Origin of the sequence: Paraburkholderia sp. Ac-20340 (assembly GCF_017104965.1) — a bacterium.
GTDB lineage: Bacteria > Pseudomonadota > Gammaproteobacteria > Burkholderiales > Burkholderiaceae > Paraburkholderia.
On the sequence record NZ_JAAGPR010000014.1, the window covers coordinates 57,672 to 169,812 of the forward strand.

Sequence of the window (112,141 nt, forward strand, 5' to 3'; positions counted from 1 at the left end):
GGTTGTCCGGGCCAGGCGCGAAGGTGATGGCAAGCGACGTCGCCAGAAAGAGCGCGAAGTTGGGCATGGCCTCAAGGCCTCCGTGGAATCAATGTCCGCTGAACGAGGTGATGGTGAAGAGCGGCAGGCCGGCTTCGGTGAGCAGCTTCGAGCCGCCCAGTTCCGGCAGGTCGATGATCGCCGCGCCTTCCACCACGCTTGCGCCCAGACGCTCCAGCAGGCGCTTGCCCGCGAGCATGGTGCCGCCCGTGGCGATCAGATCGTCGACGATCACCACGCGGTCGCCCTGGCCCACCGCATCCTCGTGAATCTCGACCGTCGATTCGCCGTATTCGAGCTTGTAGGTCTCCGACACCGTCTTGTACGGCAGCTTGCCGATCTTGCGGATCGGCACGAAGCCCACGTTCAGTTCGTACGCCACGATCGGCCCGATGATAAAGCCGCGCGCGTCCAGACCCGCGATGCAGTCGAGCTTCATGTCCACGTAACGCTCGACGAACAGGTCGATCAGCACGCGCAGGCCCTTCGGGTCGCCGATCAGCGGCGTGATATCGCGGAACTGCACTCCCGGCTGAGGCCAGTCGGGCACCGTGCGGATCAGGCTGTTTACGAACTGCGCAGAATCGGCGCTCGCGTTCGCAGGTGCGTTGGACATGATTTCTCCGGGTAGTAGCAAGAGTTGAAGCAGGAATAAAGAGAGGAGCCGATAAACGGGGCTGGACCCCGTTCGCGCCTTACACCGCCGCTGCGCCCGTGCCCGACTTGCGGTGCCGGGAAAGGCGCTCCTCGGCCAGCGCGAGCTGTTCGGGCAGGCCGCGCAGCACGACGATGTCGGCTTCGCGCAGCTTCGTCGACGGGTCCGGCTCCACGCCGCGAATGCCGTGGCGGCGGATCGCCGTCACTTCCACGCCGAGATCGACGAGGCCCAGATCGGCCAGCGTTCGGCCCACGGCGTCGGCGCGCGGATCGACCGGTACGGATTGTAGCCGCACCTGCTCGTGACCGTCCTCGCCGGCATCGTCGGTGCCGTGGAAATAGCCGCGCAGCAGGCTGTAGCGCTCGTCGCGCAGTTCTTCCACGCGCCGCACCACGCGGCGCATCGGCACGCCCATCAGCACCAGCATGTGCGAGGCCAGCATCAGACTGCCTTCGACGATTTCCGGGATCACCTCGGTTGCGCCGGCCGCCAGCAGGCGTTCGAGATCGGCATCGTCGACGGTACGCACGATCACCGGCAGCGTCGGCTCCAGTTCGTGGACGTGGTGCAGCACGCGAAACGCCGACTGCGTATTCGCATAGGTGATCGCCACGGCCGCCGCACGGTGGATGCCCGCCGCGACCAGCGACTCGCGCCGCGCCGCGTCGCCGAACACCACCGATTCGCCCGCCGCCGCCGCTGCCGCCACGCGATCCGGGTCGAGGTCGAGCGCCACATACGAGAGCCCTTCGTATTCGAGCATGCGCGCCAGGTTCTGCCCCGCGCGGCCATAACCGCAGACGATCACGTGACCGCTCTGCTTGAGGCTTTGCGTGGCGATGCGCGTCATCATCAGCGACTGCTGCATCCATTCGGTCGAGGACAGGCGCAGCACGATGCGATCGGCGTTCTGGATCAGGAACGGCGCGGCCAGCATCGACAGCAGCATCGCCGCGAGAATCGCCTGCAGCAGCGTGGGATCGACGAGGTGCTTGTCCAGAATGAGGTTCAACAGCACGAAGCCGAATTCGCCGGCCTGGGCGAGACCGAGGCCCGTGCGCATGGCTACGCCTGGCGAGGCGCCAAAGAGACGCGTGAGCGCCGTAATAAGCACGGCCTTGAGCACGATCGGCGCGACCAGAAACGCCGCCACCATGAACGGGTGCTGCCAGATCACATGCGGATTGAGCAGCATGCCCGTGGTCACGAAGAACAGACCGAGCAGCACGTCGCGAAACGGCTTGATGTCCTCTTCCACCTGATGCTTGTAGGGCGTCTCGGCGATCAACATGCCTGCGATGAACGCGCCCAGCGCCAGCGACAGGCCGAATTTATCGGTGATGAACGCCGCGCCCAGCGTGACCAGCAGCACGTTCAGGACGAACAGCTCCTGCGAGCGGCGGCGCGCGACCACGTTGAACCAGCGCGTCATGAACTTCTGGCCGACGAACAGCAGAATCCCCAGCGCGAGCACGATCTTGATCGCCGCCATGCCGAGCGATTCGATCAGCGACTTCGACGATCCGCCGAACGCCGCAATCACGATCAGCAGCGGCACCACCGCCAGATCCTGGAACAGCAGCACGCCCAGAATATTGCGCCCATGCTCCGATTCGATCTCCAGCCGCTCCGCCAGCATCTTGCTGACGATGGCCGTCGACGACATCGCCAGCGCGCCGCCCAGCGCCACGCACGCCTGCCAGGTGATATGCACCCACGGCGAGAGCGCGAGGCCCACCAGCAGCGCCACCGCGATCGTCCCCACGACCTGCGAGAGCCCGAGCCCGAACACGGCGCGCCGCATCGCGCGCAGCTTGGTGAGCGAAAACTCCAGCCCGATCGAGAACATCAGAAACACCACGCCGAACTCGGCCAGATTCTGCGCGCCGTGCGTGTCCGGCACGATGCCGAGCGAGCGCGGCCCGACCAGAATGCCGACCGTGAGATAGCCCAGCATCGGCGGCAGGTTCAGGTAACGGAACAGCACGACGCCGACCACCGAAGCGAGCAGCAGGAACAACGTCATTTCCAGCGGGGAGATCATCGTGTGAAGCGTCCTCGTTCTCTTAGGCGTTGCCGAAACTGCTTGTCAGAAAGCGTGTAGCCGGCGGTAATAAAATTTGCCCGCGCCGGTCGGGTCCATGATCGGCGCAAACGATGCGAATTGGGAAGTGCTGCGAGGGACTGCCGAAGAAAGCCAGGCGGGCGACAAGCGCCAGTGGACGGGCCACGGAGCGCCAGACACGGTGCGCCGCACGCGCATCGATCGCTGTCCGGACACGGGCCGCGCGCGCGGGGTGCGCAGGCGCGGCGCGCAGACGCCTTTGCTATACTCCCCGGATGATAGCGAAAATCAATGGCGACCGGGCGCTGAAGCTCGCTCGCGACGTGCTCGACATCGAAGCTGACGCCGTGCGCGGGCTTCGCGACCGGCTCGACGACAACTTCGTCAGCGCGGTCGACCTCATCCTCAGTTGCCGCGGACGCGTCGTCGTTTCCGGCATCGGCAAATCGGGCCACATTGCCCGCAAGCTCGCGGCCACCCTGGCTTCCACGGGCACGCCGGCCTTCTTCGTGCATCCCGCCGAAGCCAGCCACGGCGACCTGGGCATGGTGACCGCCGAAGACGTCTTTATCGGCCTGTCCAACTCCGGCGAATCCGAAGAACTCGTGGCGATCCTGCCGCTCGTCAAGCGCATCGGCGCGAAGATGATCGGCATGACGGGCAACCGTCCGCAATCGACGCTCGGCAAGCTGTGCGACGTCCACCTGGACGCCGGCGTCGAAAAAGAAGCCTGTCCGCTGAATCTCGCGCCGACCGCCAGCACCACGGCGGCGCTCGCGCTGTCGGACGCGCTCGCGGTTGCGGTGCTCGACGCACGCGGCTTCGGCGCCGACGATTTCGCGCGCTCGCATCCGGGCGGCGCGCTCGGCCGCCGTCTGCTCACCTATGTGCGCGACGTGATGCGCACCGGCGACGCCGTGCCGCAGGTCAGCGACACCGCCAGCGTGCGCGACGCCCTCTTCCAGCTCACCGCCAAGCGCATGGGCATGACGGCGATCGTCAACGCCGCGGGCCACGTGGCCGGCATCTTCACCGACGGCGACCTGCGCCGCGTGCTCGAACGCACGGGCGATTTCCGCGATCTGCCGATCGCCGACGTCATGACGAAGGGTCCGCGCACCATCGGCCCGGACCAGCTTGCTGTCGAAGCCGTGGAACTGATGGAGCGCCATCGCATCAATCAGATGCTGGTGGTGGACGCCGAGGGCGCACTCATCGGCGCACTCAACATGCACGACCTGTTCTCCAAGAAGGTGATCTGATGGCGGCTTCCGGCCTTGATGCGAATGCGCGCGCCGCGCGCGTTCGACTGATGATTTTCGACGTCGATGGCGTGCTCACCGACGGCGGCCTGCTGTTCACCGGCGCAGGCGACACCATGAAGGACTTCAACTCGCTCGACGGCCACGGCGCGAAGCTGCTGCGCGAAGCGGGCATCGACACGGCCATCATCACCGGGCGCAAGTCCGAGATCGTCGCCGTGCGCGCGAAGGAACTGCGCATCACGCATCTGTATCAGGGCGTGGAAGACAAGCGCGTTGCGTTCAAACAGTTGCTCGCCGAAACCGGCGTGACGCCCGAACAATGCGGCTACATGGGCGACGACTGGCCCGATCTGGCCGTGATGCTCCAGTGCGGCTTCGGCGCCGCGCCGGCCAACGCGCACACCGAAGTGCTGGCGCGCGCCCATTGGGTCACCGACCGCACCGGCGGCCACGGCGCCGTGCGCGAAGTCGCCGACCTGATCCTGCGCGCCCAGGGCCACTACGACGCGATGCTCGCGCAGGCCTGCGCACCCGAGAGCCCGGATACCGGGCACGCCGGGGCGCCCCGATGAACCAGAAGTTCCGCCTCACCTCGCTGATTCCGATCGTCTGCGTGGCATTTCTCGCTGGCTTTACCTGGTGGCTGTTTCAGGCCGTCAAGCCGCACGAGAACGAGGCTGCGCCGCGTCCGCTCACGCATTCGCCGGACTATTTCGCCGATAACTTCTCGGTTTCGGAGCTCGACCAGTCGGGCGCCACGCAGTACCGCCTGACCGCCACCCATATGGTGCATTACGAGGACGACGAAGACAGCGACCTCACGATGCCCGCGGTGCGCGCGTTCCAGCCCGGCAAGCCGACCGTCACGGCCACCGGCAAGCGCGGCACGGTGAATTCGGACGCCTCGATCGTCAATCTGTACGACGATGCACGGATCTTGCGCGCGGCCGGTTACGGCGACCCCGAAATGCAGGCTGATTCCGAGCATTTCCGCGTGCTGGTGAACGACGATGTGATCCTGACCGAAAAGCCGGTTAAACTTCGTCGCGGCCTGTCGGTCATGACGGCCACCAACGGCATGAACTACAACAACGTCACCCGGGTCATCCAGCTCTACGGCAACGTCCGTGGCGCGATCGCCCCGGCTGATTCCGGCGGCTCGTCCTGATCCCCCGGGCCGTCCACGCAAGGCATGATTGCATGAACGAATCGCTTTCCCGTCCCTTGTCCGGTCTGTCGAGCGCCGGGCGCTGGCGCCGCGCCGCGTTTGCGACGCTGGGCGCGCTCGTCCTCGCGCTGCCGCTCGCGGGCTTCGCGCCCGCGGCGCACGCCGAACGCGCCGACAAGGACAAACCGCTCAATATCGAAGCGGACAACATGACCTATGACGACCTCAAGCAGCAGACCATCTTCACCGGTCACGTGGTCGCCACCAAGGGCACGATCCTGATCAAGGCCGACAAGCTCGTCGTCACCCAGGACCCGCAGGGTTACCAGTACGCCACCGGTACGGTCGCGCCGGGCACGCCCGACGCCAACCTCGCCTACTTCCGCCAGAAGCGCGAAGGCATCGACGAATACGTCGACGGCACGGCAGAGCGTATCGACTACGACGGCAAGCAGGACCTCACCACGCTGACGACACGCGCAACGGTACGCCGCCTGCAAGGTTTGTCGACGGTGATGGACCAGGTCCACGGCAGCGTCGTCACCTATGATGGCCAGAACGACTTCTACACTGCGAAGTCGGGTTCGGACGTCGCGGGCCCGGGCAATCCGAAGGGCCGTGTGCGCGCCATGCTGTCGCCGCGTAACGGCGGCGCGCAGCCGCTCACGAGCGCTTCGGCCACGCTCGCGCCCTCCACGAAGCTTCAGGAAGCGCCGCAACAGTGAACATCGCCACCGCCTCCCCCATCCATCAGCGCCCGTCCGCGGGCAAGACGAGTTCGCTCGTCGTGCGCAACCTCAAGAAGCGTTACGGCTCGCGCACCGTGGTCAAGGACGTTTCGCTCGACGTGAAAAGCGGCGAAGTGGTCGGGCTGCTCGGGCCCAACGGCGCGGGCAAGACCACCTCGTTCTACATGATCGTGGGGCTCGTGCCGCTCGACGCGGGCGAAATCGATCTCGACGGCCAGTCCATCAGCCTGCTGCCGATTCACAAGCGCGCGGCGCTGGGCCTGTCGTATCTGCCGCAGGAAGCATCGGTGTTCCGCAAGCTGACCGTGGAAGAGAACATCCGCGCGGTGCTCGAACTGCAAAAGGACGAACACGGCAAGCGCCTGGCGAAGGACGTCATCACGGCACGCGCCGAAGCGCTGCTCGACGAACTGCAGATCGCGCATCTGCGCGAGAATCCGGCGCTGTCGCTGTCGGGCGGCGAGCGCCGTCGCGTGGAAATCGCCCGCGCACTGGCCACCGACCCGAGCTTCATCCTGCTGGACGAACCGTTCGCCGGCGTGGACCCGATCGCCGTGCTGGAAATCCAGAAGATCGTCAAGTTCCTGAAGCAGCGCAACATCGGCGTGCTGATTACGGACCACAACGTCCGTGAAACGCTCGGCATCTGCGATCACGCCTACATCATCAGCGACGGCACCGTGCTCGCGGCCGGCGCGCCTGGCGAGATCATCGAAAACGAAAGCGTGCGCCGCGTGTATCTCGGCGAACACTTCCGCATGTAATACGGCCATCCGGGCGCCGCACGCGCCCGGACTCGGCCTTGCCGTCCCCGGGGCACCCTCGCGCCCCACGCTTCCCCTGAGTTTTCCGTTGTATTTGCCCGCCGCCGCGTTCACTCGCTGCGGGCGAGCGATGCGCTATCGTGTGTGCGCGCCATGTGGCTGCGCGCCGCTGTTGCATCGCATCGAACCCGCATCCGGCATCACTGTTTGCGCACCAGATTCGCCCCTGCAGCCGTAACGGCACCATGGCGGGGCACGCGCGTTTTCGCGAATGTCGCGTGGTATCGCGAGCGTGGCAAACTCTTTACAATGAATCGCACATTGCCATGAAAGCCAGCCTCCAACTCCGCCTCTCGCAGCATCTTGCGCTCACGCCACAACTGCAACAGTCGATCCGGCTGCTGCAGCTGTCGACGCTTGAACTGCAGCAGGAGGTCGCCACGGCGATCTCGCAAAATCCGCTGCTCGAGAACGACGACTGGATCGCGAGCCCCTTGCGCGTCGCCGCCGACGGCTCGCTCATCGCGCAGCCGCCGCAGTCCTCCGGCGCGGAATCGATGCAGGGAGCGAGCAACGGCTCGAGCTCGTCGGGCAGCGATAGCGACAACAGCGACGGCGAACCGCGCGGCGTAGACGACTACAACGGTCTCGGCGGCGACTCGAACGGCGACTCCAGCCAATGGAACCTCGACGACTACGGCCGCTCCGGCAGCGCTTCGGACGACGACGACCTGCCGCCGCTGCAGATCCACGAATCCACCACCACGCTGCGCGATCACCTGATGGCGCAGCTGCGTGAAACGAATGCGAGCCTGCGCGATCGGGCGCTTATTACGTTCCTGATCGAATCGCTCGACGAAGACGGCTATCTCTCGTCGACCTTCGACGAAATTCTTGCCGATATCCCGGAAGAACTCGAAGTCGACGCCGACGAACTGAACGCCGCGCTCGCCCTGCTGCACAGTTTCGACCCGGCAGGCGTGGGCGCGCGCTCGGCCTCCGAATGCCTGAAGCTGCAACTGCTGCGCGTCAATTCGTCGCCTACGCGCACGCTGGCGCTCGAAATCGTGTCGAACCATCTGGAACTGCTCGCGGCGCGCGATTTCACGCGCTTGCGCAAGCAACTGAAGACCGGCGACGACGAACTGCGCGACGCGCACACCTTGATCCGTTCGCTCGAACCGTTCCCGGGCGCGTCGTACGGCAAGGCCGAAGCCGACTACGTGGTGCCGGACATCATCGTCAAGAAGACGGGACAGAACTGGTTCGCAGAACTGAATCCGGAAGTGGTGCCGAAGCTGCGCATCAACCATCTGTACGCGAATATCCTGCGCAACAACCGTGGCGATCCGGGCAGCGGCTCGCTGCGTCAGCAACTGCAGGAAGCGCGCTGGCTCATCAAAAATATCCAGCAGCGCTTCGAAACCATCCTGCGCGTGGCGCAGGCTATCGTCGAGCGTCAGAAGAACTTCTTCGTGCACGGCGAGATCGCCATGCGCCCCTTGGTTTTGCGGGAAATTGCTGATACGCTGGGCCTACACGAATCAACTGTCTCGCGTGTGACAACCGGTAAATACATGCTGACTCCGTTCGGGACACTTGAATTTAAGTACTTCTTCGGATCGCATGTATCGACGGACACGGGAGGCGCAGCATCGTCTACCGCGATCCGCGCGCTCATCAAGCAACTCATAGGAGCCGAGAACACCAAATCCCCTCTTTCGGACAGCCGCATCGCCGAACTGCTGGCTGAACAGGGTTTCGTGGTGGCGCGACGCACCGTCGCAAAGTATCGCGAAGCACTGAAGATTCCAGCGGTCAATTTGCGCAAGTCTCTTTGAGCCTGTTCCGGCCTTTACGGAGCAGGCGTTTTCCGGCCGCAACGCCAGTTGGCGGAAATGGCCGGCCGCGCTAGTCGTTCGTAGCAGGCCTTTCGGGGAGCCGCACGCATCGGCAAGTCAGTCGACCGGCACAGCCGCGCTTCACGCGTCACGCGGCCATCAGCCTGGAGAAGCACTATGAATCTGAAGATCAGTGGACACCATCTCGAAGTAACGCCAGCGTTGCGCGAATACGTGATCACCAAACTGGACAGGGTGCTAAGGCATTTCGATCAGGTCATCGATGGCAATGTGGTCCTCTCGGTCGACAACCACAAGGAAAAGGACAAGAGACAGAAGGTTGAAGTGAACCTTCATCTGAAAGGCAAGGACATCTTCGTTGAGAGCTGCAATGGCGACATGTATGCCGCCATCGATCTCGTGGTCGATAAACTCGATCGCCAGGTCGTGCGTCACAAGGACCGCGTGCAGGGACATCAGCACGAAGCGCTCAAGCATCAGCCGCAGGTACAGATCGAACTACCGCCGCAATGATGCGATGAAGATGTAGGTGCAGTGGCGTTCGCGGGGCAAGCCGGTTGAGTTCCGATGCAGCCCCGTTAAAAACTGGTTCGAGCGCCCATTCAATGCGCCCGCGCAGCCGCCCCACCGGGCGGCTTTTTTAATGGAAGCATGCAGGAAAGCAACGGCAGGCACGCGGCGCGCGTTCGGCATCGAACGGTGTTGCCGGGTGCAACCGTGCAACAATGGTTGCGCCGATGCACGGTGCATCGCACCATCGGCCAGTACGCTTGATCTATAATGGACTGGTCGTTTTTCGGGGTATCACGTCCCCACGGTCCCGGCTCCGCGCAGGTAGTGCCATCGAGGCGCCGGCCGCGCACGCATTGCCCGGTGCGCAAAGGCATGATTGCCTCGCGTATCCGTCGTGTCGTTTGCCGGGGTGAGGAGCATTTCAGGCCACGTTTTCGCCTGCCAACATGAATCGTTTAGCCAAAATACTTCCCATCGAGAACGTCGTCGTCGGCCTGTCCGTTACCAGCAAAAAGCGCGTATTCGAACAAGCTGGCCTGATCTTCGAAAACCAGAACGGCATTGCCCGCAGCACGGTCACCGACAATCTGTTCGCGCGCGAGCGCCTCGGCTCCACCGGTCTCGGTGAAGGCGTGGCGATCCCGCACGGCCGCATCAAGGGCCTGAAGCAGCCGCTCGCCGCCTTCGTGCGACTCGCCGAACCGATCGCTTTCGAAGCGCCGGACGGCCAGCCCGTCTCGCTCCTCATCTTCCTGCTCGTGCCCGAACAGGCGACGCAGCAGCATCTTGAAATTCTGTCCGAGATCGCCCAATTGCTGTCGGATCGCGAAACGCGCGAGCGCCTGCACACGGAAGAAGATCGCGAGACATTGCATCGCCTGCTCACCCAGTGGCAACCTTGATGTAGTGCGCGTTCGCGCGGGCGCAGCGCTTGCCGGCCACGGGCCTCGCAGGCGCCGCTGCGCGCATGCATTGCAGCGGTGCGCCGCCCATCCGTGAAAACACGGGACAACCGGGCAAGGCAAGTATCCGTTAAAACGGTGGAAGTACTGAAGAAGTAGTCAAGCGAGTCACTGCGGAGTCACCGACTCATGGACACGTCCAGCATCAACGCCCAAAGCATCTTCGACGACAACGCCACCACGCTGAAGCTCAGCTGGTTGACGGGGCACGAAGGCTGGGAACGCGGCTTTTCGGCCGAAACCGTTGCCACGGCCACGGCCAGCGCCGACCTCGTCGGCCACCTGAATCTGATTCACCCGAACCGTATCCAGGTGCTCGGCGACGCCGAAGTGCATTACTACCAGCGTCAGACCGACGAAGACCGCTCGCGCCACATGGCCGAGCTGATCGCGCTGGAACCGCCCTTCCTCGTGGTCGCCGACGGCATGACCGCGCCGCCCGAACTGGTCCTGCGCTGCACGCGCTCGTCCACGCCGCTGTTCACCACGCCGATGTCGGCGGCTACCGTCATCGACAGTCTGCGTCTGTACATGTCGCGCATTCTCGCGCCGCGCGCGACGCTGCATGGCGTGTTTCTCGACATCCTCGGCATGGGCGTGCTGCTCACGGGCGATTCGGGTCTGGGCAAGAGCGAGCTCGGTCTCGAACTCATCAGCCGCGGCCACGGTCTGGTCGCCGACGATGCGGTGGATTTCGTGCGCCTCGGCCCCGATTTCGTCGAAGGCCGCTGCCCGCCGCTGTTGCAGAATCTGCTCGAAGTGCGCGGTCTGGGCCTGCTCGACATCAAGACGATCTTCGGTGAAACGGCCGTGCGCCGGAAGATGAAGCTCAAGCTGATCGTGCAACTGGTGCGCCGCCCCGACGGCGAATTCCAGCGCCTACCGCTGGAAAGCCAGACCGTGGACGTGCTCGGGCTGCCCATCAGCAAGGTCACGATTCAGGTGGCGGCGGGTCGAAACCTCGCCGTGCTGGTCGAAGCGGCCGTGCGCAACACGATCCTGCAACTGCGCGGCATCGACACATTGCGCGACTTCATGGACCGCCAGCGTCTGGCGATGCAGGACCCGGACAGCCAGTTTCCGGGCAAGCTGATCTAAAACCGCACAGCAAATACCCAGCGCGCATCGCGCTGCGGCCAGCCCGGCTGCGCCCTCCTGTCATCGCGAGGGCGCGGATCGGATGCTATGATGACCCAATCGGGTTCATCGACTTTCCCATGCGTATCATCCTGATCACCGGCATTTCGGGCTCCGGCAAGTCAGTGGCGCTCAACGCGCTCGAAGACGTCGGCTATTTCTGCGTCGACAATCTCCCCCCGCGTTTTCTGCCGCAACTCGCGCAATATCTCTCCGAAGATCGCTACGAGCGGCTTGCGGTGGCGATCGACGCGCGCTCGAGTTCGTCGTTCGAAGACATGCCGGAGATGATCCGCGACCTCGCACGCGAGCACGATGTACGGGTGCTGTTCCTCAACGCGAGCACGCAGTCGCTGATCCAGCGCTTCTCGGAAACGCGCCGCCGCCATCCGCTTTCGGGTTCGGCCGCGCACGACGCCAACGTGGGCATGCTCAAGTCGCTGGAAGAAGCGATCGAGCACGAGCGCGAACTGGTCGCCAATCTCGCCGAATTCGGCCATCAGGTCGATACCAGCAATCTCAGCTCGAACTCGCTGCGCCAGTGGGTCAAGGTGTTCGTCGAAGGCGAGCGCGGCTCGCTGATGCTCACCTTTGAATCGTTCGGCTTCAAGCGTGGTGTGCCGCTCGACGCGGATCTTGTGTTCGACGTGCGCACGCTGCCCAATCCGCATTACGACGCCCGCCTGCGGCCGCTCACCGGGCTCGACCAGCCCGTGATCGACTTCCTCAAGGCGCAGCCGGCCGTGCATGAAATGATCGACGATGTCTATGCGTTCGTGGCCAAGTGGCTGCCGCATTTTCGCGCCGACAACCGTAGCTATCTGACTGTCGCGATCGGCTGCACCGGCGGCCAGCATCGTTCGGTCTTTATCGCCCAGACGCTCGCCGCGCGCTTTGCGGGCGAGTCGAACGTGATCGTGCGTCATCGCGATGCACCTCTCGACGTCGGAGAATCGTCCCGGCTGATCGCCTAACCGGTCGCGCGTGCGCGGCCTTTTATGAAGCGTTGCGCCATGTCCTCCTCTCCTGCCGTGCTCGCCGATTTGCCGCTGTTTCCGCTGCATACGGTGCTCTTTCCCGGCGGCCTGTTGCCGCTGAAGATCTTCGAAGCGCGTTATCTGGACATGGCGCGCGAATGTCTGCGCGAGAAAACGCCGTTCGGCGTGTGTCTGCTCAAGAGCGGCGGCGAAGTCGCGCTGCCCGACGAGAAGTCCGTGCCCGAAAACATCGGCTGTCTCGCGCAAATCGAGCAATGCGATGTGGAGGCGTTCGGCATGCTGCTGATCCGCGCGCAGGGCACGCGGCGCTTCCGCTTGCTCTCGCATCGCACGCAACCCGACGGCCTGCTGGTCGGCATGGCCGAGCCGCTACCCGACGATATCCCGCTGGAAGGCGCCGATCATCTGGCGCGTTTCGGCGCCTGCGCGGAAGTGCTGGAGCGCATCATCGCGACCATCAGCGAGCGCGACGCGGCCAGCGTGCCTTTTGCGGAGCCGTTCCGCTTCGACGATCCCTCGTGGGTCTCCAACCGTCTCGCCGAAGTGTTGCCGATTGCACTGCGGGCGCGCCAAAAGCTCATGGAACTGAACGACGCCAGCGAGCGCATCGACGTCGTTCATCACTACATGCAGCAGCATCAGTTGCTCTGACACCGCGGCCCTGAACCCCATCGCTCAGATCAGCGAACCGCGCAGACCGTCGAGCACTTTGCGCACCGGCGCGGGCACGCCGTAGGCGTCGATGTCGGGCAGCGATACCCAGACCGTCTCGGCCTCCTGCGCGACCAGCTTGCCGCCCTTGCGGCCCAGCTCCGCCACACGCGGCTCGATATCGAGCTTGAAGTGCGTGAACGTATGCGTGAGCGGCGCGAGCGGCGAAACCGTTGCGACATCGGCGCCAAAACCTTCGGCGCGCGCAGCCAGCGCGGCTTCATCGGCCGCTTCGGGCAGGCTCCACAAACCGCCCCAGATACCCGAAGGCGGGCGCTTTTCCAGCATCACCGAATCGCCGTCCATCAACACGAGCATCCACGTCTGGCGCAGCGGCACGGCCTTCTTCGGGCGCGACGCAGGCAACTGACGCTGACGGTTGGTCGTCTTCGCGACGCAATCGTCAGCGAACGGGCAGCGCTCGCAATCGGGCTTGCCGCGCGTGCACAGCGTTGCGCCCAGATCCATCAGGCCTTGCGTGTACGAACTCACATCGGCGTCGGTGGCGGCGGCGTCCGGCACGAGCGACTCGGCCAGCGTCCACATGCCGTTTTCCACGCGCTTTTCGCCCGGAAACCCTTCCACGCCGAACACGCGCGCCAGCACGCGCTTCACGTTGCCGTCGAGAATCGTCTCGCGCGCGCCGAACGCGAACGAGGCAATCGCCGCGGCAGTCGAGCGCCCGATGCCCGGGAGTTCCGCGAGTCCTTCGACGGTGCGCGGGAACTGGCCGCCGTGCTGCTCCGCCACCACCTGCGCGCAGCGATACAGATTGCGCGCACGCGTGTAGTAGCCGAGCCCGGCCCACAAGGCCATCACATCGTCGACGGGCGCATTGGCGAGCGCTTCGACGGTCGGAAAACGATCGAGAAAACGGGCGTAATACGGAATCACCGTGGAAACCTGCGTCTGCTGCAGCATGATTTCCGATAACCAGATGCGATACGCGTCGCGCGTGTTCTGCCACGGCAGGTCGTGACGGCCGTGCTCGCGCTGCCAGGCGATCAGGCGCGGCGCGAAGCTGGCCAGCAGCGCGACGGGGTAGGTGGACTTCAGCGCGGCCTGGCGCGCGGCGCTCGTGAGCGTGTCGGTGGATGCGGTCGAGAGATACATGTTGATGCGTGCCCGTCAGCGCTGGCAGCGCGGACAGAAATAAGTGGAGCGCTGGCCCTGCACGATCTGCTTGATCGGCGTGCCGCAAACGCGGCAAGGCTGGCCCGCGCGGTCATAAACGAAATATTCGAGCTGGAAATAGCCGCTCTCGCCGTTGCTGCCGACGAAGTCGCGCAGCGTGCTGCCGCCCTTCTCGATCGCCGATGCGAGCACGGCGCGCACGGCGTCCGCGAGCAGTTCATAGCGCGCGAGCGAGACGCGGCCCGCCGGCGTGGTCGGGCGAATGCCGGCGCGAAACAGACTCTCCGACGCGTAGATATTGCCCACGCCCACCACGATATCGCCCGCAAGCAGCGCCTGCTTGACGGCAACCTTGCGCCCGCGCGTCTCGCGAAACAGCAGCGCGCCGTCGAAAGCGGGCGTGAACGGCTCGATGCCCAGACCCGCGAGTAGCGGATGACCGAGCACGTCGCCCGCTTCGCGCGGATGCCAGAGCACGGCGCCGAAGCGGCGCGGGTCGCGGTAGCGCAGCGTGAAATCGTCGAATAGCCAGTCGACGTGATCGTGCTTTTCGGCCGCCGGCGGCTTTGGAAGATTACGTAACACCCGCAGCGTGCCAGTCATGCCAAGATGGACGATGAACCAGCCTTCGTCGACTTCGAACAGCAGATATTTGCCGCGCCGCCCCACGGAACGAATCGTGCGGCCGCGTAGCGTGCGGGCGAGCGTGGCGGGCACGGGCCAGCGTAGCGACGCGTTGCGCACGTCCACGCGCTCGACGCGGCGACCCGCGACCCACGGCTCGATGCCCCTGCGGGTGACTTCGACTTCTGGCAGTTCTGGCATGTCTGGCTGCTGGAGAAAGGCTGGTGAGATTGAGCTGGCACTAAAGCTTCAATAATGCGCGGATGGCGCCGGGCTGGTCTGCAACTTGCGTCATCGTCGTGCGCGTATTGTAGCCAGCGCGTTACAATCGACCGAAACATTCGACGGAATTCCATGGAACTGTCTTTCGTAAAGCTGTTTGCGAAGCGCCTGCCTGGAGCAGCGCCGCGCCCGCGCAACACCTCGGCGCTACGTGCGTTCGGACCCCGTCGCCTGATCGGCGCAGCCGTGCTCGCAGCGTGGGCGTTGACCACTTCGAGCGCCTACGCGCAAGATCCGTCCCCCGACGCGGACGACACCTCCGTCACGATGCCGGATGCCTTCGGCCCCGCCACGGCGGACGAGCAGAAGGATCTGCCGGGCGTCCCGCTCTCCAGCCAGATCGTCTTCCAGGTGCTCGCCGCCGAAGTCGCGTTGCAACGCGATCAACCGGCGCCGGCCTTCCAGACCTATCTGGCGCTCGCGCGCGACACGCATGATCCGCGCATGGCGCAGCGTGCGACGGAAATTGCGCTCGCCGCGCAAAGCCCGACCGACGCGCTCACCGCCGTGCAGCTCTGGCAACAGTACGCGCCCGATTCGGAGCGCGCGGCCCAGCTCGACGCCTCGCTGCTCGTACTCGGCGGCAAGCCCGCCGACGCGCAGCCGCTGCTCGCGCGCGAACTGGCCCGCGTGCCGGCCGACAGCCGCGGCCCGGCCATCCTTTCGCTGCAACTGCTGCTGTCGCGCGGCCCGAACCGCTCGGGTGGCCTGGACGTGCTCAAGTCGCTGCTCGCGAACGACATGAACCGCCCGGAAGCGCAGCTCGCGATCGGCCGTCAGCAACTGCTCGCCGACGATGTGCCCGGCGCGCGCAAGTCGTTCGAACAGGCGCTCACGATCAAGCCCGACTATCTGCCGGCCGCGCTGATGCTCGCGCAGATGGGCCCGGAAGAGCGCAAGGAAGGCATCGCGTCGATCGAAAAATACGTGCAGGCCAATCCGAAGTCGCGTGACGGGCGCCTTGCGCTCGCGCAGACCTATCTGGCCTCGGATCGCCTCGACGACGCGCAGAAGCAGTTCGAGATTCTGCACAAGAACGACGCGAAGGATCTGATGCCGCTGATGGCGCTTTCGCTCATCAGCGTGCAGCAAAAGAAGTTCGACGACGCGAAGAAGTATCTGGTTCAGTACGCGCAGCAGGCGGAAAAGACGCCGGGCGCCGATCCTGGCCAGGCTTACATCTATCTGGCGCAGCTTTCCGTCGAGCAGAAGGACGACGCGGGCGCGCAGGCGTGGCTCAACAAGATCGGCCCGAGCAGCCAGCAGTACGTGCCCGCGCAAATCACGCGCGCACAGATGCTCGACCGTCAGGGCAAGATCGACGATGCACGCCGTCAACTGGCCAGCATCCAGAGCGACGATCCGCGCGACCAGGCGCTGATCGCCCGCACGGACGCCGCCATCCTGTTCGACGCGAAGCGCTACCCGGAAGCCGAAGCCCGTCTGGCCAAGGCCACCGCCGATTTCCCGGATGATCCCGACCTGACCTACGACTACGCGATGTCCGCCGAAAAGAACGGCCATTACGAAGTCATGGAAGCGCAGTTGCGCAAGCTGATCAAGACGCAGCCGGATAACCCGCAGGCGTACAACGCGCTCGGTTATTCGCTGGCCGACCGCAACCAGCGCCTGCCGGAAGCGGACAAACTGGTCACGAAGGCTTCGGCGCTTGCCCCGGACGACGCGTTCATCATGGACAGCGTGGGCTGGGTCAAGTACCGCATGGGCGATACCGCAGACGCCATCAAGGTGCTGCGCAAGGCTTACAGCCTGCAGCCGAACGCGGAAATCGGCGCGCATCTGGGCGAAGTGCTCTGGAAGAACGGCGACCAGGACGCCGCGCGTCAGGCATGGCGCGAAGCGCACAAGCTCGAGCCCGACAACGACACGCTCCTGAAGACGCTCAAGCGCTTCCAGGTCAACGATCTTTGATCGATATCCGATGGCTGAACTTCAACTGCATCAAGGCTCGCACTCTGGTCTGTCCGGGCGCCTGATCCGGCGCCCGGCGCTGGCGCGGGGTGTTGCCGCCGCCGCCGCGCTGCTCGCCCTCGCGGGCTGCGCGACGCAAACGCCGCACCAGCCGTCCACCGCGCGCGCGACCACCTCGCTCACGACGCAGACGTCGCGCGCCTGGCACGGCCGCTTCGCGATCCAGTACAACGATCAGAACGGCCAGCAACGTAACGCCTACGGCAATTTCGACTGGCGCGAAACCGACTCGACCGTCACGCTGCAACTGCTCAATCCGCTTGGGCAAACGCTGGCGATCGTGACGTCGGCGCCGGGCCAGGCCACGCTGGAACTGCCGAACAAGCAGCCGCTGACCGCCGATAACACCAGCACGCTGATGCAGCAGGCGCTGGGCTTCGCGCTGCCGGTGGAAGGATTGCGCTACTGGCTGCAGCCGTCGGCGGCACCGGATTCGCGCGCTCATACGACGCCCGATCCGCAGAATCCGCAGCGCCTCTCGAAGATCGAGCAGGATGGCTGGACCATCGACTATCTCGCTTACGCGGACGCGCCGGCCACCGGCGTCAAACGCGTGAACCTCACGCGCGAAGATCCGCCGCTGCAGATCAAGCTCGTGATCGATCAGTAACGCACACGCACACCCAGGCGTAATCCAGATAACCCAGGTAAATCCAGGAATGCGCCCGGCACGCGCCGCACGCCTCTCTCGCCGGCCCGGCGCAGGCGTCGAAGCGCGCGAAGCCGGGCACCAGGCATCATGACCGAAACTCAAGACTCGCTGCGCGGCTGCCTCGCGCCCGCGAAACTCAATCTCTTCCTGCACATCACGGGCCGCCGCCCGGATGGCTATCACAATCTCCAGACCGTATTCCAGTTGCTCGACTGGGGCGATACGCTGCATTTCACGCGTCGTCAGGACGGCCGCATCACGCGCACGACGGAAGTCGACGGCGTGCCCGCCGAAACCGATCTCACGGTGCGCGCCGCGACCTTACTCAAGCAGCACACGGGCACCCAGGAAGGCGTCGAAATCGACATCGAGAAACGCCTGCCGATGGGCGCGGGTCTCGGTGGCGGCAGCTCGGACGCGGCGACCACGCTGCTCGCGCTCAACCGTCTGTGGAAACTGAATCTGCCGCGCGAAACCCTGCAGGCGCTCGCCCTGAAGCTGGGTGCGGATGTGCCCTTTTTCGTGTTCGGCAAGAACGCGTTCGCCGAAGGCGTGGGCGAAGCGCTACAGGCGGTAGAATTGCCGGCACGCCACTTTCTGGTGGTTACGCCGCAGGCGCATGTCCCCACCGCCGAAATTTTCTCGGAAAAGCAGTTGACAAGGGACACACAGCACTGCACAATAGCATTCTTTCTTGCACAGCAAGCAACGCAGCAGGGATGGCCAGATAGTTTCGGTCATAACGATATGCAAGCGGTTGTCGCAGGAAAATACGCGGAAGTAGCGCAAGTGCTGCGATGGTTTGATGATGTATCAAACAGTGTCGCGCCAGCGCGGATGACCGGATCGGGTGCAAGCGTCTTCGCAGCATTCGCCAGTCGGAACGAAGCAGAATCGGCTCAGGCCAGACTGCTTGCGGAACAGCCGAACTGGAGAAGCGCAGTCACCTCGAGTCTGGACAAGCATCCACTCTTCACTTTCGCGTCATAGTTTTGCGTGACTGATCGTCCTACCGGTCAGTCAGGCTCGAAGTTGAGTGTAGGGGAGTCGCCAAGTTGGTTAAGGCACCGGATTTTGATTCCGGCATGCGAGGGTTCGAGTCCTTCCTCCCCTGCCAAAAATTCTAAAGTAGTTCGCCCAAGTAGTTCCTCTCGCCCCCCCAAGTCCGCAGCAGGTGCATGATGAGCAGCCATGACGGCCTGATGGTTTTTACTGGCAACGCAAATCCCGCGCTTGCACAGGAAGTCGTCAAGACCCTCGGTATTCCCCTCGGTAAGGCTATGGTTAGCCGCTTCTCCGACGGTGAAATCCAGGTCGAAATCCAGGAAAACGTGCGCGGTAAGGACGTCTTCGTCCTTCAGTCGACCTGCGCACCGACCAACGATAACCTGATGGAACTGATGATCATGGTCGATGCGCTCAAGCGCGCATCTGCTGGCCGGATCACCGCAGCCATCCCCTACTTCGGCTATGCCCGTCAAGACCGCCGCCCCCGTTCGGCGCGCGTCGCCATCTCGGCGAAGGTCGTGGCGAACATGCTGGAAATCGCGGGCGTCGAGCGGATCATCACGATGGATCTGCACGCTGACCAGATCCAGGGCTTCTTCGATATTCCCGTCGACAACATCTACGCTACGCCCGTGCTGCTCGGCGATCTGCGCAAGCAGAACTACGAGAACCTGCTGGTCGTTTCGCCGGACGTCGGCGGCGTGGTGCGCGCCCGTGCGCTCGCCAAGCAGCTGGGTTGCGATCTCGCGATCATCGACAAGCGTCGTCCGAAGGCGAACGTCGCCGAAGTGATGAACATCATCGGTGAAGTCGAAGGCCGCACCTGCGTGATCATGGACGACATGGTCGACACCGCCGGCACGCTCTGCAAGGCAGCGCAAGTGCTGAAGGAACGCGGCGCCAAGCAGGTATTTGCTTACGCTACGCACCCGGTTCTCTCGGGTGGTGCAGGCGAGCGTATCGCTGCTTCGGCTCTGGACGAACTGGTCGTGACCGACACGATTCCGCTGGGCGCAGAAGCCCGTGCGTGCCCGAAGATCCGCGCGCTCACGAGCGCCGGTCTGCTGGCAGAAACGTTCTCGCGTATCCGTCGCGGCGACTCGGTGATGTCGCTGTTTGCGGAAAGCTAAAAAGATTGGCGCGAAGGCGCGGCATTCGCAAGGATGCCGCGCCTTCGTGTAATCAGCGCAAGCGGACGAAGGTTTGCGCTGCATCGTCGGGGGCCTTCTGGCAAATCGCCGAAAGGACCCCGTTTTATTTACTGCCTGGTCGCGGGCAGTGCATTGAAAAGAGAACACCATGAAAGTCATCGCTTTCGAGCGTAACCTGCAAGGTACGGGTGCGAGCCGCCGCCTGCGCATCGCTGGCAAGACCCCTGGCATCGTTTACGGTGTCGGCGCTGAGCCGGAACTGATCGAAGTCGATCACAACGCGCTGTGGCACGCCCTGAAGAAAGAAGCTTTCCACTCGTCGATCCTCGAGCTCGAAGTGGCAGGCAAGTCGCAACAAGTTCTGCTGCGCGACGTGCAATACCACCCGTTCCGTCAGCTCGTGCTGCACGTGGACTTCCAGCGCGTTGACCCGAGCAAGAAGATCCACACGAAGGTGCCGCTGCACTTCCTGAACCAGGAAACCAACCCGGCTGTGAAGACGGGTGGCGCGATCATCTCGCACGTTCTGGCTGAAATCGAAGTTCAGTGCCTCCCGGCCCAACTGCCGGAGTTCCTCGAAGTCGACCTGGCCAAGATTGAAGCCGGCCAGTCGCTGCACGCCAAGGACATCACCCTGCCCGCAGGCGTGACGCTGGTTCAGCACGTTGAAGTCGAAAACCCGGTCGTCGCTTCGGCACCGGTTCCGGCTGGCGCGCAAGCTGCTGCTGAAGGCGAAGCTGCTGCTGAGTAATCAGCCGGCAACAGCCGATCCTCTCGATCCGTTTGCATAAAACGGTCGAAGTGACCCGCCGCGGTTCGCCCCGGCGGGTTTTTTTTCGCACTCTTTTCGACTCTTCCGTACACTTGCGAATCCATTAAGCGATTTACGCAGGCGGAACACCCAACATGATCAGGTTGATCGTCGGGCTCGGCAATCCGGGCGCCGAATACACGGCGACGCGCCACAACGCGGGCTTCTGGCTCGTGGACCAGCTCGCGCGCGAAGCCGGCACGACGCTGCGCGACGAGCGCCGCTTCCACGGCCATTACGCAAAAGCGCGCCTCTACGGCGAGGAAGTGCATCTGCTCGAGCCGCAGACCTATATGAACCGCTCGGGCCAGTCGGTCGTCGCGGTGGCGAACTTCTTCAAGATCCTGCCCGATGAAATCCTCGTCGCGCATGACGAACTCGATCTGTCGCCCGGCACCGTCAAGCTCAAGCTCGGCGGCGGCAGCGGCGGCCACAACGGCCTGAAGGACATTTCCGCGCATCTGTCGACGCAGAATTACTGGCGTCTGCGCATCGGCATCGGCCATCCGCGCGACCTGATTCCCGAAGGCGCACGCGCCGGCGCGAAGCCCGATGTGGCGAATTTCGTGCTGAAGCCGCCGCGCCGCGAGGAGCAGGACGTGATCGATGCGTCGATCGAGCGCTCGCTCGCCATCATGCCCACCTTCGTCAAGGGCGAAACCGAACGCGCTGTGATGCTGCTGCATCGCAACGGCTGATTTTCGCGCGCGGCACAGCCGACCAGGCGGCCGCGCGCCGCTGGTCAATTCGAAGCAAGGAGAGCGTCTTGAGTCGTTTCTGGAGTGACATCGTCCACCGTCTCGTGCCTTACGTGCCCGGCGAACAGCCGGCGCTCGCGCATCCGGTGAAGCTGAACACCAACGAGAACCCGTACCCGCCCTCGCCGCGCGTGCCCGAAGCGATTCGCGCCGAACTGGGCGAGCATGGCGAATCGCTGCGCCGCTATTCCGATCCGGTCGCGAAGCGCCTGCGCGCCGCCGTGGCCGCGCATCACGGCCTGCGCGCCGATCAGGTGTTCGTGGGCAACGGCTCCGACGAAGTGCTCGCCCACGCCTTCCAGGCGCTGCTCAAGCACGACAAGCCGATCCTCTTCCCGGACATCAGCTACAGTTTCTATCCGACCTACGCGCGCCTGTACGAAGTCGAGTTCGAAACCGTGCCGCTCGACGACAAATTCGAGATTCGCGTGGACGATTACCTCAAGCCGAACGGCGGGGTGATTTTCCCGAATCCGAATGCGCCGACGGGCCACGCGCTGTCGCTCGCCGAAGTCGAGCGTCTGGTCGCGGGCAACCCGGACGTGCCCGTGATCGTCGATGAAGCCTATGTGGATTTCGGCGCGGAATCGGCGATTGCGCTGATCGATCGCTATCCGAATCTGCTGGTCGTGCACACGACCTCGAAGTCGCGCTCGCTCGCGGGCATGCGCGTGGGCTTCGCGTTCGGCCACGCCGATCTGATCGACGCGCTCAACCGCGTGAAGGACAGCTTCAATTCGTATCCGCTCGATCGCCTCGCGCAGGCGGCGGCGACGGCCGCGTACGAAGACGATGCGTACTTCAAGTCGACCTGCGAACGCGTGATCGCGAGCCGTAAGCGTTTGACGGCTGCGCTCGAAACGCTGGGCTTCGAGATCGTGCCTTCGGCGGCGAACTTCGTGTTCGCGAAGCATCCGAAGCACGACGCCGCGGCCATTTCGGCGAAGCTGCGCGAGCAGGAGATCTTCGTGCGCCACTTCAACGCGCCGCGTATCAACCAGCATCTGCGCATCACGGTCGGCACCGATGCCGAATGCGACACGCTGGTCGAAGCGCTCAAGGCCATCCTCGTGTAAAAACCGAGGCGCTTTCCCGCGTCCAGCCATAAAAAAACGCGCCCTTGGGCGCGTTTTCTCTTTGCAGCAGCAGTTCGTGCAGCTTCAGGCGTTTTTCGTCGCCGTCAGCGTCTCGTACTTCTGCATCAACTGCTCCTGCGATTCGATGTGCTCGGGATTCTTCGGGATGCACTCAACCGGACACACCTGGATGCATTGCGGCTCGTCGAAATGGCCGACGCACTCCGTGCATTTGTTCGGGTCGATCACGTAGATTTCCGGGCCCATCGAAATCGCGTCGTTCGGGCACTCGGGCTCGCAGACGTCGCAATTGATGCACTCGTCGGTAATCATCAGGGCCATACTTCTCTCGCGTTTCCCTTAAAAAACAACAGATTATAACGCTGCGGCCCTGCGCTTGCCGGCCTCGCGAAATGCCTGCGAGGTCAGACTTTAGGCGCTGCGCCGAGCGCCGCGACCTTGTCCTGCAGACGCTTTTCCACCGACGGAAACACGAACTTGCTGACATCGCCGCCCAACTGGGCGATTTCGCGCACGATCGTGCCCGAAATGAACTGATATTGATCCGACGGCGTCATGAACATGGTCTCGACGTCCGGCAGCAGATAGCGGTTCATGCCCGCCATCTGAAATTCGTACTCGAAATCCGACACCGCACGCAGGCCGCGCACGATCACGCGCGCGTTGTTGCTGCGCACAAAATCCTTCAGCAGCCCCTTGAAACTCATCACCTGCACATTCGGATAATGACCGAGCACCTCGTGGGCAATTTCGAGCCTTTCATCGAGCGAGAAGAACGGCTTCTTGTTGCGGCTGTCGGCCACGCCGACCACCAGCGTGTCGAAAATGCTCGATGCGCGCCGCACGAGATCTTCGTGACCGCGCGTGAGCGGATCGAACGTACCGGGGTACACGGCGACTACCATGAGGCTTCTCCTCTCAACAGAAATGGGGCGCATTGCAACGCCGCTGACGGTTTGCACGGCATGCGCGAGTGCTTGCGTGACGCCCCTGGGCGCCCGCCCGCTTCGTTATCGAACGCGCATTATTCCTCATTTTCGCGCTGCAGCAAATGATAGCGAACCGCACCGGCCTTGCCCTCGCGCACCACGCTCCAACCCGCCAGCGCGGGCTGCGTGGCGGGATCGAGCGCGTCGCCGCACTCGACGTAGAGCCAGCCGTCGGACGCCACGAGCGGCGCGGCCAGTTCGAGCGCGCGCTGGAACAGCGCGGTGTCGCCGAACGGCGGGTCGAGAAACACCACGTCGAACGAGCCCGGCGCGAGGTTGGCGGCGAGCCGCAGCGCGTCGGCTTCGGCGATCTCGATCATGCGTGCGCCCAGGCGCGCCTGGTTCGCGCGCAGCTGTGCCGCCGCGCGGGCGCTGCGCTCGACCATCACGACGCGCGCGGCACCGCGCGACGCCGCCTCGAAGCCGAGCGCGCCGCTGCCCGCGAACAGATCGAGGCAGCGCTGGCCGTCCAGATTCTGGCCGAGCCAGTTGAACAGCGTTTCGCGCACACGGTCGGGCGTGGGGCGCAGGCCGTCGAGATTGAGCACCGGCAGCGGCGTGCGTTTCCACTCGCCGCCGATAATGCGGATCGCGTGCGGAGCGTTGACTGGCGCCTTTGAGGCGGGTTTGGCGGCAGGCTTCGCGGCCTGCTTTTCAGCGGCTTTGAAGTCTTCCGGACGTGACAATGTTGAACGGCCCATACGTGTTGAAGTCAATCTGTTAGAGCGGAGGGATCGGTGCGGCTTGTGCCTGGGCGTGCAAAGCGCATGTCGCCCGCGCCGCACCGGCCATTGCGCGAACGTTACCACAGGGCCGCCTGCTAACCGCAACCCGATCCGCAACCCCGAGGCCTGATCGCCAGCATACGGCGCCCGCAACGGTCGCATGCGCGCCAGGCGCGCCGCGGCGACGCGCGCGGGGACGCCTGATAAAATGCTGTGTTTTCCACGCGTTGCCCGTATTTTCGACGTCGATGACCGTCCCTCGGTCAGACCCGCAACGCGACCCCACCACACCAGATCATGTTCAGTTTCTTCAAACGACTCCGGGGCTCGAAGGGCGCCGAAAACGAGGCAGCCGAGTCCGCCGCGAGCGAAGCCGAAGCCGCACACGACGAAGCGCCTGCAGCCGCCGAAACGGCCCCTGAAGCGCCCGCGCCCATCACGAGCGCGGCGGCGCCTGCGCCGCAAGCCGCCAGCGTCAACGTAAGCGATGCCAACGAAAGCGATGTCGACGAATTCGAAACCGTCGAAATCGTGCCGCCGCCCGTGCAGGACGCGAGCGCCAAGAAATCCTGGCTCACGCGTCTGAAGTCGGGGCTGTCGAAGACCGGCTCGAATATCCAGAGCATCTTCGTCAACGCGAAGATCGACGACGATCTCTACGAAGAGCTCGAAACCGCGCTGCTGATGTCCGACGCGGGCGTGGACGCCACCGAATATCTGCTCGACACGCTGCGCCAGAAAGTGCGCGCCGATCGCCTGACCGAAGCGCAACAGGTGAAAACCGCGCTGCGCCAGTTGCTGATCGATCTGCTCAAGCCGCTCGAGCGCTCGCTGATGCTCGGCCGCGCGCAGCCGCTCGTGATGATGATCGCGGGCGTGAACGGTGCGGGCAAGACCACCAGCATTGGCAAGCTCGCCAAGCATCTGCAGAGCTTCGACCAGAGCGTGCTGCTGGCCGCCGGCGACACGTTCCGCGCCGCCGCGCGCGAGCAGTTGACGATCTGGGGCGAGCGCAACAACGTGACCGTCGTGCAGCAGGAAAGCGGCGACCCGGCCGCGGTGATTTTCGACGCCGTGAACGCGGCGCGCGCGCGCGGCATCAACGTCGTGATGGCCGATACGGCCGGCCGTCTGCCGACCCAGTTGCACCTGATGGACGAGTTGAAGAAGGTCAAGCGCGTGATCGGCAAGGCTTTCGATGGCGCGCCGCACGAAGTCCTGCTGGTGATCGACGCCAACACGGGCCAGAACGCGCTGACCCAGGTGAAGGCTTTCGACGATGCGCTCGGCCTCACCGGCCTGATCGTCACCAAGCTCGACGGCACGGCCAAGGGCGGCATTCTGGCGGCGATTGCGCGCCAGCGTCCGGTGCCGGTGTATTTCATCGGCGTGGGCGAGAAGGTCGAAGATCTGCAACCGTTCGTCGCCGAAGAATTCGCGGACGCGCTGCTCGGCAACTGATCAGCGCCAACGCTGTCGCCGTCCCGCTCAAAACAAAGGGCGCCGCTCTCACGAACGGCGCCCTTTTTCCATCCAACTCACGCGAACGCGAGCTTATTCCGCGTCAGGCTGCGCGCCTGGCGCCGCGCGCGCGAAGACATCGAGTTGCGACGCGTGATCGCAGATGCGCTGGATCGTCGGGTAACGCGTGGTGTCGATCTTGAAGCGATTTGCGTTGAACACCTGCGGCACGAGGCACAGATCGGCGAGCGTCGGCGTATCGCCGAAGCAGAACTTGCCCGTGCGCGTGTCGCTGGCCAGCCGCGCTTCCAGCGTTTCGAAGCCGCTTTCGATCCAGTGGCGATACCACGCGTCTTTGGCCGCATCGTCGACGCCCAGCGTGTGCTTGAGGTACTTCAGCACGCGCAGGTTGTTGACCGGGTGGATCTCGCAGGCAATCTGCAGCGCCAGCGAGCGCACGTGCGCGCGGTCGGCGGGCGACTTCGGCAGCAGCGCCGGCTCGGGATGCGTCTCTTCGAGATATTCGATGATCGCGAGCGACTGCTGGATCGCGTGATTATCGTCGTCGACGAAGGTGGGCACGATCCCATCGGGATTGAGCGTGCGGTACTCGGGCTTTAGCTGCTCGCCGCCGTCGCGCAGCAGATGCACGGGCACGGTCTCGTAGGGCAGATTCTTCAGGTTCAGCGCAATTCGCACGCGATACGACGCAGAACTGCGGAAATAGCTGTAAAGCTTCATGCTCTCCTCTCACGCTCTCTGGCTGAGTGTTGTCAGGCGCGCGTTTTCAGACCACACGCACGGCAAATTCGCCGATGCCGTCCACGCCGCCCGTCATGACGTCGCCGGGCTTCACGGCGCCCACGCCTTCAGGCGTGCCCGTGTAAATCAGGTCGCCGGCCTTCAGCTCGAACAGCGTGGAAAGGAACGCGATCGTGTCGGCAACCGGCCAGATCAGCTGCGAAATGTCCGAGCGCTGCTTTTCTTCGCCGTTCACTTTCAACCAGATCGCGCCCGCGCCAATCTGGCCGACCTGCGCAACCGGATGAATCGGGCCGATGGGCGCCGAATGGTCGAAACCTTTCGCGGTATCCCACGGACGACCGAGCTTTTTCGCTTCCGCCTGCAGATCGCGGCGCGTCATGTCGAGGCCGAGTGCGTAACCAAACACGTGATCGAGTGCGCTTTCGACGGGAATGTTTTTCCCGCCCTTGCCGATCGCAGCGACCAGTTCCATTTCGAAGTGCACGTTCTGCGACTGGTCCGGGTACGGAAAGTCGGCGGTCGTGCCGGGCGCGACGTAGAGCACGGCGTCGGCGGGCTTGGCGAAGAAGAACGGCGGTTCGCGGTTCGGATCGTGGCCCATCTCGCGCGCATGCGCCTCGTAATTGCGGCCAACACAGTAGATGCGGCGCACCGGAAAGCGCGCGTCGCTGCCAGCGACCGGCACGGCGGCGAGCGGCGCCGGATCGAATACGTAAGTCATCGAAATCTCCGTCTTCTTAATGATGCCGGGTCGGCGCCGAGGGATTCGCGCGCGGCCTGGCGCAACGCACGAGTGTAACGCGCGCTGAACAAGAGGCGTCAGCACGCCGCGGCAATCCTGGCCGCGCGACGCTCGCTGCTGCGGTCATTGCGGCCCTCACTGCGTCGGGCTGGGCCGCGCGGGTCGTGCGATACTTCCTGCATCCCCGACATCTCCAACTTGAACCGGAGCAGCGCGCGCCGCCGGCTCCGCCCCACGCTGCCATGAACGCCCCCGAATCCGCCGATACCAACGCCCCCTTCTCCTGCGCCCGCTTCATCAAGGAGATCGGCCGCGGGCCGCACGGTGCGCGCTCCTTGTCGCCCGACGACACGCACGCGCTCTACGCGGCGATGCTCGACGGCCGTGTGTCCGATCTCGAACTGGGCGCGGTCCTGCTCGCCTATCGCCTGAAGGGCGAAACCGCCGAGGAACTGGCCGCGATGCTGGCCGCCGCGCACGCCTCGTTCGCGCCGCTCGTGGTGGCCGATGGTGACTATCGCGCGGTGTCGATTCCGAGCTACAACGGCGCGCGCAAGCAGCCCAATCTCGTGCCGCTGCTCGCGCTGCTGCTCGCCCGCGATGGCGTGCCGACGCTCGTGCATGGCGTGGTCACCGATCCGGGCCGCGTCACCAGCGCCGAGATTTTCGCGGCGCTGAACCAGCCCGCCGCCCGCGATCATGCGCAGATCGAAGCGCAACTGGCCGCGCAAAAAGTCGCGTTCGCGCCGATCGAAACGCTCGCGCCGCAACTCGCGCGGCTGCTTTCGCTGCGTCGGCGCATGGGTGTGCGCAACTCCACACACACGCTGGTGAAACTGCTGCAGCCGTTCGCGCTGCCGGGTCTGCGCCTCGTCAACTACACGCACCCGCCGTATCGCGAAAGCCTGAGCGCCCTGTTCTCGGCGCACCCGGATGCCGCCGTGGGCGGCGCACTGCTCGCGCGCGGCACCGAAGGCGAAGCCGTCGCCGATACGCGTCGCCAGGTGCAGGTGGACTGGCTGCACGACGGCATCTGCGAAACGCTGATCGAGCCGGAGCGTTCGTCGCCGGACGCGCCCGAAGTCGATCTGCCCGAAGCCCGCGACGCCGCCACGACCGCCGCGTGGATCGCCGAGGTGTTGCGCGGCGATGCGCCGGTGCCCGACGCCATCGTCCGTCAGATCGAGACGATCAAGCGCATCGCCCGGCGCTAAAGCCCGCGCCTCATCGAATCGCCGAAAGCCGCGCGGGGCGGGCGTCCCGTGCGATTGCGAAAGCTACATCGGCGCGCTTCGTCGGCCAACTTCCGGCATCTTCCCGCCGCCGATCTGTCAATTCCCTGTTGACACGCGCATCCGCCCTGATTTACATTGGACGAATGCGTTCCTTCCCGAACACCCTCCGCATTGCCCACGGCCTACTATCGGCCCTATCGCTACGCCTAGCCTAAAGCTGGTGTAGCGCCGCAACGACCACCTCTCCGGTCACCGCGGTCCTCCCAAAGCAGTTCTCGCAGTACCCCAAATCCGCTGTATCTCTACAACCTGTCGTCTGCATTCGTCCGCTTACCGTTCGGACGAGTCGCGAGGTCAAAATGCACGTTGCATGGGCATCGTTCACGTCCGCTTTCGCCGCGCCGGCTACCGCCGTCACCGTGGCCGTCTTCTTCGCGTTCGAGGTTGCCGCCCGAACGCGTGAAGTTTCGCGCATCGTGCTCCGTCGCCAGCCCGCCAGCCGCCCGCTGCCGACCGCCATCGCAAACGACACCATGAAGAACGAGGCTCGTCATGTTGCGTAATCCCGCCGAGAAATACCGCCCTTTCCCCGCCATCCGCCTGAACGGCCGCAAATGGCCGACGCGCACAGTCGAACGCGCGCCGATCTGGATGAGCACCGATCTGCGCGACGGCAACCAGTCGCTGATCGAACCGATGAGCATCGAGCAGAAGACCGAATTCTTCGACATGCTCGTCGCGATCGGCTTCAAGGAAATCGAAGTCGGCTTTCCGTCCGCTTCGCAAACCGACTTCGATTTCGTGCGCAAGCTGATCGACGAAAAGCGCATTCCCGACGACGTCACCATCGAAGTGCTCGTGCAGTCGCGTGAAGACCTGATCGCACGCACCTTCGAAGCGCTCCAGGGCGTGCCGCGCGCCATCGTTCACCTCTACAACGCGATCTGCCCGTCGTTCCGCAAGATCGTGTTCGGCCAGTCGCAGGATCAGGTGAAGGCGCTCGCCGTCGAAGGTACGCGCATCATCCGCGAATTCGCCGATAAAAACCCGCAAACGCACTGGATTTACCAGTATTCGCCCGAAACGTTCAGCATGACCGAGCTGACTTTCGCCCGCGAAGTCTGCGATGCGGTCGCGCAGCAGTGGCGCCCGACGCGCGATCACAAGATGATCGTCAATCTCCCGGCGACCGTCGAAGCGGCCATGCCCAACGTCTACGCCGACCAGATCGAATGGATGGACCGCAATCTTGCTTATCGCGACAGCATCGTGCTCTCCGTGCATCCGCATAACGATCGCGGCACCGCCGTGGCCGCAGCCGAAATGGCCTTGCTCGCGGGCGCGGATCGCATCGAAGGCTGCCTGTTCGGCAACGGCGAGCGCACCGGCAATGTCGACATCGTCACGCTCGCGATGAATCTCTACACGCAGGGCATCGACCCGGGCCTCGATTTTTCGGATATCGATTCGGTGCGCCGCATGGTCGAGCGCTGCAATCAGCTTCCCGTGCATCCGCGTCATCCGTATGCGGGCGACCTCGTGTTCACGGCGTTTTCGGGCTCGCATCAGGACGCGATCCGCAAGGGTTTTGCCGTGCAGCAGCCGGATGCCGTGTGGGAAGTGCCCTATCTGCCGATCGATCCGGCCGATCTCGGCCGCAGCTACGATGCGGTGATTCGCGTGAACAGCCAGTCGGGCAAGGGCGGCGCGACGTATCTGCTCGAACGCGGCATGGGCTTCACGCCGCCGCGCCGCGTGCAGATCGAGTTCAGCCACGCCGTGCAGAAGGTCACCGATACCTCCGGCGAAGAAATCACCGGCGAGGCGATCTGCGCACTGTTCGCGAACGAGTACTTCGAAACCGAAGGCCCGGCGGTTCATGCGGGTGCGGGACGTGTGCGCTTCGAAGGTCGCGATGTGGCGACGCCCACCGCCGCGCAGATCGACGAAACGCACGCACAGGCCGTGGCGACCGCGATTGCCGCAGCGGCCGGCGAAAGCATCGAGATCACGTCGTATGAAACCGCGCGCACGGCGCAAGGCGGCACCGCGGTGTTCGTGGGCGCCCGTGTGGGCGGCCAGGCGCTGCGTCACGGCGTAGGCGTCGCGGACGATGCGGCGCATGCCGTCGCCGCCGCCATCGTCAGCGCGGTCAATCGCGCGGCGTGGCAGGACATCGACCGACGCGTCGCGGCCTGAGCCTGATCCTGATAAACGGATTTAGCCAGTTTTAGAAGCAGTAACAGCAGTCAGGAAGGCGGCGCCGTTGAGCGCCAGCGGCATAACGGGCCGCTGGCGTGCGCCCGATCCGCTTAACGTGCGGAATCGGCGAGTGGACTTACCGGTCATCACTCGAGAGCACAACGCGTCGCCTGCCACGCGAGCAGACGCCAGTGGCCATCCTCCTGGGTCTGGATCGCGGTATAGGCAATCGGATAAAGCAGCGCGCCATTGTTGGCTTCCATCTCGATGAGCGCGCGGCCCGAGATCAGACAGGTCTCGGTGCCCACCGGCAGCACGTCCTGCGACTGGATCTCGATCTGTCGATAGCGGCGACGCCCCGCCGTAATCGCGTCGATAAACTGCTGCTTGGTTTCGCGCTTGCCGTTCGTGTGCACGAAGGTCGCGCTATCGGAAAGAAGCTGGTCCAGCGACGAGCCGTCGCCATCCACCATCGCGCGGAACCGCTCGCGCTCCAGTCCGCGAATCGCATCGATTACTTTCGCCGCCATTGCTCGAGCCCCTTGCGTGCGAGCCAGCCTGACTCCGCCTACTCACACCTAAGATTTACCCCACGCGCCTGGCTGAAATTTATACCAGGATTTCGCACATGGATACTTGCGATCAAAGGCTGCGCCCTTATATAAGTGGGCAAGCGCACACGCGCTACGTGAATGCGCGATCCAATGCCGCAGCCGAGCACTTTCAGATAATTCCGATGTCTATTGATCGTGCTCAGGAATCACAATGCCTGCCCTTCTTCTGACCCGCTTAAACGCCGTTTAAGACCAGATTAAGAACTGCTCGCTACGATAAGAATCGTGGCAAACATTATTCCGAAGCAGCGCTATTCCAGCCCTTTTTCTCCTCCGTTTCCGGTGTGGAAGCGGTCCAGTTCTAGAGTCTTTCTTCGGCCCGCCGATGTGCGCGGACCCGTCCGGGCCGCAGGCCCCGTGCAGCTTGCCTGCCAGCGTTTCGCTGAAATCTATTGATACAAGTTTTCGATAGCATCAGTGGAACCATGAAGCCCCTACAGACTCCAAGTAATTAGCACTCACTGATTCAGAGTGCTAACATCCACCGTGGAGTCGCTGTCTGACTTTTGCAAGATTCCTGAGGAGTTCGCTACGTGAGCAACGCAATGACCATGACCCTTCCGAATATGCTTAGCCCGTCGTCGGCCAAGGCCGGGGGTTCGGGTGTACTGGCGCTCGCGAACGCTTCCATGCTGCCCGGCCAGCTGGGCAACATCGACGCCTACATTCAGGCCGTGAACCGGATCCCGATGTTGACGCCGCAAGAGGAGCGCCAGTTCGCGACCGAGTTCCGCGAGCAAAACAATCTTGACGGCGCGCGCCGCCTGGTGCTTTCGCACCTGCGTCTCGTCGTCTCGATTGCGCGCAATTATCTCGGCTACGGCCTGCCGCACGCCGACCTGATCCAGGAAGGCAACATCGGCCTGATGAAGGCCGTGAAGCGCTTCGACCCGGAGCAGAACGTTCGACTGGTGTCGTACGCCATGCACTGGATCAAGGCCGAAATCCATGAATACATCCTGCGCAACTGGCGCATGGTGAAGGTCGCCACGACCAAGGCGCAGCGCAAGCTGTTCTTCAACCTGCGTAGCCACAAGCAGGGCCTGCAGTCGTTCACGCCGGAAGAGATCGAAGGCCTCGCGCAGGAACTGAACGTCAAGCGCGAAGAAGTCGTCGAGATGGAAACGCGTCTGTCGGGTGCCGACATCGCGCTGGAAGGCCAGAACGACGACGGCGAAGAATCCTTCGCACCGATCGCCTGGCTGGCCGATTCGCACAACGAGCCGAGCGCCGTGCTCGCCGCCCGTTCGCGCGACCGTCTGCAATCGGACGGCATCGCCAGCGCACTGGAAGCGCTCGATGCGCGCAGCCGCCGCATTATCGAAGCGCGCTGGCTGAACGTCGAAGACGACGGTTCGGGCGGCTCGACGCTGCACGAACTGGCCGACGAATTCGGCGTGTCGGCCGAGCGTATCCGCCAGATCGAGGCAAGCGCGATGAAGAAGATGCGCACGGCACTGGCCGAATATGCCTGATCGACAACGGCGCGGGTCTTAAGACTCACCTCCCGCGCCAGGCTCCGCCACATAAAAGCCCCGCTCACTGCGAGTGGGGCTTTTTCTTTTTGCGCGCACGGACAACGCGCCGTACAACTTCGCGCCGTCGTTTTGCGTTCCCTCATAAGATATTTTCGAGATGATGCCGCCCTATCCAGCAAGGGAGCGGCAGAGACTCGGTAAAGGTGTCGCGCAGTTTTGCATTCGACCCTGTCAATCTGACCTATAACATCTGCATGCAATGCCTTAGCAGTCCGTAGTAGTTAGCAAACGAATCATCGATAAAAAAGGGAGAAGCGAGCGTTCGCGACGCTGACGACCAGCGCCGGCGCTCCGGAAACAGGACACAGGAAGGAGCCATCCGTCGCCATGCTTTCCACTTCCGGCCAGTCCCGCCGTATGCCCACGGAGTTGGGCGCGCGCGTGCTTCGTTGGGCGCGCGGTCCGACCTTCGCGCGCGACATCGTGCTCGTCCTGATCTTCAAGCTCGCGCTGCTGATGGCGCTGAAGTACGCATTCTTCAATCATCCGCAAGCCGAAAACATGTCGATGCGGCCCGCGGAAGTCGCACAGGCGATTCTTTCCGTGCCCGTGCCGCCCGAGTCGACTCCGCCGCAAGCGCACCAGGGGGACCACCATGCCCATTAGCGAAACTGTAGATCTCTCGCGCCTGCAGTTCGGCGTCACGGCGCTCTATCACTTCCTGTTCGTGCCGCTCACACTGGGTCTTTCGTGGCTGCTCGTGATCATGGAATCGGTCTACGTGATGACCGGCAAGCAGATCTACAAGGACATGACGCAGTTCTGGGGCAAGCTCTTCGCGATCAACTTCGTGATGGGCGTCACCACCGGCCTGACGATGGAGTTCCAGTTCGGCACCAACTGGTCGTACTACTCGCATTACGTCGGCGATATTTTCGGCGTGCCGCTCGCAGTGGAAGGTCTGGCCGCGTTCTTTCTCGAATCGACGTTCGTCGGCCTGTTCTTCTTTGGCTGGAACCGCATGACGAAGGGCGGCCATCTGATCACCACGTTCTTTGTCGCGCTGGGCTCGAATCTTTCCGCGCTGTGGATTCTGATCGCCAACGGCTGGATGCAGAACCCGGTGGGCGCTTCGTTCAACTACGAAACCATGCGCATGGAACTCACCAGTCTGTTCCAGGTGATCTTCAATCCGGTCGCGCAGGTGAAGTTCGTGCATACGGTGTCGGCCGGTTATGTGACGGCGTCGATGTTCGTGCTCGGCATTTCCTCGTGGTATCTGCTGCGCCGCCGCGATACCGAATTCGCGTTGCGCTCGTTTGCCATCGCCGCGGGTTTCGGACTGGCATCGACGCTCTGCGTGATCGTGCTCGGCGACGAATCCGGCTACCGCACCGGCGAAGTGCAGCAGATCAAGCTCGCCGCGATCGAGGCCGAATGGGACACCGCTCCTGCGCCCGCGCCCTTCACGCTGTTCGGCATCCCTAACCAGAAGGAACAGCGCACCGACTACGCGATCCGCATTCCGTATCTCATGGGCATCATTGCGACGCGCTCGATCGACGAACCGGTGATCGGTTTGCGCGATCTGATGGGCCGCGCCGAAGTGCGTATCCAGAACGGCATGCTTGCCTACGCCGCGCTGCAAAAGATGAAAGACGGCAGCGCCGATAACGACACCCGCGCCGTGTTCGAAGCGCACAAGGCCGACCTCGGCTACGGCCTGCTCGTGAAGCAGTTCGCGCCGAATGTCGTCGATGCCACGCCCGAGCAGATCAAGACGGCCGCGAATCACTCGATTCCGCCGGTCGCGCCGGTGTTCTGGTCGTTCCGCGTGATGGTCGGTCTGGGCATGCTGCTCCTGCTGACCTTCGTGCTGGCGTTCTGGTTCTGCGCGCAGCGCTCGCTGCTGCAGGACAACCGGCGCTGGTTCCTGCGCTGGGTCGTCTGGGCAATTCCGCTGCCGTGGCTCGCCGCCGAATTCGGCTGGGTGGTCGCGGAAATGGGCCGCCAGCCGTGGACCATCGCCGAGGTGCTGCCGACGCATCTTTCCGCCTCGAGCCTCGCGCCCGGCGATGTGTGGCTGAGCCTCGCGGGCTTCGTGGTGTTCTACACGGCGCTCTTCATCATCGAGATCACGCTGATGTTCAAGTACGCGCGCCTCGGGCCGTCCGCGCTGCATACGGGCCGTTATTTCCACGAGCGCACCGCCACGGTGACGAGCGACAACCGCGTCGCCTGACCCACGCCATCGCCCTTTAAGGAACCACACCATGGACTACGCAACGCTCAAAGTAATCTGGTGGGTGCTGATCGGCGTGCTGTTGATCGGCTTCTCGCTCACCGACGGCTTCGACATGGGCGCGGCCGTGCTGCTGCCCTTCATCGGCAAAACGGATTCGGAGCGACGCATCGTCATCAACACGGTGGGCGCGACCTGGGAAGGCAATCAGGTCTGGCTGATCACCGCGGGCGGCGCGATGTTCGCGGCCTGGCCGCTCGTGTATGCGGCGTCGTTTTCGGGCTTTTACTTCGCGATGCTGCTCGTGTTGTTCGCGCTGTTTTTCCGGCCTGTGGGCTTCGACTATCGCGGCAAGCGCGACAACCCGAAGTGGCGCGGCGCGTGGGACTGGGCGCTGTTTATCGGCGGCTTCGTGCCGGCGCTGGTGTTTGGCGTGGCGTTCGGCAACCTGCTGCAAGGCGTGCCGTTCCAGTACGACAGCGACCTGCGCGTGACCTACTACGGCAGCTTCTGGGCGCTGCTCAATCCGTTCGCGCTGATCTGCGGGCTCGTGAGTCTCACCATGCTCACCGCACACGGCGCGGCGTTCGTGAAGATGAAAAGCGACGGCATCGTGGCCGTGCGCGCGTCGAAGGCGCTGCGCATCACGGCGGGCATCGCGGTGCTGCTGTTTATTGTGGCGGGCGCGCTGGTGGCGACGCTGATCGGCGGCTTCGTGATCACCAATCCTGCGCCCTACGATTCGGTCGCCAATCCGCTGTTGAAGAGCGTGGAGCCCGGCACGGGATTGTGGATCAGCAACTATGTGCAGTATCCGTGGATGGCCATCGCGCCGATCCTCGGCATTCTGGGCGGCGTGATCGCCTTCGCGGTGGCCGGTTCGCGGCTGGAGAAAACCGCGTTCATGGGCACTTCGCTGCTGATCATCGGCGTGATTTTGACGGCGGGATTCTCGATGTTTCCATTCATCATGCCGTCGTCGCTCGATCCGCGTTCGAGCCTGACGGTGTGGGATGCCACGTCGAGCAAGACGACGCTGGAAATCATGCTGGTCGCCGTGATCATCTTCCTGCCAATCGTGCTCGCTTATACGACCTGGGCGTATCGCATCATGCGCGGCAAGGTGACGGTGGAGGCGATCGAGGACAAACGCAATTCGCTGTACTGATTTCCGAATCCATCGCGGAGACAAAAAAACCGGCGCCAGGCGCCGGTTTTTTCATGAGCTTGCAGAACGTCAAGCCGATCTTTACGCCGATTGCAGCGAGAGCGCCTGAGCGTAGCGCGACGCCGCGCTGCCCACGACGATGTGCAGCGTATCCGCCGACACCCACACCACATCCAGCGCATCGAGCCGCGCACGGTCGACCGCGGAAGGATCGCGCACGATCACGCGCAGACGCGTCGACGCCACGGCATCGAGCGACACGATGTTCGCCGCGCCGCCCAGCACCGCGAGCCAGCGCGAGGGATCGGGATCGAGCGGACCGGCATCGGCCGCAGCATCGGCCGCCGCAGCAACCGGTGCTGTCTTCACGGCGCTGGCCACAGGCGCGGCCGACGCAGCGACCGCAGCCGCAGGACGCCCACTCGCAATCTCACGACGAATCTCATCGGCGATGATGTCCGCTTCCGGCCCGATGATGACCTGCACGCTTTCGCCGCCGCGCTTGAGCACGCCACGTGCGCCAATCGCCTTGAGCGCCGGTTCGGAAACATGCGCCGGGTCCACCACGTTCAGACGCAGACGCGTCGTGCACGCATCGACCACCTTGAGGTTGGCCGCGCCGCCGAGCGCATCGATATAACGCGCCGCCCGCGAAGCCGATGCGGCACCGCCCGCCGTCACGCCCGACATCGACGCCGCGATTTCCGTGTCGCCCGCCGATGCTTCACGGCCCGGCGTCGGCAGATTGAACCGGCGGATGAAGAAGCGGAACAGCCCGTAATACACGACCGCGTAGACGAGGCCGAGCGGAATCGCTTCCCAGCCATGCGTCGACAGACCGTAGTTCAGGAAGTAGTCGATCGCGCCCGCCGAGAACGTGAAACCGAGCTTGATGTTCAGCAGCGAGCAGATCGCCAGCGACAGCCCCGTGAGCACCGCGTGGATGCCGTACAGCACCGGCGCGAGGAACATGAAGGTGAACTCGATCGGCTCGGTCACGCCCGTGAGGAACGACGTGAGCGCCATCGACAGCAGCAGGCCGCCGACCATCGCGCGCTTGTCCTTCGGCGCTTCGTGCAGCATCGCCAGACATGCGGCCGGCAGGCCGAACATCATCACCGGAAAGAAGCCGGCCATGAAGCCGCCCGCGCTGGGGTCGCCTGCGAAGAAGCGATGCAGGTCGCCCGTGACCGGTGCGCCGCCCGCCGGCGTGAAGGTGCCGAACACGAACCACACGAGCGAATTGAGAATGTGATGCAGGCCCGTCACCAGCAGCAGACGGTTCAGCAGACCATAGACAAAGGTGCCGATCGCGCCCGCCGTGGTGAGCCAGTGGCCGGCCGTATCGATCACGGCCTGCACCGGTCCCCACGCATAGCCGAATATCACGCCGAGCAACAGACACACGAGCCCGGTGATGATCGGCACGAAGCGCTTGCCGCCGAAGAACGCCAGGAACTCGGGCAGCTTGATGTCCTTGAAGCGGTTGTACAACATGCCCGCGACGACACCGGCCACAACGCCCGACAGCACGCCCATGTTCAGCTTGTCGTTGATGTCCTTCATCACGGCGGTTTCGACCAGATAGCCGAGCGCGCCCGCGAGCGCCGCCACGCCGTTGTTATCCTTCGCGAAACCCACGGCAATGCCGATCGCGAACAGCAGCGGAAGATTGTCGAAGATCGCGCCACCGGCATCGGCGATGATCTTGATATTGAGCATGTCGCTCTGGCCGAAGCGCAGCAGAATGCCCGCAACGGGCAGCACTGCGATCGGCAGCATCAGCGCGCGGCCGAGGCTTTGTATCTTGAGAAACGGATTGCCATCCATCGAACTGCCTCCAGTCCCTGTCTCTTGCGTGACGTATTGAGGTGAGAGAAACCGGCGCGCGATCGCTGCGCGCGCCGGTGTGATTTACGACGCTTAATGCAATGACTTAGTGCGATGACTTCGTGCACTTAATCAGGATACTTAACGATTGAATCTGCCGACCGCGTGAATCGCGGTCGAGCGGATCAGTCGAGCGGCCAGTGCGCGCGGCTTGCAGCGCGCACTGCTTGCGCCGATTCGAGCGCAAGGATGTCGAACACGCGTTCGCGACATTGATTGAAGTCGAGATTGCGCACGCGCGCCTTGATCGTCGGCACGGAAACCGGATCGACCGACAACTCCGTGATGCCAAGGCCAACGAGCAGCGGCACCGCCAGCGGATCGCCCGCCAGCGCGCCGCACACGCCCACCCATTTGCCGTGCTTGCGCGCGCCCTCCACCGCTACGGCAATCAGGCGCAGCACGGCCGGATGCAGCCCGTCGGCCTGCGCCGCGAGATCGGGCTGGCAACGGTCCATCGCCAGCGTGTACTGCGTCAGATCGTTGGTACCGATCGAGAGGAAATCGGCATGGCGCGCCAGTTGATCGGCCAGCAGCGCGGCGGACGGCACTTCGATCATCACGCCCACTTCGATGCGGCCGGTGCGGCCCGCTTCCTTCGCGAAAGTATCGATACGTTCGCGCAGGCGGATCAGTTCGCCCACATCGGTGACCATCGGCAGCAGGATGCGCACCGCGCCGAGCGGCTCGACCGCGAGCAGGCCGCGCAACTGATCGTCGAGCAGATCGGGGCGCACCTGGGCGAGGCGTATACCGCGCAGGCCCAGCGCCGGGTTCGGCTCGGGCGGCAGCGTGAGGTAATCGACCTCCTTATCTGCGCCCACGTCGAGCGTGCGGATGATGGCCGTGCGACCGTTCAGCGCCTGCGCGATGGCCTGATAACTTTCGCGATGCTCGTCGACGCTCGGCGCGGCCTGGCGATGGATGAACATCAGCTCCGTGCGCAGCAGGCCCACGGCGTCCGCGCCGTTTTCCACGGCGGTGCGTGCGTCGTCGAGCGTGGCGATGTTCGCCGCGACTTCGACGGCATGGCCGTCACGCGTGGCAGCGGCCTGCTGCGAGGTCAGACGGTTCGCTTCGCGCACGCCGGCGAGGCGTTGCTTCTCCGCGCGCGCACGTTCGATGTCCTGCGCGCTGGGTGCGTACAGCAGACGGCCCGCGCCCGCATCCACCACCACTTCCGTGCCTTCGGCGATCCGGTTCAGCGCATCGCCAAGCGCGACGATGGCCGGAATGCCCGCCTGACGCGCGATGATCGCCGCGTGCGAGGTCGCACCGCCGCGCGCCATCACGAGCGCGGTCACCCGCTTGCGATCGAGCGTGGCGAGATCCGAAGGCGTGAATTCATCGGCGGCCAGCACGGCTTCGTCGGGCAACTCGCGCGCGACGTTTGCATTCGCTGTGCCGTTGGTGAGCGCGAGCGCGCGCAGCACGCGCTTTTCCAGATCGCGCAGATCGGCGGCACGCTCCGCGAGCAGCGGATCGTCCACCTTGCCGAGCACGGCGATCTGCGCGCGGATCGACTCGCGCCACGCAAAGCCCGCACTCTTGCCGAGGCTGATGAGATCGCGCGCCGCGTCGATCAAAGTGGGGTCTTCCAGCAACACGCGATGCATCTGGAAAATGCCCGCTTCGCCGATCGCCCCGCGCTGCGACGCCGCGCGCACGGAGGTGTCGAGTTCCGCGTCCACGGCGGCAACGGCTTTGTCGAGCAGACGGCTTTCTGCCGCTGACGGCCCGCTCGCGAGTTCCACCGGCGCGATATCGGCATCGTCCCAGCGCACCAGCTTGCCGACCGCCACGCCCGGCGCCGCGCACACGCCCGAGAGCGTGCCCGGCGCGGCGCTGGTTGCCGTAGGCGCAGTCGCAACGACCGCAGCCGGCGCCGGCGACAACGCACGCGCTGGCGCTTCACCGCCCTCGCCCGGCGCTGCGCGCAGCAATTCGTTGGCGACCGCATCGACGGCCTTCTGCGCCTCGCGGCCCATGCCGACGAGTTCGATCGTCGCGCCTTCGCCCGCGCCCAGACCCAGCAGGCCCACCACGCTTTCGATCGCCGCCTTGCGCTCGCCGAAGCGCACTTCCACGCGCGCCTCGATGCCGCGCACCGCTTCGCGCGCCCGCGCCGCCGGACGCGCATGCAGACCGCCCGCATGCGTGAGCGTGACGTTGCGGCGCACTTCGTCCATCACCAGATTCGCGCTGCCCGCCGCGCCCACCGTGTGCGCCGCGCCGTCACGCGCGCGCAGCACCAGCAGCGGCGTCTTGCCCGCTTCCACATGGCCCGCGCCCGCGCGCTGGATCACTTCGAACGCATCGGAGTTCGCCACGGCGATCACCGAAACGAGGCTCGGCGCCTCGCACGCCACGACATCGAGATCGAATTCGATCAACAGGTCGCCGCGACGCACCTGTGCGCCCTGCTCGACCTTGGGCGCAAAACCCTTGCCGCCCAGCTCGACCGTATCGATGCCGATATGCACGAGCACCTGCGCGCCTTCGGCGGTCTCCAGCGTGACCGCATGGCCGGTGCGCGCGAGATGCATGACGGTGCCGTCGCACGGCGACAGCAGCTTGCCCGCGAGCGGATCGATGCCGATACCGTCGCCGAACAGGCCTTCCGAGAACACCGGATCGGGCACCGCTGCGAGCGGCACGACCGGGCCGGTGAGCGGCGCGACCAGCGCGATGCTGCCCTCGCGCTGGCTCTGATCGGCGGAATTTTCCGGGTTCATCAGGCGAGACTCCTGGATGCGTTCCATCAGCTTTCCAATCTAGTGGGTTTCGGTGACTTTGTTCAGGTAACGCGGCTCGTCCGGGTTGCGGCCGCGCGCGGCGGCGAGGCCCGCCGCCATCACGTAGAACGAAAGAATCGCGGCGATCGGATCGAGTGCCGCATCGGCGCTTTGCGCGAGCGGCAGCGTGGCGCCTTCGACGCCCTCGGGCGCAGCCAGCAGCACGCGCGCGCCGCGCTTTTGCATGTCGTGCGCGAGATCGACGAGACCCGCCTGCTCCGGCCCGCGCGGCGCGAACACCAGCAGCGGATAGTCGCGGCCGATCAGTTCCATCGGGCCGTGACGCACTTCGGCGCTGGAGAACGCTTCGGCCTGGATGCCTGAGGTTTCCTTGAGCTTGAGCGCCGCTTCCTGGGCGATGGCCAGACCCGCGCCACGGCCGATCACGATCATTTGTTTGACGTCGCGCAGTTCGTCGACGGCCTTCGACCAGTCGAGCGAGCCCGCGCGGTGAAGTGCATCGGGCAGTGCGCGCACGGCGTCGAGGAACGCCGCGTCGCGCTGCCAGAAGGCCACGAGTTGCGCGGACATCGCGAGCATCGCGATATAGCTCTTGGTGGCGGCCACGCTCAGTTCCGGCCCCGCCAGCAGCGGCAGTTCGGTGCCCGCGGCTTCGGCCAGCGGCGAATCGGCCACATTGACCATCGCCGCTGTCAGCGCGCCTGCGTCACGCAGCGCCTTGATGGTCGCGACGAGATCAGGACTCCTGCCTGATTGGGAGAAAGCAAGGGCAAACTGGCCGCTTACACGTAAGGGCGCCTGTTGCAGCGTGGCGATCGACATCGGCAGCGAAGCCACCGGCACGCCGAGGCGGCTCATGGTCAGCGCGGCGAAATAGCTCGCCGCGTGGTCGGAGCTGCCGCGCGCGACGGTGAGTGCGACGTGGCGCGGCGCAGCGTCGAGCGCAGCCGCGAGCGCCTCGACGCGCGAGGTGTCCGCGAGCTGCGCGGCGACGACGCTGGCCGAGGCCAGCGCTTCTTTAAGCATATTCGACAATCGATTCTCCTTCGACATAGGTCGCGGTGAGCGCGAGGTCGCGATCGAACACGTTGACATCGGCCCAGGCGCCGCGCTTGAGGCGGCCCCGATCTTCGATGCCGAGGTAGTCGGCCGCGTAGCGCGACAGGCGTGCGGATACGTCCGCGATCGGCAAGCCGAGCGAGACGAGATTGCGCAACGCCTGGTCCATGGTGAGCGTGCTGCCGGCCAGCGTGCCGTCCGCAAGACGCACGCCGCCGAGGCATTTGGTGACGTGCTGGCTGCCGAGGCGGTATTCGCCGTCGGGCATGCCGGTCGCCGAGGTGCTGTCCGTCACCACGTAGAGGCGCGGAATCGCGCGCAGCGCGGCGCGGATCGCGCCCGGATGCACGTGCAGCAAGTCGGGAATGATTTCGGCGTATTCGGCATGCGCGAGCGCCGCGCCGACCACGCCGGGATTGCGGTGATGCAGCGGCGACATCGCGTTGAACAGGTGCGTGAAACCGCAGGCGCCGTGCTTGAGCGCGTTCACGGCGTCGTCGTAGGTCGCCAGCGTATGGCCGATCTGCACGCGCACGCCGCGCGCCGCCATCTCGCCGATGATCTCGATATGACCGGCGATTTCCGGCGCCACCGTGACCACGCGGATCGGCGCGATCGACAGGTACTTGAGCACTTCGTCGAGCACGGCGGAGACCGCCGCGTCGGGCTGCGCGCCCAGCTTGCCCGGGTTGATGTACGGCCCTTCCAGATGCACGCCCAGCACGCGCGCACCGCCCGCCGTGCGCGTGCGGGCGACATCGCCCAGACCCGCGACCACGTTCATCAGCTCCGCGCGCGGCGCGGTCATGGTGGTGGCGAGCAGGCTCGTGGTGCCGAAGCGCGCATGCGTGCGCGCGATGGTTTCGATGGCGTTGCCGGCTTCCATCACGTCGGCGCCACCGCCGCCATGCACGTGCAGGTCGATGAAGCCCGGCAGGATGTAGGGCGCGTCGTTCTTCGCCGGATCGGCGGCCTCGCCCTCGATCGACGTGATGCGTCCGTTCTCGAACGTCAGCGTGCCGTTGATCCAGCCATCAGGGGTGAGAATGTTTCCGCTCAGCATGAGATTTTTCCGATATTGCACGCGGCGACGGCCTGCGCGCGGTCAGTCTTGACGGTGACGTGCATGAGAGAGTCATGGCGCGCGCAGGTGTTCCCGCGCGCCGTATTTTTTGCGAGATTCGGTACGGTCATTGGCGCAGCTCCGCCACGAAGTCGTAGTAGCCGTCGCGGCAGTAGGTGTCGGTCAGCTCGATGGCGTGCTGGTCGCGCGAGAAACCCACGCGCGTAATCACGAGCAGCGCCGCGCGCGGTTCCACGCCCATCAGTTCGGCGATCTCGCCGGTCGCGTTGACGGCGCGAAAGTGCTGCAGCGCGCGCACCACCGGCATCTCGCGCGCCTCCAGATACGCATAGAGCGAACCGTCGAAGCCCTGCGGGTCCGGCACGATCGACACCGGCAGCGCCGAGTGCTCCACCGCCATCACGATGCCGTCCGCGCGGCGCAGCCGCCGCAGACTCGACACCGACGCGCCCGGCGACAAGCCAAGCTGCACGATTTCCTCGCGATGCGCGGGCCGCACGCCGCGTTCGAGCCACACCGAATCCGCCGTGAAACCGCGCTGCTCCATCTTTTTCGTGAAGCCGGTCAGGCGCGAAAGCGGATCTTCCACGCGCGGCGTGATGAAGCTGCCCGCGCCGCGCGCGCGCCGGATCAGGCCCTGTTCGACCAGCAACTCGATCGCCTTGCGCGCAGTGATGCGCGATACGCCGATGGCGTCCGACAGCGTGCGCTCCGAAGGCAGCGCCTCCCCGGCCGACCAGACACCGCAATGAATGGCCGTGGCAAGGTTGCGCGCCAGCTGCAGATAGAGCGGCGTGACATTGCGCGCATCGGGCATCAGGGCAGACCAACGGGTTTCCATGGAACTCCGGCCAGCGGTTTGACGAATATCGTGGGGGTAAGGCTTCGATCAGATGCAACCTGCTTCAAAAGCGAGCCCATTATATAACCACAATAATACCAGTCAACCTGCGCGACACTTATCGCCAACCAGAGATAAACTTATTTAAAATCAATAATTTGCACGAAACCATAAGGCGCCGGGAGGTGCCGCTTGAACATTGGGATTTTCCCTGGATTGGAGTCCAGTGGGCTCTTTTGTGGTGACCATAAAAGGGCCATTTGGGCTCTTTCAATCGCCCGACGGAATTCAGCGTTGGATCCAATATGTAGGTTCAGACAAAGAACGATATCGCGCGCCTCTGACATCCCATATAGTGATAGCTGACCTACATCAACGAACTGACCACGGGGCCCCAGTTTGTCGAATGATTCCGACACGAGACGGCGTGCAGAAGCCGTCCTGCAGTTCAACCGCTTTTACCGCACATTTTTAGGTGCGCAGCAGGATGACCAGCCTGCCTCGCCGTTTTCGCTGACCGAAATTCGCGTGCTACGCGAGCTCTACAGCGGCGGCACGCAGACCTCCGCCACGCTGGCGCGTATGCTCTCGCTCGATTCCGGCTATCTGAGCCGTATCCTCGCGAGCTTCGCGCGACGCCATCTGATCGCGCGCGCCGCCTCGCAGGCCGATGCGCGCCGCAGCTTCATCTATCTGACCGAAACGGGCCGGGAAACCTATGCGTCGCTCAAGAACGCAGCCATCGGCGGTCTGGCGGAACGGCTCGGCAAACTCTCGGCGGCCGAACAGGAAGAATTGATTGGCGCGATGCAGGTCGTGCAACGACTGCTCGGCTGAAAAAACAAAAAAGCCGCGCCATCGAAATGGCAGCGGCTTCTTCGCTTGCGGTACTGACTGTGCGCGGCACGCGGGCCGCGCACAGTCATACGCTTAGAACGACGGGACCATCGAGCCCTTGAATTCGTTCTTGATGAACTGGCGCACGTCTTCCGACTGGTACGCAGCAACCAGCTTCTTCACCCACGGCTTGTCCTTGTCCTGCGCGCGCACGGCGATCAGGTTGGCGTACGGGCTGTGGATGTCTTCGATCGCGATCGCATCCTTGGTCGGCTGCAGGCCGGCTGCCAGCGCGTAGTTCGTGTTGATCACGGCGGCGTCCACGTCGCCCAGCGCGCGCGGCAGTTGCGCGGCGTCGAGTTCGACCAGCTTCACCTTCTTCGGATTCGACGCGACATCCAGCGGCGTAGCGTTGTTGCCGTTCACGCCCGCGCCAGCACGCAGCTTGATCAGACCCTTGCTTTGCAGCAGCAGCAGCGCGCGGTTTTCGTTCGACGGATCGTTCGGCACGGCGACCTTCGCGCCTTGCGCCAGGTCGTTGAGCGACTTCAGCTTCTTCGAGTACACGCCGATCGGCGAGATGTACGTGAGGCCGGCGTTGACGATCTTGTAGCCGCGCTGCTTGATCTGGCTGTCGAGGTACGGGCCGGTCTGGAAGCTGTTCGCGTCGAGGTCGCCCGAATCGAGCGCCGCGTTCGGCTGCACGTAATCGTTGAACTCGATGACCTTGACGTTCAGGCCTTCGCGCTTCGCGACCTTCTGGACGACGGCCCACACCTGGGCGTCCGGGCCCGACACCGTGCCGACCTTGATGACCTGGTCGTCTGCGCGTGCGCCGAAGCTGGCTGCGAGCGTGGTGGCGGCGACGCCGGCGAGGAGTACTTTGATCAGATTTCTGCGCTGCATGGAGATGGTAGTTCCGCTTGTTGCTTGTTTATTACGTTATCGAGCCGCTGGGCCGCATTGTGTGCCGCCCGCGGCAGACATAAATGCTCTCATATGGCACCGGCCCCGCGAAATATAGAAATCGCATACTGGTATGCCCGCGGGCTGGGCCGGCGCGCGCCAGTGTGGCGCATCGGGCTTTCAGGGAGCCTGCGAGCCCCTGAAATACCCGCTTGAAATCAGTTGCCGTCGTTCGAGCCGAGCAGGATCTTGAGATCGTGCACCCAGGGCGTCACGCCCTGACCGTCGCGCGCGAACAGACGCAGCTTGCCGGTGGTGTCGAACACATAGCTCGCGGCGGTGTGATCCATCGTGTAACCGTCCGCGGTCTGGCCCGGCACCTTCGCGTAGTAGACGCGGAAATCCTTGGTCACCTGCTTGAGCTGCGCGTCGTCGGCCGGGCGCAGGGCGATGAAGGTGGGATTGAAGGCGCTCACGTACTGGCCGAGGATCTGCGGCGTATCGCGCTGCGGATCGACGCTCACGAAAATCACCTGCACGCGCTTTTCGGCATCGGGCCCCAGTTGCTGAAGCGCTTGCGACAGCTCGGCCATGGTGGTCGGGCAGACGTCCGGGCAATGCGTGTAGCCGAAGAACAGCACGACCACCTTGCCCTTGAAATCCGCCATCGTGCGGGTTTTGCCGTTCGAATCCGGCAGCGAGAAGTTGTTGCCGAACTGCGTGTTGCCGGTGATGTCGAGATTCGAGAACGACGGCGGTTGCTGGCCGCAGCCTTCGAGGCCGAGCGTCGCGCCCAGCGCGCCCGCTGCGGCAAGCGCAACCACCGTGGCGCGCGCGAGGCGCGCAAGTGTGCGTCGGGTCATCGTCTTATGCCCCGATCAGTGCGTGCACGTAATGATCGACGAGCAGCGCGACGAACAGCAGCGAGAGATAGATGATCGAGTAACGGAACATCGCACGCGCGAGGGCATCCGAATACTCGAGGTAGATCTTCCACGCGTACGCCAGGAAGACCGCGCCGAGCAGCACGCTCGACACCAGATACACCAGACCGCTCAAGCCCGAAATGTAGGGCATCAACGCGACCGCGAAGAGAATCAGCGAATACAGCAGCATGTGCAGACGCGTGTACTTTTCGCCGTGCGTGTTGGGCAGCATCGGCAGGCCAGCTGCTTCGTAGTCCTTGCGGCGGTACAGCGCGAGCGCCCAGAAGTGCGGCGGCGTCCACACGAAGATGATCAGCACGAGAATCCAGGCGTCGCCGGGCACGTGGCCGGTGACGGCAGCCCAGCCGAGCGCAGGCGGCATCGCGCCCGACGCACCGCCGATCACGATGTTCTGCGGCGTGGCCGGCTTGAGCAGCAGCGTGTAGATGATCGCGTAACCGATGAAGGTCGCCACGGTCAGCCACATGGTCAGCGGGTTGCAGAACGTGTACAGCACCCACATGCCGATGCCGCCGATCACCATCGAAAACAGCAGGATCTGCCGGCTCGTGATCTCACCGCGCGCGGAGGGACGCCACGAAGTGCGGCGCATACGCGCATCGACTTTTTGTTCGACCAGACAGTTGATCGCGAAGGCCGCGCCGGCCGTCAGCCAGATGCCGACGGTGCCGCCGATCAGTTGCTGCCAGGGCACCATGCCCGGCACTGCGAGGAACATGCCGATGACCGCGCAGAACACGGCCAGCTGAGTCACGCGAGGCTTGGTGAGGGCCAGATACTGCGAAATCCGGCTGCCGGGCGACTGGGGGAGGGTTGTACTTTCCATAGGGCGGGATCACACCGCAGCGGTGTCGCGCGCAGGGAGAACGGCGCGGCCGGGGCGGCTACAAGCAATTCGAAAGTTTAGCACGACGAGCAAAAGCAGCAGGATCGCCGCGCCACCGTTATGGGCCACCGCGATGGGCAGCGGCCATTGCAGGACGATGTTAGAAAGTCCTGTCAGAAACTGGATTGCGATCACGATCAGAACCCAGTTCGCGGGGCGGCGCAACGAGGCATAGCGCCGCATTTTGAGGGCGAACCATACCAGATATGCGATGACCGCGAAGGCAAACGTGCGGTGCGTCCAGTGAATCGCGACGAGCGCGTTCTGGGTGATCACATCGCCGTTTCCATCCATGCCGAGCGCGCGCCAGAGATGAAAACCGTGATGGAAATCCATCGGCGGAATCCAGGCGCCGTTGCAGGTGGGGAAGTCGGTGCAGGCGAGCACGGCGTAGTTCGTGCTGACCCAGCCGCCCAACGCGATCTGCACGATCAGCAGCACGAGCGCTGCGAGCGCGGCCACGCGCCAGCGTGCGGCGTCGGGTTCGAACGCCGGCAGCGGCGTCATGCGCGCACCCAGCCAGGCGAGCGTGCCGAGCAGCGTGAGGCCCAGCAACAGATGCGTCGTGACGATCACCGGTTGCAGCTTCATCGTCACGGTCCACGCGCCGAAGATGCCCTGCACGAGAATCAGGCCGAGCAGCGCGGTGGGCCACCACGGCGACACATGCAGCGGCAGACGCTTGATGCGCGCGCGCCAGGCGATCGCCATCTGCGCAATGATCAGGACACCGATGGCCATCGCGAAGTAGCGGTGAATCATCTCGATCCACGCCTTCGACATACTCACGGGGCCGCTCGGCATGGCCAGATGCGCGGCGGCGATCTGCACATGCGCGATGAACGGCGAGGACGTGCCGTAACAACCCGGCCAGTCCGGGCAGCCGAGACCCGAATCGGTCAGGCGCGTGAAGCCGCCGAACATCACGAGGTCCAGCGTCATGAACGTCGTGAGCCACACGAGTTTGCGGAATTTGTTGTCGTCGGCTTTGACCCACACCCACGAAAGCGGCAGCAACGCGATGCACAGGCCGATCAGGCCCAGCTCCAGGATAAACATCTCTCTTACTCTTCTCTGTCAGAACTCGCGCTGCGCACCTTAACCGATGCGGGACCACTTGAGGAGCTTAGTCACGTCTTGTTTGATCTTTGACGGATCGGCATGCGCGGGGAAACGCTCCATCAGGTTGCCGTTGGGATCGACCAGGTAGATGTGATCGGTGTCTTTGGTGCTGTCGGTGGCGGGCAGCCACGCGGCCAGAGCGGCGGAATCCGCGCGCAGCACGCGCGTGTCCGGGTAGGCGCTGCGCAGCACGGCGGGCACGCTGGCGTCGTCGGTGCGCAGCCAGACCATGAGCACGCGCTCGCGTTCGGCGCCTTGCGTCGCGCGCACCTGGCGCATGAAGTAGAGCTTCTGCACGCAGGCTTCGTTGCAGGCGCTGCCATCGACGGAAATCATCAGCCAGCGGCCGCGCAACGAATCGAGCGGCACTTCATGGCCGTCGTCGCCGGTCACTTTCAGCGCGGACGGAATCGGGCGCTGCGGCTCGATCAGCGTGCCGTAGCTCGTGCTGCCGCCCTTCGGCTTGATCACGTAATACGTGAAGTACGAAATGACGATGGGCGCGCCGCAGATCAGCGCGATCAGCAGCAGCATCCAGCGGCCGCGCCGCCAGGAACCTTGTTGCGGCGCGCCGTTCGAGCCGGCCGCGTTGCGGGAAACCTGCGTGGTATCGGGAGAATGCGTCGACACTGCATGAACCTCGTTTCTGTCGCTTCCTGTTGACCGTGCGCTGCCGGATTGCAGCGCCGGATTGCCAGCGATGCCTGACGATTGCGTTACGACGAAATCGTCAGGCGTCCTTCGCGCCGTGTACCGGCCCTTGTGAACCTGGCGTGCTTTGCGCGGCTTGCGTGCGCTCTTTTGTCGCAGCCCGGCGGGCCGCGTAAAGACCGAATCCGAGCGCCGCGACCGCCATGCCCCACCACTGGAACATGTAGCCGTAATTACGCTCGACGTCCGTGGCCGGTGCGGGCCAGTCGCGCACGAGACCGTCCTTGAGGGCCGTCGCCGTGGACGATACGAAGCCCGTCTGCTGGATCACGAACGGCTGCAACGGCAGCCCGGCTTCCGTCGCGAAGGAAGCGACGGCCAGATTCTGCCGGATCTTCTGATGCGCTGCAGAGCCGCCGGCACCCAGCTCGAACGCGCGCGTGGCATCCGCGCGCGCGATGCCCTCCACTTCCACCGGCCCTGTCGGCGTCAGATAGGGCGCGATCCGCGTGCGATCGTCGATGCTGCGCGGCAGCCAGCCCCGGTTGACCAGCACGTAGCCGCCGTCGTCCAGTTTAAGCGGCATCACCACGTAAAAGCCTGGCTGGTCGTTATAGGGACGATTGTCGAGATACACCACCTGCGCGGGCAGGAACGTGCCCTTCGCACGCACGCGATGAAACTCGATGTCCTTGAGCGCGAGCGGCACGGCGCTCACCGTCTGCGCGCTGGCGTTTTCATACTGCGTGATCTGCGCCTGCAAGGCTTCCTTCTGATGCGCGCGATCGCGCTGCCAGAAACCGAGCCGGATCGTCACGGCCATCACGATCAGGATCAGCAAGGCGGGGACGAGCCGGATCTTCATCGGGCACGACCGATGCGGCACATACGGCTGATCGAACCCCGCGCGCCCAGGCGCGGTGCGATAATAAGACAGGCGTTTTCAGACATACGAGACTCCGCAAACTTCGCCGCACATCCCGCCGTGAACTTCATGCACATACTCGTCCCCATTGCCTTCGCGCTGATCATCGCGAGCATGATCTCCGCGCTCTATTTCATGATGCACGACCGGGGCCGCACCAAGCGGATGGTCTGGTCCCTCGCCACGCGCGTGGGCTTTTCCATCTCGCTGTTCCTGTTCATTCTGTTCGCGCACTGGATGGGCTGGATTCAGCCGACCGGCATTCCGCTCGGGCGCTAGGCGCTCGACTTCTTCAGCACTGCCGCGCATTCTGCGCGACTGCAAAAACCAAAGCGCCGCGCCGACCATGTCGGAGCGGCGCCTTCGTGTTTTCAGGCGCGCCGCGTGAGCCGCCGCGCGCGCCATCGGCATCAGAGCCAGTAGACCACCACGTAGAGGCCGAGCCACACCACGTCCACGAAGTGCCAGTACCAGGCCGCGCCTTCGAACGCGAAGTGATGTTCGGGCGTGAAGTGTCCGCGAATCATGCGGAACATCACCACCGCGAGCATCGTGCCGCCGAGGAACACGTGGAAACCGTGGAAGCCCGTCAGCAGGAAGAAGGTCGAACCGTAGATGCCCGAAGCGAGCGTCAGATTCAGTTCGTTGTACGCGTGAATGTATTCGAAGGCCTGCAGGCAGAGAAAGCAGAAGCCCAGCACCAGCGTGCCCGCGAGCCACGCGATGGCCTTCCTGCGATGGTTGTCGCGCAGCGCGTGGTGCGAGACCGTCAGCGTCGCGCCCGACGAAAGCAGCAGCGCGGTGTTGATGGTCGGCACCGGCCACGGCGTCATCGAGCGGAAGTGCGAGACCAGCGCCGCCGGGCCGTTGTTGGGCCACACCGCCGCGAAATCCGGCCAGATCAGCTTGAAATCGAGGCTGCCGAGCTGATGCAGCGCGATCTGGCGGGCGTAGAACAGCGCACCGAAGAACGCGCCGAAGAACATCACTTCGGAGAAGATGAACCAGCTCATGCTCCAGCGATACGACACGTCGACGCGTTTGCCGTACATGCCGCCCTCGGATTCGGCGATCGCGTCGCCGAACCAGTGCCAGAGCGTGAAGAGCAACCACAGGAGGCCGATCACCACGCCGATCGGCGCCCACGAGTCGCCGTTGATCCACGACGCGAGCGACGACAGCATGACCAGCAGGCCAATGGCCGCGCTGATCGGATGCCGCGACGGGTGCGGTACGAAGTAGTACGGGCTATCGTTTTGACCGCTCATGCCTGTTTCTCCAGTTTCCAGTTGCTCCCGGACGCTGCCGGTGTCTCTGCGTTATTCATTGTTCGTCGCGCTTGGCGCACGGCGATTGCGTTGCGACCGTTCTACTTACCGACGACTGCATGCACGATCAGCAGCAGCACGACGATGAACAGGATCGCGCCGAGAATGCCCGCGCCGATCAGCGCCGCCGGATGCAGTTGCGCGGCGTCGGATTCCAGATCGGCACGCTTGCGCACGCCGAGAAACGACCACGCCACCGCCTTCACCAGTTGCAGCACGCTGCCCTTCTTCGCTTTTGCCGCGCCTGCGCCGCTGTCGTCGTTCATCGCCGCCTCATCCTGACTCACGCTCCGGCCGCCTGCTTCGGCGCCTGCGGCACCGCCGGCTTGTTCAGCTCGAAGAAGGTGTACGACAGCGTGATCGTCTTCACGTCTTTCGGCAGTTTCGGATCGATCACGAACACCACCGGCATGCGCTTCGTTTCGTTCGCCTTCAAGGTCTGCTGCGTGAAGCAGAAGCACTCGATCTTGCGGAAGTATTCGGTTGCCTGTTTCGGCGCGTAGCTCGGAATCGCCTGCGCGTCGATCGTGCGTCCTTCGTTGTTCGAAATGTCGTACATCACCGTCATCACTTCGCCGGGATGCACGTCGATGCTGTTCTGTTCCGGCTTGAAACCGAGCAGCCCGCGCGCATTGGCGTCGAGTTCCACCGACACCGTGCGCGTCATATCGACCTGCGTGTTGCGCGCCTCGCGTGCGCTTACATCGCGCTGCACCAGATTGTTGACGCCCGTGACCTCGCAGATCGCGCGATACATCGGCACCAGCGCCCAGCCAAAGCCGAACATCAGCAACGCCACCACCACGAGCTTGATCAGCATCGAGCGGTTGAATGCGCGGTCGCTACCTGCGTGCTGCGTGGACATCGGACTTCCTCGAACAGTGTGCGGGCACGACGCCAGCGCGTCAGTGTCCGGCGAAATACACCTGCTTCACGACGCCGCCCAGAAAGAACGCGGCGGCGACCAGCAGCAGAATCAGGCCGAGCCGGCGGTTGCCCGCGCGAATCTGCTCGGGCGTGCGTCGTGTCTGAGAATTACGCGTCATGCTTGCAGTGCGGTTGGCCGCGGCGTGTTCATCCAGCGCGACTGGCGTGATTCCCTGCATCGTGAATCGCTCCCTGCGTGAATCGTGCGGCTGCGTTGCTGTTTCGATGTGTCCGGCTCAGGCGATACATGAAGCCGGACACCGTATGTCGAGCGGGTTTTATTCGACCGTCGGCGGATTCTCGAAGGTGTGGAACGGCGCCGGGCTCGGCACGGTCCATTCGAGGCCGGTTGCGCCATCCCAGGGCTTGTCGCCGGCCTTTTCCAGTTCGCCGCCGCCGCGATACGCGGGCAGCGCGACGAAGAACAGGAAGTACACCTGCGACAGACCGAAACCGAATGCGCCGATCGTGATGACCTGGTTCCAGTCGGTGAACTGGGCCGGATAGTCGGCGTAGCGACGCGGCATCCCGGCGAGGCCGACGAAGTGCATCGGCAGGAACGCGACGTTGAAGAACACCAGCGAGCACCAGAAGTGGATCTTGCCGCGCATCTCGTTGTACATCCAGCCGGTCCATTTCGGCGACCAGTAGTACCACCCCGAGAACAGCGCGAATAAGGACCCCGCCACCAGCACGTAGTGGAAGTGCGCCACCACGAAGTAAGTCCCGTGATACTGGATGTCGAGCGGCGCCATCGCCAGCATCAGACCCGACAGCCCGCCGAACGTGAACACGATCAGGAAGCCCACGGCCCACAGCATCGGCGTTTCGAACGAGAGCGAACCGCGCCACATCGTCGCGACCCAGTTGAACACCTTCACGCCCGTGGGCACGGCGATCAGCATGGTGGCGTACATGAAGAACAGCTGGCCCGTCACCGGCATGCCCGTGGCGAACATGTGGTGCGCCCAGACCATGAACGAGAGAATCGCGATCGACGCCGTGGCGTACACCATCGAGCTATAGCCGAACAGCGGCTTGCGCGAGAACGCCGGAATCACCTGCGAGACGATCCCGAACGCCGGCAAGATCATGATGTAGACCTCGGGGTGACCGAAGAACCAGAAGATGTGCTGGTACATGACCGGGTCGCCGCCGCCTGCCGCATTGAAGAAGCTCGTGCCGAAGTGGCGGTCGAACAGCAGCATGGTGATCGCGCCTGCCAGAACCGGCATCACGGCGATCAGCAGATAAGCGGTGATGAGCCACGTCCACGCGAACATCGGCATCTTCATGAGCGTCATGCCCGGCGCGCGCATGTTCAGGATCGTGACGACGATGTTGATGCCGCCCATGATCGACGAGGCGCCCATGATGTGGACCGCGAAGATCGCGAAGTCCATGCCGGGGCCCATCTGCGTGGAAAGCGGCGCGTAGAGCGTCCAGCCCGCGGCGGTCGCGCCGCCCGGCACGAAGAACGAACCGACCAGCAGACACGCTGCGGCGGGCAGCAGCCAGAAGCTGAAGTTGTTCATGCGCGCGAAGGCCATGTCCGATGCGCCGATCTGCAGCGGCACCATCCAGTTCGCGAAGCCCACGAAGGCCGGCATGATCGCGCCGAACACCATGATCAGGCCATGCATCGTGGTGAGCTGGTTGAAGAACTCGGGGCGCATGATCTGCAGGCCCGGTTCGAACAGCTCGGCGCGGATGCCTAGCGCCATCACGCCGCCCGACAGGAACATCACGAACGAGAACAGCAGGTACAGCGTCCCGATGTCCTTGTGGTTGGTGGCCATCAGCCAGCGGCGCCAGCCGTGTGGCGTCGCGTGGGCGTGGTCGCCATGCACGTGACCGTGCCCCCCAGCTACATCGTGTCCGATGCTAGACATGACTTATCTCCTGAAGCGAATTGCTTTGCGTCTCTTACTGCAGTGTTGGCCAGTGCGGTAGGTCCGCGACTCGTGCCCGCTTTTTTACAGCGTACTGAGTGTTTCTTGTTATCGAATTCGTTATGGACTGCTTGTGGACCCGCCAGGCTGCGTTTTATGCAGCCGGGCCGATTTCCACGCGGCGCGCTTCTTTCGCGTCCGCACCGCCGGTGACGGTTTCCGGCTTCTTCAGAATGATGTGATCTTCGGCGATGCCGGCGGCCTTCAGCGCGTCGCGCACGGCTTGTGCGCGGTGCTTGGCCAGTTCCGCGTTGGCGTCGGCCTTGCCGCTTGCATCGGTATAGCCCGAAAGCGTGAACTTCGCGTCCGGATGCGCCTTCGCGTAGTCGGCGGCGGCCTGGATCGCGTCCTTCGCGTCGGCGGGCAGCGTGCTCTTGCCCACTTCGAAGTAGACGCTCGCCGGCAGCGCAGCCGTGCTTTGCGCCGCGCCCGAAGCCTGATCGGCGCCGCTTGCCGCTGCTGCCGGTGCGCTGGCTTCAGCCGCACCGCTGGCACCACTGGCACCCGCTGCCGCCTGATCCGCACCTGCCGCAGCCGTCGTGCCGCCGCCTTCCGGCATCTTGCCGTTGCGCGCATCGGCCACCTGACGCGGTTGCAGGATGTCGCCCGTGTGGTTGCCCCACGCGTTGCGCTCGTAGGTGATGACCGAAGCGATCTCGACGTCGTTGAGCGTGGGCGCCCACGACGGCATCGCCGCCTTGCCCTTGAGCACGATGCTCACGTGTTCCGCGATCGGACCGTTGGCGACCTTGCTGCCGTCCAGCGCCGGGAACGCGCCTGCGCCCTTGCCGGTGGGCTGGTGGCACACCGCGCAGTTCGAGGCGTAGACCTTCTCGCCGCGCTCCTTGAGTTCGGCCATCGTGTAGGTCTTGTTCGGGTCGTCGTTGGCCGCGGCCATCTTCGCCTTCTGCGTCTGCACCCACTTCGCGTAATCGTCGTCGGACAGCACTTCGACCACGACCGGCATGTAAGCGTGTTCCTTGCCGCAGAGTTCGGTACAGAAGCCGCGATACGTACCCACCTTCTCGGCCTTGAACCAGGTGTCGCGCACGAAGCCCGGAATCGCATCCTGCTTCACGCCGAACGCGGGCACGTACCACGAGTGCACCACGTCGTTGGCCGTCGTGATCACGCGGATCTTCTTGTTGACCGGCACGACCAGCGGGTTGTCGACTTCCTGGAGATAGGTATCGGTGATCGGCGCGAGGCCGTTCACTTCGCTACGCGGCGTGGTGAGCGTGGAGAGGAAGCTGATGCCCTCGCCCGGCCCCTTCACGTAGTCGTAGCCCCACTTCCACTGATAGCCGGTCACCTTCACGGTGATGTCGGCGTTGGACGTGTCCTTCATGGCGACAACGGCCTTGGTGGCCGGCAGCGCCATCAGCACGACGATGATGAACGGCACGATCGTCCAGATGATTTCGACGGTCGTACTTTCGTGGAAATGCGAAGCCTGGTGACCCTTCGACTTGCGATGCGCAAAGATCGAATAGAACATGACGCCGAATACGCCGATGAAAATCACCGTGCATAGAATCAGCATCATCGTATGGAGGCTGTAGAGCTCTTCTGCGATGCGCGTGACGGGCGGCTGGATATTGATCTCGTTGACCGCTGGGCCGCCCGGACTGTCTCCGACTGCGAGTGCCGCGCCGGCGAATACGAGTCCGCTGCACGCCAGCACGCCCTGTAGGGCTCGCTTGATTGTTTTCATAGCTTCCTTACCCATAATTTCCATTCAAACCCTCGACCCCGCAGGAAGGTTTTGCAACCAGGTCACGCCCTGGGGGCGCACACGCCGCGTCGCGATTCACTCACAACGCGCATGAATTCAAAGTGCGCGCACGAGCCACATGCGCAGTTCCCGCACGAACTGCGCACGCCGATATTGCGGCAGATGCAAGCCGACAGCGACCGCCTGGCCGCGGGACACGAGACGCACCGGGTCGCGTGGGGTAGCGCCCGGCTCGACCCGGACCCAGCGGGGATTGAATTCGAACTGCGTGAGCGCGTCAGCGCTCATCTGCTCGATCACCAGCCGGTTCGGATAAAGCCTGATTCGTTCGTAATCGACAGCATGGCGCGCATAGATGGCGAAGGCGCCCCCAACGACCAACAGATCGATGCCAGTGAACGGCAAAACCAGCCAGGCGCCGTGGATCAACAGCAGAACGGCGATCGCGATGGAGACCAGCGCCAGCGAGACATAGAACAACACGAATTGCCTGGGCGAAACCGAACAGTTGCGCTTCATCGTCCAGTCCTTGAGGACCGGCTCCGGACTCGCCAGCAGATCAGATGTCTGCATCGCTCGTTTCCCCCACTGCAACATCCTCAGACTATCGCCGCTTTGCGCCTTGCACAACTGCGGGAGAATCTGGAGGCGCCGCGGTGTTGCACGGTTCCCGATACGGCTAACCGGCCGCCCCGCCACCTGCAGACGGACGCATTATAGGCGCGATCCCCAGCCCTAACAAGCAAGCCACAATCCGCCGCAAACCCAATACCAACGGGCATTCCAGCGATTTTTCGACAAATTTCCGGGGGCTTTTCAGGCGCTAATTTCAGGCATAACGAAAGCCCCCTTATTACCTTACCGATTACCTCAACGATTCCTCGACGGACCGCGCCCGATATCTTCGATCCGCACGATGCCGTGGCCTTCCGCCGTCATGCGCGGCACGGCTTTCCACGCGTGACCGTAGATGATCTCGAAGGTCAGCGGGATCGTGCCGGCGTTCGGGCCGTCCTTCAGGCGGCGCGCTTCGAGCGCGGCCAGCAGCGCACGATAGAGGCGCTTCGACGGGCCGCCCGCAGGCTGCGTGTGCTCGCCTTCGGCTGCGTCAAATGCGCGCGCGAACGGATACGCGCCCCAGCGGCGCACATCGGCGAGCAGCTTTTCCGGCGTCTTGTAGGTCACGGTGAGGGTTTCCTGATCCATCACCGGAATCTCGAAACCGTTCTCGACCAGCATGTCGCCCAGATCGTGCATATCGACGAAATCGATCACATGCGGCTGCGTGGGCACGCCATGCGCCGCCTCGACTTCCGCGTAGGCACCGCGCAATTCCTTGAGCGTGTCGGGCCCGAGCGTGCTGAACATCAGCAGGCCGTTGACCTTGAGCACGCGCTGCCATTCGCCGAACACGAGGTCCGGGCGCGGATGCCAGTGCAGCGCGAGGTTCGACCACAGCAGTTCGAAGGCTTCGTGCGCGAACGGCAGCGCCGCGAAATCGGCCTGCGCGAAACGCGGCCCGCGCGAGCCGAGCGCGCGGCCGATCGAGGCCGGCAGGAAACGCCGCCAGCTGGTGTCGTTGGCGTCGTGCGCGCGGGCGCGTTCGAGCATGGCGAGGGAGAGATCAGCGCCGAACACGGGCGCTTCGGGGAAGCGCTCGCGCAGTTTCGGCAGATCGTCACCGGGTCCGCAGCCCAGGTCGAGCACGCTCGACGGGCTCACCTTGATGTATTCGAGGCGCTCGCGCATCCGCTCGGCGATTTCTCGCGGGAGAAACGCAACCTCGTCGAAAGCCGCGGCGCGACGGTCGAAAGTCCGCTGCAGATAGCGCGGATCATAGGCCGGACGGCCGGGTCTGGGGTGAGACGGGGACATGTCGGTCGTATTGGCGAAGTCTGCGAAGTATACTCGCTCACTCCCATCCTTTCAGTTCACTCGCCCTGTCCGGGCTGTCCACGATGCCGCCGCCGCCCGATTCGACGTCCGATTCGCCTCCAACCGTGACGTCCAACCTGTCGCCTGCCCCGCGCCGCGCGTGCCGGAATCTGGCGTTGCGCGCGTTTCGGAGCGGGCGGGCGCGATGGCCGCGGCTCGTCCAGTTCGTGCTGACGGATCTGCTGCCGAATTCGCTACCGCATTGGTTACCCAGTGCCTGCGCATTATGCGGCAATTTGCCGCGACGCTCGCCCGGTGTGCGCAGTGCGGGCGCAAGGCCACGGGGCGCACGCCCGGTCCTGTGCGCAGCCTGCGATGGCGCGTACTGGAACGAGGCGCGGCTGCGCTGCACGGTCTGCGCGTTGCCGCTGTCGAGCCGGCGCGGCGGGCACGGCGGGCATGCGCGTTACCGATGTGACGCTTGCGTGAAAACGCCGCCCGCCTTCGACGCGACCATTGCGCTGGCCGACTATCGCGCGCCGCTCGATGCGCTCGCGCGGGGCCTGAAGTTTCGCGCGCGGCTGGGATTGGGAGAAGAATTCGCGCGACGTCTCGCGCGCGCAGCCGAAGACGCCCTCGATCCCGCCGATCCGCCCGCGCTGATCGTGCCCGTGCCGCTCTCGCGCGAACGGCTGATCGAGCGCGGCTACAACCAGGCGTGGCAGATCGCGAAGCCGCTCGCCCGCGCGCTAGGCGCTCGCGCCGACGCCACGCTGGTGCGCCGCACGCTGGACACCGCCGCGCAATCGAAACTCGATCGCGACACACGCCGCCGCAACGTGGGCCGCGCGTTCGCGCTGCGGCCCGCGCGAGCGCCGCTGGACGGCCTGCACATCGGCGTAGTCGACGATGTCATGACTTCGGGCGCGACGCTCGACGCCATGGCTCAACGGCTCAAAGCCGCCGGCGCGCGGCGCGTGACCAATTTCGTCGCCTTGCGCACCCCGAAGGACTGAGCTCCTTCATTCGTTTTCACGTTCTCTTCACGGTTGTTATCGTCATGTTCAACGTCGTTCTGGTCGAACCGGAAATCCCGCCGAATACCGGCAACGTGATCCGCCTGTGTGCCAACTCGGGCGCGCGGCTGCATCTGATCGAGCCGCTCGGCTTTCCGCTCGACGACACCAAGCTGCGCCGCGCCGGCCTCGACTATCACGAGTACGCGCAGATGCAGGTGCACAGCGACTGGGAGGCCTTTGTCGCGAAAGAAACGCCCGATCCATCGCGCATGTTCGCGTTCACCACGCGCGGCTCGGGCCGTTTTCACGATCACGCTTTCCTGCCCGGCGACTGGTTCGTGTTCGGCGCGGAAACGCGCGGTCTACCCGATGGCGTGCTCGAACGCTTCGCGCCCGAGCAGCGCGTGCGCCTGCCGATGCGGCCGGGCAACCGCAGCATGAATCTGTCCAATACCGTCGCCGTGGTGGTGTTCGAGGCGTGGCGGCAGGCGGGTTTCGAGGGCGGAGAGTAAGTTTGCGGCGCGCTCAGCTGGACTCGCGCGCCGCGAGTTCGCGCTGGTAGCGCGCGAGCATCGCGTCGTCGAAACAGGCGAAGATCACCTGTTCGAGCGCAGCAAACGCAGGCAATGAATCGATGACGGTTGCGAGCGCAATCGTCACGGCCTGGTCGGGCGGAAAGCGGTACACGCCGCAACTGATCGCCGGAAACGCGATGCTTTTCACGCCCGCATCGCGCGCCACGTCCAGCGAGCGCCGGTAGCACGAAGCGAGCAGCGCTGCTTCGTCGCGTGCGCCGCCGTTCCAGACCGGCCCGACCGTGTGAATCACGTGTTTGGCGGGCAGTTGATAGCCCGCGGTGATTTTCGCGTCGCCGGTCTTGCAGCCGTTGAGCGTTTCGCATTCGCGCAGCAATTGTTTGCCGGCTGCGCGATGGATCGCGCCATCCACGCCACCGCCGCCGAGCAGCGACGTATTGGCGGCGTTCACGATGGCGTCGACATGCAGCGTGGTGATGTCGACGACTTCAGCGTCGATACGGCAATTTCCGATTGTCAGCATGACGGCACTCCTTGTTCAGCACGAGGCAGAAGCACCGTCGTGCGGCGCTATTCCGCCTTCGCGTCGCGCCGGAGCAGCGCGCTCACGGCGTCGCGCGGCGCAACGCCATCGAACAGCACGGCGCATACCGCTTCGGTAATCGGCATGTCGATCTGATGGGCGCGTGCAATCGCCAGCACGGCGCGCGCGCAGCGCACGCCTTCGGCCACATGACCGAGCGCGCCCAGAATATCGTCGAGGGTGCGCCCGCTCGCGAGCTGCTTGCCCACGGTGCGGTTGCGCGACAGATCGCCGGTTGCGGTGAGAATCAGATCGCCCAGGCCCGTGAGACCCGTGAAGGTTTCTGCGCGGCCGCCCAGCGTCACGCCCAGACGCGACATTTCCGCGAGACCGCGCGTGATGAGCGCGGCGCGGGCGTTCAGGCCGAGACCCAGACCGTCGGAGATGCCGGTGGCGATCGCCAGCACGTTCTTGACCGCGCCGCCCACTTCCACGCCCACGACATCGTCGCCGGTATAGATGCGCATGGCGCGATGATGGAACGCGGCGAGCGTGCGCTCGCGGCAATCGGCCGAGGCGCTGGCCACCGTCAGCGCGACCGGCAGGCCATCGCCCACTTCGCGCGCGAAGCTCGGGCCGGACAGCACGCCGTTACTCGCATGATCGGGCAGCTCGGCGGCCACGACCTGATGCGGCATCAGTTGCGAATCGGCTTCGAAACCCTTGCACAGCCACACGAAATGCGCAGGCACGCGGTCCATGTCGCGCATGGTGCGCAGCATGTCGCGCAGGCCCGCCACGGGCGTGCCGAGCACGACGAGATCCGCCTCGCCCGACGCATGGTCGAGCGCCGCAGCCAGATCGGTTTCGTATTCGAGTGTTTGCGGCAGCGAGACGCCCGCGAGATAGCGGGCGTTCTCGTGCGTCTTGCGCAGCGTATCGACGAGCGCGCCATCGCGCGCCCATAACAGCGTGTCATGCGCCTGGGCGAGATGCCCTGCCAGCGCGGTGCCCCACGCTCCGGCGCCGAGAACGGCGACTTTCATTCCAGTACTCCGCACCGGTTGTGAGGTTCAGCGGTCAATCAATGCGTGGCGTTGCTGCTGGCGCCTTGTTGCTGCGCGAGCTGCTGCAGGCGTTGCTCGTAGAGCGCCTGGAAGTTGATTTCGGCCAGATGGATCGGCGGGAAACCCGCACGCGTGATCGCGTCGGCGATGTTCGAGCGCAGGTACGGGAACAGGATCGTCGGGCAAGCGATGCCGACGAGCGGGTCAACCTGCTCTTCCGGGATGTTGCGGATGTCGAAAATGCCGGCTTGCTTGGCTTCGATCAGGAACGCGACCTTGTCCTTGACCTTGGCGGTGACCGTGCCGGTCACGAGGATTTCGAACACCGATTCCGCGAGGCGCTCGGCCTTGACGTCGACTTCCACTTCGACGGAGGGCATGTCCTGCTCGAGGAAGATGGCCGGCGAGTTCGGCTGCTCCAGCGAAAGGTCCTTGAGGTAGATGCGCTGGATGTTGAAGAACGGCTGGTTGTTCTCGTCAGACATGGTGTTTGGCTTCCTGATTAGATGGAGTTGCGGTGGCACAGTATCGCGAGGTTTGGCTCTGGCCGATATCGGCCAGAGCCAAAACTTCACTGCGAAACTTCACTGCGCAGCCGCAATGAGCAGCAACGGCAAAAACGACAATAACAAGCGACAGCAAGCCCGCGCGCGCCTTACCGGCCCGCACGGGCGAAAACATCGCGACGCGGCCGTCGAGCCAGGCACCGCATGCCCGGCTGGACGCGTGAAGCTCAGGCCGCCGCTTCGAGCAGCGGCATCAGGCCGCCGGCACGGTCGAGCGCGGAGAGGTCATCGTAACCGCCCACATGCGTCTCGCCGATGAAAACCTGCGGCACGGTACGGCGGCCGGTGCGCGTCATCATTTCTTCGCGCCGCGCCGGGTCCCGGTCGATCAGCACTTTCTCGATGTGTTCGACGCCGCGCGACTTTAAAAGACGTTCGGCCATCTGGCAATACGGGCACACCTGGGTGCTGTACATGACAACCTTGCTCACTTCGTACCTCCTTGTTTCACGACCGGCATGCCGGCCTGCTGCCAGGCGTTCACGCCGCCGTCCAGCACGTGGACTTCGGCAAAACCGGCTTCCTTCACGAGGTTTGCGGCCTTGTGCGACTGCTGGCCCGTCTGGCAGACCAGCAGCACCGGGTTGCTCTTGTTCTTCACGAACTGGGCGACCTTGCCTTGCAACTCGCCGACCGGCAGGTGGCGGGCAGCAGGCAGGTGGCCCTTCGCGAATTCGTCCGCGGAACGCACGTCGATCACGACCGCGTTGCGGCGGTTGATCATCTGCGTCGCTTCAGCGGCCGAAACGCCGCCGCGCCCGCCGCGTTTAAGCGTCGGCCACAGGAGCAACCCTCCTGAGATGAGGACGATCGCGATGAGTACAAGGTTGATGTAATTGGTAAAGAACGTCACGGATGAGCCGCCGGGAAAAAGAGAAATCGAGGGAAATCCAGTTCAGACAATCCGCTCATTATAAAATAACCCTTTGTCGCAGGGTTGCCGCCCCCCAGCCCGGGTGTGCAGCCCGCTGGACCGGGCAGCGTTCGCCAGGTAGCCGTATCACCGACGTTCCCCGTCCCCGATTACCGCTTCCCTCACTACCGACCGTCATCCACATGTACAAACTCGTACTCATCCGCCACGGCGAATCGACCTGGAACAAGGAAAACCGCTTCACCGGCTGGGTGGACGTCGACCTGACCGAACAGGGCAACCGCGAAGCCCAGCAGGCCGGCCAGCTGCTCAAGGCTTCGGGCTTTGCGTTCGACATCGCCTATACGTCGGTGCTCAAGCGCGCGATCCGCACGCTCTGGCACGTCCAGGACCAGATGGACCAGATGTACCTGCCCGTCGTCCACTCGTGGCGCCTGAACGAGCGCCACTACGGCGCGCTTTCGGGTCTGAACAAGGCCGAAACGGCCGCCAAATACGGCGACGAACAGGTCCTCGTCTGGCGCCGCAGCTACGACACGCCGCCGCCCGCGCTCGATCCGTCGGACGATCGCACCGCCTACAACGACCCGCGCTACGCGAAAGTGCCGCGCGAAGAGCTGCCGCTCACGGAATGCCTGAAGGACACCGTGGCGCGCGTGCTGCCGTTGTGGAACGAGTCGATCGCCCCGGCCATCAAGGCGGGCAAGAAGATCGTGATCGCCGCGCACGGCAACTCGATCCGCGCGCTCGTGAAGTACCTCGACGGCATTTCGGACACCGACATCGTCGGCCTGAACATTCCGAACGGCGTGCCGCTCGTCTATGAACTGGACGAGAACCTCAAGCCCATCACGCACTACTACCTGGGCGACGCCGATGCCATCGCCAAGGCGCAGGCTGCCGTGGCGAACCAGGGCAAGGCGGGCTGAACCCAAGCGGGTTGAACCCATCTTTTCCCTGCTCTGCATCACATTCACCGGCCGTGCGCGCCACGCCTCGGCCGGTGGGTGCTTGCGCGACGCGCGCCGCCGCGCGCCTCTTGCGCCCGCGCAAAGTCGCGTTCAAGACCGATCCAGTATTTCCTGCCGATTTGCGTGCGCTCACTGGCAAAGCTGCCAGCTGCCCGACACATCGCTGCCAGACCCGCACCCAGCAAGGCTCTGCGGCACGCGCCTTGCGAACCCGCAGGCATTCCGACTGTCGAACCCGCAACGTTCGTCCCTGCATCGCGCCTTATATACAGGGCGGCCGGGTGTGCAGTTATACTTGTCCGTCGCTTTTCCATTAGACGCTGCCACGCGCCTTTCGACCGCACGCAACAACCTCTATGCGAAAGAACCTAAAAAACATCGGCCTGATTGCCGCTGGCCTCGCGACCGGCGTATTTGCCACGCTGCAGATTTCCGCCGAGGCGCAGCAAACCCAGCAGACGGTGATCGAGCCGCTGCCACTCGACCAGCTCCGGCTTTTCGCCGAAGTCTTCGGTCAGATCAAGCATGAGTACGTCACGCCGGTCGACGACAAGAAGCTCCTCACCGCTGCCATCAAGGGCATGGTGTCGAGTCTCGACCCGCACTCGTCGTATCTCGACAAGACCGACTACCAGGAACTCCAGGAACAGACCAAGGGCCGCTTCGCGGGCCTCGGCATCGAGATCTCCTCGGAAGACGGCCTCATCAAGGTGATCTCGCCGATCGAAGACACGCCCGCGTTCCGCGCCGGCATCCGTCCGGGCGACCTGATCACGCGTATCAACGACAAGCCCGTGCGCGGCATGACGCTCGACCAGGCGGTCAAGCAGATGCGCGGCGACCCGGGCACCAAGGTCACGCTCACGATCTTCCGCAAGACCGACGACCGCACCTTCCCGCTCACGATCACGCGCGCCATCATCAAGGTGCAGTCCGTGAAGTCGAAGATCCTGCAGCCGGGCTACGCGTACATCCGCATCACGAGCTTCCAGGAACGCACCACGCCTGACCTCGCAGCCAAGCTGCAGGACATCGCGCGTCAGGAGCCGAACCTCAAGGGCCTCATTCTCGACCTGCGCAACAACGGCGGCGGTCTGCTGCAGAGCGCGGTCGGTGTCGCGGGCGCATTCCTGCCGGCGGATTCGGTCGTCGTTTCGACGAACGGCCAGATCCCCGATTCCAAGCAGGTCTATCGCGACAACTACGAGAACTACCGCCTGCCGTCGTTCGACGGCGATCCGCTCAAGGGCGAAGCAGCCGAGTTCAAGACCGTGCCGATGATCGTGCTGACCAACGCCTACTCGGCGTCGGCATCGGAAATCGTCGCGGGTGCGCTGCAGGACCAGAAGCGTGCGCTGATCATCGGCAAGACGACGTTCGGCAAGGGTTCGGTGCAGACCGTGCGCCCGATGACGGCCGACACGGCACTGCGTCTGACCACGGCGTACTACTACACGCCGAGCGGCCGTTCGATCCAGAACAAGGGCATCCGTCCTGATGTTGCGGTCGATCAATACGCCGAAGGCGATCCGGACGACGCACTCGTCACGCGCGAAGTCGACTACTCGAACCACCTTGCGAACACGCAGGACCCGGACGAGAAGAAGGAACAGGATCAGCGCGAGCAGGAACGCATGGACATGCTGCGTCAGCTCGAAGAGCAGAACGACAAGAAGACGCCGGAACAGCGCCAGAAGGATCGCGAGCGCAAGCCGGTCGAATTCGGTTCCACCGACGACTTCATGCTCCAGCAAGCCCTGAACAAGCTGCAGGGCAAGCCGGTGACGGAATCGAAGTCGCCGATGGAGCGTCGTCTCGCGCAAGCCAAGCCGCCTACGTCGGCATCGGCGCCTATCGCTGTGAAGCCGTCGGCTTCGGCAGTGCCGGGTGCATCGACGCCGGCTCCGGCCACGGCGCCTGCGAAGTAAGACGTAGCGTCACGCAAAATCCAGGCAACACCAGGCAACATCCAGGCAGTACCCGCCTTGCGGCCCTTCGCGCTTCACGCGCCAAGGGCCGCAAGGCCATCTGCGCCAGCGCCGGTACAATAGGCGGTCTGTACTTCTGGCGCGCGTCGCGGCCTCCCGGCCCATCGTCGCGCCCGCACCGTGCGCATTGCGATGAACGACGACCAACTCCTCCGCTATTCCCGCCACATTCTCGTCGACGAGATCGGCATCGAGGCGCAGCAGCGCTTTCTCGACGCGCACGCGCTCGTGATCGGCGCGGGCGGCCTTGGCTCGCCGGCGGCCATGTATCTCGCCGCTTCGGGCGTGGGCACGCTCACGCTCGTCGATAACGACACCGTCGATCTCACCAATCTGCAGCGGCAGATCATGCACGAGACGGCTTCGGTTGGCCGCGCCAAGGTCGAGTCGGGCCGCGAGGCCATCGCGCGCCTGAATCCCGAGGTGAAGGTGAACGCCGTGCAGGCGCGCATCGACGACGCCTGGCTCGACGAACACGTGCCGCGCGCAAGCGTCGTGCTCGATTGCACCGACAACTTCGCCACGCGCCATGCCATCAACCGCGCCTGCGTGAAGCATGGCGTGCCGCTGGTGTCGGGCGCGGCGCTGCGCTTCGACGGCCAGATCAGCACCTTCGATTTCCGCGACGAAAGCTCGCCCTGCTACGCCTGCGTGTTCCCCGAAGATCAGCCTTTCGAGGAAGTGGCGTGTTCGACCATGGGCGTATTCGCGCCGACGGTCGGCATCATCGGAGCGATGCAGGCGGCGGAAGCGCTGCGCGTGGTCGGCGAGATCGGCACGCCGCTGGTCGGGCGGCTCATGATGCTCGATTCGCTGCGCATGGAATGGAACACGATGCGCATCGCACGTCAGCCCGACTGCCCGGTTTGCGGCGAGCGGCACGCGTAACACAGCAAGCGATACGCAGTACGCATAAAAAGCCCCGGCATGCCGGGGCTTTTTTGCATCGCTTGCAGCACGATAAGCGGATAAACCGCGTTCAGGCCTGCGCCAGACGGCCCAGCGCCGCTTCCAGTTCCTCGGGCTCGTAAGCCGCCAGTACATCGGCGACCGGCTTTTCCAGCGCCTTCAGTTGCGAGCGCAGAATCTCCTGCTTCACCACCAGCAACTGGCTCGGGTGCATCGAAAATTCCGTGAGACCCATGCCCAGCAGCAGACGCGTGAGTTGCGGATCGCCCGCCATCTCGCCGCACACCGAAACCGGCACGCCCGCGCGCTTCGCCTCGCGCAGCGTGTGCGAGATCAGTTGCAGCACGGCCGGGTGCAGCGGATCGTAGAGATCGGCCACGGCGTTGTCGGCGCGATCGATCGCCAGCGTGTACTGGATCAGGTCGTTGGTGCCGATCGAGAGGAAATCCAGACGCCGCAGGAACATCGGCAAGGCCAGCGCCGCAGCGGGAATCTCGATCATCGCGCCCACCTGCACGTTCGGATCGTAGGACAGGCCCGCGTCGTCGAGCTGGCGCTTGGCTTCGCGGATCAGGTCGAGCGTCTGGTCGATCTGCTGCGCGTGCGCGAGCATCGGAATCAGGATCTTGACCGTGCCGAACGACGACGCGCGCAGGATCGCGCGCAACTGCGTGAGGAACATCTGCGGCTCGGACAGGCTCCAGCGGATCGCGCGCAGGCCCAGCGCCGGGTTCGCGGCGGTCTCGTAGCCGTCGCTGGCGCTCATGGCGTCGAGCGGTTTATCGGCGCCCACGTCGATCGTGCGGATCGTCACGGGCAGGCCGTTCATCAATTCCGCCGCGCGCTTGTAGGCTTCGAACTGCTCGTCCTCTTCCGGCAACTGGTCCTTGTGATTCATGAACAGGAACTCGGTGCGGAACAGGCCCACGCCGGTCGCGCCCGAATCGAGCGCCGCCTGGGCGTCCTCGGGCAGTTCGATGTTCGCGCAAAGCTGGATCTTCGCGCCGCACAGCGTCTGCGTGGGCGAGAACTTCAGGCGCTGCAGCTTGCGCCGCTCGAGCGCCATCTCGCTCTGGCGATAGGTGTACTCCTCCAGCACGATGGGCGCGGGATCGACGATCACCACGCCATGATCGCCATCGACGATGATGAGATCGTCCTGACGGATCAGCGTGCTCGCCTGCTGCACGCCCACGGCGGCCGGAATGCCCAGACTGCGCGCGACGATCGCCGTATGCGAGGTGCGCCCGCCCAGATCGGTGACGAAGCCCTGAAACGTTTGCCCTTTGAATTGCAGCATGTCGGCGGGCGCGATGTCGTGCGCCACCACGATCATCTCGTCGCAGCCGCCGTGCAGCGCGGGCGGCGAGGCGCCCGCGAGCGCCTTGAGCACACGCTCGACGACCTGTTCGATGTCGGCTTTGCGCTCGCGCAGGTATTCGTCTTCGACGTCGTCGAAGTGGCGCGAGAGGCGTTCGAGCTGTTCGGTCAGCGCCCACTCCACGTTGAAGCGGCGCGTGCGGATGAGGTCGATGGTCTCCTGCACGAGCATGACGTCGTTCAGGATCATGAGGTGCACGCCAATGAACGCGCCCATTTCACTGGGGGCGTCGGCGGCGAGGTCGGCACGCAGCGTATCGAGTTCCTGCTCGACGAGCTTGAGCGCCACCCGGAAGCGCTCGATTTCGCCGTCGATCTGCGCGAGTTCGACCAGATAGTGGTCGACGTCGAGCGCAGCCGGCGCGATCAGATACGCCCGTCCGATGGCGATACCACGTGATACGGGAATTCCATGCAGCGTGAACGGCACGCGCACCTCCTCTGGTTATGTGATGCCGCGGCAAACCGCTGCAATGCGCTCTCTCTGACCCCGGCCTTTATTATAAATTCCGCGCCGCGCGGATGTTCTTTTTACGCAGGATTCGCAGCGCGAAATAGCGCTTTCTGCAGGTGTTATCGTCGCGGGGCACCAAAGAAAACGCCGCGTTCGAACGCGGCGTCGTGGCTTTGGCTTTCGTCCGTCGAAACGGAGCAGTGAGGCGCTTTTCCAGGACGCCTTTATTACTTGCTTACTGCGCGTGCTTATTGACCTTCGCCGAATTTATCGGCGATCAGCTTGAGCAGCGCGCCCATCGCGTCGGCCTCGTCCGGGCCTTCGGTTTCGATCAGCACCGTGCTGCCGATGCCCGCGGCCAGCATCATCACGCCCATGATGCTCTTGGCGTTGATGCGGCGGCCGTTACGGCTCATCCAGATTTCCGACTGATAGTTGCCCGCCAGTTGCGTCAGCTTCGCCGACGCCCGCGCATGCAGGCCGAGTTTGTTCACGATGGTCGTTTCTTGTTGCAGCATAGGTCGATCCAGGCGCTGAGGGATGAAGTAAAACTGTGTGATTGTGCGTCGATTGTGCGTCGCGCGCGTCAGACACGCGCGCTGCGCGTCCGGCCGCTTGCGCGACCGGAAACAGAATGCGGGTGAGATGAGGCGCGCCCAAGCCGGCGTAAGCCAGATCCAGCCGGCTCAGGCCGTGCCGGCAGGCTTGAGCGCCATGGCCGCAGCCGCGGGCGCCGCAGTGCCTGCTTCGTTACGCGCGGCCAGATCGGCCTTGGCGGTGCTGTTTGCCGCAGCGGACGCCGCCGCCGCGGTCACGGCCGCTTTTGCCACGGCTTCGGAGGCCGCTTCGGCGCACGGTGTCGGCGAGCAACCGCAATCGTTGACCTGTGCGGGCGTGCTCGGCCCAATCGGCTGAACGCCCTTGCTCGCACCCGCCAGCGCCTTTTCCACCAGCGTGTCGAGCGGCGTCGCACGGTAACAGACCGCGCGCACCAGCATCGGCAGATTGACGCCCGCCAGCACGCGCACCTGCGGCAACGTCGCCAGACGCGCGGCGATGTTCGACGGCGTAGCGCCGAACATATCGGTGAGAACGAGTGCCCCGTTTTCCTCGCGCAAACGCTCGACTTCGGCGTTCGCCTGCGCGACGACCTGGGCGGGGTCGCTGTCGGGCAACACATCCAGAGCGCCGATGCGCGCCGGACAGCCGCCGTAGATGTGGGCAATGCATTCGCGCAGCGCAGTAGCGAGCGGTGCGTGAGCGATGATCAGAATCCCTGCCATGTCAGCGTGACTACAAATAACGGCTTCGGTTGATGCCTTGGGCCGATCTCCGAAGATCGCGTCCGACAGCGCCGACCTGCGGCCAGCCGTGGGCCATCAGGGTCGGAACATGCGCCGGGTTGCCGTGCCGCGACGTTTATGGCGTCGCAGCGCATGACCCGGGCGCGGGCTCGCGGCATTGTAGCAGGGTCATTTTCGTGCCGACCATGCGGTTTTGCTCGCAGTATTCACACCTCGATTTGAGCAGATCTTGTGCCTTGCAGCACGCAATCGCCCGTCTCAAGGCGCGCCCACAGTCGGAAGATGCCGTCGCGGCGGTAGGAATCAAGCACCCTGCCACCGCGATTCGAGCCCTTCCTCCATCGATTTATAGCCGTTTTTATGCGTTTCGGGCTGTTGCGCACACACGACGGGCAAAATCAGGCCGCCGCACGCTCCAGCGCGTCGATGAACATCGCCGCCACGTCGAAGCCGGTCTGCTCCATGATTTCGCGGAAACACGTCGGGCTCGTCACGTTGACTTCGGTGAGCCAGTCGCCGATCGCATCGAGCCCCACCAGCAGCAGCCCGCGCTCGACCAGCTTCGGCCCCAGCGTTTTCGCAATCTCCAGATCGCGCGCCGTGAGCGGCTGCGCCACGCCCAGCCCGCCCGCCGCCAGGTTGCCGCGCACCTCGTTGCCCTGCGGAATGCGCGCGAGCGAATACGGCACCGGCTCGCCGCCGATCAGCAGGATGCGCTTGTCGCCGGCCTTGATTTCGGGGATGAACTTCTGCGCCATGACGCTGCGACGGCCGTCCTCGCTCAGCATCTCGATGATCGAGCCGAGGTTCATGCCGTCCGCCTTGACGCGGAATACGCCCATGCCGCCCATGCCGTCGAGCGGCTTGAGGATCACGTCCTGATGCTGCTCGTGGAATTGGCGCAGACGCGCGGCGTCGCGCGTGACCAGCGTCGGCGCGACGAACTGCGCGAACTCGCCGATGGCGAGCTTTTCCGAGTGATCGCGGATCGCCTGCGGCTTGTTGAAAATCTTCGCGCCCGCGCGCTCGGCGATTTCGAGCAGCCACGTCGAGGTGACGTACTCCATGTCGAAGGGCGGGTCCTTGCGCATGATGACGGCGTCGAAGCCGGTCAACTCGCGCGAATCGGGCGCGTCCTTGAACCACGTCTCGCGATGCAGATCCGCCGTATCGCCGACGATCTCGAAGCGGCGCACATCGGCTTCGACCTTGCCGTCCACCCAGGCGAGATGCTGCGGCTCGCACGCAAACAGCGTGTGACCGCGCTTCGCGGCCTCGGCCATCATCGCGTAGGTCGAATCCTTGTAGATCTTGAACCGCTCGAGCGGATCGGCGATGAAGAGAATGTCCATGTCGTCCCTGCAGCTATGCTGATGTTTTGCTGGAAATTTGCCAGCCTTGATGACGGCTGCGCCCGCTCGGGGCGGGCGCAGCAAGGTGTTGTTATCGACGGTTTCGACGCTTTCTGCAGCAATCCGGCCTTACACCTGGATTGCCTCGGGATCGGTCTTTTCCAGCTCGACCGATGCCGCCAGCAAGCCAAGACGCGCGACCACGCCGTACATGTAGAAGCGGTTCGGCGGCGCCGCGCCCGGCTTCGCCCGCGTATCGGGCAGCGCCGTGTGCTCGAAGCCCAGCGGCACGAAATGCATGCCCGGCGCGTTCAGGTTCTGGTCGCGCTCGCGGCTGCCGTGCGCGCGGTAGAAACCGCCCACCACGTAACGGTCGATCATGTACACGACCGGCTCGGCCACTTCGTCGCCGATATGCTCGAAGGTGTAGACGCCTTCCTGCACGATGACGTCGCGCACTTCCAGCCCGTCCTTCGTGGCCGACATCTTCGCACGTTCGCGCTTGGTGAGTGCGGCGACCTCAGAGGCGTCGTGCACCGTCATCACGCCGCGGCCATCGGTGCCCGCATCGGACTTGATGACCACGTAAGGCTTTTCGGTGATGCCGTACTCGCGATACTTCTTCGCGATCTTCTTGAGCACCGCGTCGATCGACGTGGCCAGTTGCTCCTCGCCCGTGCGCGCCTCGAAATCGACGTTTTCCACGTGCGCGAAGTACGGATTGATCATCCACGGATCGACGCCGACCATCTTGGCGAACTTCTTCGCCACGTCGTCGTAGCAGGAAAAGTGCGTCGATTTGCGGCGCACGGCCCATGCGGCGTGCAGCGGCGGCAGCAGATATTGCTCGTGCAGATTTTCGAGCACGGACGGAATGCCGCCCGACAGGTCGTTGTTCAGAAGAATCGAGCACGGGTCGAAGTTCTTCAGGCCCAGGCGGCGCTGCGAACGTTCGAGCGGTTCGAGCACGATCTTCTGGCCGTCGGCGAGCGAAATCGTCACGGGACCGGCGATGTTCTCGTCGAAAGTGCCGAAGCGCACGTTCAGCCCCGCCTGACGCATGATGGTCGCGAGGCGCGCGACGTTTTCGAGGTAGAAGGCGTTGCGCGTGTGCTGCTCGGGAATCACGAGCAGGTTCTTGGCGTCCGGGCAGATTTTTTCGACGGCGGCCATGGCGGCCTGCACGGCGAGCGGCAGCACTTCCATCGGCAGGCAATGGAAGGCGCCTGGGAACAGATTGGTGTCGACCGGCGCCAGCTTGAAGCCGGCGTTGCGCAGGTCCACGGAAGCGTAAAAAGGCGGCGTGTGTTCCTGCCATTCGAGGCGGAACCAGCGCTCGATGGCCGGCGTCGCGTCGAGGATGCGCTGCTCCAGCTCGAGGAGCGGGCCGTTCAACGCCGTAACCAGATGCGGGACCATAAGGTATTACTCGCGGACAAAAGCTGATTGATTGTAGGAAAACCGGGAGCTTATCTGGGGACGATTGCGCCGGTTACAAGATGGCTTTTCCCTTACGTTCCATAGGGTTACTCACCGATCCGGCCATCGCGCACGCCGCGCACCCCGCCGTGGCGTCACCTGCCCCCGTTATCCACATCGGATATCCATTCTGGACCGCACGCCCCGTCAAACGCAATGGGGCCGCACGAATTCGGGGCTCAACGGTGTAACGCCTGAGCGCGCGTCTTATTCCAGCGCGCGTGTCCTGTTTCCAACCGCTTGCCCGCCCGCAAAAGCCACGCCCAAAAAAGAAAGGGCCCGCCATAAAGACGGGCCCAAGTCGCTGTGCTCCAGGTACTGCTACTGCTGCACTGCTGCTACACCGCTGCTAAACCTTCTCCCAGCATGCTGCCACCCCGTGCGAAGTCATGCTGTGCTGCTCGTAAGATTATTCGACGCGCTCGCCATGGAGGATCACGTCGAGACCTTCGCGTTCTTCTTCCTCCGTGACGCGCAGGCCCATGACCATGTCGATCACCTTCAGCAGGATGAAGCTCACCACGCCGCTGTAGATCACGGTCGTCATCACGCCCTTGATCTGCAGGATCACGCTGCCGTCCGCGCCGCCGATGTCATGCACCGCGAACACGCCGGTCAGGATTGCACCGATGATGCCGCCGATACCATGCACGCCGAATGCGTCGAGCGAGTCGTCGTAGCCGAACTTGTGCTTGAGCCACGTTGCCGACCAGAAGCAGACCACGCCTGCCACCACGCCGATCACGATCGAACCCATCACGCCCACGAAACCCGAAGCCGGCGTGATCGCCACCAGACCTGCGACTGCACCCGAAGCGATACCGAGCACCGAAGGCTTGCCCTTGGCGATCCACTCCGCGAACATCCAGCCGAGCGCCGCGCATGCCGTGGCGACCTGCGTCGTGAGCATCGCGAAGCCGGCACGGCCGTCAGCCGCGACTGCCGAACCTGCGTTGAAGCCGAACCAGCCCACCCACAGCATGGCCGCGCCCATCAGCGTGAGGACCAGGTTGTGCGGTGCCATGACTTCGCGGCCATAGCCCACGCGCTTGCCCAGCATCAGGCAGCAGACCAGGCCTGCAACACCGGCGTTGATGTGCACCACCGTGCCGCCTGCGAAGTCGAGGATGCCTGCGCTTGCCAGCCAGCCGGTCGGTTCCCAGACCATGTGAGCGATCGGCGAGTAGACGATGATCGACCACAGCGACATGAACACCAGCATCGCCGAGAACTTCATGCGGTCAGCGAATGCGCCGGTGATCAGCGCCGGCGTGATGATCGCGAACGTCATCTGATAGACGAAGTAGACGCTTTCCGGAATCGTCGAGGCCAGGTGGCTCACCGTCAGCGTGGTCGCCTTGTCGCCCTTGATGTAGTTCATGCCTTCAAGGAAGACGCGCGAGAAGCCGCCGATGAACGGGCCGCCCGGCGTGAACGCGAGGCTGTAACCGATCACCGTCCAGATCACCGTGACGACGCAGGTGATGGCGAAGCTTTGCATCAGCGTCGAGAGCACGTTCTTCTTGCGGACCATGCCGCCGTAGAAGAGCGCGAGGCCCGGGATCGTCATGAACAGGACGAGCGCGGTGGAAGTCAGCATCCACGCGGTATCGCCCGAGTTGATCTTCGACGAATCGACCGAGAACGGCGCGGTCGGTGCGGCCGGCGCTGCTGCTGCAGCGGCGGCGGCCGATGCGTCAGCCGGTGCGCTGGCTGCTGCGGCCGGCGCCGAAGCGGCGGCGGCGGAAGCCGTAGCGGCTGCCGATGCGTCAGCGGTCGTGGCTGCGGGTGCGGATGCCGCGGCGGGAGCGGACGCATCGTCCGCCAGCGCGGCGCCGATGCCGCCAGCCAGCAGCGAGCCGGCCATCAGCAAGGACATGATTAGTTTGCGCATCTCGGGTTCCTCTTGTCTCTTCTATCTGGTCTCTAACGCTCGTTGAAGCGTTGGTTAAAGCGCGTCGGCGCCGGTCTCGCCGGTGCGGATGCGGATGACTTGTTCGATGGGGGTGACGAAAATCTTGCCGTCACCGATCTTGCCGGTGCGCGCTGCGCGCTCGAGTGCCTCGATAGCCTGATCGACGATGTCGTCGGACACGGCGGCTTCGATCTTCACTTTCGGCAGGAAGTCGACGACATACTCCGCACCGCGATACAGCTCGGTATGGCCCTTCTGACGGCCGAAGCCCTTCACTTCCGTGACCGTGATCCCCGACACGCCGATGGCCGACAGAGCCTCGCGTGCTTCATCGAGCTTGAACGGCTTGATGATTGCTGTAATCAGTTTCATGTAGTCCTCGCTGTGGTTGCTTTCATCCCGTATTCACTTCTGCAACGGGCGCCTGCGGTGCGGGTCTCGCCCCGCTGGCGCACCGCGAGCCAGCCGTTTTTCGGTGCGCGGGGGGTTATTAGCAACACCCGTGCCAATTCGATCGAAGGCGTTTCTTTGTCGCGTTCGCGGCCTGGCTGCGACGAAGTTCGATGCACGAAGCGGCCATCCCGTGGACAATGCCGTTCCGCACGCCGAAGTCCGCGCCGCGCGGGCCGCGGCGCGCTCGCACACGGGCCTGGCCGAACGGCCAGCGCTGGCCTCGAGCGGTGGCGGCGCCAGGCGAGAGTTGCTAGAGTGTCCTCAAGGATTCAGGCGCGGCACGATCGCCTCAGATGCACGCGGATAAGCGTGAGAACGAAGCGCGGCGGGCCGCGAAGCGCTCATGGAAGGCGCGCCGCGTGTGCACATTCCAGGCACGCGGTTCGCGAACGAATTCCGCACACCAGACGCGCACCAGATGCGCACACGGGCATCGCGGGCTTCGCGGGTCTCGCACCAAGATCGATCACGATCGGCAGCGAGGCACAGTCGAAACGAAATCTGCACATTTTTTGTGCAGCGAAGGGGAAACCGAATGAAACAACCGAACGACGTATTCAACGATCTGCAGTCGAAGGTCAGCGAACTTCTCAAGAACTCGCCCGCGCGCGATGTCGAGCGCAATGTGCGCGCGATGCTCTCGCAAGGCTTTTCGAAGCTTGAACTGGTCACGCGCGAGGAATTCGACGCGCAGACGCAGGTGCTGGTGCGTACGCGTCAGCGTCTGGAAGAGCTTGAGCGCCGCGTGGCCGAACTCGAACAGAAGCTGCCCGTTGCCGCCGCCTCAACTGGCCAGTCGTCCTGATCAATTCTCTCTTCATCAAGGCAAGCGAGCCGTAACGGTTTAGCAATGGAACCGTAAAGGGGCACGCGCTTCACCAGCCTGGCGCATGCAGTTAAACGGCGTGAACCGCAAATCACGCCGCAACGCATGCGCTGCCTTTCGGAGATTTCCATGTCGCTTGCCGTGGTGAAAAGCCGCGCGCCGGCTGCTGGCCGCGCGCCCGAAGTGACTGTCGAAGTTCACCTCGCCAATGGGTTGCCGTCGTTTTCCATCGTCGGTTTGCCCGATCTGGAAGTCCGCGAGAGCCGCGAGCGTGTGCGCGCCGCGCTCTCGAACTGCGGCTTCGACTTTCCGGTCCGCAGAATCACCGTCAATCTCGCGCCCGCCGATCTCCCGAAAGAATCGGGGCGTTTCGATCTCCCCATCGCCTTGGGCATTCTGGCGGCCAGCGGGCAGATTCCTGCGGCTTCGCTCACGTCCACGCGTGAATTCGCGGGCGAACTTTCGCTCACGGGCGCGGTGCGCCCCATGCGCGGCGCGTTCGCGATGGCCTGCGGGACAGCGCGCGCGCACGCCGCCAGCGAGACAACGCCCGAGCTTTATCTCCCCGCCGATAACGCCGCCGAAGCCGCACTCGTGCCCGGCGTGGACGTCTACGCGGTCACCGACCTGCGCGCGCTGTGCGGGCATCTCGCGCGCGCTGAAGACGCGCGCCTCGCGCCCGTGCGCGCTCCTGCAATCGATACCGCGCTCGCCACGCCAGCGCCCGATATGGCCGATGTGATCGGCCAGCGCGGTGCGCGCCGCGCGCTCGAAGTCGCTGCGGCGGGCGGTCATCATCTGCTGATGGTCGGGCCGCCCGGCGCGGGCAAGTCGATGCTCGCGGCGCGCCTGCCCGGCCTCCTGCCGCCGATGAGCGACGAAGAAGCGCTTGCCAGCGCGGCGTTGCTCTCGGCCAGCGCGATCGGGTTTTCACCGCAGCAGTGGCGTCGCCGGCCGTTTCGCGCGCCGCATCATTCGTCGAGCGCGGCAGCGCTGATCGGCGGGCGCAATCCGCCCCAGCCCGGCGAAATCACGCTCGCGCATCTGGGCGTGCTGTTCCTCGACGAATTGCCGGAATTCGACCGGCACGTGCTGGAGACGCTGCGCGAGCCGCTGGAAGCCGGCGCCATCACTATTTCGCGCGCCGCGTGGCAGACGGATTTTCCCGCCGCCTGCCAACTGGTCGCGGCGATGAATCCGTGCCCGTGCGGCTGGCGCGGCGACCCTTCCGGGCGTTGCCGCTGCACGCCCGAAGGTGCGGCGCGTTATCGGCGCAAACTGTCCGGGCCGCTGCTCGACCGGATCGATATCCAGATCGAACTGCCCGCGCTGCCGCCTGCCGAACTGGCTTCGCGTGCAGTCACGCCCGGCGAACCGAGCGGCGTGATCGCGCGGCGCGTCGCGGCGGCGCGCGAGCGTCAACGGGTCCGCCAGGGCAAAACCAACCGCGAACTGAGCGGCCGCGAAACCGACGAAGTCTGCCGCCCCGACGCCGCCGGCGAAGCCTTGTTGCGCGAAGCGGGCGAGCGGTTCGGCTGGTCAGCGCGCGCTTACTATCGCGCCCTCAAGGTCGCCCGCACGATCGCCGATCTCGCGGGCGCCGCCATGCCCGATGCCGCGCATGTCGCCGAAGCGGTGCAGTATCGGCGGGCTTTTAGCGATCAGTAGTGCGGATCAATCGTCTGACAGGAACCGCGGCAAGCTGGCGCACGGGCTGCAAAGCTGCCTTCAAAGCCACGCGACAAACCACCGCCGCGGCCTTGCACCCAATCCTTCAGATGGATCAAAAAATCGAAGTCAAGACTTGACTTATGCACACTTCGTCGGCTTGGTCTCGTTTCGAGATACGATTCGCATTCCGCCTCGATCCAAAACGCAAGTCATTGATTTTTATACGTTTCAAAAAACGACAAGAAGCGGCGAAAACTGACAAACAGCCCACAGCGCGGCCTTTTGCGGGCGACGGCGCCGTTTTACCCACAAAGTTGTCCACAGGACCTGTGGGTAACCAGTAAACCTTCAATCAAATCCAGCAGATAGCTCGTAAACCCAGGAGAGGACTTTCACTTCGGCGCGCAAATGGCCATGTGAACGGGCGTGCAGATACGTCTACGCTCCGGTCTCCTGAATACGTACTCAGTAGAGCTTGAACGATTGGAAGAACTGATCGACCTGCTCGGCGGCGGGCTGCTCGCGCCCGACGATCGCCAGTTGATAGGCGTGCGCGCCCTTCGCAACGAAACGCGCGTGGATCGTGCGCGCTTCCTCTTTCGCCCCGGCTTTGCCCGACAGTTCCATATCGAAGCCCGGCACGCTGCCGCCCGTCGCCAGCGGCACGGCCACAGCGCGGGCCTCGGGCGGCGCGCCGACATTGCGAGCAAGGCCGTTGCGCAGGAAAGTCAGCGCCTTTTGCTGCGTGGCGGGCTGCGCGTCGGGCAGATCGAGCGTGCCGATCACGAACACCGCCCCGCCGACCTCGGCGGTCTGCATATGCATGCGCATGGGCGCGCCGTTCACGTCGATGCTGCGCACGTCCGCGCCGGGTTTGGCGGGCATGTCCACGCTGTAGCCGCTCGCGTTGTTCGAGATCGTGCGCCAGTCGTAGGTCGGCGAGCAGGCGATCAGCGCGCCAAACACCAGGCAAAACGACAGGCCACAAAACGAAACACACAGCGCGCGGGCCGCAACCAGGCGAAAACGGCGAATGACGTCGATGAGCATGTGAGCGCAAATGGGGCGAGATGGCGGACGCCGAACATTATCCTGCACCGGCGAGCACGCGTGCCGCCGCAGCCGCTATGCCGGGAAATTCGGCGCTACAATGTTCGCCCGAGCCATTGCGAGATAGACTGGCTCCGCCAGATCCGCATCCGATCGGCACCATTGCGCACCGATTTGCGCTCTTTCCAGCGCCCGAGGCTTCACCCATGACCGCATCCCCGACTCCTGCCAAGGCCCGTTCCGGCGCACTCCGCAACATCGCTGCGGCGATCGTTGTCGTCGCCATCGCCGTGGCCGGCTACTTCGCTTTCTTCGGCAGCCAGCAGCGCGTGCCCGACGCCACCTTCACGCTGCTTTCGGGCCAGAAGGTGTCGACGGCCGACCTCAAGGGCAAGGTCTATCTGATCAACTTCTGGGCGACGAGCTGCGCAACCTGCATGCAGGAAATGCCGCAGATGGTCCAGACCTATAACCGCTTCAAGGGCGAAGGCCTCGAATTCGTCGCCGTGGCGATGAACTACGACGCGCCGATGTACGTCGCCAACTACGCGCAAACGCGCCAGTTGCCGTTCAAGGTGGCGATGGACGACGGTTCGGCGGCGAAGCAGTTCGGCAACGTGCAACTCACGCCGACGACCTTCGTGGTCGACCGCAACGGCAAGATCCTCAAGCGCTACGTGGGCGAGCCGCAATTCGCGGAACTCGACCAACTGCTGCAGAAGGCGCTGGCGACCTGATACGCCGCGCGCTGCGCAAACCGGCACACGTGAAAACGGCAGCGAATTCGCTGCCGTTTTGCTTTTGCGCGCTCAACCGCGCGTGTCGCTCTCCTGGCGCGCCACCAGCCCATAGCGGCGAATCTTCTCGTAGAGCGTGGCCTTGGCCATCTGCAGGCGCTCGGCGGCCTGAGCGACCGCGCCATGCGTCTGCTGCAACGCATCGGCGATCAAGGCGCGCTCGTACTGCTCGACACGCTCCTTGAGCGGCAAGGCCTCGTCGGCGCCTGCGGACGACGGCGGCGCGACATCGTCGGGAATCCCAAGCACATGGCGATCCGCCGCATTGCGCAGTTCGCGCACATTGCCCGGCCAGTCGCGCTGGGCAAGGCGCATGCGGTCGCGCTCGGTCAGCAGCGGCGCGGGCCGTTGATATCGCACGGCCGCATCCAGCAGAAAATGCTCGAACAGCGGCACGATGTCCTCGCGACGCTCGGCGAGCGGCGGCAGCGCAATCGTCACCACGTTCAGCCGATACAGCAGGTCGCGCCGGAACGTGCCCGCCGCGACGTGCTCGTTCATGTCGCCCTTGGCCGCCGCGACCACGCGCAGATCGACTCGCACCGGCTGGTTCGAGCCCAGCCGCTCCAGCACGCCGTCCTGCAGCACGCGCAGCAGCTTCACCTGAAGCGCAAGCGGCATGCTCTCGATTTCGTCGAGGAAGAGCGTGCCGCCCGCCGCATGTTCGAGCTTGCCGATCCGCCGTTTGGCCGCGCCCGTGAACGCGCCCGGCTCGTAGCCGAACATCTCCGATTCGAACATCGGCTCGGGCAGCGCACCGCAGTTCACGGCGACGAACGGCTTGTCGTGGCGCGGCGAAAGCTCGTGCAGACTGCGCGCGATCAGTTCCTTGCCCGCGCCGGTGTCGCCGTTGATCAGCACGGAGGCATCGGTGGGCGCGACGTTCGCGATCAGCCGGCGCACCTGCTCGATCGCCACGCTCTTGCCGATGATGCGCGGCGCGAGCGTGTTCTGCCCCGCCAGTTCGCGGCGCAGCGCGAGGTTTTCGAGCATCAGCGTGCGGCGCTCCAGCGCGCGGCGCACGGTTTCGATCAGGCGTTCCGAGGCGAACGGCTTTTCGATGAAGTCATACGCGCCGTCGCGCATCGCCTGCACGGCCATCGAGATATCGCCGTGGCCGGTGACGAGAATCACGGGCACATCGGGCGCGCGCTCGTGGCACTGCGCGAGCAGATCGAGCCCGCTCATGCCGGGCAGGCGGATATCGCTGACCACGACGCCCGCGAACTCCGCATCGACGAGCGGCAGCGCGGCTTCGGCGTTCGCGTAGCCGGTGGCATCGAAACCCGCGAGTTGCAGGCTCTGCACACCGGCGCGGCGCACCAGTTCTTCGTCCTCGATATAGAGCACCCGGCCGGGCGTTGAGCTGACCATGTTCGTTCGTGTTCCTTGTATCCAATGCGGCGCGCGATTGTGCCAGGCTTGCGCGTGGCGTGCATCTGCTTTGTGCCGACTTTATCGCGACGTACCGGCGGCCGCCGCGCCATTCATGCGCGAGCGCCGCAGCGTCAGCACGAACGCGGCGCCGCCGTCAGCGACATTGTGCGCCGTCAGCGCACCGCCGCAGTCGCGCGCAATCGACGATGAAATCGCCAGACCGAGCCCCAGCCCCTGCCCCATCTCCTTGGTCGTGAAGAACGGCTCGAAGAGACGCGGCATCACGTCGGCGGGAATGCCCGGTCCATTGTCGCGCACCGAGATTTCCAGCGTCGCAGGCTGCGCCCGCACGTCGATGACGATGCGCGGACCAGGCAGGCCCGCCACCGCGTCGAGCGCATTGCCGATCAGGTTGATCAGCACCTGTTCGAGCCGCAGATCGTCGCATTGTGCGATCAGTTCGGGGTACTCGCCGTGCGCGTCGAGCGCAACGCTCGCGGCGTCGCCATCGGTGAACGTGAGCTCGACCTGCACGCCTTCGAGCCGCTTGCCGAGCAGCGCCAGCGCATTGCGCACCGCGCGCGCCACCGGCGAGCGCTGGCCCTTGGGCTTCGCGCGCCCCACGAACAGTTTGAGCTGATTGACGATCTTGCCCATGCGCTCGGTGAGCGAGCCAATCGCCTCCAGATTCTCGTGCGCCACGTCGTACTGGCCGCGTTCCAGAAACACGCGCGTGTTGTCCGAAAAACTGCGCAGCGCCGCCAGCGGCTGGTTCAGTTCATGCGTGATGCCCGCCGCCATTTGCCCAAGCGCGGCCAGCTTGCTCGCCTGGATCAGTTCGTCCTGGGTCGCGCGCAACTCCTGCTCCGCGCGCGTGCGTTCGGCCACTTCGCGTTGCAGGCGTTCGTTCGCCTGCGACAGATCGGCGGTGCGTTCGGCCACGCGATCGTTGAGCATCGCATAGGCTTTTTGCAGCATCGCGCGGCTCTTGACCACTTCGCGCACGCGCGCGCGGCGCATGCGCCAGTAAAAGCCCAGCAGACACAGCGAGACGTAGCCGAAGCCCGTCATGATGGTGGCGTTGCGCGTGGCGTCGAGCACCGGATCGACCGGCGACATCGTCACGAGATGCCAGTCCGGTTCGCCCAGCGCGCGGCGCGTTTCCAGATAGCGCGGCGCGCGCAGGCCGCTGCCGATGCGCACGATATCGGCATCGCCTTCCAGCACGCGCTCGACGCTCGCGGGCAGCGGCGGAATATCCTGGCGCGCGTACTGTTGCGTGGCGTCGATCGAAGCGACGATGTCGGTCGGCAGCGGGCGCACCGTGCGGTACTTCCACGCGGGCACCGAGGAGAGAAAGATCACGCCATGGTCGTCGGTGACGAGCAGCGGTTCGGAGGCATCCGAGCCCGGAAACCATTCGAGATTGAGCTTCACCACCGCCACGCCGACAATCCGCCCATTGCGCCGCACCGGCTGCGAAATGTAGTAGCCCGGATCATGCGAGATCGTGCCGATGCCGAAGAATCGGCCGACGTTGCCCTTGGACGCATCGATGAAGTACGGGCGAAAGCGATATTCGACGCCCACGAAACTGTCCGAGCCGCGCCAGTTGCTTGCGGCGATACACGTGCCGTCGTTGCGGATGATGTAGGTGGTCGTCGCGCGCGCGTGACGGTTCACGTCTTCGAGATAGCGATTGGCCGCCGCCACCAGCTCGGGCTTCGGATCGGCCAGCGCGTCCTGCACGAGCGGATGCGCGCCCACCAGATACGGCAGCGATTCGTAGCGCTCCAGCGTGCTCTTGAGCGCGGCGGTCGTGCGGTCGCCGCGCACGGCGGCGTTGCGGCGCAGCGCGTCGATGCCGGTCTGCCAGGCGAGCGACCACACGAGCGCGCAGACAGCCACGAGCCCGACAGCGAGCGCAAACAGCAGAAGAAGACGGCGCGTCACGGATGAGGCTTCCGGGTGATCGAGCGGGGATGGGTGGGATTGTGGCACACGCATACCGCGCAAGGCGGCCGATCGTGGAAGGCGGTGAACGCCGGGAAAACAGGTGGGGTAGCGGGCGGCGTATCGCAGGGGAACAACACGCCGCCCAGCGGCTTACGCCGCTTACTGCCGGTACAGCAGGTACAACCGGTACAGCGACAGCCTGACAAGACCGGGGACGCTCGCGCGCCGCCCGGTCGAACACACTCACGCGTGCTTACGCACCTGCGCTTTCCTTCACTTCCGAAGACTCGCCGGACAGCACCGCACGCAGCTTGTTGCGGTCGAGTTCCTTCTCCCATGCCGAGACAACCACGGTTGCCACGCCGTTGCCGACGATGTTGGTCAGCGCGCGGCATTCGCTCATGAAGCGGTCGATACCGAGAATCAGCACCATGCCCGAGAGCGGGATCGTCGGCACCACGGCCAGCGTCGCCGCCAGCGTGATGAAGCCCGCGCCGGTCACGCCGCTGGCGCCCTTCGAGGTCAGCATCGTCACGGCGAGCAGCGTGAGCTGCTGCGTCCACGTGAGGTCGGTGTTGGTCGCCTGGGCGATGAACAGCACGGCCATCGTCATGTAGATGTTGGTGCCGTCGAGGTTGAACGAGTAACCGGTCGGCACCACGAGGCCCACCACCGAGCGCGAGCAGCCCAGACGCTCGAGCTTCTGCATCAGTTGCGGCAGCGCCGACTCCGACGAGCTCGTGCCCAGCACGATCAGCAGTTCTTCCTTGATGTAGGAAACGAAGCGGATGATCGAGAAGCCCGTCATGCGCGCGATCGCACCCAGCACGACCAGCACGAACACGACCGAGGTCAGATAGAACGTGCCGATCAGCTTGAGCATCGGCAGCAGCGAGCCCACGCCGTACTTGCCGATGGTGAAGGCCATCGCGCCGAACGCGCCGATCGGCGCCAGCTTCGTGACGATCTTGACGACGCCGAACAGCACGCCCGAGATGCCGTCGATGAAGTCGGTCACCACGCGGCCGCGCTCGCCCAGTTGCGTGAGCACTGCGCCGAACAGCAGCGCGATCAGCAGGATCTGGAGGATTTCACCTTGCGCGAACGCCGAGAAAATCGTGTCCGGGATGATGTGCATCAGGAAGTCGACCGAGCTCTGGCCGTGTGCCTTTTCGGCGAAGCTCGCCACCGACTTGGCGTCGAGCGTGCTCACGTCCACATTGAAGCCCGCGCCCGGCTTGAGCACGTGCGTGGCGATCAGGCCGAGCACCAGCGCGAAGGTCGAAACGATCTCGAAGTAGAGCAGCGCCTTGCCGCCCACGCGGCCCACTTTCTTCATGTCCTCCATGCCGGCGATGCCGGTCACGACGGTACAGAAGATGATCGGCCCGATCACCATCTTGATGAGCTTGATGAAGGCGTCGCCGAGCGGCTTCATGTCGATACCGAGCGCCGGCCAGAAGTGGCCAAGAATCACGCCGATGACGATCGCCACGATCACCTGGAAGTAGAGGACTTTGTGGAGAGGTTTCTTCACTTGGGGTGCCTGCAATAAGTTAAGCCGATGGCCGCGCTTTTCGAGCGCCGTGCCGCGACAGGTCGAAACGGGGGGAATCAGCGAAACCAGATGAGGAATGTGGACATCGGCTGTCTCCTTGATGTTTTTTTTGTCGCGGCCGGGAGGTTGGCCGCACGTTTCTAATTGCAAGGTTGATGCCAGCGACGCATTGCCGCGCCAGCCTTGATTTACAAGGTTTTTATCGGCATAGGGCGCGCGCGCAATCTGGTTTTCCAGAAATGCGGATTGAATGCGTCCGGGAATCCGGAACGCCAGATGCGAAAAAGCCCGCACGAGGCGGGCTTTTTTCTGACAGACCGGCGAGGCTTAGACTACGCCCGCGCCGTGTGCCTGGACGTCGGCGTGATAGCTCGAACGCACCATCGCGCCAACCGCGGCGTGCGTGAAGCCCATCTTGTACGCCTCTTCCTCGTACATCTTGAAGGTGTCCGGGTGCACGTAGGAACGCACCGGCAGGTGGTGCTCCGAAGGCTGGAGATACTGGCCGATCGTCAGCATGTCGACGTCGTGCGCGCGCAGGTCGCGCATCACCTGAAGAATTTCTTCTTCGGTTTCGCCCAGACCCACCATCAGGCCCGACTTGGTCGCGACTTCCGGGTGCAGCGCCTTGAAGTCCTTGAGGAGCTTCAGCGAGTGCGCGTAGTCCGAACCCGGGCGCGCTTCCTTGTAGAGGCGCGGCACCGTTTCGAGGTTGTGGTTCATGACGTCGGGCGGCGCGGCGTTGAGAATTTCCAGCGCGCGGTCCAGACGGCCACGGAAGTCCGGCGTGAGAATTTCGATGCGGGTTTCCGGCGAATGCTCGCGCACCTGGCGGATACATTCGACGAAGTGACCAGCGCCGCCGTCACGCAGATCGTCGCGGTCCACGCTCGTGATCACGACGTACTTGAGCTTGAGCGCGCCGATGGTGCGCGCGAGATTGCCCGGTTCTTCCGGATCGAGCGGATCGGGGCGGCCGTGACCGACATCGCAGAACGGGCAACGGCGCGTGCACTTGTCGCCCATGATCATGAACGTGGCCGTGCCCTTGCCGAAACATTCGCCGATGTTCGGGCAGCTCGCTTCCTCGCACACCGTATGCAGGTTGTGCTCGCGCAGGATGTTCTTGATTTCGTAGAAGCGCGACGTGCCCGTGGCCGCCTTGACGCGAATCCACTCGGGCTTCTTGAGCTTCTCGATCGGAACGATCTTGATGGGAATGCGCGCGGTCTTGGCCTGCGCCTTCTGCTTCGCGGTGGCGTCGTACGGGACGGCGTCGGCGGCAGGATTCACTGCGGGGGTCGCTGCGGGGTTGGCAGTTACGTCAGTCATGCTTTCGATCCAGTCAGGCCGCCGGAGTAACGCCAGCCTGCGGTTGTGGCGGTTGCCCGCCTTCAGACCGCGCGAGCGGCCGGGTCCACAGCGGCCGCTTCGGCCGCGAGGTCTACGGCAGCCGCTTCGGCTGCCGGAAGAGGTTCTGCTTGCGCGGCTTCGTTGTCCGCTGCTTCGTCGTTGGGCGCGTGCTTTGCAGCATGTTCCGCGAAATTCGCTTCGAGTCGCGCGGCCAGCGTTGCGGCCGCTTCGCGCCACGTCGCCTGCGCGCCGAGCGTCGCCATATCGACGGTTTCGAGTCCCGCGTAACCACACGGATTGATGGCGAGGAACGGGCTCAGATCCATCGACACGTTCAGGCTCACGCCGTGGTAGCTGCAGCCGTTGCGGATCTTCAGACCCAGCGCGGCGACCTTGGCGCCACGGTGCACGGCGCTTTCGCCCTGGGCGTCATCTGGCACGTAAATACCGGGCGCGCCGTCCTTGCGTACACCGGCGAGATTATACGCCGCCAGCGTTTCGATCACGGCCTGCTCGATGAGCGTGACGAGCTCGCGCACCATCAGTTTCCGGCGCCGCAGATCGACCAGCAGATACGCCACGACCTGCCCCGGCCCGTGATACGTGATCTGGCCGCCGCGATCGATCTGTACGAGCGGAATGCCGCTATTGGCGATCAGCAGATGTTCGGGCTTGCCGGCCTGGCCGAGTGTGAAGACGGGCGGATGTTCGACCAGCCAGATTTCGTCGGGCGTGGTCGCATCGCGTTGCGCGGTGAACTCGCGCATGGCGTCGAAACTGGTCTGATAAGGCTCCGTGCCGCGCCAGCGCAGCACGAATGGCTCGCCATTCTGCTCAGAAGCGGGGTCGGACGGGATAGACGGGGATAAAACCGGGGTGGCGCACATGATTTCGGGAGTTTACCCAATTCGGGACAAGCGCGCCGACGGCTGCGGCCGAAAGTCTCTTGCGGATCGCGAGAAAAGCACAAACGGGCGCTCCGTCCGGTGAGCGCCCGCCTGTTTTACTACCTGTCCTGGCTGCCGCGATAGGAACTCAAACCGTGCGCCAGCCGTCGCCCATATGAACGCCCAGGCGTGCTGCCTTGCGCGTGACCCAGTCCGCCGCGCGCTCGCCGATACGCGTCGGCGTGGCGAACGCCACCCACGCCGCCGCGCCCTGCTCCGCGCCGATCCACAGGCGCTCGCCGCGCCGCAGCCGCAGCGTGTGGCCCGGCTCCAGCCAGTAGTCGGCGGTATCGTCGCTGCGCGTGACCCAGACCGCGCCGCAACGCACCGTCAGCCGCGTGCTGTGCGAAACGCGCACCGATGCCACTTGATTAGCCTCGACTTCGAACGTGATATCTGAAGAAATCTCTCTCATTTCCGCCTCCGAATGCCCTGCTTTGATAGCTACAATCCTAGACAACACAAGGGATCGGGCAAAACGATCATTTTTCACGGCTATGTGAGAAAAATTACGATGGACCTGCGTACGCTCCCGGCGCTGAACGCCCTCAAGGCCTTCGAAGCCGCCTCCCGCCACGAGAGTTTTTCGCGCGCCGCCGACGAGCTTTTCGTCACCCACGGCGCGGTCAGCCACCAGATTCGCGCGCTCGAAGCGGAGCTGGGCGTGGCGCTGTTCGCGCGCGACGGCAAGCGCGTGCGCCTGACCGACACGGGCCGCCGCTACGCCAGCCAGGTGCGCGACGCGCTCGGCCAGCTTGCGCATGCGACCCAGGAAATCCGCGCGGGCGACCGCGACCGGCGCCTGGTCGTATCGATGCTCACGTCGTTCGCGGCGCGCTGGGTGACGCCGCGCATCGGCCGTTTTATCGAAGCGAATCCGCAGTGGGACGTCGAGCTGCAATCGACCAATTCCCTCACCGATTTCGCGCGCGACGACGTGGACGTGGCGATCCGCTTCGGCTACGGCCACTATCCGGGCCTGCACGCTGAACTGCTGCTCGACGAGATTTTCTTCCCGGCCTGCTCGCCCGATTTCCGCGACGGCAAGCTGCCCGCCGATCCGCGCGAAATGACCAGACTGCCGCTGCTGCGCTCCGACGACGAACTCTGGCGCCCGTGGTTCGACGCCGCCGGCATGCAGGACATGCCCGAGCCCAAGCGCGGCGTGCTTTATCAGGATTCGTCGAACCTGCTGCAGGCCGCGATGGACGGCCAGGGCATCGCGCTCGTGCGCCGCTCGCTGGCGATGCACGAGATCACGCGCGGGCGCCTCGTGCGCCTCTTCAAGGACATCGACGGGCCGAGTCCTTGGCGCTACTACCTCATCTGCACGCAGCAACGCCTGCAGACCGAGCGAGTGCAGGCATTCCGCAACTGGGTTTTCGACGAAGTCGCGCGCTTCCGGCGGCTGTACGAAGACGCCTGCGAAGCCGGCCCGCTGATGACGGCGGCGGCTGCCGCGCTACGCGCAAACGAAAACGAAAACGACGCGGCATAAAACCCGGAATCGCGCCCCAAAAAACAAAAAGGCTGCCCGAAAGCAGCCTTTTTTCATGCTCCAGCGCCGCAGCGCCAGCCTTTACAGCACGATCTTCACCATCGGATGACCGGTGAGCGCGCGGTAGATATCGTCCAGATGCGCCTGGCTGGTCGCGCGCACCGTCACCGTGAGGCCGGTGTAGTTGCCGCCGCTCGACGGACGCTTTTCGATGATGGTTTCATCGAAACCGCCGTCGAATTCGCGCAGCACCGCGATCATGGTCGATTCGAATTCCGGGTGCGTCTTGCCCATCACCTTGATGGGGAAATCGCAGGGGAATTCGATCAGCGATTCCTTGACTTCCTCGCCCGCGCCGATCACGGCCGGGGTGTTAGCCGAGTTGTTCTGTGATGCAGTCATTTTTCCACTTCCTGTAGCGTGGCTCGCGCAACATCGCGTGCCTCGCGCGCCTTCGCACGCTGATAAGCCTCGTAGAGCGCGGCATAAACCGGCCCTGGTTTGCCGTTGCCCACGGCCGCGCCATCGAGCGCAACGACGGGCAAAATTTCCTTGGTCGCCGAGGATACCAGCAGTTCGTCGGCGCTGCGCAGCGCCGCTTCGTCGATCTCGCGCGCCTCGAAACGCAGGCCGCAGTCCTGCGCCAGCTCCTCGATGAGCCCGTAGCGGATGCCTTCGAGGATCTTGTTGCTGCGCGGCGGCGCGTAGAGCGCGCCATCCTTCACGATCCACACATTCGACGACGAAGCTTCCGTCACCCAGCCGTCGCGCAACTGGATCGTCTCGAACACGCCATGCTCGACGGCGTTCTGCGCCATCAGCACATTGCCGAGCAGCGAAGTCGCCTTGATATCGCAATTGAGCCAGCGGCGGTCTTCGGCCGTGACGCAGGCCACGCCCGCCGCACGCTGCGCGGCGCCCGGCATGACGAGCGGATTGACCATCACGAATACCGTCGGCGTGATGCCGGCCGGAAACGCGTGACCGCGCTTCGCGACGCCGCGCGTCACCTGAACGTAGACGTTCGCGTGCGCATCGTGCGCGAGCGCGCCCGCTGCTTCGTTCGCCTCGATCACGCGCGCGATCAGCGCACGCCAGCCTGCTTCATCGAACGGATTCGTGATCCCGACCTTGTCGAGCGAGCGCGCCAGCCGCCCGAGATGCTGGGCAATGCGAAACGGCACGCGCACTTTTTCGGGCGCATCCGCTATGTCCCCGGTTTCGAGCACATACACCGGCACGACTTCATAAATCCCGTCGCCGAAAATAAAGCCACGGTCCAGCACCGGCACGCGCGCTTCGGAAAGCGGCGTGAGTTCGCCGTTGAGCCAGACGATCGGCTCGGCGGCTTCATGGATCGAAATCGAGGACATGGCGTCGCCCCGCGTCGCTTACTTCTTCTTGTTGAACATGAGCATCAGCGAATCCCACACGCGACCGACGATGCCGGCTTGCGGCACAGCCTGCAGGGCGACCAGCGGGAACTGCGCGAGCACCTTGCCGTCCGCGCCGACGAACTTCGCCGTGCCGACCTGCTGGCCGTCCGCGAGCGGCGCGATCAGCGGGCTGGTGATCTCGATCTGCGGCTTGGCCTTGTCGGCCGCGCCCTTGGGCAGCGTCACGAACTGATCCTTCTTCACGCCAACCTTGACGCTGTCTTCCGCGCCCTTGTAGACGCGCGGCGTCGCCACGGCCTGGTTCGCGCCGTAGATGCGCGTGGTGTCGTAGGCGCTATAGCCGTAGTTGAGCATCTTCAGGCTGTCCTGCACCCGGTCGTGCTCTTTCTGCTCGCCCATCATCACCGAGACCAGACGGCGATCGCCGCCGCCCGCCATCGGGCGCTTGGCCGAAGCGATCAGGCAGTAACCGGCCGCTTGCGTGTGGCCGGTCTTCAGACCGTCGACCGTCGGGTCGATCCACAGCAGGCGGTTGCGGTTCGGCTGCTTGATGTTGTTGTACTTGAATTCCTTGACCGAGAAGATGCTGTAGTACTCGGGATAGTCGCGAATCAGGCGCGCCGACAGCGTGGCCAGATCGCCCGCCGTCGTGTAGTGATTCGGGTCGGGCATGCCGTTCACATCGGCGAAATGCGTGTGCGCCATGCCGAGCTTCTGCGCCTCGGCGTTCATCATGTTGACGAAGTTCGCTTCGCTGCCGCCGACCAGTTCGGCCAGCGCGATCGCCGCGTCGTTGCCCGACTGGATGATCATGCCGTAGACGAGGTCGTGCACGGACACCGGCTTGTTCGCCTCGATGAACATGCGCGATTCGTCGGTCTTCACGCGACGCACGGCTTCGCTCGGCGTGACGATCTGCTCCATCGAGATCTTCTTCGTCTGCAGCGCCTCGAACGTGAGGTACGCCGTCATCAGCTTGGTCAGCGATGCGGGTTCGACGCGCTCGTCAGCGTTGCCCGAAGCGAGCACCTGGTTGGCGGTGGCATCGACGAGCACCCACGAACGCGCGTTCACCGCGGGCGGCGGCACCTGCGCGAAGGCCGATGCACTCGCGAACAGCGTGGCGCCGAGCGTGAGGGTACGAACGATGGAGGGGGAAACAAAGGAGGACTGCTGGCCGTTGGAGAGAAAACGCATAGGTTCAGGTCGGACGGGATTGGGGTCGGGATGAACGTTGCGCGCCATGCGGCGCACGGTCGGGTGAGCCGGAATGCGGCGCCTCGCTCACGCGCCTGGATGAGGTCCAGGCGGGCGCGGCTGGCCGCAAAAAGAGCGCTCATTATACGCGTCACGTAGGGGCGTTTTTCGATGAAGCCACACGTTTGCGCGTACCTGTCGTGCATTTTTCACGCGTCGCGTATTTCCCGCACGTTTTTTTCGGCGTGCTTCTCAACTATTTCTCAAGAAATTCTCACGAACTTCCGACGCACGCCTTACACCGTCCACGCAATCGGCTGACGCAGAAACTCACTCAATACGAAGGCTCAACGCCAGGCATCGACGATGATGCGTTTGAGCACATGCAGCTTGCGATGCAGGAAGTGTTCTGCCCCCGGAATCACCACCACGGGTAGTTCCTGCGGGCGCGCCCATTCGTACACCGACAGAATCGGCACCGTGTCGTCGAGTTCACCGTGAATCACGAGCGTGTCGTCGCGCACCGGGGCCACTTCCCAGCGGCTCGCCGCCGTGCCCACAAACACCATGCGCTCGATTGCGCCACCGGCTTCCTGGTAGCGCTTCGCCACGTGCGAAAGCACGAAGGTGCCGAACGAAAAGCCCGCGAGCACGAGGGGCACATCGCTTTGGCCCGGCTGCGCGCGCATGTACTCGAGCAGTTCGAGCAGATCGTCCTGTTCGCCGATGCCGTTGTCGTGCGTGCCGGCCGTCGTGCCCACGCCGCGGAAATTCGAGCGGTAGACCACGTAGCCCAGTTGCACGAGCGTGCGCGCGAGCGTCTGCGCGACCTTGTTGTCCATCGTGCCGCCAAAGAGCGGATGCGGATGCGCGACCAGCGCGATGCCGCGCACGGTCGTGCCGGCGTCCGGGCGGTCAAGCGCGCATTCGATCGTGCCGACGGGGCCGTCGATATGAAACTTCTCGGTTTGTGCGTTCATCTTTCTGCAGTTCTGTCAGGTTCCGGGCGCAACGGGATGGGGGCGATCGGTCGCTCAGACGTCCTTGCGGTCGATCATCAGGCGCTCGACCGGCTGGCCGTTCTGCAGATGCGAAACCACGATTTCGTCGATATCGCTTTCGTCGATGTAGGTGTACCAGGTGCCTTCCGGGTAGACCACCAGCACCGGGCCTTCCTCGCAGCGGTCGAGGCAACCCGCCTTGTTGATACGCACCTGACCCGGACCCGAAAGGCCCAGTTGCTTGACGCGCTTTTTCGCGTATTCCTGCATGTTCTGCGCGTCGCAGCTTGCGCAGCTAGGACGCTCCGCGCCGGGATCGCGCTGGTTCAGGCAGAAGAAAACGTGATGCTTGTAGAAGGAATCGGTCATGGCGTGGCGCTCTATTGTCTGATCGCGTGGAGACGGCGAAGCCTGCGAGGCTTGCGCGGCGCGGCGCGCGCACGAGTGCGGCGGCCGCGATGAAAGGTTCGAATGCGTAAAGCGGATGCGGTCGATTATAGCGAGCGCGGCCGCTTCGTTCCGGGCGCCGCGTGGCTCAGCGCGCGCGCCGTGCAAGCCACGCGCGCTCCAGCGAGAACGCCGTCCAGCCCAGCGCCATCCACGGCCAGGTCCACGCCAGCCAGCGCGCCAGCCCGTTGAAATGCAGATAGCGGCCCTGGCGCCAGTCGGCCAGCACCACATCGAAATAAGGATTCACCGACAGCACGTTGACCAGAGCCAGCGCAACGGCAAGCGCCACGGTCGCCGCCGCCGCGCGCGCGGTGCGCGGTAGGCGCAGCGCGAGAAAGGCCGCCAGCGTGCCCCACACGAGACCCGCGAGCGCGCCGGGCGTCGCCCAGTCGAACAGCAGGCCGCTTTGCGATTGCAGAAAAGTCGCGCCCGCTTTCACCACCAGCGTGGTGGCGAGCAGCACCACGATCAGGCGGGCGCGCGGCGCACGCGCGCGCATCGGCAGCGAGGCGAAGGCCGCCGCGCCGAACAGGTTCAGCGTCGTTACGATCGCTTCCCAGTCGCTGTCGGGCAGACGTGCAACCAGCGCATCGGGCAAGGCGCGCAGATGCCAGGCCGCGGGCGTCCACGCGAGCACGGCGTCCTGCATCGATACATCGAAACGCTGCCAGAGCGCGCGCGGCCAGTCGCCCATGCCGAAGAGGCGCGGCGCCGGAAACATGGTCGCGAACGGCCAGAGCGCGGCCAGCACCATCAGCGCGCCGGCGTCGCGCTCGAACCAGCGAAAACGCAGCCGCCGCAGGAAGCCGCGCTCCAGCAGCGCGCCGGTGAGCGGCGCCGCCAGCAAGGCGCCGAGCAGCGCGCCGAGCGCATTGGTGGCGAGATCGAGATTCGAGGCGACGCGCGTGGGCAAATAGGTCTGCACGGCTTCCATCACGCCGGACAGCAGCGTGCCGCCGAGCGTCGCCAGCGCGATCGCCGCCAGCCCGCGACAGCGCGGCCACACGGCGAGCACGGCCAGCGCGCCGAACGGCATATAGCCGAGCACATTGGTGACGATGTCGAAAACGGTCCAGTAGCGCGGGAACGGATCGCCAAGATAGGCGAGCGGGCTCAGGCCGAGCGAGCGCCAGCCCGAAAACGGATACCAGGAACCGTAGACGATCAGCGCGGCATAGAGCGCGAACGCCTGGCGCGAGAGCGTCGAGGACCGGCGCGGCAAGGCCTCGGGCGCGCGGGCTTCGACATCGTCGCGCTCGCCTGCGGAAGGGGATTTGGAGGTACTGTCGCCGCTCATTTCACTGCTCTTGCCGATGCCGCCCGCTGCTTTGCCATCTCATGCCGCTGATCGCAGGCAGCGCCACCATCGGCTCACTTCATGGCGTGCCGGCAAACGCCTGCACGCTCAGCCACGCGCCGATCTGGCCCGCAAAGTCGTCGCTTGCCGCGCGCAGCGCAGCCGCGCCGCCCGCCGCGTCCTGCGAACTGGCCGGCGCGCGCGAGATGAACGAACGCTGCGCAATCACCTTGCCACCCTGCATCAGCGTCGCGCGGGCGGCCAGCACGCCGGAACTGGAATTCGCGTTGTCGAACACCTGTTCGAACTCGGTCAGCTCGATCTTGAGCATGGGCGCGGGCACGGCGTCGGCGCCCGAGAGCACCGTCGCGCGCGACGACAGCGAGGTGCGCAGACGCTGCGTGAGCAGGCGCGCGGGCGACATGGTCCAGCGGCTGTTGGCGTAGCGGCTTTCGCGCTGCGCGTCACCGCTGATGCGATAGAGGATGCCGTCGTGGTCGAGCGTGGGTGGCGCGCTCACTTCGAGCACCTTGAGCGGCGGCAGCGAAGGCGGCGCGGGCTGCGCTTCGAGCGGCCCGAGGTCGTAGCGGATATCGGACAGCGCGGCCTGATTGCCCGCGCAAGCCGCGACCAGCGTGCCGACGGCAATTGCCGCCAGCAAGGCGCGGCCCAGCCCGGCGAACGAGCGCAATGAAAGTGAAGCGGCGTGGCGTGACATGGCGTTTCCTTCTGTGTCCTTCGTGTTGCAGCGGCCCGGCAACTCAGTCGTTCGCGGTCCGGCGATTCCTTGCAGCGCGCCCGGCATTCACCTCGCCTCGCGCGCATCGAAGCTACTCCGACCATGTTGCAGCGCCGCAGTTCGCGCGGCGCGCCGGGAATCGCACCCAGGCCGGCGTTTTCGAAACCCTTCGATCAGGGCCGCGCCCTATTTTCCAGCCGATCCGGCCGGCCACGAGAAGCCCGCCTCGCCCGGCCCCGGCGCGGGCAGCGGCGCGCCGCCGAACAGCAGACTGCGCGGGCTGCTCGTGAAGGTGCCCGCCGCGCGGTCCACCGACCGCATCGCGGAGCGCACATCGTCGGTCAGCGAATCGACGCGTGGCAGCGTGTCGTAACCCACCCGCGCGGAAAGCTCCGCGATCGACTCGTTCATCGACGTCAGCGCCTGTCCGGCCTGTTGCGCGGCCGTGCCGGCCTTGTTCAGATTGACCTGGAACGGACCGTCCGGGCGATTCACGCTGACGATCAGCTGATTGGTCGATTGCAGCGTCTTCTGCAGATCGGCGACCGTGCCCGGCAGGCGCTGCGCGGTCGGCTGCAACTGTTCGGCCAGCACATTCACGCTGCTCGCGGCCTGCTGCAAGGAAGCGACCGTCGCCATCACCTGCTTGCGGTTGTCCTCGCTGAGCATCTGGTCGACGTCGCTGGCGATGTTGTCGAGCTTGCGCAGCAGCGCGTCGCCGCGCCGCTGAAGCTGGTCGAGCAGCCCGGGCCGCAGCGGCACCTCGGCCACATGCTTCTCCGACGAAGGCAGCGGCGAAAGATCGAGATTGTTGTCGTCGAGCTGCACGAAGGCGATGCCGGTCACGCCCTGCAAGGCCAGCGTGCCGAAGGTCGAACGCGTCATCGGCGCTTTCTGGTCGATCAGCACGCGAATGCGGATCTGCCCCGGATGATTCGGATCGAACTGGATCGACTGCACCTTGCCCACGTCGATGCCGCGATAGCGCACGGCCGCGTCCGGGTACAGCCCGGTCACGCTGCTGTGCGAGATCATGTCGTAGGGCACGCGTACCCTGTGATCGGCGCTGAAGAAGAAGACCGCCAGCGCGATCGCGGCCAGCAGACCGATCGTGAAAAGCCCGGCCCAGAACGCATGCGGTTTGTTTTCCATCGTCAGATTCCCTCGTTGACGGCCGTTTCGATGACCGCTTCAGCGTCGGCAGCTTCCGCGGCCCTCGAGCTGTGCAACCTGTTCAACACGGTTTGGCGCCCACCGAAGCCGGCGCGAGCGCCGCCGCCGGCAGCTTCGCGCGGCGCTCGGGCGGCAACGCCTGGAGCGCGCGGCGCCCGCGCATGCCCAGAAAATATTCGCGGATAAACGGATCGTCCACGCAGGCCGCCTCTTCCACCGGCGCGGCCACCAGCACCTTGCGCTCGGCCAGCACGGCGACGCGCGTGGAAAGCGCGACCATCGCGTCCAGATCGTGGGTGACCAGCACGACGGTCAGGCCGAGCGCCCGGTGCAGCGTGCTGATCAGATCCACCACTTCGTCCGACGAGCGCGGATCGAGCCCCGCCGTCGGTTCGTCGAGAAACAGAAGCTCCGGCTCCAGCACGATGGCGCGCGCCAGCCCCACGCGCTTGACCATGCCGCCCGAGAGCGCGGCCGGCATCTTGGAGGCGTGCTTGCACGGCAGGCCGACCATTTCCAGCTTGAGCATGACGATGTCGCGCAGCAGATCGGCCGGCACCTTGCCGAGTTCGCGCACTGGCTGCGCCACGTTGTCGAACACCGACAGCGACGAAAACAGCGCGCCGTGCTGGAACAGCATGCCGGTGCGCGTGCGCATGAGGCGCGCGCGTTCCGGTTCGACCTGCGAAATGTCTTCACCGAACATCTTGATCGTGCCGGATGTCGGCCGCTCGAGGCCCAGGATCTGGCGCACGAGCGTGGTCTTGCCGGAGCCCGAACCGCCCACGATCGTCACGATCTCGCCGCGCCGGATCTCCAGATTCAGATGCTGATGGACGATGTTGCGCCCGTAGCGCTTGGTGAGATTGCTCACCTCGATGATGGGCTCGCCGATGGCCGGCAGCGGCAGGTCGTCGGCGACCTTCTTGAGCGGCGTGCTCATCGCGCCTGTCGTGCTCGTCGCGCCCAGCGTACTCATGACAGCCCCACGTTCTGGAACAGGATCGCGAACACGGCGTCGGCGAGGATCACGATGGTGATCGAGGTCACCACCGAAGTGGTCGTGCCTTCGCCCAGACTCTGCGAATTCGCCTTGATCCGAAACCCAAAGTGGCAACCGACGATGCCCACCAGCATGCCGAACGCCACGCCCTTGCCCAGCCCGATCCAGAGATTGGCGATCGGCACCACGCTCGGCAGCGAGCGGATAAACCACGACATATCGATGCCGAGCACCGCCTTGGCTGCCAGCGCTCCGCCCAGCAGCGCGATGATATCGGTCCAGATCACCAGCAGCGGCATCGCCACGCCCAGCGCGATCACGCGCGGCAGGATCAGCCGCAGCCCGTGCGAAATGCCCATCACGCGCATGGCGTCGAGTTCTTCGGTCACGCGCATCACGCCGATCTGCGCCGTGATGGCGGAACCGGAGCGCCCGGCCACGAGAATCGCCGCCAGCACCGGCCCGAGTTCGCGGATCACCGCGAGGCCCAGAATATTGACGATGAACTGGTTCGCGCCAAACAGACGCAACTGCTGCGCGGACAGATACGACAGCACGATGCCGATCAGGAACGCCACCATCGCCGTGATCGGCAAGGCGCGCGCCCCTGCGTTATAGACGTTCGCCGATATCTCCACCCACGGCGTGGCCTTGGGCTTGCGCAGGATGAAAAGCAGATCGAGCACGACGCGCCCGAGCATCGCGAGGCCGCCGTACAGATGATCCCAGAACGCGAAGATCCCGAGGCCGAGTTTCGTGATGGGGTCGATGCGCACCACGCGCTCGACGGGTTCGCGCACCGAATCGAGCAGCGCGATGCGCTCGAAGATGTCGCGCTGGGTGTCCGACAGCGCGACCAGATCGGCCGGCAGCCGGTGACCCCAGACGCGCCAGAGCGCCTGGCCGCCCACGTGATCCATGCGTTCGATACGCGACAGATCCCATTGACCGACCCGCTCGCCGACCAGTTCGCGCAGCCGCCGCACCGCGCCGCCCTGATCGCGGTCGCGCGCGAGCGCCAGCGCGGTCCACTGGCCGGACAGGCGCACGATTTTTCCCTGGGAGCCGGCCGCGATGTCGAGGCCGGGCGGTGTCTCTTGAGTCAAGGCGGGGCGCTCGGGCGGGGAAATGATCAGTCATTGTAGCGAACGCGCCCTGTTTCGTCGGTCCGGGCGCGCACCGACGCCGCAGCTTTCAGGCGCCTTCCCGAGCCTGTGGATAATTCTGTGGAAGAACTGTTGGCAGGCTGTGGGAACGGTGTGGAACATTAAGACAGTAAGCGATATTTCTCGACGACTCCGTATTACGGCCTGTGGATTATTCTGTGGATTTCCTGTTGGCCGCTTGTGGATCGGCTGTGAATTGCCTAAAAATCAGGCAATTTCGCGGCGCAGGATCGGCTATTTTGTGGCCGAGCTAGTGAGGCCCCTTTCGGTCGCGCCAGGTTTGCACGCGCGTGCGTCAGCGCGGCATCGAGCCACTACGCCACTACAATACGCACCATGAACGCTACTCCCTCGTCCCCCGACACTCCGCGCGCCGACGACTGGCGCATCGACCGCGATCGCGCGGTGACGCTCTTCGGTCCGGCCGCGCACGCCTGGCCGATCGAAATCGTCGAGGAAACCGGCTCGACCAACGCCGACCTGATGGCGCGCCTCAAGGCGCTGCCGCATCGCGCCGACGCCCTCGCGCGGCCGATCGTGCGCGTCGCCTATCTGCAAACGGCCGGCCGTGGCCGGCGCGGCCGCAGCTGGGTCGCGCAGCCCGGCGACGCGCTGCTGTTCTCGCTCGCCTGCGTGCTGCCGCGCCCGATCGAAGGGCTTGCCGGGCTGAGTCTCGCGATCGGATCGGCGCTGGTTGACGGCCTGCGCACGCTGCCCGTGGCCGCGCCCGGCCAGATCGCGCTGAAATGGCCGAACGACGTGCTGCTCGAAGGCGACAAGCTGGTGGGCATCCTCGTGGAAAGCGCGTGGAGCACGCCGGATGCATCGGCGGTGGTGATCGGCATCGGAACGAATGTGCGCGGCGCGGACGCGCTCGCGAAGAAAGTGCAAGCGCTCAATGCGGATGCCGCCGCCCAGCAGGCCGCGCCGGTGCCTGGCACGACGCCCACCGCGCTCTCGCGCGTGTGGCCCGGCGCCAATCTCACCGAGGTGCTCGCCGCCGAACTCAACGCGCTCGAAAATGCGCTCGAGCGCTTCGGCGCGAACGGTTTCGCCGCCTTCCAGGCGCGCTGGAACGCGTGCCACGCTTACGCGGGCCGCGAGATCGCGCTCTACGAACAGGGCGCGGAACTGATGCGCGGCATCGCCGTGGGTGTGGACGAGCGCGGGCAACTGCTCGTCGATACCCCGCGCGGGCGCGAAGCGGTCACGACCGGCGATGTCTCGCTGCGGCTTGCGGGCAGCGGCGCATGAGCGGCGCGCAGCACGCCGGGCCGTCTCCCTTTCTGTTGATCGACGCTGGCAATAGCCGGATCAAGTGGGCGCTGGTCGCCGCCGATGGCGCGCGGCTGCACTCCGGCGCGGCGAATCACGCGGATGCGCCGCCAGCGCCGGGTACGCCCGGCGGTTCTGACATACGCTACTTTGCCGATTTTGCCGATTGGGCCACCCTGCCCGCCCCCGGCAGCGCCTGGATTTCGAACGTGGCCGGCGCGGCGGTGACGCAGCGCCTGAACGCCGCGCTCGACGCGCACTGGCCGGGCCTGGCTCGCACGGTCATTCGCGCACAGCAACAGCAATGTGGCGTGACCAACCGCTACACGACGCCCGATGCGCTCGGCAGCGACCGCTGGGCCGGCATGATCGGCGCACGCGCGGCATTTGCCGGCGAACCGCTGTTGATCGCCACCTTCGGCACGGCCACGACGCTCGAAGCGCTGCGCGCCGACGGCACCTTTGTCGGCGGCCTGATCGCGCCGGGCTGGACCCTGATGATGCGCTCGCTCGGCGAGCACACGGCGCAGTTGCCGGTGCTGGACGCGCACACCGCGCCCGGTTTGCGCGGCACGGCATCGGGACCGTGGTTCGCCACCGACACGCAACGCTCGATTGCGGCAGGCTGCGCGCTCGCGCAGGCGGGCCTGATCGAGCGCGCCTGGGCCGATTTGCAAGACGAGTGGAAAATGCCGGTGCGGCTGGTGGTGAGCGGCGGCGCGGCAGCCGAAGTGACAGCGGCGCTCAAGGTGCCGCATACTCGCCACGATGCTTTGGTGCTCGCGGGCCTCGCCCTGATCGCCGCACAATCCTGAGCGCGCCTTGCGCGCGCTCGTTTTCAAGAACGATATCGACGGAGTTTCACACGATGCTGCGTGGGCTGATCGCCATTCTGATTCTCGCCAACCTGCTCGCACTCGGTGCGGTTCGCGGCCTGTTCGGGCCCACGCCCGCCTCCGGTACGCTCGATCGCAAACAACTGAGCCGGCAGATTCACCCGGAAAACCTGAGCGTTCGGCCGATCAAACCGTCCGAATCGGTCGACGTGCCCATCGTGGGCGGCCCGGTCGCGGACCCGGCCATCCAGTCGACCACATTGACGCAATAAGCGCAAAACCAGCGCAAAACCGGCGCAAAAAGACACAAAAAAACGCGACCATGCAATACGCATGGTCGCGCTTCACGCCGCAGTGAGCCCGCGCTCAGTCCTGTTGCGCGCGCACCTTCTTGAGCAGCTTGGTGGTCGAGCGATCGTGCTCGAACGCGATCGCCAGCGCCGTACCGCCCCAGCTACGCACCAGCGCCGATTCGGGCAGCGCATCCATGTCGTAATCGCCGCCCTTCACGAGAATGTCCGGGCGCACGGCCTCGATCAGCTCGACGGGCGTGCGCTCGGTGAACTGCACCACGTAGTCCACGCTTTCCAGCGCCGCCAGCAGCGCCATGCGGTCGTTCTCGTTGTTGATGGGGCGATCGTCGCCCTTGCCGAGCATCTTCACCGAAGCATCGCTGTTCACGCCGACGATGAGCGTCGCGCCCAGCGCCTTCGCATCGGCCAGATAGGTGACGTGGCCGCGATGCAGGATGTCGAAGACGCCGTTGGTGAACACCACCGGACCGGGCAGCGAGGCGCGCAGCTGCGCGAGCGCGTCGCGGGTCATGATCTTGCGTTCGAAGGAGGCGGGCATCGGATGAGACTCGAAAAATGAAATAAACGAAATAAACGCACAAACGGCCCGGACGCTGATGCGTAACGGGCCGCTTTCAATGGCTTGCCGCGGGATTCCGCGTCATTCAACCGCTCAGGCCGGCTGCTGCGTGCCTTGTTCGGCCTGCAGGCGCTGCACGACTTCCTTGCGGTAACGGTTCAGTTCCTGAGCCGTGCTGAAGGTGCGTTCGAAGAGGATCGACAGGTTGTGCAGAATGCGCTCGACCACCTTCTTTTCCCAGCCGTCGTCGAAGCGGATCTGCTCGTCGAGCCAGCGCTCGAGCCATTCCGGGTCCGGCAGGCGCGACTGGATGGTGTCGCGCGGGAACAGCGCCTGGTTCACGTGCAGGTTGGTCGGGTGCAGCGGCTTTTCGGTGCGGCGCGCCGAAGCCATCAGCACGCCGATCTTCGCGAATGCCGCACGTGCGACGTCGCCGGCGTTGTTGAGCGCCTTCTTCATGTAGCGCAGATAAGCGCCGCCATGACGGGCTTCGTCGCGCGAGATGGTTTCGTAGATGGCCTTGATGACCGGCTCGGTGTGCCATTCGGCGGCACGGCGATACCAGTGGTTCAGGCGGATTTCGCCGCAGAAGTGCAGCATCAGCGTTTCCAGCGGCGGCGCCGGATCGAACGTGAAGCGCACGGCGTGCAGCTCTTCTTCGGTCGGCACCATTTCCGGCTTGAAGCGGCGCAGGTATTCCATCAGCACGAGCGAATGCTTCTGCTCTTCGAAGAACCAGACGCTCATGAACGCGGAGAAGTCGCTGTCATGATGGTTGTCACGCAGGAACATTTCCGTGGCCGGCAGCGCCGACCATTCGGTGATCGCGTTCATCTTGATGGTCGCGGCCTGCTCGTCGGTCAGGAGCGAGCCGTCGAACTTGTCCCAGGGAATGTCTTTTTCCATGTCCCAACGGACCGATTCGAGCGATTTGTAAAGTTCCGGATAAAGCATCGTGTTCATAGTCCCGCCCCTGTTCTGCGCATGACGACTTCGTAGCGTGCTGCCCGCTGGCCCGTGCCCTCACGCGGCCGGCAGGCGAAAAGCATTTAATTTTACGCGGTAACCGGCCCTCTGGACGCAATTGCACCTGCGCTAAACAGATTACTTCCTGTCGAGCGACAATCCGCCGTGCCGGTATGGAAGGCGCCGTGATGGGTTCTGGGTAGCTGCACCGTGCCTCGAACCCGGCTGCCGGATAATCCGCGGGAGCCAACCGCGCCGTCTGCCCGCCCCGCCCGCGTGGCGCGCGACGGACCCGACGGTCCCGCCCAGTCTGGACTTGCCCGACCGGCATCACCCGGCTCTACTGCGACAGTTTGTCGCAGTACGGCACCCTCGCTGGCCCCGCCCCTGCCTTGGGCCGCCGCGACATAACGCGCGCGCTGGCTCGCTTGACCGAAGACCGACGGGGAACGTCTCGAGGCACAGATCGGCATGCGCAAAAAACGACCTGACGCCCATAAGACGGTCGGAAAAACCTTACACGATGATAGCACGGCGATCTTTCAGTTCCGGGGCACCAGCGGGCGCTCCGGCGCCGCGCCCGCACGCGAGTCCGACAATGTTTTGAGCCACATCAAAAGAACCTCGCTTTTCGCTTGCGTGTCGCGATATCCAAGCTCGATCAGCTCTTCGGTGAAAGCCCGCTCGAACAGCAAATAGCTCGCAAATGCCGCGCCCGACGCGCGATTGCCGCCCATCGCGCCCAGCATCATGCGCACCGATCGCGGCAGTTGCCGCAGATGGCGTGCCGCGATCAGCTCGATGCGCTCGCTCGGGCCGATCGCCAGCACGTCGATATGCCGCCAGCCGCTCTCCGGCTCGATCGTGTGCGGCAGATGCTCGACCATGCGGTTGACGTGCTCGATACGCTCGATATCGGCGCCGATCGCGTCGAAAAACACGCTCGCGAGCACTTGCTGGCCGACCTGCGCGAGCGTCGGGTACGCGTTGAGATCGGCATCGGGGCGCGTGGCGGAGGCGGCCACTTCGGGCGCGCTCGCACTCGCGCCGATCACGACGATGCGCTCGGCGCCGAAGTGGATCGCGGGCGACAGCGGCGCGATCTGCCGGATCGAGCCATCGCCGAAATACTCGTGGCGGCCGTCGAGTTCGAGCCGCACGGCGGGAAACACATAAGGAATGGCCGCCGATGCGAGCAGATGCGCGGGCGTCAATTCGACCATGCGCGCGGTGCGCTGGGCGCGCCGCCACGCGCGAATCGGCTCGCTCGCCTGGTAAAAGGTGAGATGACGTCCCGACGAATAGCTGAGCGCCGTCACCGCGAGCGCGTGCAGCACGCGCCGGTCGAGCATCTGCTCGATGCGGCGAAAGTCCAGCGTGCGGGCGAGGAAGTGCGCAAGCGGCGCATTGTCGAACAGCGTGCGAGGCGTGCGCGGCGCGGCGATGCCGAAAGTGGCCCAGCCGAACGCCAGCGCCCCGAGCCAGCGCGCGCCCGCCGCCGCGATGCCGGGCCAGTCGGTGCGATAGACCTGATCGGCGGACAGATGCGCCCAGACATCGACGAGACGCTGGGCGCCGGTAAGGAACTGATCGGCGTGACTGGCGATGGAGGTGGCGTTGATCGCGCCCGCCGACGTGCCGCAGATCACGGTGAAAGGCATCGCGCGCCGCGCGGGATCGGCCTGCGCGGCGAGTTCCGCGAGCGCACGCAACGCGCCGGCCTGGTAAGCCGCGCGTGCGCCGCCGCCCATCATCACGAGCGCAAGCCGCATTGCCGACGCTCCCCGTCTTGATCGCTGCTGTTATGCGCCTACCGTTTCGTACCTGCGGTCACATACGATTCGCCCGCTTTGATACGCGGGCTGCCGCGTTACTCCGGCCGCGCAGGCGCTTTCTTCGTGCTGCGCGCGGTCGTCTTGCTGGCCGTTGCACCACTGGCGCTGCTGCTGCGCTTCGCCGCCGGTTTCGCGCGCGCCGATGCGGATTCAGCACCAGCCGCGCCCGATGCACCCGATGCGCCCGTTGCCGCCGCCGAAGCATCGGCTGCCGCCTGAGCCGCGGCCTGCGCGGCTTGCGCCGCCGCTGCGGGCTGCGCCATCGCGAACTGCGCAAGCTGGTTGAACTGCGATTGCAGCAGATTCCACCAGCCCGACGCGTCGAAACCTGCCTGCGCGCCGGCCTCGTCGCCTTCGGCGGCCTGCGCGCTCTCGCCCGCAAATGCCGCAGATCCCGGCGCAGCCGAAGCCGACGATGCCGCCCCACGCGCCGGCGCTTCGTGCGCAGGCGGCGGGCTCATCTGCGATTGCGCGAACGCGCCGAAGGCACGCAGCGTCGAAAGCGTCGCGCGCTGCACTTCCAGCGCCTGGATCGCCGACTGCAGCATGCTCAGATTGAGCTTGAGCCACTGTTCGACGGCGCGCAGATCGGTGATGCGCTTGTCGAGTTCTTCGATATTGGTGAGCGGCGTCATCATGTCGGACATCATCGACAGCGACGGCCCGAGGCCTTGCGCCGCGCCCGGCTCGCTGCCGGGGAACGCGCTGCCGAACGGCGTGAGGCGCATCATCCCCCACATGCGGTCGAGCATTTCGGCGGGCGGAAAACCGGGAAAGCCCGGGAACGGCGGCATTGCACCTGCTGAATCGGTCATGCGAATCTCCCTCGCAAAACAATCAGTGTTGGATACGCGTGGCGCAATCAAGGCGTCTATAAGCTTCGATAAACGTGCGCGCACGCATCGTTTCGATCATACCGCGCGCCGAATCTGAACTCAGCCCCGGCGCGTTGAGAATGCAACTCGGGAATGCCGTTTCAGGCCGCGCGACTCAAAACGGATCGCCGCCAGGAAAATCCGGCGCGCGACGCTCGCGCAGCGACTTCACGCCTTCATGCACATCCGGCCCGGAAAAGCCCATGAATTCCAGCGCCAGCGACGCATCGAATGTCGGCCCCGCCTGACGCAGCCAGTTGTTGAGCGCGTACTTGGTCCAGCGCAGCGCCGTCTGCGAACCGTTCGCCAGGCGTTTGGCCACTTCGAAGGCCTTGGGCAAAAGATCGGTTTCATCGACGGCCAGCGACACGAGGCCGATGCGCTCCGCCTCCTCGCCGCTCACCGGCTCGCACAGCAGCAGGTAGTACTTCGCCTTCGCCATGCCGCACAACAGCGGCCAGACGATCGCCGCATGATCGCCCGCCGCCACGCCCAGCCGCGTATGACCGTCGATGATGCGCGCCGTTTTCGCGGCGATCGAAATATCGGCGAGCAGACCGGCGACGAGTCCCGCGCCCACGGCCGGCCCGTGCATCGCCGAAACAATCGGCTTGCTGCAGTTGATGACGTTGTAGACGAGGTCGCGCGCCTCGCGCCAGACGCGTGCGCGCACGTCGAAATGCTGCGCCATGTCCTCGACGAGCGCGAGATCGCCGCCCGCCGAAAAGCCCTTGCCCTCGCCGCGAATCACCGCGACGCGCGCATCGGGATCACGGTCCACGTCGCGCCAGATTTCCGCGAGTTCGCGATGCATGTTGGCATCGGCGGTGGCGAGCGCGCTCTTGTTGGCGCCCTCGCCGCTCATCACGATCTCGACGATGCCGTGTTCGTGGCGCCGCACGCGCAGGGCGTGATAACGGGCGTAGTAGGGATCGTTCATGGGCGCTGTCTCCTTTATTTCCATAATGCGCATTCAATGCGGCTGATAAACCCACTTGCCGTCGCGGATCTCGACCATCACGCGCGCACGCGCATCGAGGCCCAGATGGTCCGTGGCGCTCATATTGATGATGCCGTTGGTCGTGTGCAGGCCGCGTGTCGCTTCGAGGGCGTCGCGCAGCGCGCGCCGAAACGCGCTCGTGCCCGGCGCCGCGCTCTTGAGCGCGACCGGCACCGCGCTGCCGAGCAGCAGCCCCGCATCCCACGTATAAGCGCCGAACGCCGACACGGAACCCGCGCCGTAACGTGCTTCGTACCGCGAAATATAGTCGAGCGCGAGACGCCGTTCCGGGCGATCGTCAGGCAGTTGCGCAGCGACCAGCACGGGGCTCGCGGGCAGGAACGTGCCGTTGCAATCGGCGCCGCACACGCGCAGGAAATCGCGATTACCCACGCCATGATTGTGATAGACGAGGCCCTTGTAGCCGCGCTCCTTGAGCGCCTTCGGCGGCAGCGCGGCGGGCGTGCCGGCCGCGCCCACCACCACCGCATCGGGCTGCGCGGCGACGATCTTCAGCACCTGCCCCGTCACGCTCGGGTCCGTGCGGTTAAAGCGCTCGTTCGCAACGATCCTGATATCGCGCGCCTGCGCGGCCTTCGCGACTTCGGCGTAAAACGTTTCGCCCAGCGCGTCGGCCTGACCGATATAGGCGATCGTTTTGACCTTGTGCGCGCTGGCGTGCTCGACGATGGCGCCGGCCATCATCGCGTCGGTTTGCGGCGTCTTGAACATCCAGTGGCGCTTGTCGTCGACGGGCTCGATGATTTTCGCCGATGAAGCCAGCGAGATCGCGGGCGTCTCGCCTTGCGCGATCACGTCGAGCATCGCCAGCGTGTTGGGCGTGATCGAGGAACCGACTACGGCATCGACGTTTTCTTCGTCGATCAGCTTTTTCGTGTCCTGCACGGCCTGCGTGGTATCGGACGCATCGTCGAGCACGATGTACTGCACCTGCTGGCCGGCGATCTGCGTGGGCAGCATCGCCACGGTGTCGCGCGCCGGCATGCCTAGCGACGCAGCAGGCCCGGTCAGCGAAAGCACGAGGCCGATCTTGATCTGCGCCAAGGCAAGCGTGGGAACGAATAAAGCGGAAAGCGAAGCGAACAAGCAAGCGAAAAGCGTGACTGCGGCGCGGCGTTGCGGGCAACGTCGGCGCGTGCGAGAGGACTGCATGGTGTCTCCCTTTCGTTTGGGGCGAGCGTATTCTGCGTACGGCTTCGAAGGCGTGGCAGCGCCGCTTTTCAACGACGCGCCCCGCGCGTTCGCCAGTGTAGCCGCACATCGGCAGTGCGGCATCCGGCGAAACCCCTTTTTTGCGGCCTGGTGAGCGGCCTGATTGTGCGGCCTTAAGCGCGACCTGCTGCGCGACCGACTGCGCGGATTACTGCGCGTCCGACAGAGCCGACACGCCCTGATCGATCGCACCGAAAATCGACTGCCCGGCCGGGTCGAGCATCTCGATCTTCACGCTGTCACCGAACTTCATGAACTCCGTGCGCGGCTCGCCGTGCTCGATCGTCTCGAGGCAGCGTTTCTCGGCGATACAGCAATAGCCGCGCTTCGCGTCCTTGTTCGACACCGTGCCCGAGCCGACGATCGCGCCCGCACGCAGATTACGCGTTTTCGCCGCGTGCGCGATCAACTGGCCGAAGTGGAACACCATGTCCGTGCCCGCGTCCGGCTGGCCGACTTTCTTGCCGTTCCAGTAGACCAGCATCGGCAGATGCACGCGGCCTTCGCGCCAGTGCTCGCCCAGTTCGTCGGGCGTGACGACGACCGGCGAAAACGATGTCGCCGGCTTGCTCTGGAAGAAGCCGAAACCCTTGGCCAGTTCGGCGGGAATCAGATTGCGCAGCGACACATCGTTGGCCAGCGCGACCAGTCGAACGGCCTTGAGCGCTTCGTCGGCGCTCGCGCCCATCGGCACGTCGCCAGTGATGACGGCCACTTCGGCCTCGAAATCGATACCGAACGCTTCCGATGCGCACACGATGTCGTCGGTTGCGCCGATGAAGTCGTCGCTACCGCCCTGGTACATGAGCGGATCGGTCCAGAACTCGGGCGGCATTTCCGCGCCGCGCGCGCGTCGCACGAGTTCGACGTGGTTCACGTAGGCCGAGCCGTCGGCCCACTGATAGGCGCGCGGCAGCGGCGCCATGCAATCGCGCGCGTCGAAGCTGAACGTGTTGCGCGCGCGGCCGTGATTGAGCGCGTCGTAGAGGTCGATCAGTTGCGGCGCGTAGAAGCGCCAGTCGTCGAGCACGCGTTGCAGCGTGGGCGCGATCGCATCGGCGATGGCGGCGCTGCGCAGGTCGCGGGAAACGACGATCAGCTGGCCGTCGCGGGTACCGTCCTTGAGCGTGGCGAGTTTCATGGAATGAGGCGTGGATGACGATAGAGGAAATGTATTCTACGATGGTGAATCGGCGCGACCCAAGGGAAGCGGCGCGCCATCCCGAACCTGCCGATCCGAACGCTCGCCGATCGCTCTCTCCACGCTCTTTATGCCGCCGTCCAACCGCACTGCTTCATCGTCCCCTTCCGCCGCTGAATCCATCGACGAAACCGTGGATATCGACGATTCGAATGAGCCAAACGAACCGAACGATAGCGGCGAAGAAAAGCTGCGCTCGGGCATCCAGTCGATCGAAGTGGGCTTTCGCCTGCTCGACGTGCTCACCCACGAACCGCGCGCCATGATGCTGCGCGATCTAGCACAGCGCGCGGGCATGAGCCCGGCCAAAGCGCACCGCTATCTGGTGAGCTTTCTGCGTCTGGGCGTGGTGGCGCAGGACCCTGTGTCGGGGCGCTACGAACTGGGAGGCTTCGCGCTGCAACTGGGTCTTGCGCGCCTCGCGCGCGTGGACGGCGTGAAGCTGGCGCGCATCGCGCTGGCCGAACTGCGCGATGGGCTCGACATCACCGTGGGCATCGCCGTGTGGGGCAACCAGGGGCCGACGGTCGTGCACTGGATGGAATCGAGCCATCCGGCCAAGGCTTCGCTCAAACTCGGCGACGTCATGCCGATGCTCAGTTCCGCGACCGGCCTGCTGTTCGCCGCCTACCTGCCGCGCGGCAAGACCGCGCCGATGATCGAGCGCGAACTGGCCAGCGCGCAGCATTACGCGTGGGGTTCGACGCCGCGCACCGCCGAAGCGCTCGAAGACACGCTCGCCGAGGTTCGCAAGCATGGCTCGGCGCGCGTCGAAGGCATGCTGCTGCCGACCATCCACGCGTTCTGCACGCCGGTGTTCGACGCGAGCGGCGATCTCGCGCTGGGTCTCATCGCGCTCGGGCATGAAGGCGCGTTCGACAGCGACTGGCACGGCAGCGTCGATACGGCCTTGCGCGAGTGCGCGCAAAAGCTTTCGTACGAATTGGGGTACAGCCCTGTGGCGCGCTGACGATCGCGTTGGTGCGTTGGTTCTGCAAGGGTAAGGCGCGACGTGTCACAGTAGCGTTTATCCGCGATCCGGCCCGAAGGCCTCAGACCGAACCCGATGTCCACTCCCACCGCCGATAGAAACGCTTCCACTACGCCGCGCCGCCCGCGCGCCTGGCGCTGGCTGGCCGTGTTCGTCGCGGTGACGCTGCTGCACTGGCTCGCGGCCGAATGGTTCGAGCGCCATCACGGCCCGCAGCAGCCGGTCGCGCCCAAACACGTGCCCGTGCAGATACGTTTGCTCACGCCCGAGCGCATCGAGCAGCAGGCGAAGCCCGCCGCACCCGCTGCGAAACCCGCCGAAAAACCGGCCGCGCCCGCGCGCCCCAAACGCGCGCCGAGTCCGCCGCATACGCTTGAAGCGATCACGCCGCCCGTGGCGCATCCGAAAGTTGCTGCGGCACCCGAAGAGGCGGCATCGGCGCCTGAAGCGTCGGACGCTGCGGCATCGGCATCGGCGCGAGCCAGCGGCGCCTCGCAGGCGGCCGCGCCCGGCAACGGCAACACGCCGGCAGCTCCGGCCGCCCAGGTTTCGCACGGCGTCAAATTCCAGGTGCCGCCGTCGGGCGAACTCAAATACGACACCTTCTTCAACGGCGCGCGTAACGAACCCGGCACGATTCACTGGAAAAGCGACGGCCAGCACTACGAGATGGTGGTCTCGATTCCGCTGCCTTTCGTCGGCACATTCAGCTGGACGAGCCGTGGTCACGTCGATGCGTTCGGGCTCGCGCCGGATCAGTACATCGAAAAACGCGGCCGCCGTCCCGCCGATTTCACCGTCTTCAATCGCAACGACAAGCAGATCGTTTTCACGCGCACGCCGAATTCGCTCGCGCTGCCCGACGGCGCGCAAGACCGCTTCAGCATGGTCATGCAGCTCGCGAGCCTCGTGCGCGGCGACCCCGACACCTACAAGCCGGGCGTGACGCGCGAGTTCTATGTCGCCGATAACGACAGCGGCGAGACCTGGCCCATCACCACCATCGGCGATGAAACCGTGCGCACGGATCAAGGCTTCGTGAGCGCGCGCCATTTCATGCGCCTGCCGCGCCACGACGGCGACAAGCGGCGCATCGACGTGTGGCTCGCGCCGTCGCTGGGCTGGCTGCCGGTACGTCTCGTGCAGACCGAACCGAACGGCACGGAAGTGGAACTGCTCTGGCACGGCGCGTTGAGTGTGCCGAAGGTGTCGGGTGCCTCCGACGATGCGTCGAATGACATGACGAATCAGCCTGCATCGGCGCCGACGGCCGCGAGCGCGAGCGTGAGCGTCCCCGCGCCAACCGCCGAACCGTCCGCCGCTCAACCTGCGCCCGAGTCCGTACCCGAAACCGCGCCGGAACCCCTGCCCGCACCGCCCGCCGACGCACCGATGCACCCATAAGCGCCCTGCCGCACACTGGCGCGCAACGAATGCGCGTGCGAGCCAACAAAACGGCCATTCAGACCGCACGTTTGCGCGAAATAGCGCATACTGAAAATCATCGAAGCGCCCTGTATCCAGGTTGCATCCGGCCTGAATCGAATGCGCGCGCGGCACGAGACGAGCACAAAAAAGAACAGAGGAAAGCGTTCGCAGGAGGCTCGAGCCACGCACCGCACCGGACACCCCGGCTGCACAAAATACCGGCCCTGCGCCTTTCAGGCGCGCGGCTTGCGACAACCGCACGACGTCCACGCAGCACCTCGCAACCAGCCTGACTCCCGACCGTATCGGCCAAGGAGGAACGCATGCAAGCGACTGTCAATGGCATCGATACGCGCTACGTCTTCGAAGACCGCAGCGGCGGCCCCGCGCTGACGTTCATTCATCAGCTCGGTGGCGACCTTACCGTGTGGGACACGCTCGCCGGACATTTCCGGCATCGTTTTCGCGTCCTGCGTTACGACGTGCGCGGACACGGTGCGAGCGCCGTGTCGACCAGCGCGTTCGGCTTCAAGGAACTCGCCGCCGATCTTTCCGCCCTGCTCGATGCAAAAGACATCGAGAAGACGCATATCGTCGGCATGTCGATGGGCGGCATGATCGCGCAGCAGTTCGCGCTCGATCACGCGCGTCATGCCAGCACGGCGGGTTCGCGCGTGCTCTCGCTCACGCTTTGCGACACCGCCAGCCGCACCTCGCCCGACGCGCGCGAGACATGGAACGAACGCGCCGCGCTCGTGCGCCGCGAAGGCACGGCCGCACTCGCCGACGTGACGATGGCGCGCTGGTTCACACCGGACTTCCGTCGCACGAATCGCGATACGGTCGCGCAAACCTGCGACGTGTTATTACGGACACCTGCCGAAGGCTACGCGCGCGCCTGCGAAGCGCTGCGCGACTTCGACGTTCACGAACGACTCGCGCAGTTGCGCGTGCCGACGCTTGCCGTGGCAGGACGACTCGACAGTGGCACGCCGCCCGCGCTCACCGAAGCCATGGCGAACGCCATCCCGGAAGCACGTTTCGAAACGCTCGACGCAGCACATCTGGCCCCGGTAGAAGAATCGCATGGGTTTGCGGCCCTGCTCGAAACGTTTCTGCGCCAGCGGGTCTAAAGCTTGCAGCAGGAATTGCACTGAAATATGCATCCGATTTGCGCCAGAAACTGCATCCGGAACGCAACGGAATCCGTAGTACCCCAGGCAGCACCGAAGAGCAGCACGAGCAAGGCACCAGGCAACAGAAGGGCAATAAAGGGCAATAAAGGGAGAGCAGTCCGAAAAAGAGGTGATGCGGGACCCACCCCTTGAATTCCAGATCGAACGCTCCATTTATCGACATGAGCAGTGAGGGAGCACAGGAAAAAGGAGTGTCGCCATGCAGATGATCTACAACAGTCCCAACTATTGCGTTGTCGAGTTTCCCCCGCAGGACGGTCACGTCGCCATGCGCTCTGGAGGCTACGAAATCGTCGACAAAAATGCGCGGCGTGAACTGTTTATCGACGGCGTGATGGCGGCACGTTTTCGCGAAGACGTGCAGAAGCTGATGGATGAAGAGCAGTCGCTCGACGAGGTGGACGAATTCCTCGGACAGTTCGACAGCCTCATGCAGCAACCCGTTGTGCTGCATTGATACGTGGCGGCAAGCGCAGGACGGCTCCGCTCCCGCAGTTCCACCTGTCGGTCAACCCGTCATACCCACTGTCGTCCAATCTGCCGTAGAACACGCGCCGCCGGCACCCCTGGCGGCGCCCCAGCTCAGGAAACCCCGCCCGGTCCCGCGCCGCGCGGGGTTTTCTTTTTCCTGGCGGACGGCAAACCCGGCGCGCCTGGTGACGCCGCTACAACGCCCACGCCAGCGCCCGGCCCCTGCTGCGGATACAATATTGGGTTTCCCAGCTCGACCGGCGCTTAAGCCCGCCCATCATCCATGAACCAGCCCGCCGAACACGCTACGCGCCCAGTTGGAACGTCCTCTGGAGCCACGCCGTACACGCGCGCAGCCTCGCTGCCCGCGCTGCTTGCCTCGCGCATCGTGATCCTCGACGGGGCGATGGGCACGATGATCCAGCGCTACAAGCTCGACGAAGCCGCCTATCGGGGCAAAGGCGGCGTCGAACGCTTCAAGGATTACCCGCGCGACATCAAGGGCAACAACGAACTGCTCTCGCTCACGCAGCCGCAGATCATCAGCGAAATTCACGAGCAGTATCTGGCCGCCGGTGCGGACATCATCGAAACCAACACGTTCGGCGCGACCACGGTGGCGCAGGACGACTACGGCATGGGCGAACTCGCCATCGAGATGAACATCGAATCGGCGAAGCTCGCGCGCGCCGCATGCGACAAGTACTCGACGCCGGACAAGCCGCGCTTCGCCGCCGGCGCGATCGGCCCGACGCCGAAGACCGCCAGCATCTCGCCCGACGTGAACGACCCGGGCGCGCGCAACGTGAGCTTCGAGGAACTGCGCCGCGCCTACTACGAGCAGGCCAAGGCGCTGATGGACGGCGGCTGCGACCTGTTCCTCGTCGAGACGATCTTCGACACGCTCAACGCCAAGGCCGCGCTGTTCGCGCTCGACCAGTTGTTCGAGGATACCGGCGAGAACCTGCCGATC

The 112,141-nt window shown here is 64.7% G+C and carries 110 protein-coding genes, 1 tRNA gene and 1 pseudogene (2 of these 112 only partly in view); 46 read left to right on the top strand and 66 right to left on the bottom strand.

Annotated features, from left to right (window positions below; translation table 11 throughout):
• The 3 genes from G3N59_RS18240 to G3N59_RS18250 all read right to left on the bottom strand — a co-directional run.
• On the bottom strand, window positions 1-67 hold the beginning of the coding sequence (locus G3N59_RS18240) for a LysE family translocator (RefSeq protein WP_205984037.1). It extends 560 nt beyond the left edge of the window; 67 of the gene's 627 nt are visible here — the first part of the coding sequence; it begins with the start codon at window positions 65-67; its stop codon lies beyond the left edge, outside the window.
• A 21-nt stretch (window positions 68-88) separates the two neighbouring features.
• Complete coding sequence (locus tag G3N59_RS18245; RefSeq protein WP_205984038.1) at window positions 89-655, bottom strand: adenine phosphoribosyltransferase; 567 nt, start codon at window positions 653-655, stop codon at window positions 89-91.
• A 79-nt stretch (window positions 656-734) separates the two neighbouring features.
• Window positions 735-2,741 (bottom strand): cation:proton antiporter, encoded by a 2,007-nt coding sequence (locus tag G3N59_RS18250; protein WP_205984039.1) that lies wholly within the window; start codon window positions 2,739-2,741, stop codon window positions 735-737.
• A gap of 296 nt (window positions 2,742-3,037) precedes the next feature.
• Between G3N59_RS18250 and kdsD the strand changes: the two genes are divergently transcribed.
• The 11 genes from kdsD to G3N59_RS18305 all read left to right on the top strand — a co-directional run bounded on the left by kdsD (window position 3,038) and on the right by G3N59_RS18305 (window position 12,831).
• Window positions 3,038-4,024, top strand: coding sequence for an arabinose 5-phosphate isomerase KdsD (kdsD, locus tag G3N59_RS18255; protein ID WP_205984040.1), 987 nt, complete (start codon window positions 3,038-3,040; stop codon window positions 4,022-4,024).
• Window positions 4,024-4,599: an HAD family hydrolase gene (locus G3N59_RS18260; protein WP_205984041.1), complete on the top strand. Its 576-nt coding sequence runs from the start codon at window positions 4,024-4,026 to the stop codon at window positions 4,597-4,599. Before kdsD ends, G3N59_RS18260 begins: the two co-directional genes overlap by 1 nt.
• Entirely contained in the window at window positions 4,596-5,195 is a 600-nt protein-coding gene (gene lptC / locus G3N59_RS18265) for an LPS export ABC transporter periplasmic protein LptC (RefSeq protein WP_205984042.1), read from the top strand. The genes G3N59_RS18260 and lptC overlap by 4 nt, the downstream gene beginning before the upstream one ends.
• A 32-nt stretch (window positions 5,196-5,227) precedes the next feature.
• Window positions 5,228-5,920, top strand: a complete 693-nt coding sequence (gene lptA, locus G3N59_RS18270) for a lipopolysaccharide transport periplasmic protein LptA (protein ID WP_205984043.1) — start codon at window positions 5,228-5,230, stop codon at window positions 5,918-5,920.
• A 20-nt stretch (window positions 5,921-5,940) separates the two neighbouring features.
• Complete coding sequence (gene lptB, locus G3N59_RS18275) at window positions 5,941-6,708, top strand: LPS export ABC transporter ATP-binding protein (protein ID WP_205984151.1); 768 nt, start codon at window positions 5,941-5,943, stop codon at window positions 6,706-6,708.
• 326 nt (window positions 6,709-7,034) lie between these two features.
• Window positions 7,035-8,549 carry an RNA polymerase factor sigma-54 gene (locus G3N59_RS18280; protein ID WP_205984044.1) on the top strand — a complete coding sequence of 505 codons (1,515 nt, stop codon included), beginning with the start codon at window positions 7,035-7,037 and terminating at the stop codon, window positions 8,547-8,549.
• Window positions 8,550-8,726: 177 nt separating this feature from the next.
• On the top strand, window positions 8,727-9,083 hold the full coding sequence (gene raiA / locus G3N59_RS18285) for a ribosome-associated translation inhibitor RaiA (protein ID WP_027815676.1): 357 nt from the start codon (window positions 8,727-8,729) through the stop codon (window positions 9,081-9,083).
• A 446-nt stretch (window positions 9,084-9,529) separates the two neighbouring features.
• Window positions 9,530-9,985 carry a PTS IIA-like nitrogen regulatory protein PtsN gene (gene ptsN / locus G3N59_RS18290; protein WP_027815677.1) on the top strand — a complete coding sequence of 152 codons (456 nt, stop codon included), beginning with the start codon at window positions 9,530-9,532 and terminating at the stop codon, window positions 9,983-9,985.
• A gap of 189 nt (window positions 9,986-10,174) precedes the next feature.
• Window positions 10,175-11,143 carry an HPr(Ser) kinase/phosphatase gene (gene hprK / locus G3N59_RS18295; RefSeq protein WP_027815678.1) on the top strand — a complete coding sequence of 323 codons (969 nt, stop codon included), beginning with the start codon at window positions 10,175-10,177 and terminating at the stop codon, window positions 11,141-11,143.
• Window positions 11,144-11,262: 119 nt separating this feature from the next.
• A complete protein-coding gene (gene rapZ, locus G3N59_RS18300) occupies window positions 11,263-12,156 on the top strand; it encodes an RNase adapter RapZ (protein WP_205984045.1) in 894 nt (297 codons plus the stop codon).
• 39 nt (window positions 12,157-12,195) lie between these two features.
• Window positions 12,196-12,831 (top strand): LON peptidase substrate-binding domain-containing protein, encoded by a 636-nt coding sequence (locus tag G3N59_RS18305; RefSeq protein WP_205984046.1) that lies wholly within the window; start codon window positions 12,196-12,198, stop codon window positions 12,829-12,831.
• Between the two features lie 24 nt (window positions 12,832-12,855).
• Here G3N59_RS18305 and mutY read toward each other — a convergent pair whose 3' ends face one another.
• Window positions 12,856-14,004 (bottom strand): A/G-specific adenine glycosylase, encoded by a 1,149-nt coding sequence (gene mutY / locus G3N59_RS18310; protein WP_205984047.1) that lies wholly within the window; start codon window positions 14,002-14,004, stop codon window positions 12,856-12,858.
• 15 nt (window positions 14,005-14,019) lie between these two features.
• Window positions 14,020-14,850, bottom strand: a complete 831-nt coding sequence (gene mutM / locus G3N59_RS18315) for a bifunctional DNA-formamidopyrimidine glycosylase/DNA-(apurinic or apyrimidinic site) lyase (protein WP_205984048.1) — start codon at window positions 14,848-14,850, stop codon at window positions 14,020-14,022.
• Window positions 14,851-15,003: 153 nt separating this feature from the next.
• Between mutM and G3N59_RS18320 the strand changes: the two genes are divergently transcribed.
• From G3N59_RS18320 to hisC, 8 genes are all read left to right on the top strand, one after another.
• The gene (locus G3N59_RS18320; RefSeq protein ID WP_205984049.1) at window positions 15,004-16,863 is read left to right on the top strand and encodes a tetratricopeptide repeat protein; all 1,860 of its coding nucleotides are present in this window, start codon (window positions 15,004-15,006) and stop codon (window positions 16,861-16,863) included.
• Between the two features lie 10 nt (window positions 16,864-16,873).
• Window positions 16,874-17,533, top strand: coding sequence for a lipoprotein insertase outer membrane protein LolB (gene lolB, locus G3N59_RS18325; protein WP_205984050.1), 660 nt, complete (start codon window positions 16,874-16,876; stop codon window positions 17,531-17,533).
• Window positions 17,534-17,662: 129 nt separating this feature from the next.
• Window positions 17,663-18,565: a 4-(cytidine 5'-diphospho)-2-C-methyl-D-erythritol kinase gene (ispE, locus tag G3N59_RS18330; RefSeq protein ID WP_205984051.1), complete on the top strand. Its 903-nt coding sequence runs from the start codon at window positions 17,663-17,665 to the stop codon at window positions 18,563-18,565.
• 50 nt (window positions 18,566-18,615) lie between these two features.
• Window positions 18,616-18,692 (top strand) — tRNA-Gln (locus tag G3N59_RS18335).
• Between the two features lie 64 nt (window positions 18,693-18,756).
• Window positions 18,757-19,713 carry a ribose-phosphate pyrophosphokinase gene (locus G3N59_RS18340; protein ID WP_205984152.1) on the top strand — a complete coding sequence of 319 codons (957 nt, stop codon included), beginning with the start codon at window positions 18,757-18,759 and terminating at the stop codon, window positions 19,711-19,713.
• A gap of 169 nt (window positions 19,714-19,882) precedes the next feature.
• Window positions 19,883-20,485 carry a 50S ribosomal protein L25/general stress protein Ctc gene (locus G3N59_RS18345; RefSeq protein ID WP_205984052.1) on the top strand — a complete coding sequence of 201 codons (603 nt, stop codon included), beginning with the start codon at window positions 19,883-19,885 and terminating at the stop codon, window positions 20,483-20,485.
• A 155-nt stretch (window positions 20,486-20,640) separates the two neighbouring features.
• Window positions 20,641-21,243 carry an aminoacyl-tRNA hydrolase gene (gene pth, locus G3N59_RS18350; protein ID WP_167067373.1) on the top strand — a complete coding sequence of 201 codons (603 nt, stop codon included), beginning with the start codon at window positions 20,641-20,643 and terminating at the stop codon, window positions 21,241-21,243.
• Between the two features lie 68 nt (window positions 21,244-21,311).
• Window positions 21,312-22,379 (top strand): histidinol-phosphate transaminase, encoded by a 1,068-nt coding sequence (hisC, locus tag G3N59_RS18355; protein ID WP_205984053.1) that lies wholly within the window; start codon window positions 21,312-21,314, stop codon window positions 22,377-22,379.
• A gap of 84 nt (window positions 22,380-22,463) precedes the next feature.
• On the opposite strand, the gene G3N59_RS18360 is transcribed toward hisC, so the two are convergent.
• The 3 genes from G3N59_RS18360 to rsmD form a co-directional block, all read right to left on the bottom strand.
• Window positions 22,464-22,721: a YfhL family 4Fe-4S dicluster ferredoxin gene (locus tag G3N59_RS18360; RefSeq protein ID WP_205984054.1), complete on the bottom strand. Its 258-nt coding sequence runs from the start codon at window positions 22,719-22,721 to the stop codon at window positions 22,464-22,466.
• A gap of 83 nt (window positions 22,722-22,804) precedes the next feature.
• On the bottom strand, window positions 22,805-23,305 hold the full coding sequence (gene coaD, locus G3N59_RS18365) for a pantetheine-phosphate adenylyltransferase (RefSeq protein WP_205984055.1): 501 nt from the start codon (window positions 23,303-23,305) through the stop codon (window positions 22,805-22,807).
• A gap of 119 nt (window positions 23,306-23,424) precedes the next feature.
• On the bottom strand, window positions 23,425-23,979 hold the full coding sequence (gene rsmD / locus G3N59_RS18370; protein WP_321815996.1) for a 16S rRNA (guanine(966)-N(2))-methyltransferase RsmD: 555 nt from the start codon (window positions 23,977-23,979) through the stop codon (window positions 23,425-23,427).
• A 432-nt stretch (window positions 23,980-24,411) separates the two neighbouring features.
• Here rsmD and ftsY point away from each other — a divergent pair, with 432 nt between their 5' ends.
• The gene (gene ftsY, locus G3N59_RS18375) at window positions 24,412-25,575 is read left to right on the top strand and encodes a signal recognition particle-docking protein FtsY (protein WP_205984057.1); all 1,164 of its coding nucleotides are present in this window, start codon (window positions 24,412-24,414) and stop codon (window positions 25,573-25,575) included.
• A gap of 93 nt (window positions 25,576-25,668) precedes the next feature.
• Here the strand turns inward: ftsY and maiA are convergent, their stop codons facing one another.
• Complete coding sequence (gene maiA / locus G3N59_RS18380) at window positions 25,669-26,316, bottom strand: maleylacetoacetate isomerase (RefSeq protein ID WP_205984058.1); 648 nt, start codon at window positions 26,314-26,316, stop codon at window positions 25,669-25,671.
• A gap of 46 nt (window positions 26,317-26,362) precedes the next feature.
• Window positions 26,363-27,061, bottom strand: coding sequence for a fumarylacetoacetate hydrolase family protein (locus G3N59_RS18385; protein ID WP_205984059.1), 699 nt, complete (start codon window positions 27,059-27,061; stop codon window positions 26,363-26,365).
• Window positions 27,062-27,324: 263 nt separating this feature from the next.
• On the opposite strand from G3N59_RS18385, the gene ybiB reads away from it, so the two are divergent.
• The 3 genes from ybiB to leuA all read left to right on the top strand — a co-directional run bounded on the left by ybiB (window position 27,325) and on the right by leuA (window position 30,516).
• The gene (ybiB, locus tag G3N59_RS18390; RefSeq protein ID WP_205984060.1) at window positions 27,325-28,296 is read left to right on the top strand and encodes a DNA-binding protein YbiB; all 972 of its coding nucleotides are present in this window, start codon (window positions 27,325-27,327) and stop codon (window positions 28,294-28,296) included.
• Window positions 28,297-28,676: 380 nt separating this feature from the next.
• Window positions 28,677-28,880, top strand: coding sequence for a hypothetical protein (locus G3N59_RS18395; protein ID WP_205984061.1), 204 nt, complete (start codon window positions 28,677-28,679; stop codon window positions 28,878-28,880).
• Window positions 28,870-30,516, top strand: a complete 1,647-nt coding sequence (gene leuA / locus G3N59_RS18400; RefSeq protein ID WP_205984062.1) for a 2-isopropylmalate synthase — start codon at window positions 28,870-28,872, stop codon at window positions 30,514-30,516. Before G3N59_RS18395 ends, leuA begins: the two co-directional genes overlap by 11 nt.
• A 149-nt stretch (window positions 30,517-30,665) precedes the next feature.
• Here the strand turns inward: leuA and G3N59_RS18405 are convergent, their stop codons facing one another.
• The gene (locus G3N59_RS18405) at window positions 30,666-31,049 is read right to left on the bottom strand and encodes a nuclear transport factor 2 family protein (RefSeq protein ID WP_205984063.1); all 384 of its coding nucleotides are present in this window, start codon (window positions 31,047-31,049) and stop codon (window positions 30,666-30,668) included.
• A 617-nt stretch (window positions 31,050-31,666) separates the two neighbouring features.
• Here G3N59_RS18405 and rpoH point away from each other — a divergent pair.
• The 4 genes from rpoH to cydB all read left to right on the top strand — a co-directional run bounded on the left by rpoH (window position 31,667) and on the right by cydB (window position 36,021).
• Window positions 31,667-32,608 carry an RNA polymerase sigma factor RpoH gene (gene rpoH, locus G3N59_RS18410; protein ID WP_205984064.1) on the top strand — a complete coding sequence of 314 codons (942 nt, stop codon included), beginning with the start codon at window positions 31,667-31,669 and terminating at the stop codon, window positions 32,606-32,608.
• A gap of 390 nt (window positions 32,609-32,998) precedes the next feature.
• Complete coding sequence (gene cydP, locus G3N59_RS18415; protein ID WP_205984065.1) at window positions 32,999-33,277, top strand: cytochrome oxidase putative small subunit CydP; 279 nt, start codon at window positions 32,999-33,001, stop codon at window positions 33,275-33,277.
• The gene (locus G3N59_RS18420; RefSeq protein WP_205984066.1) at window positions 33,267-34,853 is read left to right on the top strand and encodes a cytochrome ubiquinol oxidase subunit I; all 1,587 of its coding nucleotides are present in this window, start codon (window positions 33,267-33,269) and stop codon (window positions 34,851-34,853) included. Before cydP ends, G3N59_RS18420 begins: the two co-directional genes overlap by 11 nt.
• Window positions 34,854-34,884: 31 nt before the next feature.
• Window positions 34,885-36,021 (top strand): cytochrome d ubiquinol oxidase subunit II, encoded by a 1,137-nt coding sequence (gene cydB / locus G3N59_RS18425; RefSeq protein WP_205984067.1) that lies wholly within the window; start codon window positions 34,885-34,887, stop codon window positions 36,019-36,021.
• Between the two features lie 81 nt (window positions 36,022-36,102).
• On the opposite strand, the gene nagE is transcribed toward cydB, so the two are convergent.
• The 5 genes from nagE to G3N59_RS18450 all read right to left on the bottom strand — a co-directional run bounded on the left by nagE (window position 36,103) and on the right by G3N59_RS18450 (window position 43,651).
• Complete coding sequence (gene nagE / locus G3N59_RS18430) at window positions 36,103-37,851, bottom strand: N-acetylglucosamine-specific PTS transporter subunit IIBC (RefSeq protein ID WP_205984068.1); 1,749 nt, start codon at window positions 37,849-37,851, stop codon at window positions 36,103-36,105.
• A 185-nt stretch (window positions 37,852-38,036) separates the two neighbouring features.
• Window positions 38,037-40,646, bottom strand: a complete 2,610-nt coding sequence (ptsP, locus tag G3N59_RS18435; RefSeq protein WP_241023574.1) for a phosphoenolpyruvate--protein phosphotransferase — start codon at window positions 40,644-40,646, stop codon at window positions 38,037-38,039.
• A 39-nt stretch (window positions 40,647-40,685) separates the two neighbouring features.
• A complete protein-coding gene (locus G3N59_RS18440) occupies window positions 40,686-41,693 on the bottom strand; it encodes an SIS domain-containing protein (RefSeq protein WP_205984153.1) in 1,008 nt (335 codons plus the stop codon).
• Window positions 41,686-42,789 carry an N-acetylglucosamine-6-phosphate deacetylase gene (gene nagA / locus G3N59_RS18445; protein WP_205984070.1) on the bottom strand — a complete coding sequence of 368 codons (1,104 nt, stop codon included), beginning with the start codon at window positions 42,787-42,789 and terminating at the stop codon, window positions 41,686-41,688. Before nagA ends, G3N59_RS18440 begins: the two co-directional genes overlap by 8 nt.
• A 127-nt stretch (window positions 42,790-42,916) precedes the next feature.
• Entirely contained in the window at window positions 42,917-43,651 is a 735-nt protein-coding gene (locus tag G3N59_RS18450) for a GntR family transcriptional regulator (RefSeq protein WP_205984071.1), read from the bottom strand.
• Window positions 43,652-44,050: 399 nt separating this feature from the next.
• On the opposite strand from G3N59_RS18450, the gene G3N59_RS18455 reads away from it, so the two are divergent.
• Window positions 44,051-44,488, top strand: coding sequence for a MarR family winged helix-turn-helix transcriptional regulator (locus G3N59_RS18455; RefSeq protein WP_205984072.1), 438 nt, complete (start codon window positions 44,051-44,053; stop codon window positions 44,486-44,488).
• 93 nt (window positions 44,489-44,581) lie between these two features.
• Here the strand turns inward: G3N59_RS18455 and G3N59_RS18460 are convergent, their stop codons facing one another.
• The 6 genes from G3N59_RS18460 to G3N59_RS18485 all read right to left on the bottom strand — a co-directional run bounded on the left by G3N59_RS18460 (window position 44,582) and on the right by G3N59_RS18485 (window position 49,865).
• Window positions 44,582-45,394, bottom strand: coding sequence for a MetQ/NlpA family ABC transporter substrate-binding protein (locus G3N59_RS18460; RefSeq protein ID WP_205984073.1), 813 nt, complete (start codon window positions 45,392-45,394; stop codon window positions 44,582-44,584).
• A 218-nt stretch (window positions 45,395-45,612) separates the two neighbouring features.
• Entirely contained in the window at window positions 45,613-46,257 is a 645-nt protein-coding gene (locus tag G3N59_RS18465) for an SCO family protein (protein WP_205984074.1), read from the bottom strand.
• A 4-nt stretch (window positions 46,258-46,261) separates the two neighbouring features.
• Complete coding sequence (gene cyoE, locus G3N59_RS18470; protein WP_205984075.1) at window positions 46,262-47,167, bottom strand: heme o synthase; 906 nt, start codon at window positions 47,165-47,167, stop codon at window positions 46,262-46,264.
• 9 nt (window positions 47,168-47,176) lie between these two features.
• Window positions 47,177-48,286: a COX15/CtaA family protein gene (locus G3N59_RS18475; protein WP_205984076.1), complete on the bottom strand. Its 1,110-nt coding sequence runs from the start codon at window positions 48,284-48,286 to the stop codon at window positions 47,177-47,179.
• 39 nt (window positions 48,287-48,325) lie between these two features.
• Window positions 48,326-48,979 carry a cytochrome C oxidase subunit I gene (locus G3N59_RS18480; protein WP_205984077.1) on the bottom strand — a complete coding sequence of 218 codons (654 nt, stop codon included), beginning with the start codon at window positions 48,977-48,979 and terminating at the stop codon, window positions 48,326-48,328.
• Window positions 48,980-49,079: 100 nt separating this feature from the next.
• A complete protein-coding gene (locus G3N59_RS18485; protein ID WP_205984078.1) occupies window positions 49,080-49,865 on the bottom strand; it encodes an SURF1 family protein in 786 nt (261 codons plus the stop codon).
• 129 nt (window positions 49,866-49,994) lie between these two features.
• On the opposite strand from G3N59_RS18485, the gene G3N59_RS18490 reads away from it, so the two are divergent.
• The gene (locus G3N59_RS18490; RefSeq protein ID WP_027815714.1) at window positions 49,995-50,204 is read left to right on the top strand and encodes a twin transmembrane helix small protein; all 210 of its coding nucleotides are present in this window, start codon (window positions 49,995-49,997) and stop codon (window positions 50,202-50,204) included.
• 131 nt (window positions 50,205-50,335) lie between these two features.
• Here the strand turns inward: G3N59_RS18490 and G3N59_RS18495 are convergent, their stop codons facing one another.
• The 8 genes and pseudogenes from G3N59_RS18495 to G3N59_RS18530 form a co-directional block, all read right to left on the bottom strand.
• Window positions 50,336-51,193 (bottom strand): cytochrome c oxidase subunit 3, encoded by an 858-nt coding sequence (locus G3N59_RS18495; protein ID WP_205984079.1) that lies wholly within the window; start codon window positions 51,191-51,193, stop codon window positions 50,336-50,338.
• Between the two features lie 101 nt (window positions 51,194-51,294).
• Window positions 51,295-51,519, bottom strand: coding sequence for a DUF2970 domain-containing protein (locus G3N59_RS18500; protein WP_205984080.1), 225 nt, complete (start codon window positions 51,517-51,519; stop codon window positions 51,295-51,297).
• 47 nt (window positions 51,520-51,566) lie between these two features.
• Window positions 51,567-52,118 (bottom strand): annotated as a pseudogene (locus G3N59_RS18505) (cytochrome c oxidase assembly protein); the annotation flags it as partial.
• A gap of 40 nt (window positions 52,119-52,158) precedes the next feature.
• Complete coding sequence (locus G3N59_RS18510; protein WP_205984082.1) at window positions 52,159-52,299, bottom strand: cytochrome oxidase small assembly protein; 141 nt, start codon at window positions 52,297-52,299, stop codon at window positions 52,159-52,161.
• A 159-nt stretch (window positions 52,300-52,458) separates the two neighbouring features.
• Window positions 52,459-54,072 (bottom strand): cytochrome c oxidase subunit I, encoded by a 1,614-nt coding sequence (gene ctaD / locus G3N59_RS18515; protein WP_183722503.1) that lies wholly within the window; start codon window positions 54,070-54,072, stop codon window positions 52,459-52,461.
• 154 nt (window positions 54,073-54,226) lie between these two features.
• The gene (gene coxB / locus G3N59_RS18520; protein WP_205984083.1) at window positions 54,227-55,870 is read right to left on the bottom strand and encodes a cytochrome c oxidase subunit II; all 1,644 of its coding nucleotides are present in this window, start codon (window positions 55,868-55,870) and stop codon (window positions 54,227-54,229) included.
• Between the two features lie 93 nt (window positions 55,871-55,963).
• Window positions 55,964-56,440 (bottom strand): DUF2244 domain-containing protein, encoded by a 477-nt coding sequence (locus tag G3N59_RS18525; protein WP_205984154.1) that lies wholly within the window; start codon window positions 56,438-56,440, stop codon window positions 55,964-55,966.
• Window positions 56,441-56,737: 297 nt separating this feature from the next.
• The gene (locus G3N59_RS18530) at window positions 56,738-57,742 is read right to left on the bottom strand and encodes a methyltransferase domain-containing protein (RefSeq protein WP_205984084.1); all 1,005 of its coding nucleotides are present in this window, start codon (window positions 57,740-57,742) and stop codon (window positions 56,738-56,740) included.
• Between the two features lie 296 nt (window positions 57,743-58,038).
• Here G3N59_RS18530 and G3N59_RS18535 point away from each other — a divergent pair, with 296 nt between their 5' ends.
• Window positions 58,039-58,758, top strand: coding sequence for a ComF family protein (locus G3N59_RS18535; RefSeq protein ID WP_241023564.1), 720 nt, complete (start codon window positions 58,039-58,041; stop codon window positions 58,756-58,758).
• Window positions 58,759-58,802: 44 nt separating this feature from the next.
• Window positions 58,803-59,273 carry a tRNA (uridine(34)/cytosine(34)/5-carboxymethylaminomethyluridine(34)-2'-O)-methyltransferase TrmL gene (gene trmL, locus G3N59_RS18540; RefSeq protein WP_205984086.1) on the top strand — a complete coding sequence of 157 codons (471 nt, stop codon included), beginning with the start codon at window positions 58,803-58,805 and terminating at the stop codon, window positions 59,271-59,273.
• 13 nt (window positions 59,274-59,286) lie between these two features.
• Here trmL and G3N59_RS18545 read toward each other — a convergent pair whose 3' ends face one another.
• From G3N59_RS18545 to G3N59_RS18565, 5 genes are all read right to left on the bottom strand, one after another.
• Complete coding sequence (locus G3N59_RS18545; RefSeq protein WP_205984087.1) at window positions 59,287-59,820, bottom strand: O-acetyl-ADP-ribose deacetylase; 534 nt, start codon at window positions 59,818-59,820, stop codon at window positions 59,287-59,289.
• Window positions 59,821-59,867: 47 nt separating this feature from the next.
• Window positions 59,868-60,866: an NAD(P)H-dependent glycerol-3-phosphate dehydrogenase gene (locus G3N59_RS18550; RefSeq protein ID WP_205984088.1), complete on the bottom strand. Its 999-nt coding sequence runs from the start codon at window positions 60,864-60,866 to the stop codon at window positions 59,868-59,870.
• A gap of 38 nt (window positions 60,867-60,904) precedes the next feature.
• Complete coding sequence (secB, locus tag G3N59_RS18555; RefSeq protein WP_205984089.1) at window positions 60,905-61,372, bottom strand: protein-export chaperone SecB; 468 nt, start codon at window positions 61,370-61,372, stop codon at window positions 60,905-60,907.
• Window positions 61,373-61,620: 248 nt separating this feature from the next.
• A complete protein-coding gene (gene grxC, locus G3N59_RS18560; RefSeq protein ID WP_027815727.1) occupies window positions 61,621-61,884 on the bottom strand; it encodes a glutaredoxin 3 in 264 nt (87 codons plus the stop codon).
• Window positions 61,881-62,306: a rhodanese-like domain-containing protein gene (locus G3N59_RS18565; RefSeq protein WP_205984090.1), complete on the bottom strand. Its 426-nt coding sequence runs from the start codon at window positions 62,304-62,306 to the stop codon at window positions 61,881-61,883. The genes grxC and G3N59_RS18565 overlap by 4 nt, the downstream gene beginning before the upstream one ends.
• 203 nt (window positions 62,307-62,509) lie before the next feature.
• Here G3N59_RS18565 and gpmA point away from each other — a divergent pair, with 203 nt between their 5' ends.
• The 3 genes from gpmA to moeB all read left to right on the top strand — a co-directional run bounded on the left by gpmA (window position 62,510) and on the right by moeB (window position 66,174).
• Complete coding sequence (gene gpmA / locus G3N59_RS18570; RefSeq protein WP_205984091.1) at window positions 62,510-63,256, top strand: 2,3-diphosphoglycerate-dependent phosphoglycerate mutase; 747 nt, start codon at window positions 62,510-62,512, stop codon at window positions 63,254-63,256.
• 398 nt (window positions 63,257-63,654) lie between these two features.
• Window positions 63,655-65,226, top strand: coding sequence for a S41 family peptidase (locus G3N59_RS18575; RefSeq protein ID WP_205984092.1), 1,572 nt, complete (start codon window positions 63,655-63,657; stop codon window positions 65,224-65,226).
• Between the two features lie 192 nt (window positions 65,227-65,418).
• On the top strand, window positions 65,419-66,174 hold the full coding sequence (gene moeB / locus G3N59_RS18580; protein WP_205984093.1) for a molybdopterin-synthase adenylyltransferase MoeB: 756 nt from the start codon (window positions 65,419-65,421) through the stop codon (window positions 66,172-66,174).
• A 91-nt stretch (window positions 66,175-66,265) separates the two neighbouring features.
• Here moeB and ptsP (G3N59_RS18585) read toward each other — a convergent pair whose 3' ends face one another.
• The 7 genes from ptsP (G3N59_RS18585) to G3N59_RS18615 all read right to left on the bottom strand — a co-directional run bounded on the left by ptsP (G3N59_RS18585) (window position 66,266) and on the right by G3N59_RS18615 (window position 74,451).
• A complete protein-coding gene (gene ptsP / locus G3N59_RS18585) occupies window positions 66,266-68,005 on the bottom strand; it encodes a phosphoenolpyruvate--protein phosphotransferase (RefSeq protein WP_205984094.1) in 1,740 nt (579 codons plus the stop codon).
• 272 nt (window positions 68,006-68,277) lie between these two features.
• Window positions 68,278-68,547, bottom strand: coding sequence for an HPr family phosphocarrier protein (locus G3N59_RS18590; protein WP_205984095.1), 270 nt, complete (start codon window positions 68,545-68,547; stop codon window positions 68,278-68,280).
• Window positions 68,548-68,715: 168 nt separating this feature from the next.
• Entirely contained in the window at window positions 68,716-69,312 is a 597-nt protein-coding gene (locus tag G3N59_RS18595; protein ID WP_205984096.1) for a PTS sugar transporter subunit IIA, read from the bottom strand.
• A gap of 419 nt (window positions 69,313-69,731) precedes the next feature.
• Window positions 69,732-70,685, bottom strand: coding sequence for a glutathione synthase (gene gshB / locus G3N59_RS18600; protein WP_205984097.1), 954 nt, complete (start codon window positions 70,683-70,685; stop codon window positions 69,732-69,734).
• Between the two features lie 129 nt (window positions 70,686-70,814).
• A complete protein-coding gene (gshA, locus tag G3N59_RS18605; protein WP_027815735.1) occupies window positions 70,815-72,104 on the bottom strand; it encodes a glutamate--cysteine ligase in 1,290 nt (429 codons plus the stop codon).
• 469 nt (window positions 72,105-72,573) lie between these two features.
• A complete protein-coding gene (locus tag G3N59_RS18610) occupies window positions 72,574-74,058 on the bottom strand; it encodes an ammonium transporter (protein ID WP_205984098.1) in 1,485 nt (494 codons plus the stop codon).
• A 54-nt stretch (window positions 74,059-74,112) separates the two neighbouring features.
• Window positions 74,113-74,451 carry a P-II family nitrogen regulator gene (locus G3N59_RS18615; RefSeq protein ID WP_006048089.1) on the bottom strand — a complete coding sequence of 113 codons (339 nt, stop codon included), beginning with the start codon at window positions 74,449-74,451 and terminating at the stop codon, window positions 74,113-74,115.
• A gap of 616 nt (window positions 74,452-75,067) precedes the next feature.
• Here G3N59_RS18615 and G3N59_RS18620 point away from each other — a divergent pair.
• Together G3N59_RS18620 and G3N59_RS18625 are read left to right on the top strand one after the other, a co-directional pair.
• Window positions 75,068-75,337: an accessory factor UbiK family protein gene (locus G3N59_RS18620; protein WP_205984099.1), complete on the top strand. Its 270-nt coding sequence runs from the start codon at window positions 75,068-75,070 to the stop codon at window positions 75,335-75,337.
• 150 nt (window positions 75,338-75,487) lie between these two features.
• Entirely contained in the window at window positions 75,488-77,026 is a 1,539-nt protein-coding gene (locus G3N59_RS18625; RefSeq protein WP_205984100.1) for a YifB family Mg chelatase-like AAA ATPase, read from the top strand.
• Window positions 77,027-77,494: 468 nt separating this feature from the next.
• Here G3N59_RS18625 and G3N59_RS18630 read toward each other — a convergent pair whose 3' ends face one another.
• On the bottom strand, window positions 77,495-78,079 hold the full coding sequence (locus G3N59_RS18630) for a hypothetical protein (RefSeq protein WP_205984101.1): 585 nt from the start codon (window positions 78,077-78,079) through the stop codon (window positions 77,495-77,497).
• Between the two features lie 206 nt (window positions 78,080-78,285).
• Between G3N59_RS18630 and G3N59_RS18635 the strand changes: the two genes are divergently transcribed.
• Entirely contained in the window at window positions 78,286-78,816 is a 531-nt protein-coding gene (locus G3N59_RS18635; RefSeq protein ID WP_205984102.1) for a TlpA disulfide reductase family protein, read from the top strand.
• A 72-nt stretch (window positions 78,817-78,888) separates the two neighbouring features.
• On the opposite strand, the gene G3N59_RS18640 is transcribed toward G3N59_RS18635, so the two are convergent.
• The 6 genes from G3N59_RS18640 to G3N59_RS18665 all read right to left on the bottom strand — a co-directional run bounded on the left by G3N59_RS18640 (window position 78,889) and on the right by G3N59_RS18665 (window position 86,482).
• Entirely contained in the window at window positions 78,889-80,250 is a 1,362-nt protein-coding gene (locus tag G3N59_RS18640) for a sigma-54 dependent transcriptional regulator (protein ID WP_205984103.1), read from the bottom strand.
• 81 nt (window positions 80,251-80,331) lie between these two features.
• Window positions 80,332-82,260, bottom strand: coding sequence for an ATP-binding protein (locus G3N59_RS18645; RefSeq protein ID WP_205984104.1), 1,929 nt, complete (start codon window positions 82,258-82,260; stop codon window positions 80,332-80,334).
• A gap of 202 nt (window positions 82,261-82,462) precedes the next feature.
• On the bottom strand, window positions 82,463-83,746 hold the full coding sequence (locus G3N59_RS18650; protein ID WP_205984105.1) for a dicarboxylate/amino acid:cation symporter: 1,284 nt from the start codon (window positions 83,744-83,746) through the stop codon (window positions 82,463-82,465).
• Between the two features lie 348 nt (window positions 83,747-84,094).
• Window positions 84,095-85,099, bottom strand: a complete 1,005-nt coding sequence (gene lipA, locus G3N59_RS18655) for a lipoyl synthase (RefSeq protein ID WP_205984106.1) — start codon at window positions 85,097-85,099, stop codon at window positions 84,095-84,097.
• Between the two features lie 62 nt (window positions 85,100-85,161).
• Window positions 85,162-86,007: a lipoyl(octanoyl) transferase LipB gene (gene lipB / locus G3N59_RS18660; RefSeq protein WP_205984107.1), complete on the bottom strand. Its 846-nt coding sequence runs from the start codon at window positions 86,005-86,007 to the stop codon at window positions 85,162-85,164.
• A gap of 148 nt (window positions 86,008-86,155) precedes the next feature.
• Window positions 86,156-86,482 (bottom strand): DUF2917 domain-containing protein, encoded by a 327-nt coding sequence (locus G3N59_RS18665; RefSeq protein WP_205984108.1) that lies wholly within the window; start codon window positions 86,480-86,482, stop codon window positions 86,156-86,158.
• A 99-nt stretch (window positions 86,483-86,581) separates the two neighbouring features.
• Between G3N59_RS18665 and G3N59_RS18670 the strand changes: the two genes are divergently transcribed.
• Window positions 86,582-87,565 carry a transcriptional regulator GcvA gene (locus G3N59_RS18670; RefSeq protein WP_205984109.1) on the top strand — a complete coding sequence of 328 codons (984 nt, stop codon included), beginning with the start codon at window positions 86,582-86,584 and terminating at the stop codon, window positions 87,563-87,565.
• 81 nt (window positions 87,566-87,646) lie between these two features.
• Here the strand turns inward: G3N59_RS18670 and G3N59_RS18675 are convergent, their stop codons facing one another.
• From G3N59_RS18675 to G3N59_RS18720, 10 genes are all read right to left on the bottom strand, one after another.
• On the bottom strand, window positions 87,647-87,967 hold the full coding sequence (locus G3N59_RS18675) for a DUF493 family protein (protein ID WP_205984110.1): 321 nt from the start codon (window positions 87,965-87,967) through the stop codon (window positions 87,647-87,649).
• Window positions 87,964-88,938 carry a D-amino acid aminotransferase gene (locus G3N59_RS18680; RefSeq protein WP_205984111.1) on the bottom strand — a complete coding sequence of 325 codons (975 nt, stop codon included), beginning with the start codon at window positions 88,936-88,938 and terminating at the stop codon, window positions 87,964-87,966. The genes G3N59_RS18675 and G3N59_RS18680 overlap by 4 nt, the downstream gene beginning before the upstream one ends.
• An 18-nt stretch (window positions 88,939-88,956) precedes the next feature.
• Complete coding sequence (locus G3N59_RS18685; RefSeq protein WP_205984112.1) at window positions 88,957-90,159, bottom strand: D-alanyl-D-alanine carboxypeptidase family protein; 1,203 nt, start codon at window positions 90,157-90,159, stop codon at window positions 88,957-88,959.
• Window positions 90,160-90,506: 347 nt separating this feature from the next.
• Window positions 90,507-91,139, bottom strand: a complete 633-nt coding sequence (locus G3N59_RS18690; RefSeq protein ID WP_205984113.1) for an alpha/beta hydrolase — start codon at window positions 91,137-91,139, stop codon at window positions 90,507-90,509.
• Between the two features lie 54 nt (window positions 91,140-91,193).
• A complete protein-coding gene (locus G3N59_RS18695) occupies window positions 91,194-91,529 on the bottom strand; it encodes a (2Fe-2S) ferredoxin domain-containing protein (RefSeq protein ID WP_205984114.1) in 336 nt (111 codons plus the stop codon).
• Window positions 91,530-91,695: 166 nt separating this feature from the next.
• On the bottom strand, window positions 91,696-92,907 hold the full coding sequence (locus tag G3N59_RS18700) for a VanZ family protein (RefSeq protein WP_205984115.1): 1,212 nt from the start codon (window positions 92,905-92,907) through the stop codon (window positions 91,696-91,698).
• 79 nt (window positions 92,908-92,986) lie between these two features.
• Window positions 92,987-93,625, bottom strand: a complete 639-nt coding sequence (locus G3N59_RS18705; RefSeq protein ID WP_205984116.1) for an ABC-type transport auxiliary lipoprotein family protein — start codon at window positions 93,623-93,625, stop codon at window positions 92,987-92,989.
• 207 nt (window positions 93,626-93,832) lie between these two features.
• Window positions 93,833-94,798, bottom strand: a complete 966-nt coding sequence (locus tag G3N59_RS18710; RefSeq protein WP_205984117.1) for an MlaD family protein — start codon at window positions 94,796-94,798, stop codon at window positions 93,833-93,835.
• Between the two features lie 82 nt (window positions 94,799-94,880).
• Complete coding sequence (locus G3N59_RS18715; RefSeq protein ID WP_205984155.1) at window positions 94,881-95,762, bottom strand: ATP-binding cassette domain-containing protein; 882 nt, start codon at window positions 95,760-95,762, stop codon at window positions 94,881-94,883.
• A 32-nt stretch (window positions 95,763-95,794) separates the two neighbouring features.
• The gene (locus G3N59_RS18720) at window positions 95,795-96,928 is read right to left on the bottom strand and encodes an ABC transporter permease (RefSeq protein ID WP_205984118.1); all 1,134 of its coding nucleotides are present in this window, start codon (window positions 96,926-96,928) and stop codon (window positions 95,795-95,797) included.
• A 396-nt stretch (window positions 96,929-97,324) separates the two neighbouring features.
• On the opposite strand from G3N59_RS18720, the gene G3N59_RS18725 reads away from it, so the two are divergent.
• From G3N59_RS18725 to G3N59_RS18735, 3 genes are read left to right on the top strand one after another with little or no spacing between them, the layout of a single operon-like run.
• Window positions 97,325-98,242, top strand: a complete 918-nt coding sequence (locus tag G3N59_RS18725; RefSeq protein WP_205984119.1) for a biotin--[acetyl-CoA-carboxylase] ligase — start codon at window positions 97,325-97,327, stop codon at window positions 98,240-98,242.
• Complete coding sequence (locus tag G3N59_RS18730) at window positions 98,239-99,078, top strand: type III pantothenate kinase (protein ID WP_205984120.1); 840 nt, start codon at window positions 98,239-98,241, stop codon at window positions 99,076-99,078. The genes G3N59_RS18725 and G3N59_RS18730 overlap by 4 nt, the downstream gene beginning before the upstream one ends.
• A gap of 53 nt (window positions 99,079-99,131) precedes the next feature.
• Window positions 99,132-99,371: a hypothetical protein gene (locus G3N59_RS18735; protein WP_205984121.1), complete on the top strand. Its 240-nt coding sequence runs from the start codon at window positions 99,132-99,134 to the stop codon at window positions 99,369-99,371.
• 94 nt (window positions 99,372-99,465) lie between these two features.
• Here G3N59_RS18735 and rfaE2 read toward each other — a convergent pair whose 3' ends face one another.
• The 7 genes from rfaE2 to G3N59_RS18770 all read right to left on the bottom strand — a co-directional run bounded on the left by rfaE2 (window position 99,466) and on the right by G3N59_RS18770 (window position 107,022).
• Window positions 99,466-99,951 (bottom strand): D-glycero-beta-D-manno-heptose 1-phosphate adenylyltransferase, encoded by a 486-nt coding sequence (gene rfaE2 / locus G3N59_RS18740; RefSeq protein WP_205984122.1) that lies wholly within the window; start codon window positions 99,949-99,951, stop codon window positions 99,466-99,468.
• Window positions 99,952-100,065: 114 nt separating this feature from the next.
• Window positions 100,066-100,935 carry an acyl-ACP desaturase gene (locus G3N59_RS18745; RefSeq protein ID WP_027815760.1) on the bottom strand — a complete coding sequence of 290 codons (870 nt, stop codon included), beginning with the start codon at window positions 100,933-100,935 and terminating at the stop codon, window positions 100,066-100,068.
• 545 nt (window positions 100,936-101,480) lie between these two features.
• Window positions 101,481-102,710 (bottom strand): patatin-like phospholipase family protein, encoded by a 1,230-nt coding sequence (locus G3N59_RS18750; protein ID WP_205984123.1) that lies wholly within the window; start codon window positions 102,708-102,710, stop codon window positions 101,481-101,483.
• A 98-nt stretch (window positions 102,711-102,808) separates the two neighbouring features.
• Window positions 102,809-103,588, bottom strand: coding sequence for a PhaM family polyhydroxyalkanoate granule multifunctional regulatory protein (locus tag G3N59_RS18755; RefSeq protein WP_205984124.1), 780 nt, complete (start codon window positions 103,586-103,588; stop codon window positions 102,809-102,811).
• 175 nt (window positions 103,589-103,763) lie between these two features.
• Window positions 103,764-104,588 (bottom strand): enoyl-CoA hydratase/isomerase family protein, encoded by an 825-nt coding sequence (locus tag G3N59_RS18760; protein WP_205984125.1) that lies wholly within the window; start codon window positions 104,586-104,588, stop codon window positions 103,764-103,766.
• Window positions 104,589-104,621: 33 nt separating this feature from the next.
• Window positions 104,622-105,821, bottom strand: a complete 1,200-nt coding sequence (locus G3N59_RS18765) for an ABC transporter substrate-binding protein (protein ID WP_205984126.1) — start codon at window positions 105,819-105,821, stop codon at window positions 104,622-104,624.
• Between the two features lie 208 nt (window positions 105,822-106,029).
• The gene (locus tag G3N59_RS18770; RefSeq protein ID WP_205984127.1) at window positions 106,030-107,022 is read right to left on the bottom strand and encodes a fumarylacetoacetate hydrolase family protein; all 993 of its coding nucleotides are present in this window, start codon (window positions 107,020-107,022) and stop codon (window positions 106,030-106,032) included.
• 130 nt (window positions 107,023-107,152) lie between these two features.
• Between G3N59_RS18770 and G3N59_RS18775 the strand changes: the two genes are divergently transcribed.
• The 5 genes from G3N59_RS18775 to G3N59_RS18795 all read left to right on the top strand — a co-directional run.
• A complete protein-coding gene (locus G3N59_RS18775; protein ID WP_205984128.1) occupies window positions 107,153-108,052 on the top strand; it encodes an IclR family transcriptional regulator in 900 nt (299 codons plus the stop codon).
• A 96-nt stretch (window positions 108,053-108,148) separates the two neighbouring features.
• A complete protein-coding gene (locus G3N59_RS18780; protein WP_205984129.1) occupies window positions 108,149-109,477 on the top strand; it encodes a DUF3108 domain-containing protein in 1,329 nt (442 codons plus the stop codon).
• A gap of 347 nt (window positions 109,478-109,824) precedes the next feature.
• A complete protein-coding gene (locus G3N59_RS18785; RefSeq protein ID WP_205984130.1) occupies window positions 109,825-110,634 on the top strand; it encodes an alpha/beta fold hydrolase in 810 nt (269 codons plus the stop codon).
• Window positions 110,635-110,896: 262 nt separating this feature from the next.
• Window positions 110,897-111,154 (top strand): DUF3567 domain-containing protein, encoded by a 258-nt coding sequence (locus G3N59_RS18790; protein ID WP_205984131.1) that lies wholly within the window; start codon window positions 110,897-110,899, stop codon window positions 111,152-111,154.
• Window positions 111,155-111,451: 297 nt separating this feature from the next.
• On the top strand, window positions 111,452-112,141 hold the 5' portion of the coding sequence (locus G3N59_RS18795; protein ID WP_205984132.1) for a homocysteine S-methyltransferase family protein. It continues 405 nt past the right edge of the window; only the first 690 of its 1,095 coding nucleotides appear in the window; it begins with the start codon at window positions 111,452-111,454; its stop codon lies beyond the right edge, outside the window.

Coding starts and splice junctions, on each gene's coding strand:
- G3N59_RS18710 (WP_205984117.1), bottom strand. CDS start 94,798: ATGGAAAACAAACCGCATGCGTTCTGGGCCGGGCTTTTCACGATCGGT.
- G3N59_RS18490 (WP_027815714.1), top strand. CDS start 49,995: ATGCACATACTCGTCCCCATTGCCTTCGCGCTGATCATCGCGAGCATG.
- G3N59_RS18280 (WP_205984044.1), top strand. CDS start 7,035: ATGAAAGCCAGCCTCCAACTCCGCCTCTCGCAGCATCTTGCGCTCACG.
- G3N59_RS18685 (WP_205984112.1), bottom strand. CDS start 90,159: ATGCGTTTTCTCTCCAACGGCCAGCAGTCCTCCTTTGTTTCCCCCTCC.
- G3N59_RS18440 (WP_205984153.1), bottom strand. CDS start 41,693: ATGCTTAAAGAAGCGCTGGCCTCGGCCAGCGTCGTCGCCGCGCAGCTC.
- ctaD (WP_183722503.1), bottom strand. CDS start 54,072: ATGTCTAGCATCGGACACGATGTAGCTGGGGGGCACGGTCACGTGCAT.
- G3N59_RS18320 (WP_205984049.1), top strand. CDS start 15,004: ATGGAACTGTCTTTCGTAAAGCTGTTTGCGAAGCGCCTGCCTGGAGCA.
- gshB (WP_205984097.1), bottom strand. CDS start 70,685: ATGGACATTCTCTTCATCGCCGATCCGCTCGAGCGGTTCAAGATCTAC.
- G3N59_RS18385 (WP_205984059.1), bottom strand. CDS start 27,061: ATGACTTACGTATTCGATCCGGCGCCGCTCGCCGCCGTGCCGGTCGCT.
- G3N59_RS18620 (WP_205984099.1), top strand. CDS start 75,068: ATGAAACAACCGAACGACGTATTCAACGATCTGCAGTCGAAGGTCAGC.
- G3N59_RS18770 (WP_205984127.1), bottom strand. CDS start 107,022: ATGAAACTCGCCACGCTCAAGGACGGTACCCGCGACGGCCAGCTGATC.
- G3N59_RS18725 (WP_205984119.1), top strand. CDS start 97,325: ATGAACGCTACTCCCTCGTCCCCCGACACTCCGCGCGCCGACGACTGG.
- G3N59_RS18530 (WP_205984084.1), bottom strand. CDS start 57,742: ATGTCCCCGTCTCACCCCAGACCCGGCCGTCCGGCCTATGATCCGCGC.
- G3N59_RS18305 (WP_205984046.1), top strand. CDS start 12,196: ATGTCCTCCTCTCCTGCCGTGCTCGCCGATTTGCCGCTGTTTCCGCTG.
- G3N59_RS18460 (WP_205984073.1), bottom strand. CDS start 45,394: ATGCAGCGCAGAAATCTGATCAAAGTACTCCTCGCCGGCGTCGCCGCC.
- G3N59_RS18485 (WP_205984078.1), bottom strand. CDS start 49,865: ATGAAGATCCGGCTCGTCCCCGCCTTGCTGATCCTGATCGTGATGGCC.
- lptA (WP_205984043.1), top strand. CDS start 5,228: ATGAACGAATCGCTTTCCCGTCCCTTGTCCGGTCTGTCGAGCGCCGGG.
- pth (WP_167067373.1), top strand. CDS start 20,641: ATGATCAGGTTGATCGTCGGGCTCGGCAATCCGGGCGCCGAATACACG.
- moeB (WP_205984093.1), top strand. CDS start 65,419: ATGAACGACGACCAACTCCTCCGCTATTCCCGCCACATTCTCGTCGAC.
- G3N59_RS18465 (WP_205984074.1), bottom strand. CDS start 46,257: ATGACCCGACGCACACTTGCGCGCCTCGCGCGCGCCACGGTGGTTGCG.
- kdsD (WP_205984040.1), top strand. CDS start 3,038: ATGATAGCGAAAATCAATGGCGACCGGGCGCTGAAGCTCGCTCGCGAC.
- G3N59_RS18545 (WP_205984087.1), bottom strand. CDS start 59,820: ATGCTGACAATCGGAAATTGCCGTATCGACGCTGAAGTCGTCGACATC.
- G3N59_RS18695 (WP_205984114.1), bottom strand. CDS start 91,529: ATGACCGATTCCTTCTACAAGCATCACGTTTTCTTCTGCCTGAACCAG.
- ftsY (WP_205984057.1), top strand. CDS start 24,412: ATGTTCAGTTTCTTCAAACGACTCCGGGGCTCGAAGGGCGCCGAAAAC.
- lipB (WP_205984107.1), bottom strand. CDS start 86,007: ATGTGCGCCACCCCGGTTTTATCCCCGTCTATCCCGTCCGACCCCGCT.
- G3N59_RS18245 (WP_205984038.1), bottom strand. CDS start 655: ATGTCCAACGCACCTGCGAACGCGAGCGCCGATTCTGCGCAGTTCGTA.
- coaD (WP_205984055.1), bottom strand. CDS start 23,305: ATGGTAGTCGCCGTGTACCCCGGTACGTTCGATCCGCTCACGCGCGGT.
- G3N59_RS18705 (WP_205984116.1), bottom strand. CDS start 93,625: ATGTCACGCCACGCCGCTTCACTTTCATTGCGCTCGTTCGCCGGGCTG.
- G3N59_RS18615 (WP_006048089.1), bottom strand. CDS start 74,451: ATGAAACTGATTACAGCAATCATCAAGCCGTTCAAGCTCGATGAAGCA.
- G3N59_RS18780 (WP_205984129.1), top strand. CDS start 108,149: ATGTCCACTCCCACCGCCGATAGAAACGCTTCCACTACGCCGCGCCGC.
- G3N59_RS18450 (WP_205984071.1), bottom strand. CDS start 43,651: ATGGAAACCCGTTGGTCTGCCCTGATGCCCGATGCGCGCAATGTCACG.
- lptC (WP_205984042.1), top strand. CDS start 4,596: ATGAACCAGAAGTTCCGCCTCACCTCGCTGATTCCGATCGTCTGCGTG.
- G3N59_RS18475 (WP_205984076.1), bottom strand. CDS start 48,286: ATGTTTATCCTGGAGCTGGGCCTGATCGGCCTGTGCATCGCGTTGCTG.
- cyoE (WP_205984075.1), bottom strand. CDS start 47,167: ATGGAAAGTACAACCCTCCCCCAGTCGCCCGGCAGCCGGATTTCGCAG.
- G3N59_RS18550 (WP_205984088.1), bottom strand. CDS start 60,866: ATGAAAGTCGCCGTTCTCGGCGCCGGAGCGTGGGGCACCGCGCTGGCA.
- G3N59_RS18525 (WP_205984154.1), bottom strand. CDS start 56,440: ATGCAGACATCTGATCTGCTGGCGAGTCCGGAGCCGGTCCTCAAGGAC.
- cydB (WP_205984067.1), top strand. CDS start 34,885: ATGGACTACGCAACGCTCAAAGTAATCTGGTGGGTGCTGATCGGCGTG.
- G3N59_RS18765 (WP_205984126.1), bottom strand. CDS start 105,821: ATGCAGTCCTCTCGCACGCGCCGACGTTGCCCGCAACGCCGCGCCGCA.
- G3N59_RS18680 (WP_205984111.1), bottom strand. CDS start 88,938: ATGTCCTCGATTTCGATCCATGAAGCCGCCGAGCCGATCGTCTGGCTC.
- ybiB (WP_205984060.1), top strand. CDS start 27,325: ATGAACGCCCCCGAATCCGCCGATACCAACGCCCCCTTCTCCTGCGCC.
- ptsP (WP_241023574.1), bottom strand. CDS start 40,646: ATGAACCCGGAAAATTCCGCCGATCAGAGCCAGCGCGAGGGCAGCATC.
- G3N59_RS18630 (WP_205984101.1), bottom strand. CDS start 78,079: ATGCTCATCGACGTCATTCGCCGTTTTCGCCTGGTTGCGGCCCGCGCG.
- G3N59_RS18755 (WP_205984124.1), bottom strand. CDS start 103,588: ATGACCGATTCAGCAGGTGCAATGCCGCCGTTCCCGGGCTTTCCCGGT.
- G3N59_RS18500 (WP_205984080.1), bottom strand. CDS start 51,519: ATGAACGACGACAGCGGCGCAGGCGCGGCAAAAGCGAAGAAGGGCAGC.
- G3N59_RS18345 (WP_205984052.1), top strand. CDS start 19,883: ATGAAAGTCATCGCTTTCGAGCGTAACCTGCAAGGTACGGGTGCGAGC.
- G3N59_RS18340 (WP_205984152.1), top strand. CDS start 18,757: ATGAGCAGCCATGACGGCCTGATGGTTTTTACTGGCAACGCAAATCCC.
- G3N59_RS18760 (WP_205984125.1), bottom strand. CDS start 104,588: ATGAACGATCCCTACTACGCCCGTTATCACGCCCTGCGCGTGCGGCGC.
- G3N59_RS18665 (WP_205984108.1), bottom strand. CDS start 86,482: ATGAGAGAGATTTCTTCAGATATCACGTTCGAAGTCGAGGCTAATCAA.
- G3N59_RS18730 (WP_205984120.1), top strand. CDS start 98,239: ATGAGCGGCGCGCAGCACGCCGGGCCGTCTCCCTTTCTGTTGATCGAC.
- G3N59_RS18420 (WP_205984066.1), top strand. CDS start 33,267: ATGCCCATTAGCGAAACTGTAGATCTCTCGCGCCTGCAGTTCGGCGTC.
- nagA (WP_205984070.1), bottom strand. CDS start 42,789: ATGCTGAGCGGAAACATTCTCACCCCTGATGGCTGGATCAACGGCACG.
- G3N59_RS18625 (WP_205984100.1), top strand. CDS start 75,488: ATGTCGCTTGCCGTGGTGAAAAGCCGCGCGCCGGCTGCTGGCCGCGCG.
- raiA (WP_027815676.1), top strand. CDS start 8,727: ATGAATCTGAAGATCAGTGGACACCATCTCGAAGTAACGCCAGCGTTG.
- G3N59_RS18395 (WP_205984061.1), top strand. CDS start 28,677: ATGCACGTTGCATGGGCATCGTTCACGTCCGCTTTCGCCGCGCCGGCT.
- cydP (WP_205984065.1), top strand. CDS start 32,999: ATGCTTTCCACTTCCGGCCAGTCCCGCCGTATGCCCACGGAGTTGGGC.
- G3N59_RS18610 (WP_205984098.1), bottom strand. CDS start 74,058: ATGCGCAAACTAATCATGTCCTTGCTGATGGCCGGCTCGCTGCTGGCT.
- G3N59_RS18690 (WP_205984113.1), bottom strand. CDS start 91,139: ATGAACGCACAAACCGAGAAGTTTCATATCGACGGCCCCGTCGGCACG.
- rfaE2 (WP_205984122.1), bottom strand. CDS start 99,951: ATGCCCGCCTCCTTCGAACGCAAGATCATGACCCGCGACGCGCTCGCG.
- gshA (WP_027815735.1), bottom strand. CDS start 72,104: ATGGTCCCGCATCTGGTTACGGCGTTGAACGGCCCGCTCCTCGAGCTG.
- lipA (WP_205984106.1), bottom strand. CDS start 85,099: ATGACTGACGTAACTGCCAACCCCGCAGCGACCCCCGCAGTGAATCCT.
- leuA (WP_205984062.1), top strand. CDS start 28,870: ATGTTGCGTAATCCCGCCGAGAAATACCGCCCTTTCCCCGCCATCCGC.
- mutM (WP_205984048.1), bottom strand. CDS start 14,850: ATGCCAGAACTGCCAGAAGTCGAAGTCACCCGCAGGGGCATCGAGCCG.
- hprK (WP_027815678.1), top strand. CDS start 10,175: ATGGACACGTCCAGCATCAACGCCCAAAGCATCTTCGACGACAACGCC.
- gpmA (WP_205984091.1), top strand. CDS start 62,510: ATGTACAAACTCGTACTCATCCGCCACGGCGAATCGACCTGGAACAAG.
- G3N59_RS18745 (WP_027815760.1), bottom strand. CDS start 100,935: ATGAACACGATGCTTTATCCGGAACTTTACAAATCGCTCGAATCGGTC.
- maiA (WP_205984058.1), bottom strand. CDS start 26,316: ATGAAGCTTTACAGCTATTTCCGCAGTTCTGCGTCGTATCGCGTGCGA.
- G3N59_RS18510 (WP_205984082.1), bottom strand. CDS start 52,299: ATGACGCGTAATTCTCAGACACGACGCACGCCCGAGCAGATTCGCGCG.
- G3N59_RS18260 (WP_205984041.1), top strand. CDS start 4,024: ATGGCGGCTTCCGGCCTTGATGCGAATGCGCGCGCCGCGCGCGTTCGA.
- G3N59_RS18495 (WP_205984079.1), bottom strand. CDS start 51,193: ATGAGCGGTCAAAACGATAGCCCGTACTACTTCGTACCGCACCCGTCG.
- G3N59_RS18360 (WP_205984054.1), bottom strand. CDS start 22,721: ATGGCCCTGATGATTACCGACGAGTGCATCAATTGCGACGTCTGCGAG.
- G3N59_RS18675 (WP_205984110.1), bottom strand. CDS start 87,967: ATGACTGCATCACAGAACAACTCGGCTAACACCCCGGCCGTGATCGGC.
- lolB (WP_205984050.1), top strand. CDS start 16,874: ATGGCTGAACTTCAACTGCATCAAGGCTCGCACTCTGGTCTGTCCGGG.
- G3N59_RS18790 (WP_205984131.1), top strand. CDS start 110,897: ATGCAGATGATCTACAACAGTCCCAACTATTGCGTTGTCGAGTTTCCC.
- G3N59_RS18670 (WP_205984109.1), top strand. CDS start 86,582: ATGGACCTGCGTACGCTCCCGGCGCTGAACGCCCTCAAGGCCTTCGAA.
- G3N59_RS18715 (WP_205984155.1), bottom strand. CDS start 95,762: ATGAGCACGCCGCTCAAGAAGGTCGCCGACGACCTGCCGCTGCCGGCC.
- G3N59_RS18775 (WP_205984128.1), top strand. CDS start 107,153: ATGCCGCCGTCCAACCGCACTGCTTCATCGTCCCCTTCCGCCGCTGAA.
- ptsN (WP_027815677.1), top strand. CDS start 9,530: ATGAATCGTTTAGCCAAAATACTTCCCATCGAGAACGTCGTCGTCGGC.
- G3N59_RS18595 (WP_205984096.1), bottom strand. CDS start 69,312: ATGGCAGGGATTCTGATCATCGCTCACGCACCGCTCGCTACTGCGCTG.
- G3N59_RS18575 (WP_205984092.1), top strand. CDS start 63,655: ATGCGAAAGAACCTAAAAAACATCGGCCTGATTGCCGCTGGCCTCGCG.
- coxB (WP_205984083.1), bottom strand. CDS start 55,870: ATGGAAATTATGGGTAAGGAAGCTATGAAAACAATCAAGCGAGCCCTA.
- G3N59_RS18635 (WP_205984102.1), top strand. CDS start 78,286: ATGACCGCATCCCCGACTCCTGCCAAGGCCCGTTCCGGCGCACTCCGC.
- ispE (WP_205984051.1), top strand. CDS start 17,663: ATGACCGAAACTCAAGACTCGCTGCGCGGCTGCCTCGCGCCCGCGAAA.
- G3N59_RS18750 (WP_205984123.1), bottom strand. CDS start 102,710: ATGCGGCTTGCGCTCGTGATGATGGGCGGCGGCGCACGCGCGGCTTAC.
- G3N59_RS18700 (WP_205984115.1), bottom strand. CDS start 92,907: ATGAGCGGCGACAGTACCTCCAAATCCCCTTCCGCAGGCGAGCGCGAC.
- G3N59_RS18640 (WP_205984103.1), bottom strand. CDS start 80,250: ATGGTCAGCTCAACGCCCGGCCGGGTGCTCTATATCGAGGACGAAGAA.
- rapZ (WP_205984045.1), top strand. CDS start 11,263: ATGCGTATCATCCTGATCACCGGCATTTCGGGCTCCGGCAAGTCAGTG.
- nagE (WP_205984068.1), bottom strand. CDS start 37,851: ATGGATGGCAATCCGTTTCTCAAGATACAAAGCCTCGGCCGCGCGCTG.
- G3N59_RS18250 (WP_205984039.1), bottom strand. CDS start 2,741: ATGATCTCCCCGCTGGAAATGACGTTGTTCCTGCTGCTCGCTTCGGTG.
- secB (WP_205984089.1), bottom strand. CDS start 61,372: ATGTCTGACGAGAACAACCAGCCGTTCTTCAACATCCAGCGCATCTAC.
- G3N59_RS18735 (WP_205984121.1), top strand. CDS start 99,132: ATGCTGCGTGGGCTGATCGCCATTCTGATTCTCGCCAACCTGCTCGCA.
- G3N59_RS18590 (WP_205984095.1), bottom strand. CDS start 68,547: ATGCTGCAACAAGAAACGACCATCGTGAACAAACTCGGCCTGCATGCG.
- G3N59_RS18405 (WP_205984063.1), bottom strand. CDS start 31,049: ATGGCGGCGAAAGTAATCGATGCGATTCGCGGACTGGAGCGCGAGCGG.
- G3N59_RS18645 (WP_205984104.1), bottom strand. CDS start 82,260: ATGCGTGTGCCACAATCCCACCCATCCCCGCTCGATCACCCGGAAGCC.
- G3N59_RS18785 (WP_205984130.1), top strand. CDS start 109,825: ATGCAAGCGACTGTCAATGGCATCGATACGCGCTACGTCTTCGAAGAC.
- trmL (WP_205984086.1), top strand. CDS start 58,803: ATGTTCAACGTCGTTCTGGTCGAACCGGAAATCCCGCCGAATACCGGC.
- mutY (WP_205984047.1), bottom strand. CDS start 14,004: ATGTATCTCTCGACCGCATCCACCGACACGCTCACGAGCGCCGCGCGC.